122 protein-coding genes and 2 pseudogenes (1 of these 124 only partly in view) are annotated in these 113712 nt (G+C 54.4%); 52 read left to right on the top strand and 72 right to left on the bottom strand.

Annotation, left to right across the window (positions count from 1 at the left end; genetic code table 11):
• Window positions 1-1088 precede the first annotated feature (1088 nt).
• Window positions 1089-1607, bottom strand: a complete 519-nt coding sequence (locus tag OHL23_RS17585; RefSeq protein WP_263353258.1) for a hypothetical protein — start codon at window positions 1605-1607, stop codon at window positions 1089-1091.
• Between the two features lie 296 nt (window positions 1608-1903).
• Between OHL23_RS17585 and OHL23_RS17590 the strand changes: the two genes are divergently transcribed.
• Together OHL23_RS17590 and OHL23_RS17595 are read left to right on the top strand one after the other, a co-directional pair.
• Complete coding sequence (locus OHL23_RS17590; RefSeq protein WP_263353259.1) at window positions 1904-2578, top strand: response regulator transcription factor; 675 nt, start codon at window positions 1904-1906, stop codon at window positions 2576-2578.
• 47 nt (window positions 2579-2625) lie between these two features.
• The gene (locus OHL23_RS17595; protein ID WP_263353260.1) at window positions 2626-4005 is read left to right on the top strand and encodes a sensor histidine kinase; all 1380 of its coding nucleotides are present in this window, start codon (window positions 2626-2628) and stop codon (window positions 4003-4005) included.
• A gap of 189 nt (window positions 4006-4194) precedes the next feature.
• On the opposite strand, the gene OHL23_RS17600 is transcribed toward OHL23_RS17595, so the two are convergent.
• The 7 genes from OHL23_RS17600 to OHL23_RS17630 form a co-directional block, all read right to left on the bottom strand.
• Window positions 4195-4611, bottom strand: coding sequence for a PepSY domain-containing protein (locus OHL23_RS17600; RefSeq protein ID WP_263353261.1), 417 nt, complete (start codon window positions 4609-4611; stop codon window positions 4195-4197).
• A 195-nt stretch (window positions 4612-4806) separates the two neighbouring features.
• A complete protein-coding gene (locus OHL23_RS17605; RefSeq protein ID WP_263353262.1) occupies window positions 4807-7527 on the bottom strand; it encodes a bifunctional YncE family protein/alkaline phosphatase family protein in 2721 nt (906 codons plus the stop codon).
• 75 nt (window positions 7528-7602) lie between these two features.
• Window positions 7603-7914 (bottom strand): MmgE/PrpD family protein, encoded by a 312-nt coding sequence (locus tag OHL23_RS17610; protein ID WP_263353263.1) that lies wholly within the window; start codon window positions 7912-7914, stop codon window positions 7603-7605.
• A gap of 63 nt (window positions 7915-7977) precedes the next feature.
• On the bottom strand, window positions 7978-8988 hold the full coding sequence (locus tag OHL23_RS17615; RefSeq protein WP_263353264.1) for a YncE family protein: 1011 nt from the start codon (window positions 8986-8988) through the stop codon (window positions 7978-7980).
• Between the two features lie 126 nt (window positions 8989-9114).
• Window positions 9115-12138 (bottom strand): TonB-dependent receptor, encoded by a 3024-nt coding sequence (locus OHL23_RS17620; RefSeq protein ID WP_263353266.1) that lies wholly within the window; start codon window positions 12136-12138, stop codon window positions 9115-9117.
• A 676-nt stretch (window positions 12139-12814) separates the two neighbouring features.
• A complete protein-coding gene (locus OHL23_RS17625; RefSeq protein ID WP_263353267.1) occupies window positions 12815-12937 on the bottom strand; it encodes a hypothetical protein in 123 nt (40 codons plus the stop codon).
• Window positions 12938-13400: 463 nt separating this feature from the next.
• On the bottom strand, window positions 13401-13538 hold the full coding sequence (locus tag OHL23_RS17630) for a TetR/AcrR family transcriptional regulator (protein ID WP_263354112.1): 138 nt from the start codon (window positions 13536-13538) through the stop codon (window positions 13401-13403).
• Between OHL23_RS17630 and OHL23_RS17635 the strand changes: the two genes are divergently transcribed.
• The 5 genes and pseudogenes from OHL23_RS17635 to OHL23_RS17650 all read left to right on the top strand — a co-directional run bounded on the left by OHL23_RS17635 (window position 13485) and on the right by OHL23_RS17650 (window position 16603).
• The gene (locus OHL23_RS17635) at window positions 13485-13619 is read left to right on the top strand and encodes a hypothetical protein (RefSeq protein WP_263354140.1); all 135 of its coding nucleotides are present in this window, start codon (window positions 13485-13487) and stop codon (window positions 13617-13619) included. The genes OHL23_RS17630 and OHL23_RS17635 overlap by 54 nt on opposite strands.
• A gap of 230 nt (window positions 13620-13849) precedes the next feature.
• Window positions 13850-14254, top strand: a complete 405-nt coding sequence (locus OHL23_RS28910; protein WP_396127380.1) for an RNA polymerase sigma factor — start codon at window positions 13850-13852, stop codon at window positions 14252-14254.
• Window positions 14173-14433: pseudogene (locus OHL23_RS17640) on the top strand (PAS domain-containing protein); the annotation flags it as partial. The gene OHL23_RS28910 and the pseudogene OHL23_RS17640, both read left to right, overlap by 82 nt.
• The gene (locus OHL23_RS17645; RefSeq protein WP_263354113.1) at window positions 14407-15183 is read left to right on the top strand and encodes a PAS domain-containing protein; all 777 of its coding nucleotides are present in this window, start codon (window positions 14407-14409) and stop codon (window positions 15181-15183) included. The pseudogene OHL23_RS17640 and the gene OHL23_RS17645, both read left to right, overlap by 27 nt.
• 307 nt (window positions 15184-15490) lie before the next feature.
• Window positions 15491-16603, top strand: a complete 1113-nt coding sequence (locus OHL23_RS17650; protein WP_263353269.1) for a Fic family protein — start codon at window positions 15491-15493, stop codon at window positions 16601-16603.
• Between the two features lie 801 nt (window positions 16604-17404).
• Here OHL23_RS17650 and OHL23_RS17655 read toward each other — a convergent pair.
• The 15 genes from OHL23_RS17655 to OHL23_RS17720 form a co-directional block, all read right to left on the bottom strand.
• Entirely contained in the window at window positions 17405-17653 is a 249-nt protein-coding gene (locus OHL23_RS17655) for a hypothetical protein (RefSeq protein ID WP_263353270.1), read from the bottom strand.
• Window positions 17643-18689: a cytochrome d ubiquinol oxidase subunit II gene (gene cydB, locus OHL23_RS17660; RefSeq protein ID WP_263353271.1), complete on the bottom strand. Its 1047-nt coding sequence runs from the start codon at window positions 18687-18689 to the stop codon at window positions 17643-17645. Before cydB ends, OHL23_RS17655 begins: the two co-directional genes overlap by 11 nt.
• A gap of 8 nt (window positions 18690-18697) precedes the next feature.
• Window positions 18698-20053: a cytochrome ubiquinol oxidase subunit I gene (locus tag OHL23_RS17665; RefSeq protein WP_263353272.1), complete on the bottom strand. Its 1356-nt coding sequence runs from the start codon at window positions 20051-20053 to the stop codon at window positions 18698-18700.
• Between the two features lie 100 nt (window positions 20054-20153).
• Window positions 20154-20795, bottom strand: coding sequence for a TetR/AcrR family transcriptional regulator (locus OHL23_RS17670; protein WP_263353273.1), 642 nt, complete (start codon window positions 20793-20795; stop codon window positions 20154-20156).
• Window positions 20796-20829: 34 nt separating this feature from the next.
• Entirely contained in the window at window positions 20830-21150 is a 321-nt protein-coding gene (locus OHL23_RS17675) for a hypothetical protein (protein WP_263353274.1), read from the bottom strand.
• Between the two features lie 24 nt (window positions 21151-21174).
• Window positions 21175-22083 (bottom strand): SphA family protein, encoded by a 909-nt coding sequence (locus OHL23_RS17680; RefSeq protein WP_263353275.1) that lies wholly within the window; start codon window positions 22081-22083, stop codon window positions 21175-21177.
• A 10-nt stretch (window positions 22084-22093) separates the two neighbouring features.
• Window positions 22094-22723 (bottom strand): NADPH-dependent FMN reductase, encoded by a 630-nt coding sequence (locus OHL23_RS17685; RefSeq protein WP_263353276.1) that lies wholly within the window; start codon window positions 22721-22723, stop codon window positions 22094-22096.
• A 65-nt stretch (window positions 22724-22788) separates the two neighbouring features.
• Window positions 22789-24246, bottom strand: coding sequence for an efflux transporter outer membrane subunit (locus tag OHL23_RS17690; RefSeq protein ID WP_263353277.1), 1458 nt, complete (start codon window positions 24244-24246; stop codon window positions 22789-22791).
• On the bottom strand, window positions 24243-25490 hold the full coding sequence (locus tag OHL23_RS17695) for an efflux RND transporter periplasmic adaptor subunit (protein ID WP_263353278.1): 1248 nt from the start codon (window positions 25488-25490) through the stop codon (window positions 24243-24245). The genes OHL23_RS17690 and OHL23_RS17695 overlap by 4 nt, the downstream gene beginning before the upstream one ends.
• A gap of 27 nt (window positions 25491-25517) precedes the next feature.
• Window positions 25518-28697 (bottom strand): efflux RND transporter permease subunit, encoded by a 3180-nt coding sequence (locus OHL23_RS17700; RefSeq protein ID WP_263353279.1) that lies wholly within the window; start codon window positions 28695-28697, stop codon window positions 25518-25520.
• Window positions 28698-28771: 74 nt separating this feature from the next.
• Window positions 28772-30028 (bottom strand): MFS transporter, encoded by a 1257-nt coding sequence (locus tag OHL23_RS17705; RefSeq protein ID WP_263353280.1) that lies wholly within the window; start codon window positions 30026-30028, stop codon window positions 28772-28774.
• A 207-nt stretch (window positions 30029-30235) separates the two neighbouring features.
• Window positions 30236-30895: an RNA polymerase sigma factor gene (locus OHL23_RS28915; RefSeq protein WP_396127381.1), complete on the bottom strand. Its 660-nt coding sequence runs from the start codon at window positions 30893-30895 to the stop codon at window positions 30236-30238.
• Between the two features lie 171 nt (window positions 30896-31066).
• Entirely contained in the window at window positions 31067-32368 is a 1302-nt protein-coding gene (locus tag OHL23_RS17710) for an alginate export family protein (protein WP_263353281.1), read from the bottom strand.
• 383 nt (window positions 32369-32751) lie between these two features.
• Complete coding sequence (locus OHL23_RS17715) at window positions 32752-33351, bottom strand: hypothetical protein (RefSeq protein WP_263353282.1); 600 nt, start codon at window positions 33349-33351, stop codon at window positions 32752-32754.
• Window positions 33352-33451: 100 nt separating this feature from the next.
• The gene (locus OHL23_RS17720; RefSeq protein ID WP_263353283.1) at window positions 33452-34723 is read right to left on the bottom strand and encodes a cupin domain-containing protein; all 1272 of its coding nucleotides are present in this window, start codon (window positions 34721-34723) and stop codon (window positions 33452-33454) included.
• A 297-nt stretch (window positions 34724-35020) separates the two neighbouring features.
• Here OHL23_RS17720 and OHL23_RS17725 point away from each other — a divergent pair, with 297 nt between their 5' ends.
• Window positions 35021-37906 carry a winged helix-turn-helix domain-containing protein gene (locus OHL23_RS17725; RefSeq protein WP_263353284.1) on the top strand — a complete coding sequence of 962 codons (2886 nt, stop codon included), beginning with the start codon at window positions 35021-35023 and terminating at the stop codon, window positions 37904-37906.
• Window positions 37907-38346: 440 nt separating this feature from the next.
• On the opposite strand, the gene OHL23_RS17730 is transcribed toward OHL23_RS17725, so the two are convergent.
• The 7 genes from OHL23_RS17730 to OHL23_RS17760 all read right to left on the bottom strand — a co-directional run bounded on the left by OHL23_RS17730 (window position 38347) and on the right by OHL23_RS17760 (window position 47693).
• Window positions 38347-38802, bottom strand: a complete 456-nt coding sequence (locus OHL23_RS17730; RefSeq protein ID WP_263353285.1) for a DUF1641 domain-containing protein — start codon at window positions 38800-38802, stop codon at window positions 38347-38349.
• A 238-nt stretch (window positions 38803-39040) separates the two neighbouring features.
• Window positions 39041-39283: a molybdopterin dinucleotide binding domain-containing protein gene (locus OHL23_RS17735; RefSeq protein WP_317891716.1), complete on the bottom strand. Its 243-nt coding sequence runs from the start codon at window positions 39281-39283 to the stop codon at window positions 39041-39043.
• 52 nt (window positions 39284-39335) lie between these two features.
• Complete coding sequence (fdhF, locus tag OHL23_RS17740; RefSeq protein WP_263353286.1) at window positions 39336-42407, bottom strand: formate dehydrogenase subunit alpha; 3072 nt, start codon at window positions 42405-42407, stop codon at window positions 39336-39338.
• A 578-nt stretch (window positions 42408-42985) separates the two neighbouring features.
• Complete coding sequence (locus tag OHL23_RS17745) at window positions 42986-44878, bottom strand: sensor histidine kinase (protein ID WP_263353287.1); 1893 nt, start codon at window positions 44876-44878, stop codon at window positions 42986-42988.
• An 11-nt stretch (window positions 44879-44889) separates the two neighbouring features.
• The gene (locus OHL23_RS17750; RefSeq protein ID WP_263353288.1) at window positions 44890-45765 is read right to left on the bottom strand and encodes a substrate-binding periplasmic protein; all 876 of its coding nucleotides are present in this window, start codon (window positions 45763-45765) and stop codon (window positions 44890-44892) included.
• Window positions 45766-46270: 505 nt separating this feature from the next.
• Complete coding sequence (locus tag OHL23_RS17755) at window positions 46271-46705, bottom strand: DUF1801 domain-containing protein (RefSeq protein WP_263353289.1); 435 nt, start codon at window positions 46703-46705, stop codon at window positions 46271-46273.
• A 337-nt stretch (window positions 46706-47042) separates the two neighbouring features.
• Window positions 47043-47693, bottom strand: coding sequence for a hypothetical protein (locus tag OHL23_RS17760; protein ID WP_263353290.1), 651 nt, complete (start codon window positions 47691-47693; stop codon window positions 47043-47045).
• A gap of 726 nt (window positions 47694-48419) precedes the next feature.
• Here OHL23_RS17760 and OHL23_RS17765 point away from each other — a divergent pair.
• Window positions 48420-48905 (top strand): hypothetical protein, encoded by a 486-nt coding sequence (locus tag OHL23_RS17765; protein WP_263353291.1) that lies wholly within the window; start codon window positions 48420-48422, stop codon window positions 48903-48905.
• A gap of 780 nt (window positions 48906-49685) precedes the next feature.
• On the opposite strand, the gene OHL23_RS17770 is transcribed toward OHL23_RS17765, so the two are convergent.
• Window positions 49686-49853 (bottom strand): hypothetical protein, encoded by a 168-nt coding sequence (locus OHL23_RS17770; protein WP_263353292.1) that lies wholly within the window; start codon window positions 49851-49853, stop codon window positions 49686-49688.
• A 423-nt stretch (window positions 49854-50276) separates the two neighbouring features.
• On the opposite strand from OHL23_RS17770, the gene OHL23_RS17775 reads away from it, so the two are divergent.
• The 9 genes and pseudogenes from OHL23_RS17775 (at window position 50277) to OHL23_RS17800 (ending at window position 55796) form a co-directional block, all read left to right on the top strand.
• Window positions 50277-51164, top strand: coding sequence for a carboxylesterase family protein (locus OHL23_RS17775; RefSeq protein ID WP_449701817.1), 888 nt, complete (start codon window positions 50277-50279; stop codon window positions 51162-51164).
• A 483-nt stretch (window positions 51165-51647) separates the two neighbouring features.
• On the top strand, window positions 51648-52028 hold the full coding sequence (locus OHL23_RS17780) for a DUF6632 domain-containing protein (RefSeq protein ID WP_263353293.1): 381 nt from the start codon (window positions 51648-51650) through the stop codon (window positions 52026-52028).
• Between the two features lie 92 nt (window positions 52029-52120).
• On the top strand, window positions 52121-52597 hold the full coding sequence (locus OHL23_RS17785) for a hypothetical protein (RefSeq protein ID WP_263353294.1): 477 nt from the start codon (window positions 52121-52123) through the stop codon (window positions 52595-52597).
• Between the two features lie 348 nt (window positions 52598-52945).
• Window positions 52946-53416 (top strand): cyclic nucleotide-binding domain-containing protein, encoded by a 471-nt coding sequence (locus OHL23_RS17790; protein ID WP_263353295.1) that lies wholly within the window; start codon window positions 52946-52948, stop codon window positions 53414-53416.
• A gap of 55 nt (window positions 53417-53471) precedes the next feature.
• Window positions 53472-53624, top strand: a pseudogene (locus OHL23_RS29195) (hypothetical protein); the annotation flags it as partial.
• Window positions 53625-53641: 17 nt separating this feature from the next.
• On the top strand, window positions 53642-53884 hold the full coding sequence (locus OHL23_RS29200; RefSeq protein WP_449701818.1) for a hypothetical protein: 243 nt from the start codon (window positions 53642-53644) through the stop codon (window positions 53882-53884).
• 292 nt (window positions 53885-54176) lie between these two features.
• A complete protein-coding gene (locus OHL23_RS28925) occupies window positions 54177-54419 on the top strand; it encodes a helix-turn-helix domain-containing protein (protein ID WP_396127383.1) in 243 nt (80 codons plus the stop codon).
• 378 nt (window positions 54420-54797) lie between these two features.
• Window positions 54798-55415 (top strand): DUF433 domain-containing protein, encoded by a 618-nt coding sequence (locus tag OHL23_RS17795; protein WP_263353296.1) that lies wholly within the window; start codon window positions 54798-54800, stop codon window positions 55413-55415.
• A 3-nt stretch (window positions 55416-55418) separates the two neighbouring features.
• Complete coding sequence (locus tag OHL23_RS17800) at window positions 55419-55796, top strand: DUF5615 family PIN-like protein (RefSeq protein ID WP_263353298.1); 378 nt, start codon at window positions 55419-55421, stop codon at window positions 55794-55796.
• Window positions 55797-56271: 475 nt separating this feature from the next.
• On the opposite strand, the gene OHL23_RS17805 is transcribed toward OHL23_RS17800, so the two are convergent.
• Window positions 56272-56622: a hypothetical protein gene (locus OHL23_RS17805; protein ID WP_263353299.1), complete on the bottom strand. Its 351-nt coding sequence runs from the start codon at window positions 56620-56622 to the stop codon at window positions 56272-56274.
• Between the two features lie 115 nt (window positions 56623-56737).
• Between OHL23_RS17805 and OHL23_RS17810 the strand changes: the two genes are divergently transcribed.
• From OHL23_RS17810 to OHL23_RS17845, 8 genes are all read left to right on the top strand, one after another.
• Window positions 56738-57034 (top strand): hypothetical protein, encoded by a 297-nt coding sequence (locus tag OHL23_RS17810; protein WP_263353300.1) that lies wholly within the window; start codon window positions 56738-56740, stop codon window positions 57032-57034.
• Between the two features lie 3 nt (window positions 57035-57037).
• Complete coding sequence (locus OHL23_RS17815) at window positions 57038-57280, top strand: hypothetical protein (RefSeq protein WP_263353301.1); 243 nt, start codon at window positions 57038-57040, stop codon at window positions 57278-57280.
• Window positions 57281-57425: 145 nt separating this feature from the next.
• Window positions 57426-60299 (top strand): MobF family relaxase, encoded by a 2874-nt coding sequence (gene mobF, locus OHL23_RS17820; protein ID WP_263353302.1) that lies wholly within the window; start codon window positions 57426-57428, stop codon window positions 60297-60299.
• Window positions 60292-60759 carry a hypothetical protein gene (locus OHL23_RS17825; RefSeq protein WP_263353303.1) on the top strand — a complete coding sequence of 156 codons (468 nt, stop codon included), beginning with the start codon at window positions 60292-60294 and terminating at the stop codon, window positions 60757-60759. The genes mobF and OHL23_RS17825 overlap by 8 nt, the downstream gene beginning before the upstream one ends.
• Window positions 60722-61051 (top strand): H-NS histone family protein, encoded by a 330-nt coding sequence (locus tag OHL23_RS17830; RefSeq protein WP_263353306.1) that lies wholly within the window; start codon window positions 60722-60724, stop codon window positions 61049-61051. The genes OHL23_RS17825 and OHL23_RS17830 overlap by 38 nt, the downstream gene beginning before the upstream one ends.
• The gene (locus OHL23_RS17835) at window positions 61041-61415 is read left to right on the top strand and encodes a hypothetical protein (protein WP_263353307.1); all 375 of its coding nucleotides are present in this window, start codon (window positions 61041-61043) and stop codon (window positions 61413-61415) included. Before OHL23_RS17830 ends, OHL23_RS17835 begins: the two co-directional genes overlap by 11 nt.
• Before the next feature lie 376 nt (window positions 61416-61791).
• Window positions 61792-62622: a hypothetical protein gene (locus tag OHL23_RS17840; RefSeq protein ID WP_263353308.1), complete on the top strand. Its 831-nt coding sequence runs from the start codon at window positions 61792-61794 to the stop codon at window positions 62620-62622.
• Window positions 62623-62670: 48 nt separating this feature from the next.
• A complete protein-coding gene (locus OHL23_RS17845; RefSeq protein WP_263353309.1) occupies window positions 62671-63342 on the top strand; it encodes a DUF7019 family protein in 672 nt (223 codons plus the stop codon).
• Window positions 63343-63884: 542 nt separating this feature from the next.
• On the opposite strand, the gene OHL23_RS17850 is transcribed toward OHL23_RS17845, so the two are convergent.
• The 5 genes from OHL23_RS17850 to OHL23_RS17870 all read right to left on the bottom strand — a co-directional run bounded on the left by OHL23_RS17850 (window position 63885) and on the right by OHL23_RS17870 (window position 66332).
• Window positions 63885-64115 carry a helix-turn-helix domain-containing protein gene (locus tag OHL23_RS17850; protein WP_263353310.1) on the bottom strand — a complete coding sequence of 77 codons (231 nt, stop codon included), beginning with the start codon at window positions 64113-64115 and terminating at the stop codon, window positions 63885-63887.
• A gap of 199 nt (window positions 64116-64314) precedes the next feature.
• Window positions 64315-64653: a hypothetical protein gene (locus OHL23_RS17855; protein WP_263353311.1), complete on the bottom strand. Its 339-nt coding sequence runs from the start codon at window positions 64651-64653 to the stop codon at window positions 64315-64317.
• Between the two features lie 60 nt (window positions 64654-64713).
• The gene (locus OHL23_RS17860) at window positions 64714-64935 is read right to left on the bottom strand and encodes a hypothetical protein (protein WP_263353312.1); all 222 of its coding nucleotides are present in this window, start codon (window positions 64933-64935) and stop codon (window positions 64714-64716) included.
• A 359-nt stretch (window positions 64936-65294) separates the two neighbouring features.
• Window positions 65295-65954 carry a DNA methyltransferase gene (locus OHL23_RS17865; protein ID WP_263353314.1) on the bottom strand — a complete coding sequence of 220 codons (660 nt, stop codon included), beginning with the start codon at window positions 65952-65954 and terminating at the stop codon, window positions 65295-65297.
• Between the two features lie 60 nt (window positions 65955-66014).
• Window positions 66015-66332, bottom strand: coding sequence for a DUF736 domain-containing protein (locus OHL23_RS17870; protein ID WP_263353315.1), 318 nt, complete (start codon window positions 66330-66332; stop codon window positions 66015-66017).
• Between the two features lie 311 nt (window positions 66333-66643).
• Between OHL23_RS17870 and OHL23_RS17875 the strand changes: the two genes are divergently transcribed.
• Window positions 66644-67903 (top strand): TIGR02391 family protein, encoded by a 1260-nt coding sequence (locus OHL23_RS17875; protein ID WP_263353316.1) that lies wholly within the window; start codon window positions 66644-66646, stop codon window positions 67901-67903.
• A gap of 12 nt (window positions 67904-67915) precedes the next feature.
• On the opposite strand, the gene OHL23_RS17880 is transcribed toward OHL23_RS17875, so the two are convergent.
• Window positions 67916-68857, bottom strand: coding sequence for an HNH endonuclease (locus OHL23_RS17880; protein ID WP_263353317.1), 942 nt, complete (start codon window positions 68855-68857; stop codon window positions 67916-67918).
• A 207-nt stretch (window positions 68858-69064) separates the two neighbouring features.
• Between OHL23_RS17880 and OHL23_RS17885 the strand changes: the two genes are divergently transcribed.
• Window positions 69065-70075 (top strand): hypothetical protein, encoded by a 1011-nt coding sequence (locus OHL23_RS17885; protein ID WP_263353319.1) that lies wholly within the window; start codon window positions 69065-69067, stop codon window positions 70073-70075.
• 817 nt (window positions 70076-70892) lie between these two features.
• Here the strand turns inward: OHL23_RS17885 and OHL23_RS17890 are convergent.
• Window positions 70893-71852, bottom strand: coding sequence for an ArdC family protein (locus OHL23_RS17890; RefSeq protein ID WP_263353320.1), 960 nt, complete (start codon window positions 71850-71852; stop codon window positions 70893-70895).
• A 302-nt stretch (window positions 71853-72154) separates the two neighbouring features.
• On the opposite strand from OHL23_RS17890, the gene OHL23_RS17895 reads away from it, so the two are divergent.
• Window positions 72155-73765 (top strand): toll/interleukin-1 receptor domain-containing protein, encoded by a 1611-nt coding sequence (locus OHL23_RS17895; protein WP_263353322.1) that lies wholly within the window; start codon window positions 72155-72157, stop codon window positions 73763-73765.
• 51 nt (window positions 73766-73816) lie between these two features.
• Window positions 73817-74845: a TIR domain-containing protein gene (locus tag OHL23_RS17900; RefSeq protein WP_263353324.1), complete on the top strand. Its 1029-nt coding sequence runs from the start codon at window positions 73817-73819 to the stop codon at window positions 74843-74845.
• Between the two features lie 22 nt (window positions 74846-74867).
• Here the strand turns inward: OHL23_RS17900 and OHL23_RS17905 are convergent, their stop codons facing one another.
• Complete coding sequence (locus tag OHL23_RS17905) at window positions 74868-75854, bottom strand: site-specific integrase (protein ID WP_263353325.1); 987 nt, start codon at window positions 75852-75854, stop codon at window positions 74868-74870.
• Between the two features lie 138 nt (window positions 75855-75992).
• A complete protein-coding gene (locus tag OHL23_RS17910; protein WP_263353326.1) occupies window positions 75993-76433 on the bottom strand; it encodes a hypothetical protein in 441 nt (146 codons plus the stop codon).
• A gap of 187 nt (window positions 76434-76620) precedes the next feature.
• Here OHL23_RS17910 and OHL23_RS17915 point away from each other — a divergent pair, with 187 nt between their 5' ends.
• A complete protein-coding gene (locus OHL23_RS17915) occupies window positions 76621-78633 on the top strand; it encodes a tetratricopeptide repeat protein (protein WP_263353327.1) in 2013 nt (670 codons plus the stop codon).
• Window positions 78634-78647: 14 nt separating this feature from the next.
• Here OHL23_RS17915 and OHL23_RS17920 read toward each other — a convergent pair whose 3' ends face one another.
• From OHL23_RS17920 to dcm, 6 genes are all read right to left on the bottom strand, one after another.
• Window positions 78648-79007, bottom strand: coding sequence for a hypothetical protein (locus tag OHL23_RS17920; RefSeq protein WP_263353328.1), 360 nt, complete (start codon window positions 79005-79007; stop codon window positions 78648-78650).
• Window positions 79004-79642 carry a hypothetical protein gene (locus OHL23_RS17925; protein WP_263353329.1) on the bottom strand — a complete coding sequence of 213 codons (639 nt, stop codon included), beginning with the start codon at window positions 79640-79642 and terminating at the stop codon, window positions 79004-79006. The genes OHL23_RS17920 and OHL23_RS17925 overlap by 4 nt, the downstream gene beginning before the upstream one ends.
• Window positions 79639-79995 carry a hypothetical protein gene (locus OHL23_RS17930; RefSeq protein WP_263353330.1) on the bottom strand — a complete coding sequence of 119 codons (357 nt, stop codon included), beginning with the start codon at window positions 79993-79995 and terminating at the stop codon, window positions 79639-79641. Before OHL23_RS17930 ends, OHL23_RS17925 begins: the two co-directional genes overlap by 4 nt.
• The gene (locus OHL23_RS17935; protein ID WP_317891698.1) at window positions 79992-81281 is read right to left on the bottom strand and encodes a DNA-methyltransferase; all 1290 of its coding nucleotides are present in this window, start codon (window positions 81279-81281) and stop codon (window positions 79992-79994) included. The genes OHL23_RS17930 and OHL23_RS17935 overlap by 4 nt, the downstream gene beginning before the upstream one ends.
• 89 nt (window positions 81282-81370) lie before the next feature.
• Window positions 81371-81589 (bottom strand): hypothetical protein, encoded by a 219-nt coding sequence (locus tag OHL23_RS17940; protein ID WP_263353331.1) that lies wholly within the window; start codon window positions 81587-81589, stop codon window positions 81371-81373.
• Window positions 81586-83349 carry a DNA (cytosine-5-)-methyltransferase gene (dcm, locus tag OHL23_RS17945; protein WP_263353332.1) on the bottom strand — a complete coding sequence of 588 codons (1764 nt, stop codon included), beginning with the start codon at window positions 83347-83349 and terminating at the stop codon, window positions 81586-81588. The genes OHL23_RS17940 and dcm overlap by 4 nt, the downstream gene beginning before the upstream one ends.
• Window positions 83350-83578: 229 nt before the next feature.
• Between dcm and OHL23_RS17950 the strand changes: the two genes are divergently transcribed.
• On the top strand, window positions 83579-83926 hold the full coding sequence (locus OHL23_RS17950) for a hypothetical protein (RefSeq protein ID WP_263353333.1): 348 nt from the start codon (window positions 83579-83581) through the stop codon (window positions 83924-83926).
• 598 nt (window positions 83927-84524) lie between these two features.
• Here the strand turns inward: OHL23_RS17950 and OHL23_RS17955 are convergent.
• Both OHL23_RS17955 and OHL23_RS17960 read right to left on the bottom strand, forming a co-directional pair.
• On the bottom strand, window positions 84525-85070 hold the full coding sequence (locus OHL23_RS17955) for a DUF1643 domain-containing protein (RefSeq protein WP_263353334.1): 546 nt from the start codon (window positions 85068-85070) through the stop codon (window positions 84525-84527).
• Window positions 85071-85090: 20 nt separating this feature from the next.
• Window positions 85091-85321 (bottom strand): hypothetical protein, encoded by a 231-nt coding sequence (locus OHL23_RS17960; RefSeq protein ID WP_263353335.1) that lies wholly within the window; start codon window positions 85319-85321, stop codon window positions 85091-85093.
• Window positions 85322-85817: 496 nt separating this feature from the next.
• On the opposite strand from OHL23_RS17960, the gene OHL23_RS17965 reads away from it, so the two are divergent.
• A complete protein-coding gene (locus tag OHL23_RS17965; RefSeq protein ID WP_263353336.1) occupies window positions 85818-86684 on the top strand; it encodes a toll/interleukin-1 receptor domain-containing protein in 867 nt (288 codons plus the stop codon).
• Window positions 86685-86871: 187 nt separating this feature from the next.
• Entirely contained in the window at window positions 86872-87228 is a 357-nt protein-coding gene (locus tag OHL23_RS17970) for a phage tail protein (protein ID WP_263353337.1), read from the top strand.
• 19 nt (window positions 87229-87247) lie between these two features.
• Here the strand turns inward: OHL23_RS17970 and OHL23_RS17975 are convergent, their stop codons facing one another.
• The 4 genes from OHL23_RS17975 to OHL23_RS17990 all read right to left on the bottom strand — a co-directional run bounded on the left by OHL23_RS17975 (window position 87248) and on the right by OHL23_RS17990 (window position 90279).
• Window positions 87248-88429, bottom strand: coding sequence for a toll/interleukin-1 receptor domain-containing protein (locus OHL23_RS17975; RefSeq protein ID WP_263353338.1), 1182 nt, complete (start codon window positions 88427-88429; stop codon window positions 87248-87250).
• Between the two features lie 43 nt (window positions 88430-88472).
• On the bottom strand, window positions 88473-89333 hold the full coding sequence (locus tag OHL23_RS17980; protein WP_263353339.1) for a hypothetical protein: 861 nt from the start codon (window positions 89331-89333) through the stop codon (window positions 88473-88475).
• Window positions 89260-89766 carry a hypothetical protein gene (locus tag OHL23_RS17985; protein WP_263353340.1) on the bottom strand — a complete coding sequence of 169 codons (507 nt, stop codon included), beginning with the start codon at window positions 89764-89766 and terminating at the stop codon, window positions 89260-89262. Before OHL23_RS17985 ends, OHL23_RS17980 begins: the two co-directional genes overlap by 74 nt.
• 210 nt (window positions 89767-89976) lie before the next feature.
• Window positions 89977-90279: a hypothetical protein gene (locus OHL23_RS17990; RefSeq protein WP_263353341.1), complete on the bottom strand. Its 303-nt coding sequence runs from the start codon at window positions 90277-90279 to the stop codon at window positions 89977-89979.
• A 23-nt stretch (window positions 90280-90302) separates the two neighbouring features.
• On the opposite strand from OHL23_RS17990, the gene OHL23_RS17995 reads away from it, so the two are divergent.
• Window positions 90303-90647, top strand: coding sequence for a hypothetical protein (locus OHL23_RS17995; protein WP_263353342.1), 345 nt, complete (start codon window positions 90303-90305; stop codon window positions 90645-90647).
• Between the two features lie 143 nt (window positions 90648-90790).
• Here OHL23_RS17995 and OHL23_RS18000 read toward each other — a convergent pair whose 3' ends face one another.
• From OHL23_RS18000 to OHL23_RS18045, 10 genes are read right to left on the bottom strand one after another with little or no spacing between them, the layout of a single operon-like run.
• On the bottom strand, window positions 90791-92044 hold the full coding sequence (locus tag OHL23_RS18000; protein ID WP_263353343.1) for an ATP-binding protein: 1254 nt from the start codon (window positions 92042-92044) through the stop codon (window positions 90791-90793).
• An 11-nt stretch (window positions 92045-92055) separates the two neighbouring features.
• Complete coding sequence (locus tag OHL23_RS18005) at window positions 92056-93198, bottom strand: ATP-dependent DNA helicase (protein WP_263353344.1); 1143 nt, start codon at window positions 93196-93198, stop codon at window positions 92056-92058.
• Entirely contained in the window at window positions 93195-93512 is a 318-nt protein-coding gene (locus OHL23_RS18010; RefSeq protein WP_263353345.1) for a hypothetical protein, read from the bottom strand. The genes OHL23_RS18005 and OHL23_RS18010 overlap by 4 nt, the downstream gene beginning before the upstream one ends.
• Window positions 93509-93763, bottom strand: coding sequence for a hypothetical protein (locus tag OHL23_RS18015; RefSeq protein WP_263353352.1), 255 nt, complete (start codon window positions 93761-93763; stop codon window positions 93509-93511). Before OHL23_RS18015 ends, OHL23_RS18010 begins: the two co-directional genes overlap by 4 nt.
• Window positions 93760-93969 carry a hypothetical protein gene (locus OHL23_RS18020; protein WP_263353353.1) on the bottom strand — a complete coding sequence of 70 codons (210 nt, stop codon included), beginning with the start codon at window positions 93967-93969 and terminating at the stop codon, window positions 93760-93762. Before OHL23_RS18020 ends, OHL23_RS18015 begins: the two co-directional genes overlap by 4 nt.
• Complete coding sequence (locus tag OHL23_RS18025) at window positions 93966-94325, bottom strand: helix-turn-helix domain-containing protein (protein ID WP_263353354.1); 360 nt, start codon at window positions 94323-94325, stop codon at window positions 93966-93968. The genes OHL23_RS18020 and OHL23_RS18025 overlap by 4 nt, the downstream gene beginning before the upstream one ends.
• Window positions 94322-94522 carry a hypothetical protein gene (locus OHL23_RS18030; RefSeq protein WP_263353355.1) on the bottom strand — a complete coding sequence of 67 codons (201 nt, stop codon included), beginning with the start codon at window positions 94520-94522 and terminating at the stop codon, window positions 94322-94324. The genes OHL23_RS18025 and OHL23_RS18030 overlap by 4 nt, the downstream gene beginning before the upstream one ends.
• Entirely contained in the window at window positions 94519-94674 is a 156-nt protein-coding gene (locus OHL23_RS18035; RefSeq protein WP_263353356.1) for a hypothetical protein, read from the bottom strand. The genes OHL23_RS18030 and OHL23_RS18035 overlap by 4 nt, the downstream gene beginning before the upstream one ends.
• Window positions 94674-94805 (bottom strand): hypothetical protein, encoded by a 132-nt coding sequence (locus tag OHL23_RS18040; RefSeq protein ID WP_263353357.1) that lies wholly within the window; start codon window positions 94803-94805, stop codon window positions 94674-94676. The genes OHL23_RS18035 and OHL23_RS18040 overlap by 1 nt, the downstream gene beginning before the upstream one ends.
• Window positions 94802-95317, bottom strand: a complete 516-nt coding sequence (locus OHL23_RS18045) for a transglutaminase-like cysteine peptidase (RefSeq protein WP_263353358.1) — start codon at window positions 95315-95317, stop codon at window positions 94802-94804. Before OHL23_RS18045 ends, OHL23_RS18040 begins: the two co-directional genes overlap by 4 nt.
• Here OHL23_RS18045 and OHL23_RS18050 point away from each other — a divergent pair.
• Window positions 95316-95498, top strand: a complete 183-nt coding sequence (locus OHL23_RS18050; RefSeq protein WP_263353359.1) for a hypothetical protein — start codon at window positions 95316-95318, stop codon at window positions 95496-95498. The two genes, OHL23_RS18045 and OHL23_RS18050, sit on opposite strands and share 2 nt — an antisense overlap.
• 21 nt (window positions 95499-95519) lie before the next feature.
• Here the strand turns inward: OHL23_RS18050 and OHL23_RS18055 are convergent, their stop codons facing one another.
• Entirely contained in the window at window positions 95520-95747 is a 228-nt protein-coding gene (locus tag OHL23_RS18055; protein ID WP_263353360.1) for a hypothetical protein, read from the bottom strand.
• A gap of 2 nt (window positions 95748-95749) precedes the next feature.
• Window positions 95750-96064, bottom strand: a complete 315-nt coding sequence (locus OHL23_RS18060; RefSeq protein ID WP_263353361.1) for a hypothetical protein — start codon at window positions 96062-96064, stop codon at window positions 95750-95752.
• Window positions 96065-96211: 147 nt separating this feature from the next.
• On the opposite strand from OHL23_RS18060, the gene OHL23_RS18065 reads away from it, so the two are divergent.
• Window positions 96212-97408 carry a toll/interleukin-1 receptor domain-containing protein gene (locus OHL23_RS18065; RefSeq protein WP_263353362.1) on the top strand — a complete coding sequence of 399 codons (1197 nt, stop codon included), beginning with the start codon at window positions 96212-96214 and terminating at the stop codon, window positions 97406-97408.
• 21 nt (window positions 97409-97429) lie between these two features.
• On the opposite strand, the gene OHL23_RS18070 is transcribed toward OHL23_RS18065, so the two are convergent.
• On the bottom strand, window positions 97430-98074 hold the full coding sequence (locus OHL23_RS18070) for a S24 family peptidase (RefSeq protein ID WP_263353363.1): 645 nt from the start codon (window positions 98072-98074) through the stop codon (window positions 97430-97432).
• 103 nt (window positions 98075-98177) lie between these two features.
• Here OHL23_RS18070 and OHL23_RS18075 point away from each other — a divergent pair, with 103 nt between their 5' ends.
• Window positions 98178-98432 carry a hypothetical protein gene (locus tag OHL23_RS18075; protein ID WP_263353364.1) on the top strand — a complete coding sequence of 85 codons (255 nt, stop codon included), beginning with the start codon at window positions 98178-98180 and terminating at the stop codon, window positions 98430-98432.
• A gap of 70 nt (window positions 98433-98502) precedes the next feature.
• Here the strand turns inward: OHL23_RS18075 and OHL23_RS18080 are convergent, their stop codons facing one another.
• Window positions 98503-98766: a hypothetical protein gene (locus tag OHL23_RS18080; RefSeq protein ID WP_263353365.1), complete on the bottom strand. Its 264-nt coding sequence runs from the start codon at window positions 98764-98766 to the stop codon at window positions 98503-98505.
• A 167-nt stretch (window positions 98767-98933) separates the two neighbouring features.
• Between OHL23_RS18080 and OHL23_RS18085 the strand changes: the two genes are divergently transcribed.
• The 3 genes from OHL23_RS18085 to OHL23_RS18095 all read left to right on the top strand — a co-directional run bounded on the left by OHL23_RS18085 (window position 98934) and on the right by OHL23_RS18095 (window position 100911).
• Window positions 98934-99056, top strand: a complete 123-nt coding sequence (locus OHL23_RS18085) for a hypothetical protein (protein ID WP_263353366.1) — start codon at window positions 98934-98936, stop codon at window positions 99054-99056.
• A 69-nt stretch (window positions 99057-99125) separates the two neighbouring features.
• Complete coding sequence (locus OHL23_RS18090) at window positions 99126-99581, top strand: hypothetical protein (protein WP_263353367.1); 456 nt, start codon at window positions 99126-99128, stop codon at window positions 99579-99581.
• A gap of 55 nt (window positions 99582-99636) precedes the next feature.
• Window positions 99637-100911, top strand: a complete 1275-nt coding sequence (locus OHL23_RS18095; protein ID WP_263353368.1) for a hypothetical protein — start codon at window positions 99637-99639, stop codon at window positions 100909-100911.
• 241 nt (window positions 100912-101152) lie between these two features.
• On the opposite strand, the gene OHL23_RS18100 is transcribed toward OHL23_RS18095, so the two are convergent.
• Window positions 101153-101845 carry a hypothetical protein gene (locus OHL23_RS18100; protein ID WP_263353369.1) on the bottom strand — a complete coding sequence of 231 codons (693 nt, stop codon included), beginning with the start codon at window positions 101843-101845 and terminating at the stop codon, window positions 101153-101155.
• A gap of 132 nt (window positions 101846-101977) precedes the next feature.
• On the opposite strand from OHL23_RS18100, the gene OHL23_RS18105 reads away from it, so the two are divergent.
• From OHL23_RS18105 to OHL23_RS18150, 10 genes are read left to right on the top strand one after another with little or no spacing between them, the layout of a single operon-like run.
• Window positions 101978-102502, top strand: a complete 525-nt coding sequence (locus OHL23_RS18105) for a ParB N-terminal domain-containing protein (protein ID WP_263353370.1) — start codon at window positions 101978-101980, stop codon at window positions 102500-102502.
• Between the two features lie 58 nt (window positions 102503-102560).
• Entirely contained in the window at window positions 102561-102947 is a 387-nt protein-coding gene (locus OHL23_RS18110) for a hypothetical protein (RefSeq protein WP_263353371.1), read from the top strand.
• Window positions 102928-104490, top strand: a complete 1563-nt coding sequence (terL, locus tag OHL23_RS18115) for a phage terminase large subunit (RefSeq protein WP_263353372.1) — start codon at window positions 102928-102930, stop codon at window positions 104488-104490. Before OHL23_RS18110 ends, terL begins: the two co-directional genes overlap by 20 nt.
• A 21-nt stretch (window positions 104491-104511) precedes the next feature.
• Window positions 104512-105240 (top strand): hypothetical protein, encoded by a 729-nt coding sequence (locus tag OHL23_RS18120; RefSeq protein ID WP_263353373.1) that lies wholly within the window; start codon window positions 104512-104514, stop codon window positions 105238-105240.
• 53 nt (window positions 105241-105293) lie between these two features.
• Window positions 105294-105917 carry a hypothetical protein gene (locus OHL23_RS18125; RefSeq protein WP_263353374.1) on the top strand — a complete coding sequence of 208 codons (624 nt, stop codon included), beginning with the start codon at window positions 105294-105296 and terminating at the stop codon, window positions 105915-105917.
• Entirely contained in the window at window positions 105914-106240 is a 327-nt protein-coding gene (locus OHL23_RS18130) for a hypothetical protein (RefSeq protein WP_263353375.1), read from the top strand. Before OHL23_RS18125 ends, OHL23_RS18130 begins: the two co-directional genes overlap by 4 nt.
• A gap of 23 nt (window positions 106241-106263) precedes the next feature.
• Window positions 106264-107859 (top strand): phage portal protein, encoded by a 1596-nt coding sequence (locus tag OHL23_RS18135; RefSeq protein WP_263353376.1) that lies wholly within the window; start codon window positions 106264-106266, stop codon window positions 107857-107859.
• A 20-nt stretch (window positions 107860-107879) separates the two neighbouring features.
• A complete protein-coding gene (locus OHL23_RS18140) occupies window positions 107880-108074 on the top strand; it encodes a hypothetical protein (RefSeq protein ID WP_263353377.1) in 195 nt (64 codons plus the stop codon).
• Window positions 108074-108220 (top strand): hypothetical protein, encoded by a 147-nt coding sequence (locus tag OHL23_RS18145; RefSeq protein ID WP_263353378.1) that lies wholly within the window; start codon window positions 108074-108076, stop codon window positions 108218-108220. The genes OHL23_RS18140 and OHL23_RS18145 overlap by 1 nt, the downstream gene beginning before the upstream one ends.
• Window positions 108221-108243: 23 nt before the next feature.
• Entirely contained in the window at window positions 108244-108759 is a 516-nt protein-coding gene (locus OHL23_RS18150; RefSeq protein ID WP_263353379.1) for a hypothetical protein, read from the top strand.
• A gap of 40 nt (window positions 108760-108799) precedes the next feature.
• Here OHL23_RS18150 and OHL23_RS18155 read toward each other — a convergent pair whose 3' ends face one another.
• Complete coding sequence (locus OHL23_RS18155) at window positions 108800-109024, bottom strand: PleD family two-component system response regulator (protein WP_263353380.1); 225 nt, start codon at window positions 109022-109024, stop codon at window positions 108800-108802.
• A gap of 246 nt (window positions 109025-109270) precedes the next feature.
• Complete coding sequence (locus tag OHL23_RS18160) at window positions 109271-110059, bottom strand: HipA family kinase (RefSeq protein WP_317891699.1); 789 nt, start codon at window positions 110057-110059, stop codon at window positions 109271-109273.
• Window positions 110060-111076: 1017 nt separating this feature from the next.
• On the opposite strand from OHL23_RS18160, the gene OHL23_RS18165 reads away from it, so the two are divergent.
• A complete protein-coding gene (locus tag OHL23_RS18165; protein WP_263353382.1) occupies window positions 111077-111520 on the top strand; it encodes a DUF3037 domain-containing protein in 444 nt (147 codons plus the stop codon).
• 769 nt (window positions 111521-112289) lie between these two features.
• Here the strand turns inward: OHL23_RS18165 and OHL23_RS18170 are convergent.
• Complete coding sequence (locus OHL23_RS18170) at window positions 112290-112898, bottom strand: hypothetical protein (protein WP_263353383.1); 609 nt, start codon at window positions 112896-112898, stop codon at window positions 112290-112292.
• Window positions 112899-113440: 542 nt separating this feature from the next.
• Window positions 113441-113712 carry the final stretch of a HipA family kinase gene (locus OHL23_RS28930; RefSeq protein WP_396127384.1) on the bottom strand. 628 nt of this gene lie beyond the right edge of the window, so the window shows 272 of its 900 coding nt (coding positions 629-900); its start codon lies off the right edge, out of view; the stop codon is at window positions 113441-113443.

A 113712-nucleotide genomic window follows, 5' to 3' on the forward strand; every position in this document is an offset into this window, starting at 1 on the left:
ACCAATTTCAGTGGCGGCGTATCCTCGGCAAATACGAAAGCTCGCGGCGCTGCCCCCGCGATAGCGAGTGCGGCAAACCAGAAGAAATACCGTTGGTACGAACGCATCAATCCCTCCCACCCTTCAAAACTCTGCAGATTTCAGTGTAACCAGAGGCAATGCCGCAGATGCGGCACCTGCTTCGATCAGTTCTCCTCGATCGAAGGCACGCCGCCACTTGAACAAATTGGTTGCCATTTACTCCGTGCTCGCGAAGGAGCCTTGGTTCACCTGACTCAGTGCGGGGATATCGGCATGCCATCGATGAGTTCGTCGCCTGGCATTGCTCTGAACGCTATATCGGTTGCAGGCAGCGTTTGAGACCAGCGGTCAACGACAAACTCGGTATTGAACTCGGGTGAGGCTGTGACCGCACCGCCTGGACGTACAGGCGACTTTCCGGGCAGTTGATGAAAACGCTATTTAAACCGCTTCGAAATGAAGGGTGGTCGGAAAGATAACGGGCCGTGGAGAGCTTCGCGCCGACTGCGCTCAACACTGTTTGAGTGAGAACTCTTGTGAGGCGCGTGTCCATTGTTTGCAACGATGGCTGTACAGTGAGCCCCGTTGATTCTCGTGACTTCACCAACGAGCTTTCCATTTCCTTCATCCGCCACCATCAATCTGATCTCACGTGCTATGTAAAGACGATGATTAAGCGGGTCCGCAATGATTTAGTCCCATCCGCCATTTCCGCCTAGCGGATAGGATTGGGTAACGCGATAAGCAGTCGATATCTGCGCCATTAGGCCGGAAGTGGTTAGGAGTGCAAGAATAACCGCTTTGAGATACATGATGCTCCTTGATGATGGTATGTCGGCACGCACTGGATCAGGGATGACGCACCTTTGGAGTGCCGGATATGTTGCGTCACATCGACACGAGCAACAATATTATTCATTCATTTACTAGAAACCCCAGAGAAAAAGTGTAATTCATCTAGTAGTACTAACGATTATGTTTCCCCAATTCGCAGAGATGAGAAGGGCCATCCCGAAGGTACGGACGGCCCTTTCAACTGGATGATCTTATGTCCATGAATCGAGCGACTAACGATACAGGGCTTCCTTGCTCGGAATCTGTTTCTGAATGTCATCGCGAATCGCAACACCGATCTTGATTGCTTCATCCTCGCTGGACGCCTTTGTAAATGGAACTTCCATCACTACAAATCCACCATCCATATCACGTCCCTTTGCATCAGTCAGAGGAATGAGTAGATCGAAAGTTTTGTCCTTGTCCAGTCGCCTGGCTACAGGTTTACCAGTGGCAAGATTCTTCATGTCGCCCTCAGATGACTTTTTGCCGATCTTCGAGGGGGTTATGTTGGCGATAATTACGTTGTCCGTCTCCCCAGGAGGAACGGCATGGATCCCAAGCTTTACAATCTCATCGCGGTGAGCGGCATTGACTTTGTTGACGAGATCTTGCGCAAACGGAGCACGAACATGCATATAGGTTGAAGGGTCCTGAGCTGGGGCTTTAGTCGGCTTGTCCTGAGCGAAAGCAGCGGCGGGCGCCAGGCTCAAGGCGACGGCGAAAAACATTCTTGCTGTGTAAAGCGACATAGATTGATGCTCCTAGATGAATTCGGTTGATTATTGCCTTTATGCATCCGGCCCTGACAAGCACATGTGCACTTGCCTACAGACTACCTCGCACCTTGTGTCCCTAATGGTCGCGCGTTCCAACGCTCGGCTGTCTGGTCACAAGAGATGAATTAGCTATGCGTTTGATCGCATGAAGCCCCATGACCTGATTCGACAAGAGGTTTCTTAGATCAACCTTAGAAATCAGGCAGGTAACATTTATTTAATAGAGCTTGGATTCGTTTTTAACACTTCTCCGGTTTTAATGATTAGACATGAACATCCTCATCATCGAAGACAACAGAAGGATCGGCAATATCCTCCGCCAAGGACTCCTGGAAGAGGGACATCAAGTATCGATATCTGAGCGTGGAGATGAAGGCCGGGATTTGTTGTTGAATGTCCCATTCGATCTTGCCGTCCTTGACATTATGCTTCCTGGTCTCGATGGATTTGCCGTGCTCCAGCAGATACGTGCCAAGAGATGTGGCATTCCGGTGTTAATGCTGACGGCGCGCGATACGATGCCTGACATTGTGCACGGATTGAATCTTGGAGCCGACGATTATCTGACCAAGCCATTTCAAATTCAGGTCTTTATTGCCAGGATTCGAGCCATCAGCAGGCGCCGGCCCATACTCGAGCCTGCCTGCTTGTATGCGGGTGACCTGATGCTGGATACGACTAACCGAGTGGTTCTTCGAGACAGCGAGTCGATAGTCCTCTCAAGAAAACAATATGCTTTGCTCGAGTTGCTGATGAGGCGCAAGAATCAAGTTGTCAGCAGAAATCTGGTTCGGGAAGTCGGCTGGTCCTACGATACGGATGTTAGCGACGGCAGCATCGACTTTTACATACACAGCCTGCGTGCGAAGATCGACTTGAAGGGCCAGGAGAGCCAAATCCGGACGGTTCGTGCGCTTGGTTATATGCTGGTCTCACCGAGATGAGGATCAATCGGCGTTCTCTGCGCGTACGCGTCTGCATTCTCTACATTGTGTTCACTGTCGCGACGATGGTCGGGCTGGGCGGCTTCTCGTTTTGGTATTTGGATCGTGCTCTCGCCAGTTCGCGCAGGCGCACGATGGAAGCTCGCGAAGATCGCCTCGTGGAATTCGTAAATGCCTGGCCTAACTCGGGCTCTCCGGTTCCTTTGGTACGGAAGCTGCAACAACTGACCCTCGCAATTGCATCGACCGACATCATCCAGATCTATGACCTGAACGGTAGGATCGTCTACTCTTCCCCGGGGCCCAGTGATCTGAAGGTACCGTGGCCAAACCAGGATTGCACAGAGCGGTGCTACGGCTTAGTGCGCCAAAATGCACATCGAATTAGGACCATCAATCATGTCATCACGCTTGATGGCCAACGGTACCGTCTTTCTCTCTCCGGTAAGATCGACGAGCATTTTGATGTCCTCAACGCAATTCGCAACTCCTATTTTTTGGTATGTCCACTCATGTTGCTCCTGTCGGTAGGTGGCGGTTTTATTGTGAGTGGTCGTGCGCTCGAGCCAATCAGCCGAATCAACGTTGAAGCACAGAAAATTGGGATCCAGGAGTTGCAGCGGCGAATTCCTGTGCCAGAAACAGGCGACGAACTGCAGACTCTCACGGTGACCTGGAACCAGTTACTCGAACGATTGGAGATCGCAGTCGAAAGACTCACTCAATTCACAAGCGATATCTCTCATGATTTGAGTACGACCATCACAGTCATGATGACAACAGCAGGGTTAGCCCTTAGCAGAGACCGGTCTCCCGAGGAGTATCGCATTGCTCTCCAGAATATCAACGTCGAATGCGAGGCGACGGCTGAGCTTCTCGACACCTTGCTCGCAATCGCGAGGGCTGATCTCGTTCATCAGAAGATCGAATGGAAGGCGATCAATCTTACGGACCTTGTCATCGAGGTCTCACAGCAGTTTCAACCGCGAGCAATCGTCAAAGGACAGACGATTACACTTCAGGTAGAGGATGAAATCTGGACAAACGGGGATTTGTCCCTGCTACGGCGAATGACCTCGATACTGCTCGACAACGCGATCAAATATACGCCGGAATCCGGAATCGTGACGGTCTCACTTGCACGGCGACAGAACTCTCTTGAGCTGCGGGTGAGTGATACCGGCATTGGTATTCCGGAACATGCAATTCCAAGGATATTTGATCGTTTTTACCGGGTTGAAGAGTCTAGAACCGAAAACGAGGAAAGTAACGGACTGGGGTTAGCGATCGCGAAGTGGGTGGTTGAAGCTCATCGGTCGACCATTGATGTTGTCTCGAAGCCCGGACAAGGTAGCACCTTTACTGTATCCATACCCCAAGTAGCTCAGACGGAACACACTGATGCTGCTTACGCTCCACTGTCATAACCTGGAGGGCGATCTTCACATTCGGCACTGTTAGGGAAAACCCCGGAACCATCCAGGACTAGAATCATTAGAATCGGAATGACACACCTATACTTTGCCATGGATGTTAGTCATACGCTGTTGCGAGTCTCTTCGAGTAGAGCCTTTATCGGCCCGGACATCCCGACGCATTCGCTGCCGTTCTGTTGTTTAGAACATTAGGAGAGCAATCGGCACAACCACCCCTGCTATCAAGGCTACCCAAGCCAAGCGCGGGTAGCCTCCATAAGAAAAAGACATGTATATCCCAAGGGCGGTCGTTACGATGAGGCCGCTCGACATAAGTACAACAAACCACTTCATGGGCAGCGCCGAATGATTTGGCGTTGCGCCTTTTTTGAGAGCAGGCGCATCGTCCAATTCGGGATCGACGGTGTCTGATTCTGCCTTCTTAGGCTTACCCTTTGTTCTCACGTTCATGTTTTGGCTCTTGTGTATTTGAGCGATCTCCTGGATCCACATGGGCGGCGTATAACCTGTGCGTGCATCTGTCTTGTGCAGGTTAAAGGTCTGGAGCGCTCCACTGAAGGCGAAGAACAGAATCGCGGGAGAAAAAAAGAGTCCCATGTATCGATGCAGCAGCCGTACGGTCTTCAGCCAGCTGCCCCGACTCCGAGGCCTCGCTCTCTCCGTTCCGAGTTCGGATGATTCGAAGCTTTTATCCGTTGCCTCGGATATGGAGGATGGGATTGTAACGATTGCCTTCATGCGGCTCCTATTTGCATATCTGCTGGATAACGGTGATATTGGGTTCGGTATGCTCTATCGAACAGGCCCGGGCTGCAATGCTGCCGAATGTTTCTTCCACACTGGGTATTCCGTTCCATTGCTATTGCGCCAGAGGATTGCATTCAGTTGCTCGGTAGGGACATCGTCGGGCTCTTTCCAATTCATCCTGCTTGATGCCATCGCGTCGATCTTTTGTTGACCGTTCAGGGCGTTAAGGTCTGGGTTGCGCTCGTAGATAGATTGTTTCGGTTCAACCGCCTGATACGGAGTGAGATCTGGCGTTGGCTGAAAGCTGGCTCTCATATCATTCGCAATCAGATCAAACACGGACATAGGCCGCACACCGAAGATCGTCTCAATCGTCTTCACCATGCTGACCTGCGAATAAAATGTTGAATCGATCGAGGCGCGTTTCGTATATGGGCTGACCGCGAGAGCCACCGTACGATGACCGTCTACATGATCCAGTCCGTCCTGGGCGTCATCCTCGACGATCAGAATCAGAGTTGACTTCCAAAACGCAGAATGTGACACCCATTCAACAATCTGCCCTATAGCGAGATCATTGTCTGCAAGGCATGCCTTCGGTGTTGAGAATCCCGGCGTTGTCCCTTCTGTATGGTCGGAGGGCAACTGTACCATGACAAGATTCGGCATATTGCCTTCTCGCGCCCACTGCTTCAGATGACGAAGGAATATTCGAGCACGTGTCACATCCGGTACTTTGAGGCCGTAAGAGGGAAAGTCGGGAATCAGGTATTGATTCAGTTCCGCTATGGGCGCCTTCGTATGAAACTCACCTGAAAAATCACTGCCCTGCCTGTATTCGTCTAAGAGCTTCGCACGGAGATCGCCGTTTTTTCCGCCCATCTCTCCCACGTACTCTCCGAAATCGGCAAAGGTTTTGTGATTGGCAACCAAATGATCCCAGAGGAAACCGGACCCCACGAAGGCAAGCGGATCATCACCATTCTTGGGGTAACTGCGCCCGTTGTAACCAGGCCAGTAGGCGTAATCTGCTTCCGCTGCCTGAGTGAGCCACTGATGGCCGTCCGCGCTGTTGCCCCCGTTTGCAAAGAAGTTATCGAGAAGCACGAACTCCTTCGCAAGTTTTCTATGATTCGGAATGACGTCATCCTGATACTGATTGAGACCGGGGTCGCCATTGCCTTTTCCCAGCGAGCCAAAATACTGATCGTAACTGCGGTTTTCTTTGATGATGTAGATCACGTGATCGATTGTCGATGGTTCTCCGAGGCGCGCAGGAACGGGCTGCGGCGCAGCGTTTGGTCTCGCTTGAAGATTCGGCGTCAGTTCACCGGGCACACCGAGATGATTGTCCTCAGCAACGGCGATGGTATAACATTCCAACTCGTCGTCGTCCGGTACGGGAATAATGTGAACCGTTCCACGATCCGCATGTACGTAGCGCCGATGAATATTGAGTTCGGGTTTCATGCCGTCACGCTTCTCGCGCGCTAACAGGTTGGAGCTGTTCCAACCGGTTCCGACACCGAGGAGAGTCGAGACTGCGAGAAACTTCCCGTCGGGACTTAAGACCACATCGTCGGGGTACCAGCCAGTGGGAATATAGCCAGCAACGCGAGGATGAACACCCTTCAGGTTCACCACACCCACTGCATTGATGCCAGCGCAGGCAACGTAAAGAGTGGCCTGATCAGGAGCAAGTGCCACAGACTCAGGGGAAATGCCGGCAACTTTCCTGTTGAATGGTTGAAGCGTGATTGTTTCGATCAGATGATTCGTTCTTGTATCCACAACGGATACTGTGTCCGAGTTGCTGTTCGCCACATAGAGCCGTTGGTGTGCTTCGTCCCAGGCCATGCCCGAGGGATGCAGCCCGACCTCTACAGTAGCGATCACTTTGCCGGAGACAAGGTCGATCCGTGAGATCGTGCCGCTTGAGACCAAACCATGCTCATCGACCAGTACCTGGTCCGCGTGCTCTTCCGGCCCGGTCGCAGCAGTCCTCTCTCCCTGCTTGGGAAATCGGCCGCCCCAGTTGCTCACAAAGGCTACGGAACTGTCGTGATTCACAACAGCACTGAAGGGAGCGATTCCTGTCCGAACATCTGTCACGATCTGCTTTGTATCAAGGTCGACGATTGCCGCTTCATCGTTGAAGGTGAGGGCGACGACTGCCAGCCGTTGGCCTTGGCTGTTCCTCGTGCTGCCGATTCCAAGTCCCCCGCCCTGAAGATCCCCTAATTTACCTGCTATGACGGTGCTCTTGTTGTCCGCAAGCGAGATCATTTGTACTATTGAGTTCTTTCCCTTCGCACCTCCCGATAAACCGGTCATGATCGGCGTATGGCTACCGGCATCGTAAGCGAGACCCTGCATTCCAACGCTGATAGGCGAATCGACCACACTAACCATGCGGTTCGTCGCGAGATCAATCTGAAAGATGTGTGAAGAGTTCTGACCAAGCGTGGCCGCAAAGATGGATTTGCCATCGTCGCTGAAAGCGACGCCATTTACACGGCTCTCAAAAACACTCTGTAATCCTGCTGGAGTGATGCCCTGGCGACTCGGAATGATACCCGGATCGACCACTGAGTTGACTGGGGCCACGGCCTTCGTCGGCCTAGCCTCCTCCTGGCCAACGGGACCCATCTTCTGTGGCCCTTGCGTTGTCGGCTCCTGGGCTCGCCCAACTCCGCAGACATAGCAAATGAAGAGAGTTGAAGCAACGATGAGTTTCACGTGATTTCTGAATCTACGCCATAGCATATGGGGATCTCTCCTTACCTTTCAACAAGACATGTAGGAAACATACTTCGCTGACTGGACAACCTGAATATCCGATCAACTCTTTCCGTGGAGTACTGCCCGAGCAGCTTGCAGCGCCGGGATCGCTTCGATATTGAGAATGAGGTCCACGACTCGATTGCGCTGGGCGCTTGCCATGGACGACTGAGTCAAGTCCTGGAACTTCGTAATGACTTCTTCACGCGTCATAGGGTTCGCGACTGTTCCTCGCACAGAATCCACTCTCTGGCGGTAAATATGTCCTCCTCTAGTAGTGACTTCAACAATGGGCACTAACTTTGGAAGTTCTTTTTCAAGATCATGGTCAGGAATGAGCGTCGCAGCTGCCACTATGCCCGCGCGGTTCATGAATGCACACCTCGTTGAGATAGATGTCGTCATGTTGGTCACTGGGTACAAGTGAGGTCCCTGCTACTTGCCCACAACAAGAACACAGAATGTGCCATCAGTGATTGTCTTTTTCGGTTTTTGAGAGGCATCAGCCGCCGACGTTGTCACGACGATAGCTGCGGGAAGGAATATCTTCCCGGTTTTCTTGTCGAAGGCCATCGTTTTGGCACTTGCCTGCGTTACGACAGAATCGTGCGCAACGTATTCGTCCGGTCCCTTTTGTTCGATAACGCTGAGATTGCCTTCTCCGTTTGAAAAGAAGATCAGGTGGTCTTTTGCATCGAAACCCGCAGCGTCAGTTCCCGAACCCGTGGGTACAGTGGTTATTTGCTTGCCTGTAGTGGAGTCAAGCACTGCCATAATCTTGCTGTGACCACCGACGAAAATGCGTTTATTCTTGACATCGACTGCAAGGCCCGTCGGCGCTTTGATTCCATCGAGCGGGAAATGCTGTTTCACTTCGAACGTCATCGGATCGAACGCGGCTACTTCGTCTTTATCTTCGAGGGCCACATAGATAAGACCGTTTTTTCCAGGCGCAGCTCCCTCTCCGTTGCCTCCGACATTAACAGTCCCCACCACGTTGCCGGTCGCAGCATCGATGACGGTAATGTCATGTGATTTGTGATTGTTAGTGAAAACACGTTGTGTATCAGGATCAAAATAGATCCCGTCCGGCCCTTTACCCACATCGATCTTCTTGATTACGGCGAGGCTTTCTGTATCAAACATCGTGACTTTGTCTTCTCTTCCATTGCTGGTGAAACCGTGCTTGAACTTCGGCGCCACCGCAATTCCATGCACGCCGGGAGTGTCTTCGATCGTTCCCACTGCAGCGCCAGTGTCGGCGTTGAGCACATTGACGCGAACGGAATGGGAGACATAGATACGCCGCCCTACGCTGTCAACCGTGATGTAGTCCCACCCATCGCTGCCGCCAATCGAGTAGCGGGTTTGTACCTTATAGTCCGATGCCTGTGCTGCGAGGCAACTTCCAAATACAAGCGCCACGATAATGATGATCTGCTTCATGTCTTCTTGGCCTCCTTAGCTGATTCTGGTTTGTCTCGGTCCGTGTACAGGTCTCAAATCTGTACACGGTAAACGAGAGGAACATTTGGTTAGAGCAAATGAAATTCCGCCTGAAGCGGACGTCTGTCAGAACTGCACCTTTACACCAAATTGCAGTTCGCGAGGCGTGCCCGTACCGGTGGGGTTGGTGTTATAAGAGTTGCTGATGAGGCCGTAGGAGTTTGGATTATCCGATACGCCAGGCTGTGGCGGTGCCCAGTTGGTGTTCGGCTGCCCGTACTGGGCAACGTTGAGGACGTTGAAGGCTTCTGCGCGAAAGGTGAGACCAACCCGCTCCGTGAGCGCAAAGCGCTTTTGAAGCGACGGATCGATCTGCCAGACGCCGGGCGCGCGAGCGGCGTTGCGCCCCAGATCGCCGTAGGCTGAAACACCCGGCGGGACAACGCACACACTGGTGCCTGGACAGGTAAAAGGAACCGCGAAGGCCGCGGGATTCAGCCACAACGCAGTAGTTTTGTGCCTCGGGTAGAGCGGTACACCCGGCACGCGATCAGGGCGCTGAGCCTGAGCGATCCCGTCCGGGACATCCGTGGAGTTTCGGTTAAGCGTGACATTGAGCGGCATGCCGCTGCGCGCGTAACCCATCGCGCTCAACTGCCAGCCGCCAAGAATTTGGTCCAGATAGCCGGGAGCGCTTCCGAGGATAGTGTGTCCCCTGCCTACCGGAATCTGCCACACCGTACTCGCGGTAAAGTAGTGGCGCATGTCCTGATCGCTCGAAGCACGTTCGCAGCGCATGCAATCGGGGTTCTCCGGTGTATCGGACTCGCCCCCGCCAATACCTCCGTTATTGATTGAGTGGGACCACTCGTAATTAACAGAGAGTTGGAGTCCGGTCGAGTAGTCGCGCTTGAGACCTAGCTGGAGTGCGTTGGTACTGGCATGATTGGTAAATTCTTTGTACTCAAAGCCGATATCGTACGCTGGATAAATCCCGGTCCCTATCGGAGCGTTGGGGTCTTGGGGGTTCGTCACGGTATCGTTGAATACGTGCTCGACGTCGGTTCCGAAGTAGGCCACTTGGACGATGGTTCGAGGCGCAACCTGCTGCTGAATGGATAATGTCCACTCGTTGGCAGCAGTATCTTTACGGTGGATATCAGCTCCCGTGGGACTGAGATTGGTGCCGAGGCTTGCATTCTCGGGAATGGGATAGCTTACGTTATACAGCGTGTAAGACGTGCTGATGTTGCCGATAGGATCGCCCAGGCTGCCGAACTGGCCGTTGCCGTAGTAGATCCCGAATCCGGCTCTGATCGAAGTCTTACCGTGCAGGGCGTCAGGAGCCCAAGCCATGCTGACTCGCGGCGACAAGTCCAAAAGGTTCGGGTAATACCAAGGGACCGATGATGGGCAAACTATGTTTGGACAGTGCACCGGATCGACATTGACACCGCGACCGAGAACCTCATGGTCCTGACCGAAGGATTCATACCGTAACCCTACATTCATCGTCAGTGTTGGGCTGAATTTGTAATCATCCAGAACATACGCGTACGTCTCCTTCATGCGCGCGCCGGTCAGCGGATTCGCGCCGCGAAAGTAGTCCTGGTCTAGTTGATTATTGAGGAAATCCTGGGTGCTGTTATACGTAAGCTCCCAATCAGGGCTGTTCGGTGAAGCCTTGTTTTCCTGCATGGCGAGAAAGGTGACGCCCGCCTTGATCGTATGCTTCCCCCGCAAAAACGTCGCGTCATCGATGAAGGAAAACGAGTTGTCGTTGCGTGTCGTTCCGCTCGATGTATCAAGCGTGGTGAATGGGGCGATATTCAGCAAGAAGGGAAGTTGAGTGCTCTGTCCTTCCAGCGAAACGGTCCTATTGAAACCGTACTTGAAGTCGTTCAGGAATCTCGGGGAAAAGGTGTTCTGAATATCGATGACCGCACTCGGCTCGCTCTCGTTGTGGAACGCGGTTAGCGGGTTAATTCCATCAGGTTTTGATTCCGTAAACGCATCGTCGTTGAAGCGTGCGAAGATGCTCATCTTGTCGTTGACATGCCAGTCCATTCGCGCCAGGCCCGAGTTCTCAGTTGTGGCCTGCGGCCCACTCCCAAACCACTGCATAGAGATTGCATCGATGGGAACCTGCCCTGCCGGAAATGCATTGATGAGAGGAGCCAGGACGGGCTGCTGGACTGCAACCTGTGCTTTGAATTGGGATGTCGGGACGATGCCGGTCAGAACCTGGTTGATAGTCTCTCGATTTCCTTCGTAATTGACGAAGAAGAAGACCTTCTTCTTCACAATCGGTCCACCCAAATTTCCGCCAAAATCGTTGTAGTGCAACCCGGGAAGTTGTCCGGCGGCGTCCCACGGAGAAGCATCGAAGACGCTGTTGCGAATGTACTCCCACGCGGATCCTGAGAACTTGTCGCCGCCGGTCTTCGATACTTCCTCAATTTGCCCGCCAGGAGATCCGCCCTGGTCGGCACTATAGGCAACGCTGTTCGCCCGTAACTCAGCAATCGCCTCTGTTGAGACCTCCAGACGCATGTTGACATCGACAAACGGATTATTGATACCAGAGTTGTCCACGCCGTCCAAATGCCAGGTGTTGTCCTCGTCCGACATGCCGCCGAATCGTAGATCCTGTTGTTGACCTGTGCCCGAATCGATTGCTCCTGGAACCAGATCCAGCAGGCCGACAAAACTTCGGCCGTTGATGGGTAGATCGGCTGATTGCTTGCTGTTGATGACGCCTCCGATCTCGGCTGAAGACTTTGACAGGCCCGCATCAGGTTCCACGTCGATACGAGTGACGACCCCGGCCACAGCCAGGCTCGCATTCAATGTACGAATCTGACCTACATCAAGGCTGACGGTGTCGAAGATCGACTTTGAAAAACCCCGCGCTTCCATAGTCACCTGATAATTTCCAGTTGCCAGAGAAGTCATCACATAGATGCCTGCGCCGTCCGTCTTCGTCGGGCGTTCCACATTCGTTGCAAGCGACTTGATCACGATGTGTGCGCCCGAAATTACCCTGCCGGAGGAATCTGTAACAGTACCGGTGATTGTGCCTCGATCAGTCTGTGCAATCACAGACATAGTCGACAACACAAACAGTAGAACGTAAGATAGCTTTTTCATGGCAGTTCCCCTCGTTTTCGTGGGCTATTGGTTAAGGTCCTGATTGATACATTGCGTCCTTGCTGGGAGTCTGAAGCAGAATCCAGCATCCGTCTCTGTTTGTTCGCCTGTGATCTAGAGGCAAAGAAGAAGAACTGTTTATCCATCGTTTGAGCTGTTCTCGTACATGTTTGTTCGTCTCGTTGATCATTGGCGGAGGCAGTTCCTCTCCCGCCTTGCGACGAATGCCCGAATCTTTCGGTAACTTAGAAGCAGGCCGCGAGGTGGGAGCGGTAGCAATAGCTCCATTCAAGCCAACAAATCTTAGTTGAGCCTTAGAAATATGCCGTGTCACCGACGATTCACAGTGTTCGGCATGACTTTTCACAATAAGTCGAAGTAGGACTTATTCCTGCCCATTCGTGGCATCGTCTGTAGCTCATCGATTTGTCGAATGGTCTTTAACCCCACCAAATGAGCCGTAGTATTGTCGACATCGCTACAGCATGACTGCCCGCACCCGCTCTACCACTTGTCGAGTGATGGAACGGCAGGGTTGCTGGTCTCAGCAGTCTCCAGTTTGCTATGAAAGGGGCCAGGGCCGCTCGCCGCGGCGGCGGAGCTTTGTATTTCGGACAAACAGAGCAGCCTTGGAAAAACATACTGAGCAGCAATACGCGCAGACTGGCTGTGGTGGTTACGCGATGCTGATTTGGACAAGTTCTGGCTTGGCGACAATCTCGGCTTTCACATGCGCGTCCAGGTCGATCGTTTGATAGTAACCTCGATAGAGGTCGAGATCGAATGCAGACAGCGGCATTGCACTCCGCATATGACTCTTGGCCTCGGCAGGGCGCTACGGCGTCTTAGGAGCGAACTCGGGACCGTGTACCAGAACTAGCCTGATCCTTGCAATTTGGAGGCCTTTCGCCAGAGCCATGCTCTTCTCATCCAGCCTCTGCGAAGTACGCACAAAGCGATCGCCAGATTGTCTCAATTGCTCGACCAACACCTGCTGGCCCGCGGCGCTGAAGTTTTGAAAGCTGTTGACACCTACCAAGCATTTTGTACTCCGTGCGAGGCCCAGTTGAGATGTCAAAGCGACAATGATGGCGAAGGATAACAGAAAGGCTGGAAATCGACGGAACACCATTTCTCTTTGCGGTTTTTCTCGATTAGCATCTTCGGCCCTGTCGACAAAACCCGGTCAGCGCCAACTTGTTGTTCTGCCATCGTCAGATGGCTACAATCGCGGTTTTCGATACTAATCCTCGGGGCAAAGCTCACAGAGCGCACTGCCCATTTATTCTTGGCTGAGAACTGGCAACTTGGTAAACACCTTCGATAGACGCATCCCGCGTAGGGAAATGGCGACACAGAGTACCAGCTCCAACGCCGGCCTGCTTCGCGATTTCGTCCAGGCGTCGCCGGGCGATGCGCAGGCAGGCTTCGGCGAAGCAGTGGTGATGATTGCGGAGTGGAACAGAAGGCGCACTATTTAGCGATGGACCTGCGCCACTCGGACGATTGTTTTGTGGTCCCATGAGAAGACTTTCTCAGATGCTCATTCAACGTGTACCGACTTCCCATTCTATGGAGCAACGTCGTGAAAAATTCTCACTCTAGTCCGGTTTCTGGCACTCTGCGCAAGAGGCGTACACGCTCGGAGGTATCATTCAGCTTCCCAGTGCAATCAGAGGATGTAGAGAGCGCGCCAATCGAATTCAAAGACATGTCGCCCAATCCTGAGCAACTTTATTCTAGACGTCAGCACTTCGTAAGACTTCTGAGCGCGATTGACAATCTGGCACCTAATCTGCGGGTGGTGGCACGCGCCCGAGTGTTACAGGAACGCTCTGTGTCTGAGACTGCTGAGCTTCTTGATATCTCTGAAGCCGCAATAAAATCTCGCACCCTCCGGGCGCGCGTACGACTTGCTAGCAAGCTCACGCCAGGCGCTAAGTCTCTCAATGAAGTGTTCGACACATCCCCAATATATAGTGAGACGGCTCTGGTACATCGCGCCGGTCTTTACGTCACGATCAATGCTTTGGATACACCAGCCCGATTCCTGAAGCAGATTGGGGCTTCGATGAATTCATTCAGCACGTTCATCCGGAAGATCGTGCACGCGTAAAAGGGGATTTCCTTCAGGCCGCGAGTGAACTACAAAATTTGCACCATGAGTTCCGCGTAGTGTGGCCAGACGGGAGCGTGCATTGGCTGGCGAGCCGCGGAAGCGTCTATCGGAAGAGCGAAGGGAAAGCGACGCGGATTCTCGGCATTGTGATGGATATTACCAGGCGCAAGCAAGCGGAAGAAACTCTGCGTGCCACCAAGGCCGCGCTGGAGTTTGCACTGGAGTCGGCGAAAATTGGTGACTGGGATCTCGACTTGAACAGTGATACGTCATGCCGCTCACTGCGCCATGATCAATGTTTCGTGTACAACACGCCCATCCCGGAGGCAGAATGGGGCATTGAGGTATTCAGTCGGCACCTCCATCCGAAGGACCGTGCGCGTGTGGTTGACAGCTTACGCAAAGCGGCACAAGAGTTGGTGGACTGGGGTTCCGAGTTTCGAGTGATATGGCCAGATGGAAGCCTCCATTGGCTTAAGGCCCGCGGAAGCATCTATCGGACGAGCGAAGGAAAAGCCACTCGGATGCTCGGTATTGTGACGGATATAACGGACCGAAAGCAGGCGGAGGAAACCCTCAGATCCTCGGAGACACTGGCGCGGCGCCAGGTCGAAGCACTTAAGGGTGCGCTCGACGCATTGGCTATGGAGTCGGATCCAGACCGCTTGGTTGGGCATATTTTGCGCACTCTCACAGAGCAATTCTGGGCGCACAGCAGCAGCGTGTGGCGACGGAACGAACCCAGCGAATTGGTCAGTTTTGAATTTGCATTTGGAGCGAGGGAGAGGGCAGAGGTCTGGAACCGCATTAACGCCAAGGCACGATTCGAGAGAGCTATCGATGCTGATATGTCAACCAGTGCGCCGATCTGCTTGGACTTGGACCTGGTCCCTGGGTTGAGGCCAGCGGGCCAGCGCTCTCGTTGAGGTGAACCTCGGCTTAGACAGAGGTCTACAGGGCAGAGGTCGGAGGTCCGATAAGGGTCCAATAAGGGTTATCGCTGTTACCTCAAAACGCCAAAAGAAGCCATCCGTGCCGCTTAGTTTCAATAAGTTACGCCAAAATGCTGGACTTGCTGTTCATCTTCCGCACTGTCTTCCCCACTGCCACGCGTAGACCACCCCGTGTCGAGCTCAAGGATTGCCCGCTTGAGAAATGAGCTTAACCGCAATTTATCGGTATAATAACGGCATAGAAACTGCCCTATATCGGCATGACGCGCATGGAGGCCCGATGGTAACGCGAAAGCAAACGACCTTTAAGCCGATCTTTACCATTACACCGGCTGTTGCCGGCAATCTCATGCGTATCGAGGCCGTGAGGCAGGCGATTCAATCACTGCCCATCACGCCGCGAGTGCTGGCGAGCCTGCGGGAAACGGCACGCCTATTTTCAACCCACTATTCGACCATGATTGAGGGCAATCGACTGACGCAGGAGCAGGTCGTCCAAGTGATCGGCCAGGAGCAGCATTTTCCGGGGCGCGAGCGTGATGAGGGAGAGGTCAAGGGCTATTACGCGGCGCTCGACGAAGTGGAGAGGGCCGCGCAGCAGCGGGAGGCGGTGACTGAGACCGCAGTGCAAAGACTTCATGCTCTGGTGATGGGCGGAGGGAAGACGCGCGTGCGGCCCACGCCGTACCGCGACGGGCAGAACGTCATTCGCGATAGCCGCTCCAGCGGTATTGTCTACATGCCGCCCGAGGCAAAAGATGTTTCGCCCCTAATGAAGCAACTCGTCGCGTGGCTCAACCGGCAGGATGATTTGCCCGTTCCGATCCGGGCCGGCGTCGCGCACTATCAATTTGCCACGATCCATCCCTACTACGACGGCAATGGCCGGACCGCCCGCCTGCTGACAACGCTCATCCTGCACCTCGGAGGATACGACCTCAAGGGGCTATATGCATTGGAGGAGTATTATGCGCGTGCCCTCAAGGACTACTACGAGGCCTTGACCGTCGGCCCATCGCACAACTACTACGTGGGACGCGCCGAGGCAGACATCACGGGATGGGTCTCCTACTTCATTGAGGGTATGGCGGTTTCATTTGAGAAAGTGCGCAACCAGGCCGAGAGCGAATCCGGCAGAGGCGGCAAGGATCAAACGAAACTACTGCGGAATCTCGATGCCCGGCAGAGGAAAGCGCTTGCGCTCTTCCGGCGCTCACGTGAGGCCACTGCAAAGGAGATCGGTGCGATTTTCGGTTTCCAGCCGCGGACAGCGGCTCACTTGTGTCAGCGGTGGGTCGAGAGTGGTTTTCTCGAAGTGACCGACCCGGCCAAGAAATCACGGCGTTACCGGCTCAACGAAGTGTACGAGGCCATGCTCAACAATGAAAAATGAAACTGAAGAATATGCCAAGGACTGTTGGGCGTGGTCGCTTGGCGATTGTGGAGATGGTATAAGCCGCGAACACTATATCTCGCGGTCTGTGTTTCCGAACCAGTCAATTTTCGTGAATAGGGCCATTGAAAACGCGTGTCCGGGCATTCTTACTTTTGGTGGGGCCAGTCTTCGATGCAAGCGCGACAACGCCACACCTACCATCCTGCTGGGCTGCGGCCTACGTCAGGCGGCGTTAACTGCGTTGCAAACTTGGTTCGCATATTCCAGTCGCCATGCCGACTTGCCGTTCTTAATCGCCACGTGGTTCCGCCGAAACCCGGCCACTCGGGTACCCTAGGGCACCCGAGTAGGTCCTCGACCGTCAGCTCTCGTGAATGGTTGGTGGAAGCTCCGGGAGTTGCTCCGTGGGTCTTTTGGCCCTGCCATTTGAATACGATAGATCGATCCTAAAACTGATAATCAAGGACAAAGAATGACGACATTGGTGCTTGGGTTTCCGCAGACTCCCGCCGACCATCCGCTTGCTACTTTATAAGCGATAGTCGGATCTCTTGGTCCCAAGGGAGTTCGTGGGACTCCGGCCAAAAGCTGTTCGCATCGACGAGGTTTCCCGACATTTTCGGGTATTGCGGAGACGTGCAGTTTCCCACACTTGCCCTCCGGCAGGTTCTCGAAAAGGCGGATAGAGGTGTTCTCTTTCCAATCGGAACGCCTGCGTCCGATCGCAATAGGATGATAGCTGGGGCGCTTGCAACTGCTTCACACGGCTACCCTGCGCACGCTTCAGACGTACCGTTCTCAGTCTTCTTCCCTGACGAAGAGCGCGCGATTCTGCCTACTTGAATCAAGTTTGCTGGCATTTGCGCACCACTGCTGAAGCCGCTCCCATTTGCCGGGGTCGTTCAGGTCACCGAGATGCGGAGATTTGAGATAGCGCGGCCATGCTGTCGCGGAGGCGTCCGGCGGCCGCGAATGCAGCTCGAGCATCCTGTGCCGATGATCAGTATCGATGCTACCAAATGCGTGCAACTGCAGCTTAGTGTCCATGGCCCTCCGAGTGCTGCGAGACCTTGCCGCGAAACAGCCAGTACATGATGGAGAAGTACATCAGCGCAAGCAGCATGCCGATCGTCCACCACACCATCCCGATGTGCAGCGTGTGCGGACTGGCAATAGCGCGGGCCACAGTCAGGTCCTGTCCGGCGCCGCCCACCGAGGGCAGCAGCACAGGATACAGACCCGCCGCCGCGCCCGACAGCATCGCTGCCAGGTACACGCACGATCCCAGGAAACCGCGCAACGCCTTGCCTGCACGAATCGCACTCCGAATCACACCCAGGCTGAGCACCACCATCAGCGGCGCGAGGAAGTCCAGCGGATGGGTGCGGTAGTTCACCAGCGAGTTGGGTCGCGCCAGCACTGTCGCCGGAAGGCTGATTGCCGTCACCAGCAACACCGCAGGCCACAGCTTGCCGGCCCACCGGAAGGCATGCTGTTCCAGGTCACCCTCGGTCTTCAGGGCCAGGTACAGCGATCCGTGCATGGCCAGAGCAAGCACCGCCAGCACGCCGCCGATGACGGTGTACCAGTCGAGAATGCCCGGCTGTGCGCCGGTGCGCCAGTTGGTCCAAAGCGGTAGGAAGAAGTAGTTGTCCGGCCCGAGGGGCACGCCGCGCACCACGTTGGCCAGAGCCGCTCCGAAAAATAGCGCCAGCAGGAGGCTGGCAAATGCGAAGACGGCGTCAAAGAACGACCGCCCCATCGCATCGTGCGCATGACTGCGCATTTCGATGCCGATGGCGCGCAGGATGAGCAGCCAGATCACCATCATCAGCGGCAGATAGAAGCCGCTGAAGGCCGAGGCATACAGCAGTGGGAAGGCGAAGAACAGGGTGCCGCCAGCTGCCAACAGCCAGACCTCATTGCCATCCCACACCGGGCCGATCGACCGCAAGGCAAGCTGGCGATTCTGCTCGGTCTTCGCCACGAAGAGATATACGATACCGACGCCCAGATCGAAACCATCCAGGACAACATACGCCGCCAGCATCAGTGCTATGATCCAGAACCACAGTGTTCCCATTGCTCCTCCTAAGCCGCCGTCAGGCTATGGCCAGCAGTTTCATGCGAGAGTGACCGCGGTCCGGATTGAATGAAGTTATAGAGCATCACGATCCAGAGAATGGACAGCAACGAGTACATACCCAGGAAGCCCAGCAGGGTAAAGAGGCTGGTGCCGGCACCGATGTGCGTTGAGTAGCCCGCCGAGGTGCGCACCAGGCCATACACGACCCAGGGTTGGCGACCGATTTCCGCACACATCCAGCCCGCAGTGTTGGCGATGTAGGGCAGCGGGAAGCTGAGGAGGATGGGCCACAGGATCCAGCGTGACCTATACAGCTGACCGCGCCACAGCAGCAGGCCCGCCAGACCCATCAGTCCGACGAAGTAGGTCCCGAGGCCTGCCATGATGTGGTAGGCGTAGAACAGCAGCGGTAGCGTCGTTGGCCACTGGTCGCGAGGCGTCTGGTCCAGACCCTGTACCTCGGACGAGAAGGTGCCGTAGATCAGGAAGCTGAGCACCTTGTTGAATGCGATGGGATTGTCGATCTTCTCATGTTCGAAGTCCGGCTGTCCCAGCACCACCATGGCCGCCCCCTTCTCGGAGTGAAACAGGCCTTCCATACCGGCGATTGCGGCCGGCTGGTGCTTGGCCAAGTACTTACCATGCAGGTCGCCGGTGGGGAAGATCTGGGTGGCGCATGAGATCAGGCCGGCGACCACACCCACCTTCAAGAAGGTGCGTCCATATTCGACATCGCGCCCCTGCAGCAGGTAGAGCGCGCCCACCGAGGACATCACGAAGGCGCCGGTAATGACCGCGCCCGACATGTTGTGCGCGTACTCCAGCCAGGCCCACGGATTCATCATCAGTGCCCAGAAGCTGTCGACCTCAAACAGGCCGTTCGGCAATATGTGATATGCGACCGGATGTTGCATCCAGGCGTTGGCGACGATGATGAAGAAGCCGGAGATCCAGGAGCCGCAAAACACCAGGAAGGCCGAGGCCCAATGGGCCTTGGGCGAAAGCCGCTTCTCGCCAAACAGGAAGAGACCGAGAAACGCCGATTCGAGGAAGAAGGAGAAGATGCCTTCCATCGCGACCGGCATGCCGATCACGCCTCCGGTGCGGCGCGAGAACTCGGACCAGTTGGTCCCGAACTGAAACTCCATCGGGATGCCCGTCACGACGCCCAGCAAGAAGTTGACCGCGAAGATCCGCGCCCAGAAGCGGGCGGAAGCGGCATAATGTTCGTCTCCCGTCCGCAGGGCCAGGGTCTTGAGCACGACGATGAGCAGAGCCAACCCCATGGTCAGTTGCGGGAAGAGGTAGTGGAAGGTGATGGTGAAGGCAAACTGAAGTCGGTGGAGAGCTAGCGCGTCCATTTTGTTCTCCTGTCGGGATAGTGCCGGTTGTTCGTCATTGAATCTTCTCCCGGTTATCCGGTACAACTAGTAAGGTTTTCATGCCTATTCTCCTTGTTTCTTAACATGTCCTTAAATGCTTGTTTCCCAACCCCCGGAACAACGTCGTGACGACTGCAGCCGCGGTTTCAGGTTCAAAAACGGTTCGATGAGTGATCAGACGGTAGATTGCGGAGCCGAAAATCAGATCCAGCACAAGTTCTCGGTCTAAGCCGACGGAGATTTCGCCTCGATTCACGGCGCGATCAAGAATGATTCCGACCCATTCCCGTCTGGGTTCAAGGAAGCACTCGTGGGACAGCAAAACAAGTTCGCCATCGCTTTGACCTTCTGCGACATACTGCACTAATATGCGCGTTGCCGGGCTCGCGTAGAACCTCGACATCGCGGAGAGATACTCTTTGAGATCTCTCTCTGCGCACGCGCTATCGCGGATGGAAACCGTTCGATTCACCCTCTCGGCAAATGCATTCGCGGCAACATAAGCCTTGCGCGGCCACCATTTGTAGATTCTGGTCTTGCCGACGCCCGCTCTGCGCGCGATGGCTTCGACTGTGATGTCGGGCAGCGGCATCTCTTTGGCCAGTTCCAGGACCGCAGACAAGATGGCTTGCTTTGAGTCCTCGCTGCATCGATGGCCCTGATTTTTCGGCTTGGCCATTTGCACGGAAGCGGCTTGAGAGAGTGTGTGTGTTTGAGCCATGTCTTCCAACTCCATTTGAAATTTGCAGCCTTTACTACCACCCACCGCCAAGCGCCTTATAGAACTGCACCGGGCTTTGGTGTTCGTTGTTTCGCGACTGTTCAAAGGTGAGTTCGACATTGAACCTGGACCGCTTGCTATCGAGGACGTCAATGTATGAAGCCGTCCTTGTCTGGCAGTACATCGCCAATGTGTCCTGTGTGGCGATAGGCTTGATTAAATGTTGTCGCGCGATCGCCAATGAAGTCTCTATGCCAACGACAGCCTGTGGTGCATGTGACGGAATGCTTGCCGACCGGAAATTGGTGCCTTCTACCAGAGCGATAACAAGAGCGGCGGCAATCTTTATGATCACAACTCATCAAGTTCAACATTGCCGTCAGAAGACCTTCTCGATTCGTAGAACAAGCTTCGGGCCAGTCGGTCGATTTTCTGCTCCTATCTCCTGATAGAAGTTGGCATAGTAGTACCAGTGCCCGACGTTCCAGACCATTCCCGGCCCTACCGCTCCCACCTGCTCAGGTGAGTTAGAGAGCGGGATCCCATTGATACGCCCATCTGTGATTTGTTTTAAGTAGTAACCATTGGCGCCGATCCAAAGGCCCTTGTACACGTTGTAGGCTGCGGTTGCGTTGAAATGAATGGCTTGTCCCGCCTGCGTGGATTGCGCCCCTGTGTTGATAGGAGGGGCATTGTTTGTTGCGTTCCAGAGATAGTGAAACCGCCAGCTCGTCTCAATTCGTTTCTTGGGAAATGCTGTGATCACATAGTAAGGTTGAACGTTGAAGGCGTTGCTGCTGAGATTGACATTAGATGTCGGCGAATATTTCCCCACAGGAACGCCGAAATCCACATCAAAACGTTGGTCGATTCGTATCCCGAAGACTCCCTTTTCAGGCCATTGCAGGATGAACGGACTTACCGTTAGGTCCCCGAATCCTCCTCTGTGTCCCTGACTTCCCGCGTCTACATAAGCTTCTACGCCGACAACTTCCATGCCGTACCAGCCTCCGAGAATCCGCCGATGGGCGAGCCACGCAACGTGGCTCAAACCGCTGGCGCTGTTGACGGAGCCGGAACCTCGCACCGTTTGTCCCGATGAATTCGTGATCCTGCCGTCATGCTGAAAATCATTCATCTGCTCAGTGAGGAAACCTGGTCCGCCAACCCCATCGAGAAAGCTGCTGTCGCCAAGATTGACAGCAGGCTCTGCAACATGGCTCTGGCCTAGCACCGTCATGCCGCTGTGTATCATCAATATCGCGATGAAGAAGGTTCGTTTCGGCATGAGAAACCACCTAAACCGCGTGAAGGCTCCGCCCAATGATTTCATCCCGCAATCTGCCGAGAGACTTGAGCATGAACTCGAGACCTTTCTCGTCGGTGTACGCGGCGTCAGCCAGACTCGTATGAATGCCACCGACAACCACCTCAGGCCCCATGACAAGATGGGCGTGCATCGAGATCAGTGTTTCCCGTAACTGATACTGGGCGCGCACTCCACCTGTGAACGCCAGAGACGAACTGATAATCGATGCCGGCTTGTATTTAAAGCAGGATTCGAAAACAGGACGGGAGGCCCAATCAAGCGCGTTTTTAAGAACGCCTGGGATTCCGTGGTTATACTCCGGAGTAGCTATCAACACGCCATCACTCTCCGCGATGATCCTCTTGAACGCGGCCACTGCCGGAATCTCAGGTTCACCGTCGAGATCCGCGTTGTATAGCGGGATATCTTCAAGAGTAACGACCCGAATCTCGATCGCTGGCAGCGCCTTCTCAGCGAGAATCTTCAGTAGCGCTGTGCTGAACGAGCCTTGACGTAGACTACCTGAGATGCCAACTATCTTCACCGTTTCATTTGTTGTGTTCTGCATGTCCACCTTCTCGATTTCACTTGTTATTTCCCGCATATTCAATTTCTCCATGTATCCATCTGCCGCAGTCGCAGTTATTCAAGAGGCTAGGCCCAGCATAACCAGTACCTTGCTCCTTAGAGCTTTGGTAATTGCTTCGTATCCCATCCACCGCCAACGGCCTTGACGAGGAGGACGCTTGCATCCATGCGTCGCCGCTGGATATCGATATCATTGCGCTCGTTTGCCAGAAGCACGGTTTGCCCTATGATGACCTGGAGATAGTTGTCAACGCCGCCCTTATAGCGGTTGGTAAAGAGCTGAAGCGCCTCCGAGGCGGATGCCGTGGCCTCGTGCTGTTGTTGCGCTTCGTGTTCCAGGATGCGCAACGCGGAGAGATTGTCTTCCACCTGCTGGAAAGCGGTGAGTGTTGTTTGCCGATAGGAGGCCACTGTGCCATCGTAGTTTGCAGTCGCCGACACTACGACAGAGCGACGCCGTCCTGCGTCGTAGATCGTTTCCGACATTTGTGGTCCGACCGCCCAGATGCGGCTTGCCCAGCTGAACAGATTGGTGATCGTATTTCCTTGAAGTCCGGCCGCTGCGTCGAGGGTCAAAGAAGGATAATAGGCAGCCGTAGCGATGCCGATCTGCTCATTCGCTTCTGCCATGCGACGTTCTCCGGCGGCGATATCGGGTCTGCGCTCAAGAAGGGCGGTGGGCAAACCCACCGGGATGACGGGAAGCCGGAGCGGGGTTCTTGGTGCGAACGATATGCTCAACTGGGCGGGCGGTTTGCCGATTAAGGTTGCGATGGCGTGCTCATAGTCCGCTCGCATCACAGTAACGTCGGTGTCCTCAACCCGCGCTCCATCGAGCTGTGTTTTCGCCTGGGCCACATCCGATTTAGGAGCGGCCCCGCCCACAAAGAGATTCTGCGTAAGTTGCAACGCATCGGTATAAGCCTTCACAGTATCGTCGAGAAGTTGCTTCTGCGCGTCGGCGCTGCGCAACTCGAAGTAGTCGAGGGCAAGTTCGGCATGCAGGCTTAGGCTGGCAGTCTGAACATCGGCGGCGCTGGCCTGTGCCTCCTCGCGCGATGCATTCACTGTACGGCGGATCTTTCCCCATAAGTCGACTTCATACGAGAGATCGAAGGGTAAGGTGAAGTCGCCCGTGCTATTGTTCGCGTAAGCGCGGTTGAAGTAGGGTTGGTTCGGAGAAAGCCGTTCGTTGAAGATGCTTGGCGATGTGGAGATGGTCGGAAACTCCTGGGACCGGTTGAAGCGAATCATCGCGCGCGCCTGCCGGAACCGGGCCTCTGACACCTTCAGGTTCTGGTTGGAGACGGTCAGTTCTTCTTCCAGTGTATTGAGCTGCGGGTCGTCGAAGATCTCCCACCACTTGCCACGAAGCGTCTGATCACCTGGCTGGGCTGGCTTCCAGCCATCAACTTCCTTGAAAGATTCTGGTGGCTGCTCCTTGAATGCTGGCGCCATGGGGGTTGTTGGCTTCGAGTACTTCGGACCAACCATGCATCCGTTGGCAAATAGACCGATCGCACATACGGCGGCGAAAGCGAGACTCTGTTTCACTTCGAACCTCCTGCCTGCGGCGCACTCACCTGAACCGGACTTCCGCTGGTCAGGGAATCGGACGGATTAACAATCACCTGATCCGTTGGCTTGAGCCCGTTGATCACCTCGACGGTCGCGCCATAGTCACGTCCGATCGTTATCGGCATCAGTTCAGCATGATTACCCCGAACAACTCCGACCTGAAGTCCTTCCGACCTGAACAGCAGAGTATTTGCAGGAATGATCAATGAATGGGTTGCTTTCATTGAATTATCGGGAAGCTTGAGATGCACGAAAACATACGCGCCTGGCTTGAGGCGCCCATCGCGATTGTCGATATCAACTTCCACGTTCAATGTTCGTGAGTTGAGATCGATCGCGTCAGAATTGCGCACAATGGTTCCCTGAAATGTTTCTCCAGGGAATTCATCCAGCGTCAACGGTACCTTGGCGCCATTCTGCGCTGCGTCGGAGTCAACTTCTGGTACAGAGACAAAAATACGCAGGCGATTCACAGCGGCCATATGAAACAGTTCCTGCAACACCACCGACTGCCCCTGGGAACCGCCGGCCCCTTCGTTAATGAGTGCGCCGATGTCCGTATTTCTCGCCGTGATCACGCCTGAAAAGGGAGCGTATACCTTCTCATAGGACTGCAATTGTTCCAAACGTTGAACATCGGCCGTCATCGACTCTACAGTCGCTTGTTTTGCGCTCAGATCCTGGACTGCCACGTCGGTCGACTGTTTGGAGACACTGTCAGTTGTGAGCAAGCCCTGCCAGCGTGTCGCCGTGATCTCAGCGAGCCGCTCGTTTGCCTGTGCGGTTTTCAGATTTGCCCGCGCCTGCCCCAACTGCTGATCCAGTTCGGGAGTTTCGATCACGGCGAGCAGTTGCCCCTGCTCCACATGTGCGCCGATGTCGAAGTACCACTTTTTCAGATAGCCATTGGTACGAGCAAAGATTGGAGTGTCGATGAACGCTTGCGTGGTGCCCGGTAGAACAATCTCCTCGAGGGAGGCTCCAGATTTGGGCTCTGCCACATTTACCGTCGCAATGGCAGCGCGTTCCGTTACAGCTCCAAGATTGCTTGCCGCCATCGCACGCTGGTGAATGCCTAAGTAGATCACTCCGGCGAGCAGCAGTGCTGCAACGCCCAATCCGACGAACAGAGAGCGGGAGAGCGGTTGCTTACCGGTTTCGGAGCGCTGGTCGGAATTGTCTTGCGAAGCTTGATTCAAATTGGTTTCAGTGTTGCTCATCGCTTGCCTCCTTGGCTGTGGACACGACTACGCGTGAAGTGGTTCATCTTCTGCTGCCCCGGTTAGCTGCGAATCCGTATGTCGAGACCGGCCGTGCAGGAGCGCAAAAACACAAGGTACGAAAACTAGAGTGGCGACGGTCGCGCAAAGGAGTCCGCCGATTACAGCTCTTCCCAGAGGTGCATTCTGTTCGCCACCGTCGCCCAGGCCCAGTGCCATGGGAATCATGCCGATGATCATCGCCAACGCCGTCATGATGACCGGCCGGAAACGGGTTGCACCGGCCTCAAGCGCAGCGGTCACGGCGTTGCCATGATGTTGCAGTCGGTCTTTGGCAAAGGCAACAACCAGGATGCTGTTAGCCGTTGCTACGCCCATGCACATAATGGCTCCCATCAATGCAGGGACGCTGAGCGTCGTATGCGTGAAGAAAAGGAACAGGATGATTCCGGCAAGGGCCGCGGGCAACGCGGTGATGATGATGAATGGGTCGAGCCACGATTGGAAATTTACGACGATCAGCAAATACACCAGGACGATCGCAAAACCCAGACCGCCAATCAGTCCTATATAGGAGGTCCGCATCGTACCGTATTGACCGCGAAGGGTGACGAAGCTGCCGCGTGGAAGCAGTTTGCGGTTAGCGTCGACGATGTTGTTCACCTCACGTCCTACCGCACCTAAATCCCTGCCCTGGACTGACGCATAGATATCGACTACACGCTGGATGTTGTAGTGGTTGATAGAGACCGGTTCACTGGTCCGCTGGATCGACGCGACGTTGGCAAGAATCCCAGGCTGCTTTTGATTGGCGCCGGTTAACGGAATATTCTGGAGATCCTGGCTGGACTTAAGGTCGTACTGAGGCGTCTGCGCGATCAGGTAATATTCCACGCCGCTCTTCGGGTTGAGATAGAACATAGGCGTGACCTGGAAACTCCCGCTCAACGAGACCAGCATGCTATTGGCTACATCGGTCTCCGTATATCCGGCTTGCAGGGCCTTTGTGCGGTCGACATCAATATGAAGTTTTGGGTAGTCACCCTGCTGTTGAATACGCAGATCGGCGATGCCGCGGACATGGCTGAGCTCTTTGAGCATCTTGTCGGCAACGCGGGCATTCGCAGCGACGTCCGCACCCTCGATCTGGACATCGATGGGGGCCGGCAGCCCGAAGTTCAAAGTCTGGGTGGCAATGTCGGCCGGCAGAAAGTAGAACGTGACGCCCGGATAGTCACGCGGCAACCTATCACGGAGAGTACGCACATAATCCGCCGTCGGATGATGCTTCTCTTTGAGTGAAACCAGGATGTCAGTGTCCGCTGCGCCGGTTGTTCCCGAGCGGTTATACATGTAGTTGATGTTGCTGTAGGGAAGGCCAATCGTATCGAGGATATTATCCAGTTCGGAGGAAGGAACCGTTTGGCGAATACTGGTCTCAACCAGATCCGTCAAACGCGCTGTTTCTTCGATACGGGTTCCTGTCTTCGCGCGCACATGCAAAATAAACTGGCCGCTGTCGGTGTCCGGGAAAAAATTCTGGCCAAGAAACGGAATCAGAGCGGACGCCAGGAGGCAAACAACAACAAAGCATGGAACGAAGGCGAGACGAACCGAAACAAGCTGCGCCAGCAGAGAGGAGTAGGACGAGCGAATCTTCTCAAAGAGCCGCTCAAATCCTCTTTGAAAACGGGCAAAGACACTTCGAGAAGGCACGTCGCCGTGCTTGTGAGCCTTTAACAAGTACATTGCCAGGGTAGGCACCAGCGTGCGGGACAAAATATAGGAAGCGATCATGGCGAAGATAACCGCTTCGGCAAGTGGAGCAAAGAGGTATCCCGCGACACCGCTCAGAAAGAACATCGGCAAAAAGACGATGCAGATGCACAACGTCGAGACAAGAGCAGGAGTGGCAATTTGCGCCGCGCCCTCCAGGATGCCGTCGTACAGCGCAGCACCCTCTTCAAGATGGCGCTCGATGTTTTCGATAGTGACGGTTGCGTCGTCGACAAGAATGCCGACGGCGAGCGCCAGTCCTCCCAGCGTCATAGTGTTGATGGTTTGGTGCAGAAGGCTCAATACGATAACAGATGTCAGAATGGCTAACGGTATGGAGACAGCAATGAGCAACGTGCTGCGCCAGCTTCCCAGGAAGATGAGAATCATCAGAGCGGTAAGCGCGGCGGCGATAACAGCCTCACGAATCACCCCATTGATTGCTCCGCGCACGAAGACGGATTGATCGGCAAGAGGCTGAATCCTGAGCTCCGGAGGAAGGGTTTGAGCGATTCTTGGAAGCAGCTGCCGCACACCTTTGACGACAGCAAGCGTGGATGCATCTCCGGCCTTGTAGACTGTTACCAGCACGCCACGTTTACTATCCTGCCGAACGATATTCGTCTGCGGTGAAAAACCGTCGCCTACCGTGGCTACATCGCGGAGATAGATGATGGTATTACCCACCTTCTTGATGGGAAGATTGTTAAACTCCGGTATCGTAGTCAGGTCTACGTTGGCGTCAACGTCATACTCGAACTGCCCTATCTTGGCTGTGCCGCCCGGCAAGATGAGTTGCTGACTGTTGAGCGCATTCAACACATCATTCGGGGACAGACCCTTGGACTGCAGCAGGCCCGGGTTGAGAGTGACCATGACGTGACGAAATTTGCCACCATAAGGATATGGAACCGCAGCGCCAGGAACAGTGACCAGTTGTGTGCGAAGAAAGTTCAGCGCAATGTCGTTCAACTGAGGTTCGGTCAGACCATTCCCGGAAAGGCCGAGCTGCAGAATAGGAACCGTGGACGCGTTGTAATCGACGATCAGCGGAGGGAGCGATCCGGGAGGTAATTGTTTGAGGATGCTTTGCGAAATGGCAGTAATCTGCGCATTCCCGCGGTCAATACTGGCACTCGGCTGAAGATAAACCTTCACAATCGCAGTCCCGTTTACGGTCGTGGACTCGATGTGCTCGATGTTGTCGACGGTCGTTGTGAGCGCCCGCTCAAAAACGGTTGTGAATCGCCCTTCCATCTCATCAGGGTTGAGGCCGCTATAGGTCCAGGCCACGGCAACCACAGGAATATTGATGCTGGGAAAGATATCGGTCGGCGTGCGCAGAATCACAACCGGGCTCAGAATAAGTATGAGCAATGCCATTACGATGAAGGTATAGGGCCGGTTTAGCGCTAGTTTGACAATCCACATTTCAGTTTCCTCAATCTCTGGTGTTTCTTAACCTTTTCCCTCAGGGGCGTACCGCGTATTCCATCCACGGCGATTTAATCGCCCGAAGAGACCATCTGAACAGTGTGTAATTGATCGCCCACCGAGGAATCTTCGCCGCTGAAAAGCGGTATAGCAAGGAATCCAAGACAAAGTTGAGCGGCAGCAAAGACAGCAAGCGATATAGTGAAGCCACTTCTCAGGACTACCTCGAAGATCAATGTGCCTAAGCCGAAGCCGCTGAACAATACGAACGCATTCATGCCCATCGCGAGTCCGCGTCGTGCTGGATTCACGGACGTGATGATTCCGGTCAGTAACGGATGACTCATGTCATAGCCGAGGGACAGAGCCGCTATGATGAGGGGTCGCACAAGTAAAGGTGAACGAGGAATGAGCGCAGCAGCGGAGACAGCGGCGACGACAATTCCAAGTGGGATGATGCGCTTCCTTCCGTACCGATCTGCAACATGTCCGATTATTGGTCCCAGCAGCATCCCTGGAATGCCGTAGCCTAGCAGGGCCAGTCCGATACCTTCATCGCCGAGGTGATACCGCTGCGAGAAGTACAGACCAAGCCACGAGAAAACTCCGGAATGGAAGATCCCATTAAGAAGGACGTAGATGTATCCCTTTGCAGCACGGGGATCAGAGAACAGATTCATATACCCGGAGATCAGTGCGCCGGCGCTTAGGGGATGCTGAGGGAGTTTGCTTTCAAAGCTGTGGCGGAGGCGGACGGCGAATGCAAGCGTGATCCCGCTAAGAAAGGCGGTTATCAGGAACTCTTTCCGCCAGCCGATGATTGGATTCAAGAACGCGCCAACGGAAGATCCGAACGCCATTCCACCAGCCATTGCTCCGAACATCCATCCGATCGGTCGGCCCCGCTCGGCGTAAGGAAAAAGATCGCCTAAAAGCGCCAGTGCAATCGGTACGATTCCACCCGTCGCAACGCCACCTAGTATCCGCCAGGCCAGCATCTGATGAACGGTGCCAGCTGTCGCCACTCCGACGGTGGTCACAACCATCATTACCAGCAGCGTCAGAATGACCGGTTTCCGTCCAACTCTATCCGAAAGCGGACCGTAGAACAGGGTCGATATGCCATACGGCAGCATGTACGCCGGTACGAGCATTCCCAGGAGATTTGTAGACGCGTGGAACTCGACCGCAAGTGCTGGGATTAGTGGAGCGACAAGGTAAGTCTGGAAGAAGACCAGAAAGGCTGCTGCGGAGAGAATTCGCAACAAAGCTTCGCGCTGTGTGCTCGGATCACGAGAGACCGTGAGATCTGTGTATGTTTGTGCCATTGGTCTAGTTCTCCTCCCTTGACTCCACGATTTCGATGCTCTCATCAGGTGAATTCCAATGTCTTTGGGCGCAGAATTCAGAAGTCTGAAACTTACTGAAATTGGAATGACTCGCCCACTCTGGTCAGAGCACGAATAGGCCCGAAGCGCGATAAGGCTTTTGTCTGGATTGCGGCCGGGATTCAGTCCGTTGACCAACCTTGACAATTACGCGCAGTGTCTCGTTTCAGGCTTGGACATACTCCGATGGAACACTGCGTCTTTACCGAGCGCACGGAAAAGTGACTTTCTTGCTCTTACTAAACGTGATTTGGTGGCACCAAGTGAGGTGTGTGTTCGTTCGGCGACTTCGGACAAAGTGGATTCCTGGGAATAGCAAATCTCGGTGGCCTCTCGGAGTAACCGCGGCAGTTGTTGTACAGCCCTACGGACCGCAAGTTGTCTCTCTTGCCGGAGAAAACAGAGTTCCGGATTTAATGCTGGGTCGGACAATTGCAATTCGGGCCAAGTATCATCGTCGATCGGACTCTCTGGACGAACCCGCTTTTTTCGGAGAAGCATCAGCGCAGAGTTGATCGCAATTCGTCTTAGCCAAGTAGAAAAAGTAGATCTTCCATCAAACCTGCTGAGGTGAAGGTATGCATTCAGCAGGCAATCCTGCATTGCATCCTCTGCATCCTCTTTGTTCCGAGTGATGCGGTGAACTGCACGCATTGTGCTAGCGGAGTGACGCCTGCAAAGTTCAGCGTACGCTAGATTATTTCCCGCTTTGGCTGAGACGATGAGTGCCTCGTCGGTTGCCTTTGTTAAGACATTTTCCTTTGGACATTCTGGTCCCTTGTCAAACTGGTTCATCGGTTTCTCCATTGCGTTGATCTGTGCGTAGGTTCCGTTGAAGTGAACAGCCTGTTCGGCCTGTTCGCTGATGCTGCTTCTGCTCTAAGTGTTCTTCCAGAAGAACCACGCCGCCATGCCGAAGTCTATGGCTATGAGGCGATAGCGCTGTTTCATAACTCGACCTTAATAAGACCTCATTTATCACTTACCCACTCTGAAACGGTAGGTAATGCTGAAAAAGGAATATGTAAGGGGCGCGCCATGATCATTGGCCGACATCAGGCTCCCAGGGAAGAAGTGCCCAACTCCGGCATTTACGGCCCAGTAATCATGGAACACATACTTCGCTGACGCATCAAAGCCATCACCAATGCTGTTGGTCCCAAAGCCATGGGCTGGAGCTTGCACCGTAACTCCCCCTCCGCTGTTATAGACACCGTCAAACCGTGAAGCAACGCCGAGCGCTTCGCCCTGGAACAACAGCGTGAGGTTCTTCGTCGGCCCAAGGTCGAGATTGACTCTTCGCTCCTTGATGTTCTGGAACCCAAAGAGATCAAAGAGTCCAAAAGCGTTGTGGTCGCTGGGATATTGCTGATCGTAGGTGCTGATGCGGTTGGGATCCCGATGTGGGTTGCCGGTTGCGTAGTCATACTCTCCGCCAAGCCGCGGCCTCCACGGAAGAGAATCGAACCTACGGGCAACCTTTACAACACCTGCGCCGGCATGAATAGAGTCGTTCGAGTAGCTGCCCCGCTGCAAATCTCCTACAACGTCGTAGTCAAACCCGGCAGGGAGACGGCCCTCCATTTCAGCTCCGAACGTCGTCTCTACCTCCGAGCCGTAGATCCCCTGCTGGCTCTTTACACGCGGCAAGGCTTTGACCAGAACAAACGGCTGGAGCAGGGTATTTGGGATCCATGAACCGATGGTCCCATAGGCGCCATGAAAGGTCAGTCCTGCCCCGTGCGTGTCCAGCGAAGTGGGATTAATTTTCACCACCGAGGTGCTGAAGAGATCGACACTGTTCTTGTCGGTCGAGTCACCAAAATGCCCAAATAATCCATCAAAAGTTCTACTGACATTGGTCCAGTCGCTGATGCCAACGACACGTTCATTGCCGAACCGCAACTCCTTTCGTCCTGCGTACAGCCGAATATTATTGTCTTCGTTGTGATATTCAAGATAGCCCTGGCGCAGATCGAAGGTGTCGCGCATATTTCCTGCAACACTGTTCACGGGCAGCCCTAAAGCGTGCGCGTCCATGAACTGCATATAGCCGGTGAGGAAGGAAGTCGGGCGGACTGTGAGTCCGCCATAAACGCGGGTTAGCTCGTAGATCCGGTCATTGCCTGGGTTGTCGTCATAGGATGTAAAGTCCTCGGTACGGAGCCTGATCTGTCCATCCAGACTTAGCCACGAAGGAAGGTCTTCCACTTTCCATGGCTCAACCTTGCCCCGGGTTTGTGGGTACTCCGCGTAGACTTGCGTCTGGCCATATGACATCAAGCATGGCGCCATGCACACGCCCAACGATGCAAGCATACAGAGTCGCTTACAGAAATTCGGCCTGGCCGGAGTTGAAACGTGATGAGAAGGAGATGACTCTGCCCCTTCGGTGGCGGCATTGCCGTCATTTGTCGAGACAGTGAATTTCGGGAAGTTCAACATACTCTTCCTTTCAGTGGATTAGTAAACGTAAGGCGATTGTCTTCACCACTACCACTGCCATTGAGACAGGCGAAATCCTCTTCCTCGGAGAACTCCGGCGGACCAGCAGGGCCCTGATGAAGAGTGGCGTAAACCCCTCCCTGCTCTCTTTGTCCCAGGCACGCATCTACTTCGGATAGGCACTACGTCATTGACAGAGATAACTGCGCTGCACTCGCCTAAATCCAGACTTTGGCGCCCAATGCCAGATTTACAGTTATCGCGTACGTGCAGTACATCAGCCAGACGCCGGTAAGAAATTGAAACAGCCCTATAATGCGAGTACCAAATTCCCAGGACAATAAGCGGGTGGGAACTTCGGTGGCATAGATCAAGGTTAGGCCGACAAAGATGATCATCACGGGGATGTCTCCGGCCCGCCAAAAGACGTCAACGCCAAGAATGCTGAGAAACAGGAATGCTATGGCCATCCAACCATCCAGCTGGGCGCTGGAATCGATATATCGTCGATGGGCCATCGCGAACCAGTGAATGCCGTAAGCCGTGAATGCGAGGCCTGCCATATACAAAGGAGCCGCATTGCGGAAGACATTAAACCACGTCAATCCGGTCAGCAGGTAAATGCCGGTGAGGAACTGCATAAAGCCCGGCATCCAGAAACCCCATAACCCTAGAGATCGGTTGACCTCGGGACTGGTCTTAGGAAACCCAAACAGGGCCTGACCACCCCATATAAAGTAGCCGGTACCCAAGCCAAAGAAACCAATGGCGACCGGCACAAAGGGAGAACTTGCAAACGTGATTATTTGCGTTTCCATTCTGAATGCCCTCTCAAGAGTTGTGCGTTAATAGTTGTGTCGATAACTGCGGTGCAGAATGACTACTGTGAATCCTTCAGCACCGCCATAAGGTGGACGGCTATCCTGCGATCACAACCCGCTTTTCTGCAGAGATCTTCCGGATAGTTGCCTCATCGATGTTTAGGTGTGCAGTCACCATTTCCCGAGGGAGACGTCTGATCCAATTGTTCATGGAGAAGTCCAGGTATTGGTGTGCCTTGAACATTTCGAGAAAGACCAGATCGGTATTGCCCGTATTCTCGATGTAGTGACCGGCAACCGGTGGAACGTAGCCAACATCGTTGGCATTGAAGTCCATCGTGCGAGCTCTCGTCGGGGGCATAAATACAGTCATCCGCCCCTTGCCTGCGAGGTAAAACTGCCACTCGGAAGCATTTGGATGCCAATGCAACTCGCGGATACCGCCAGGCTTAAGCGTGACCAGTGCGGCGGCGATGCTGTTCGAGGCCGGGAAATTGTGCGAGTCTACGATGCGAACTTCGCCTCCGGCTGTTTTCACAGTGGGGGCCATCGACGACATCTTGAATGTGTACTGGATCGATGACTCTACACTCTTCCCGCCAACGGCTGCCTTGTCCTGAGCCAAAGAACCAGGAAGGTCGCCAGGAAAGATATAAAGCTCATCTTTCGGTAACCTTGCAATGGCGCGCCGATCGAGATTGGAGTTCTTTGTCAATATCTCAGGCGGCGTATGAGCAACCCACGCGGAGATGAGGAAAGTGTTGTCTTCCGAGAACATGCCTTCATCAAAAACAAGCAGGAACTCGCAACCGTCCCCTGGCCCCAGGCCTTGAATGGAATGCGGATAGCCGGCAGGGAAGAACCAGAGGTCACCCTTGCTCACATCGTCGATGAATATCGTTCCATCGGGATTCAGAACCGTGACGCGAGCATTGCCGTTGAGCATAATGGCCCATTCATCTGCCGTGTGCCAATGCAATTCACGGAAGCTGCCACTGGTGAGCCGCATGCAGACGCCCGAGAGATCTTTTGAGGGAGGTAGTTCGCGCTGAGTTACCTGGTGCGCCCAGCCACCTTCCTGCATGCGGTTGCGCGCCAGATCAAAGGAATACCAGATTGGGCCTACGTCTCCATGATCCGTCGGAGGAGGTGTGTTTGAATTCGGGTTCTCGGCCAGAAGAGGCGCATTCTCCGGCCCTGGATCGCTCGAAGAGTGATCGCTTTCAGCCTTCCGTGTGTCCTCGCGCTGTTGTGCGTTCGCCGTCAGTCCAGCGAATGTTGCCACGGCGAGTGCGGCGGAACCGACTTCCAGGAAACTCCGTCGTGATGGATTCTCTACCAGTTCACTCTGGTTCTCTTTATCAATCATTGGTCTTCTCTCCTGTTCTTGATCCGGCGACTCACCCCCAGGGCAAGCTCTCTGAGGTTACGGGGGATCCATATGAAGTTGGCTGTTGTAACTCCACGATCTCGATGCTCGCATGGGGTGAATTCCAGAGTCTTTGGGCGCGGAATTCAGGAGTCTGAAATCGCAAAACTTCTTATTTGTCGCCCACATACGGGCCCCACCTTGGTATCGCAAGACGCGTATCATTATGTCAGTGGCGGTCCGGGAGAAGGCGCAAAGAAGTTGGCCTCTCCTGGGCAGCGTAGGAGACCCGCTCCGATGGATTTCCCCAGCCGAAACAATCCGGACCGTATTATGCGAGTGGATTCTCGCGACGACGAAGGGGTTGTGTTTGGGAACTACCGTATCTTTCCCGAACTCAAGATTCTTCTGAAGAACGGGAACAAAGTTGACCTTACCGCTCGCGCCTTCGATGTTCTGTGGGTACTGGTCAAAGCTCGCGGAGAAGTCGTAACCAAAGATGAACTGATCGAACAGGTTTGGGCTGGCTCCATCGTTGAAGAGAACAATCTTCAGACTCACATCTCGGCGATCCGAAGGGCGCTCAAACAAGACCGTAGTTTTATCTCCACGGATTTCGGACGAGGCTATCGACTGACGTTGCCCGCTCCAGCCAGAACGAATCTAATTCCAGCGAAGGAGAAGATCGAATCGCCGAACCTACCAAACCCACTTACTACGCTTTTGGGGCGGGACAGCGAATTGCGTGATCTCCAACAGCTAATCACCGCAAACCGGCTCACGACGATCACGGGACCCGGCGGAATCGGTAAGACACGCCTGGCTATTGAGGCCGCGCGGCGTCTCCAGCTTTCCTTCTCAGGAAGAGTTCATTTTGTAGAGATGGGCATGATTGGAGAGAGCGATAATATCTGGCCAGCCATAGCCAGAGCCCTCGGCATGGAAGCAACCAATATGGGCCTTACGGCCGAATCGCGTATCGCACTCCGGAACCAGCGTCTTCTACTCATCATCGATAACTGCGAACATCTCACCGAAGCTATCACCCGGGTGGTCGAGACCATTCTTCAGATCGGAGGGGAATTACATATTTGTATTACGAGCCAAGAGCCTTTTGGCGCCCAGGGGGAACAGATCTACCGGATACGCCCGCTGGCAGTTCCTCCGGCAGACGCTTCGACCATGGATGTGGTGCTGCCCCATGCGGCGGCTCAATTGTTTGTCGAGCGATCCCTGTCCTATACCCGTGATTCCCAGTTTGACGATGCTACGGCCCGCGAGATTGCCACGATCTGCCGCCAACTCGACGGGGTGCCACTGGCTCTCGAACTTGCAGCGGCACGGGTGCCGACCCTCGGCGTTCGCGGCATACTCGATGGTTTGTCCGACAGGTTCAGGCTTCTGACCGCAGGCCAGCGCAGTGCGTTGCCCCGGCACAGAACACTAAGGGCGACTGTGGAGTGGAGTCACCGCCTTCTAGACGAGACTGAGCGTACACTCTTCCGCCGATTGGCGGTCTTTCCTGCCGGATTTACAGTGCAGGCGGCCCATTGCGTTAGCGGCCCGGACATTGAGGATCAGTGGCAAATCATTGACCTGCTGGGAAACCTTGTTGGCAAATCGCTTCTTCATCTGGATGTGTCCGCCTCGGCGCCGCGCTATCGCTTTCTCGAAACAATTCGCCTCTATGCGTTGGAAGAGCTTGCTGATAGTGGCGAAACAGACCTCACGGCCCGACGTCACGCTTCCTATTTTCAGAGGATCAGCGAGCAGGCCGTCATCGATTGGAAACGTCAAGCTACTGAGGATTGGCGCCAAGTCTACCGTGGATATGTCGATGATATGCGTGCCGCTCTCCAATGGGCCTTCTCCGAAAACGGAGATCAAGAGATGGGGGTACGGACGCTACAGAATTCCATTCCGTTTTGGGTAGAGTTCTTTCTGCTCGACGAATGTCGTCGCTGGGTCTCCCTTGCCCTTGATAAGCATGGAGTCACAGAAACAACCGGCACGCGTGACGAAATGGCTTTGCGTGGGGCGCTCGGCAGATCACTGACTTGGGTGCGAGGCCCCGTGGCAGAAACGGGAGCTGCGTGGTCTCGGGCCTTGGAGCTCGCACAGGAACTCGGCGACACTGAGATTAAACTTCAGGCTCAATATGGCCTCTGGCTCTTCAGCTTACGAAGGGGCCATTACTCCGAGGCGCTGCGTTTCGCCACGGAGATGATGACGCTGGCCACAGAGGTAAAGGATGATGACGCATTCGCTACTGCGCAGCGGATCGCAGGAGTGTCCCGTCATTCCCTGGGCGGCCACGCAGAGGGGCGCACCCTTATTGAGAGGTCGCTCATGTGGTTTGAGCAGAATCGGCCGCAGTCGGCATTTCGATTCGGTCTCGATCAGCACGCGGCTGGCCTTGCGTTTCTTGCTCGCATCCAATGGGTTCAAGGCCATACAACCGATGCTGTCAAGACCGCTAATCTAGGGGTCGAACGCGCCGTCGCACTCGATCACGCCCCTACTCTATGTATCGCGTTAGCCGAGGGACTATGTATGGTATCCGCTTTGAACCAAGACCTCGACTCACTGGCGACGGCAGCACAGACTCTAACTCATATGGCCTCCCTTCACGGCCTGCAATTTTGGAAAGCATATGGTGATCTCTTCGAGGTATGGGCGATGATACAGCACAAAGAGAAACCGGCGCCGGGGCGTTTCACCTCGGTCATACGAGTACTGAACGAAATGCAGTTCGACCTTTGGTACACGCCCTTTGTCGCTGACGTTCTTCGTTCGTGCGCATCACCAGTGGATTCGATAAGGACTTCGTTTCGTCCACCTGCGGACTGTGAGGACAACCACTGGGCGATGCCTGAGCTCCTCCGGATCGAAGCGGAGTTCGATTTAGAGCACAACGATGGACGGCTTAAATCGACAGTTGAACATCGCCTGGAAAGTGCGCTCGCGCTCGCTCACGAATGCGGTGCTCGCTCTTGGGAATTGAAAGTCGCTGCCACCCTCGCGCGTCTGTTGATCAGCGATAACCGCCGTGATAAAGCGCAGACCCTGCTCCGCAGCACGATTTCTTCCTTTCCCAGCGGCAACGAATCCCACGGCCTGCGAACGGCGAACGCCATCTTGAACGAATTACAGCATTTGCCATCACACGAACCGTCGGTATAACTTCGTGAACGCTGGAGTGCGTTTCAAGCCCGCCGGGTGTCCCTCCTTGCGCGTCTCGTTGACCATCAACAACCACATTATCGTCTTCTTACGCCCAAATACGTATGCTCCGGCTTGAAGTGCTATAGGATTCACTTAGCGGCGCATTCCAAAGCGACGTGCGAGTCGGGTAACCATAGGCGAGGGCAGGCAGGATGCTCCTAAAACGAAAACTCCGATTAACGCTATAAAACCGCCCGCAACAAAGATAAGGATGTTCATCAGCTTTCCTTCTCTGGCCCGATAGGCCTGATTGCTATATTACTTCCAGTCTGAAGGCGTTAACTCCAGCGAAGTCAAGCATCTCGTTCAGTCGAATATAGAACGGATGACCCGAACCCGCAGCTATACCCGTGTTTGCCACACACAAAGCCTCCCCCTGCTCCTTCGGCATCTGTCACCTATTCAAGCTTCCGCGGTTTCGACTTCTCGAGTGCCTCGCCGAAGGCGGTTAGTAACCCCAGCCCGACCGCCATCGCGCTTCGCGCCTCCTTCGAAGTCACCTGCTTACCCATCGACAGCAGCGAGGGCGGCTCCTTGCTACCTGCCGCCAACGCTGTGCTGATCTTGTCCGCATCGATAGAACCCAACATATTGACCATCATCAGCCCCAGCCGGGTGGCGGTAACCGCCTGTGGAGAGCTGATGATGCCCACGGCATGATTCACAACGGCCTCGCCCGCCGTCAGAAGGCCGGTGAGCAGTTCCAGAATGCCCTTCTCATGGAGCTGCCGGAGCAGCTCATACGCCGCCAAGACCGCCTCGGCATGCTCCGCTGGAGCACCCTCGAGTTTCTTGATCAGGTCGACGCGCGCATCGACCGGTGTGAAATTCCTGAAATCAACTGCAGTTGCCACGGTAACGCCTTTCTTCTCTGTGCTACTGGATTTGAACGAGCTTCGGAGTACCCGGCACACGGAAGTCCTTCCGCGCCCACTTGCGCTCCATTTCGACACCGTTCTGCGGCGTCAGCTTGCCCGGGTAGCGCGCGTTGATCGGCTAGAGCAGATTGCGCCCTTCTCCGAAAGCACTTCGATCTTGATCGCGGTCTCCTTGTACGCCGATGTATTCGTCGCGTTGTCCCGTGAGAACCGGTCAGGATATTGGTCGGCCCTCGGTCGGCGAGAACAGCACTAGGTACACCTGCTTGCCGAACACCTGCTTGGTGACCAACACCTTGATCTTCAGCGATCCGTAACGGCTGGTGCTATGCACCCACCGACCCGACTGGAGATTCAGCTCCTGCGCCAGATCTTCCGAGATCTCGAGGTACCGCTCCGGTGCGTGCTCGCGGATACCAGGCGCTACATAAGGTCGGGGAGCCAGTTCTTGGAACAGGAGTTACGACAAATCTACGTCGATATCGCCACGGATTCCGTCTCACTTCCAATTACTTAAGCAGCTGGATGTTGACCAGCTTGGTTGTGCCGGGCAACTGATAGTCCTTCCGCTTCCACTTGCGTTCAACCTCGACGCCCATCTGTGGCGTGGGTTTGGCGTTATAGCGGAAATTGAGAGGCATCAGCGGGTTGGAACCCTTGTCCTTAAGCAACTCCATCCTCACGGCTGTCTCTTTATAGGCAGGGGTGTTGGTGGCATCGTCGGCATGCGAACCGGTCAGCACATTGACCGGCCCCTCCCGCGAGAACAGCGGGACGTAGATCTGATTCCCTTTCACGCGAGAGGTGACCAGAGCCTTGATTTTGATCGATCCGTACCGGCTGGTGATTCGGACCCAGCGGCCAGACTCGACACCGCGTTCCTGGGCGAGCTCCGGAGAGATTTCGATGTAGCGCTCAGGAGTCTCTTCACGAATGCCGTTGACGCGATAAGTCATATTGCCTTCGTGGAAGTGCTCCAACTGGCGACCGTTATTCAGGAACAGATCAAATTCAGAGTCGGGCTGCTCGAAAGGTTCAGTGAAGATGACGGGATGGAACCTGGCCTTTTTGTCGGGGAAGGGGAAGCCATCCAGGTACAAGACAGGCTCATCGGTGCCGTCCGCAGCGACGGGCCACTGAAGGGTGTTGTAGTCTTCGAGGCGCGTGTAGCTTGCGCCCGCATGAATTGGGCTGAGGGTAGCCAGCTCGTCCATGATCTCGGAGGGGTGCAGGTAGTTCCAGTCGGCACCCATGCGGCGGGCGATTTCCTGGGTGATCTTCCAATCAGCGCGGGAGTCGCCGATCTCAGGCAAAGCCTGATAGAGGCGCTGGATGCGGCGTTCAGTGCTGGTGAAAGTGCCGTCCTTTTCGAGAGCCGGAGAGGCGGGCAGCACGACATCGGCATAACGGCATGTTTCGCTGAAGAAGATATCTTGCACGACCATGAAGTCGAGCCGCTCGAAGGCACCGGCGACGTGGTTGGCATTGGAGTCGGCGGAGATCATATCTTCGCCGGCGATATACATGGCGCGTAGCTTGCCTTCGTAAGCGGCATCCACCATCTGGTGGTTATCCATTCCGCGCTCCGGCGGCAGAGTGACCCTCCAGCTCTTTTCAAACTTAGCGCGGACAGCGGGATCGTTGACCGCCTGATAGCCGGGGTAGTAGTTCGGCGCTGCGCCCATGTCGCCGGCGCCCTGTACGTTGTTATGGCCGCGGAGCGGGTATGCACCGCCGCCCCGGTGCATGTAGTTGCCGGTGGTCAGCAGGAAATTGGAGATGGCGGTCGACACGTCAGAGCCGCGAATGTGCTGGGTAACGCCCATGGCCCAGCAGATGGCGATGGTCTCGGAGGCAGCCAGCTCCTGCGCGAGCTTCTCCAGGGTCTCGCGCGGAATTTCGCAGACCTTGGACGCGTACTCCATGGTGTAGGGCTCGAGGCTCTTCTTGTACTCCTCGATGTTATTGACCCACTGATTGAGGAAGTCGAGCTTGGCATAGCCGTGGTCGAACATGTAGCGGCTCATGGCCGAGAGCCAGACGAGATCAGTTCCTGGGCGGGGACGGAAGTGGAGGTCGGCACGGCGGGCCAGTTCGTTTTCGCGCGGATCTGCGACGATCAGCTTGGAGCCGAAGAGCTTTTGGGCGCGCTTCATGCGGGCGGCCAGCACGGGATGAGCCTCGGCGGAATTCGCGCCGACGATGACGATCGCCTTGGAGTACACGAGGTCCTCGAAGGAGCCGGAGTCGCCGCCGTGGCCAACGGTACGGAAGAGGCCGGTGGTGGCCGGAGACTGGCAGTAGCGGGAACAGTTATCGATATTCTGGGTGCCGATGACCTGTCGGCCGAACTTCTGCATTAGGAAGATCTCTTCGTTGGTGGTCTTCGAAGAGGCGATGACGGCGATGGAGTCAGGGCCGTACTGGGCTTTGATCTGGGAGAGCCTGGAGGAGACCAAGTCGAGGGCCTCTTCCCAGCTGGCTTCGCGGAAGCCGTCGCCTTCACGGATGAGGGGACTTTGGAGGCGCTCTTCGTGGTTGACGAAGTCCCAGCCAAACTTGCCCTTGACGCAGGTGGAGATCTCGTTAGCGTCGCCCTTTCCGGGAACGATCTTGAGTATCTTACGGTCCTTGGTCCAGACGTCATAGCTGCAGCCCACTGAGCAATAGGTGCAGACGGTCTTGGTCTTCTTGATGCGTGCTTCGCGCATGTGCGCTTCGGTTTCGGAGACTTTCATGATCGCGCCGTAGCCCATTTCGGGTTCGATCGCCTTGACGACGTCGATCATCTTGTTGAGAGCATTCTTGGGCATGCCGCTCATATAGCCGGCTTCACCGAGCATGGACTTTTCCATGAGGGCGTTGCAAGGACATACTGTGACGCACTGGCCGCAGGAGACACAACTGGAGCCGCCGATCTGCATACCGCCGTCCCAGAGGACTCGAGGCCGATCCAGTTCCCAGCCGATCGAGAGCGTTTCATTGACCTGAACGGTCTGACAGGCTTGGACGCACTGGCCGCAGAGAATGCACTCGCTGGGATCGTAGCGATAGAAGGGATTCGACATATCCACTTCGTATGGCTTGGGGGTAAAGGGAGTCTCCTGGTGCTCAATGTTGAGCGCCATGGCCGTGTTGTGGACCCGGCAGTTCTCGTTGTTGTTATCGCAGACCGTACAGTAGAGCAGGTGGTTGCCGAGGATTGTGTCGAAGGCCTCGGCGCGCGCATCGGTGGCACGCTTGGATTCTGTGACCACCTTCATGCCAGCGGTGACGTTCGTGCCGCAGGAGCGGACCAGCTTGCCGTCGACTTCGACCATGCAGGTGTCGCAGGTCTGGATGGGACCCATCAGAGGGGAATGGTAGCAGATGTGCGGAATTTCCCTCTCGCGAAGGACCGCTTCGACCAATAACTCGCCTTCGGTAGCGCGCAGATATTTTCCATCAACGGAGATCTCAACCTCTCTGGGCAGCTCGGAAGGAGCCGGCCGGAACGCCGAATACTTCTGCGCGGGGAACTTATGCTGACTGGATCCCTGCTGATCAGGTATGGATTGGTGTTTGACTTCTAGAATGCTCATAGGTTCCTCAATGATGGACCGGAGAACCAGTCCCTACTGCTTGTACAGATCACACGGACGGCGGACCGAAGCCGCGCGCAGTAAAGCTTTGCGCCGTAAGCTGTGATCACGAGAATAAGGGAAGGCTGTGCATGTTTGTGCCATTGGCCTAATTCTCCTCCCGTGACTCCACGATCTCGATCCTCTCATCTGGTGAATTTCAGAGTCTTTGGGCACGGAATTCAGGAGTCTGAAATTTGCTCAAATTTGCATCGCTCGCCCATTCTAAAGACATCATTAGAGTGCAGAAGCGGGTTTACCCCACTAGCGTAAATCGAGGAGACCTCATCCACGGCCCTATAAGAAAGCAGTGGGAAAGCGTAGGAGCGTCGAAGAGTATGTCACCGCCAGCTTAGGCTTTCGCATCCGTCGGGTACTTCCGCTGCGGCGCGGAATATCTGCCGAATGTCAGATTGTGGTCTGGAAACTGGAATGGCGCGGAGGAATGAGGAATAAGGACGGAATTATATGATTCACGATTGCACCGATAAACTAGCAACAGCTACGTGGCTTTCTGCGCTGATCAATGGGCCTCGCTATTAAGCTGCCGTGACGCTCGTCGTATGCGTGGTCTGGGTCGGTAGAGTGAAATAAAACGTTGCTCCTCGCCCATCGTTTGCGCTCGCCCAGAGACGGCCTCCGTGGGCTTCAACGATGGAGCGGCTGATGCGAAGCCCCATGCCGGTTCCGTGAGGCTTAGTGGTAAAGAAGGCATTGAATATCTGCTCAGTCTGCTGGGAGGGAAGGCCTATGCCGGTATCGCTGACGGACACGATCAGGTGCTCGTTTTCCGGCCGCCGCGACTTGATGATCAATTCCCGCAGCCCATCCACACCCTTCATTGCATCGATGCTGTTCATGATCAGGTTCATCGCGACCTGCTGCAATTGCACGCGATCTCCGATGATCTGAGGGAGGTCATCGGCCAGTTCTACCCGGATTGAGATGTTGTGTCGCATTACCTCGCTCCGCAGGAGGGCAATCATCTCTCGAATGACTTCGTTCACATCAACCGCCTCCCGCTTCACGGCGGTCTTCTCGAACTGCGACCGGATTCGGGTGATGAGTTCGCCAGCTAGCTTTCCGTTTCCCACAATTCTCGTGGCGGCCGCGCGAGCCTCTTCGAGATCGGGCTGTTTGCGTCCGAGCCATTGCAAGCAGGTGTAGGCATTGACAACGGCGGCGGCAATTGGCTGATTCAATTCATGCGCCAGGGAGGCAGTCAGTTCTCCCATCGTGGTCACCCGAGCCACACGCGCGAGATTCGCCTGAGCCTCGCGCAGCGCTTCCTCGGCACGCTTGCGTTCGGTGAGGTCAAGCACGAAGGCAACACCTTGGTTCGCGCTTTCTTCGAAACTCGCGCTACCGATAAGGACGGGCACGCGGCTACCGTCTTTTCGCAAATATTCTTTCTCCATCGGTTGCATGCGCCCAGTCATCTTGAGCTCGGCGACCCATTGTTGGGCGTCGCGTTCACGCCATTCCGGTGGCGTCAGGTCCGTCCAGCGCAGGCGGCCTGAGACGAGATCCCCTCGATCGTATCCGACCATCAGCAGGAACGCGTCATTGGCTTCGAAAATCAGACCCTCAATATCCCATAAGAAAATCCCGATGATGTCAGCATCGATGAGGCGGCGGATCCGAGCTTCCCGCTCCCGCAGGACTGCCTCTGTCTGGCGGCGGGCCGCTACGTCTCGACTAAGCTGCTCGTTGATGTCATTAAGACTGCGATAGGCGGCCTGCAGATTGTCAGACAAGATATTAAAGGCTGTGACTACCCGCTGCAGCTCGTCCTCGTGCCGGCGAGTGGGACGACGCAACTGCAACGGCGGAGATGGGTCGCTAATCCGATAGCTGGCAGCGAAGGTTGCAATTGCGAATAAATGACGCGTTATCTGTTTGTGGAAGATATATACGATAAACAGCGAAACTAGGAATATCTCCGCCGCCTGGTTTAAAAAAATAGTCCATCCCGTATGAACAAGCCTTCGACGCAGGTCGACAAGCGTGGCCTGGACATAGAGCGTGCCGATCCTAGTGTTCTGCCCCTGCGCATTGTATAGAAGTGGGTATTCCCGCGTGATTGTTGATGATGCGGATCTCTCACCAAGCCTTATGACCAGCGGATTGCCTGTGTTGCTAGCCTCACGTACCTCAACGGCGCGCATATCAGGGAGCCGAAGAATTCCCGTGAGCTGTAGCCGCAACTGGTTTTCATCGAGGGCCCAGAGCCGCTCAGCCAAGCTGTCCAGATTGGTCTTGCCAATCTGGTCGAGTCGCAACTCGAGATCCGAGACGTCGTGCCGGTACTCAAGGTAAAGCTGAACCACGGTCAAGATGAGCGTGACGCAGACACTGAAGAGCAGAACGCTACTCAACAGGCGCACGGTTAGACTGTGGAAAGCAATCCTGGGAGTAGAGGGGAAGAGCATGATACCCCACTCTAAGGCAGTCGGGCCGGATCGAACCAGAGCTCTTTGCGCTTGACTGGCACCCAGGCCGGCAAGTACGGATTCTCCAGCTCAATTACGACCCGTTGGCGAAGATTGAGATCAGCTAGAAGCTTGCCGAAATGCCTGGCAAAAAAGGCGTCGAAGCTGCCGTCCGCGACCATGCGCTCAAGCCCGGCCGTGATGCGACTGGCCAGGCGGGGGGCGGACCGGCTGACGTAGAAGGCCTCGAAGAAGGGGTAGTGAAGTAGGAGGTGCCGCTCGACCGCTAAATCTGGGTAGCGTGTACCATACTCCGCGAGCTCCGGAGCAACCTCCCACAGCCCGCGGGGAAACAGATCAAACCGGCCGTGCAGGAGCATCGATACCAGCGACTCATAGTCGTATGTGGTCTCGACCGGGATTCGCTCGTGCTCGTAGATGCGCACATCACCCCATCCGCTCCCCTGGCCGACACGTAGCTGGCGCAGATCCTCGATGCCATGGACGCGCGAGAGCCGGTCTTCGCTGCGCCGGTTGATGAAAGCGACGCGGTAGCCGAGCAGCCCCTTGTCAATTGGGAACGCGACCGGGATCATATCCCGCTCAGGAGACGGGGCCGTCTGGCCGACGCCTGCCGACAATACGTTGACCAATCGGCCCTCAGTTGCCAGTTCGATGGCGCGCCCAAAAGAGACGTCTTCAGTAAATGGGTGCACCTCATAGTCGCCGTAGTCGCGCCGTGTCCGCTCCAGCGCCTCATGCAAGAGCGCGAGATCATAGGAGTTGATGGCACCAGGCCGAAGCCGGGGAAACGTAACCAGCTTCACCACATCATCGGCGGCCGCCCAATACGGCAGGATGGCCAGCATCAACAAACCAATCAGCAACCTTCGCATTCAGGAATTATTGCACCGATACGCGCACAGGTGCGCTCGGGCGCGAGAGCTGTCTTTGCGTAGGGTAAAATTCGGATTACTTCCGCTTAGCCGACCTTCCCCAATCAATCCTCTCGCAATCATGTCAATGACTGCGTTGGCCTGCCACCGCCAATCGAATGATGCGCAATCCGATCGGCAGACACCGGCCGACATATCGGTACGAATCGTCGTCGGTGAGTGCCTCGGCGATTCGGCATCAATCCAGAGTCATTCCCGGCGCAAAGCGCGTTAGACGGCACCAGCCAATCGCCCGGCTAAGTGGCGCTGAGCGAATCGTAGGGACCGGCAAGCTTGCTTGCTTGTATCCGCTTCAGCTGCAAGTTAGGCGCGCAATGAAAGAGCGGGCAGCGCCGATTCGATGGAACGCTGACGGATCTGCAATGGCGGCGCCGGACGGCGAATGGCAGAAGTACATCTACTGCTAGGAATGGCAGTTCGTTTACTCAAGTTGGAATCAATGTTGAATGCTTGTCCGTCCAATTCCATATTGTATTGCTGCTTTAAGTACGTCGACTTTTATATCTGCTAGTGTTTTGAATTTAATGCAATATCCTGTGACGCTTGCTTTGCCGAGTTCGTGCCCAAATGTCTGGGTTAGGTGCTTCTTGTCATCTATTCCCATAATGTAGACGGAAATGCCTGTTGTATTCGCACTTACACCGATTTGATAGAATTCCTTGGTTTTTCCATTGGCATATTTAATGATTTTGGATCCATATCCAATGTTTGGGTTGGAAACGGTTTTTCCTTTCTCGTCTTTTCCATCTAAGAACCACAATTTACATGTTGGCATCAACGCCAAAATAATGTCATGTAACTCTTGCATTTCACTACGTTTTGATTCCGGTTGAGTGGCAATATACTCCGTGATTTGTTTCTGCATGTTCATGTGAATCTCCTTGGCTTAGCGGTAATCCAGTGCTCATGGAACCAGCGGATTGGAGTCGGTTTGCTCGGCAGCGTAAATCGATGAAAATGATATCGGATTATGTTTACTCGTTGCTACCGCTCTGAAATCTCGGCTGGCGGCCATACCGCGTTTCCAGAACTGAGTTTCCTCGAATCAAGCATTGGCGATTCGGCGTCATCCCAGAGTTAGTTCGGGACTCTAGCGCGTTCCTGAATCTTAATTTTCACATCACAGGCAGAGGAGGCGGCGCACCTAAGCGTCTGTCACCGTTAGGATGTCTTTGTTGTCTGGACATTCAGCTATATTGTCCGCTCCCTCAGGAGAGCCTCAATTTTGGAAGGCGTGCGAAGCGCGGTTCGAGCTTGCCAAAGACCGTGTCGTCGTAAACGGCGGCCACCTCTGAGTTGATCAGATAGGGTTCGTTTAGTCGCCTCGTGCCCGGCGCTTTGAGATCTACTCCCTCCAAGATGTTCCAAGGGATCGGAGGAGTCAGCGTGAACCGTTTTTTGAGCTGGCCACAGTGCCCGGAGGAGGAGTCAGTCCGAACCGGGAAAACATAATTGATCGCAAGGCGGGGTGCCTCTGCAGTTTGATGCACTCGCATGGAAAAATAGCGGATTCCATCGATCTGAAAGGCCTCGTCCCGAAGCCATTGGAGAAGTAGCTGAGGCACGATGTACTCCTCGATGAAGGTACTGCTAGTGCCACGATGTTGAACTTCCATGCTGCAGGCGGCAAGAAGCGGCCAGCATATGAGGTAGCTGGTCATGTACTCAGGTGTAAAAAAGCTGATCTCTTTTTCGTCGGGCTGATGTAGGTCGGCGATCACCGTTGGACGATAACCAAAATCCAGAACTGTCATCGTTTTTTCAGCATCGAAGTTCGCGACGGCGAGCTTGTGAAATGCCGGTCGGCCGACCTCTTCCCAACAAACCATTAAGGAAGCCCCAAATAGAGCGAAGGCCAACCAGAAATACTGTATCGCTGGGTTGTTACGCGGTGCCGTAGTTCGAATGGCACATGAAAGATGTCTTTTCGCTGAGCATTTGCGAGAGTATCGATCTCCCTGACCCGAAAAAGGTCGGTGAGCTCTTGGCGGGAGGCGATCAGTTTCTCAAGGTGCGGCCGAAGAAGTTCAAGGCCCGCTCGTAGTTCCGTAGCTGCCTTGAAAGGAGAACCATTTAGGTATTCGGCCGACGCTGACACAACTTGCCGCCCGGCTTTCCTTATAACCTTGCTCTGCGAGAGTGCCGCCTGTCCACTTGTCTCATTGAGATCGATGTTCCTAAGCCCTTTCAAGAAGGCATTGTGCATCTTCGTCAATTGCGTCGCGAGTGAAAGTTTGGGGTCTCTTGGGCGCGGCAGATCACAGACATCGGATTTCAGAAATTCACGTAGGGTTTGCGGCATTATTCAATGATAGTTCAGGAACCGACAGCTACCGGCTGCCAAGGGTTGTGCGCAAATCACTTACAGGCACGTGACCCTTGGGTCGGAATGATTCTCCTTCATCTCGCGGGCAGAAGCAAAGGATCGACACTGTGAATTGAGCTTGTGTCTGCCGACGCCGCCGGTCGTGCTGGATTGGCGACACCAGGGCTTACCGTAAACCGACAGCTGTCCCCACATACTTTTTCTGCAACCGTTATCATCAAAGCTGATGCTTCAGATCTGACGTATGAGAGGATCGCTGGTGCCAGTTTCTGCTAATCGTGTTTGGCGACAATTACCAAATGAGATCCGAGTCGCCGTCTGCCAGATTTTCTGGGCTGAGTCAAAGGGCGCAGAGAAACAGTTTCTCTTTGCCTCTCTTGCAAAAGCAAAAAACCTGCGTGAGGTCTTTGTCCGCAAAAGCCCGACTGAGCGGCTGGTCAACTGGACGGCGGCAACCCTGTCACTTCCTGACCCGATCGTGGATGACCTGCTGAAGAAATATCTTCTCCACGAGCATCGTGCCGTTATTGTCTGCTTTCTTGACTTGCTCAACATTCCCCACTCCGAGGGAATGATCGAGGAGAACTTTGACTACGCCACCCTGACAAATGAACGCGTTCAGGAGGCTGCCCGTAGTCTGCTCGTATCGGCAGATCGCATAGGCTCCGAACTTTACCTGAAGTACCTCGTGCTGCAAGGTGGACCCTGGGCTGGGATTGAAGAAGTCTTGCCAGCCGGAGAGTAAAAGCCGCTGGCAAGTTGTCCACTTCATCTTCTGTGGCACCGGCGTGCTCTGGGACTGAGAGTATGGCAACAATGACGTTTCCGACTAGTCTGTCCTGAGTTCGGTGCCCTGATTGTTGGTGGATTCTCGAATGAAGCCAACAGGGCGATGAACTCATTGAGAATCGTTTCCGTAACAAAGGCAGGATCGGCATCAGCGTATCGGCAAACGGCCTTCGCAGAAGTGGCGGCAGGTGCATCGCAGAGAAACGTGGGTCAAAAAGCAGAGGTCGGAAGGGCAAAAGTCGTGGGTCCGCAAGTGGGCAATACTTCAGGCTTTGCCGATTCAGTTTTGAACTGTTTTGACTGGCGTGGGTCAAAAGGCAAAGGTCGGGCAGAGGTCGCGGGTCCGATAAGGGTCCAATAACCGTTGCCATGGGGGTTTCAGGGCGCTCAGGGAGCCATCCGCCACGCCTGGTATCAACAAGTTACGCGTTTCCGGTTAGCTGTCACGGCAGAGGTCAACACTCCATGTAGACGTAAAGTCGGCTCTCGGAAAAGTAACGAAAAAACTGATGCGGCTGGCCGACCTATTTAGTAAACGATAAACCGGATTATCACTGGTGTAAGAGGTGACTTCGTATGGGGCTAGTTTCTTCGTATCGGTTTGCCCGAAGGTTTCTGCGAGCTTGAATGGCTTGAGTGCCGCTCCGCTCGCAGTTCGCTCATTTCCGGTCGCAACTTCTCTACGACATCCATGTAAGTCAAAGTCAAGCAAAAAGCACGAGCTTTCTGGGCGCGCTTAGGAGAGCGCGCATTTGATCGGATCCCGGATCTCCGTCGAAGCCATATGACACTCCGGCAGGAAATCGCATCGCAGACAGTCAGCGATCTTGCCGGCATCTATTTTGTCGTTCTTCTTCTTGGCCGCCGCGATCGCCCTCAGCATCACTGGATGCGCGACCTTCACCTTCTCCGCATGAGGAAGCAGGTAGTCATAAATCCGCGCCTCGCTCAGTTCTGGGCTACTTCACATTGGCAACTTCGAGCGTGCCCCGCGATCTCTTGCCGAAAAAGCATGTTCGGGGTCTGCCTCCATACGATCTCCCGTTGATCTTGCTTGCACGATTGGCAATCGATCATCGTTTTGGGGGCAAGGGTCTGGGCCACGCACTCATTGCGGAGGCGTTCAAAATTACTCTCCGGGTTGCAGACGAAGTTGGCTGCCGCTGCATTATCACGGATGCATATCGCGATTTCTTAGGTACGTCACGGCAGACAGTCGAGGAAACACGAGTTCGAGCTCTAAAGTATATCGCCGACGCCGAGCGGATGACCGCTGCGCCGATGGGTACATAGAAACATTGCGGCATTTGCCGGTGACCCAAAATGCGTGACTATCGCCGGTCAATCCTCCGGGTCTATTTCGGTTAACATTCTCATGGCCTCGCCACTTGCGAAGGGCTTGTTCCAGCGTGCCATCGGAGAGAGCGGAGGATTGTTTGAGCCGCTCCAACTCGGACCTCAGTTCCTTCTGGCCAATGCAGAACGCGACGGGGAGAAGTACGCTGTTTCGCTGGGGGCGCCATCGGTCATGGAGCTGCGCCGGCTGCCTGCGAGCCACTTCACGGGCAACGCCGGAGGCATCGTTCACGCGGTGATCGAGCCGTATGTGCTTCCCGCCTCTCCATACGAGACGTTCGCTGCGGGGCAGCAAAACGATGTCCCGTTGCTGATCGGTTCGAACAGCGACGAGGCACGTGCGATGGTAGATGTCTCCCACGAGACGGCAGGCAGCTTCTCAAGCGATCTGGAGCGCAGCGTTGGCGAACTTTCCCCTGCGCTAATCGCAGCATATCCCCACGCGACCGACGAAGAGGCGAGGCGGGCGCAGCTCGGCCTCGAGCGCGATCTTCGTTTCGGCTGGGACATGTGGGCCTGGGCGAGGTTGCAGGCCGGAATCGGCAAGTATCCTGTCTTTTACTACTCTTTTCGACAGCAGCCGCCCTTCCCCATCGGCTCCATTTACGCGGGTTGGGGCGCGAGCCACTTCGCCGAGCTCTGGTATGTTTTCGACCACCTGGACCAGTCGCCATGGAACTGGACTGCGGGAGACAGGAAGTTGGCTGACGAGATGTCCAGCTACTGGGTAAACTTCGCGAGGTCGGGCAATCCAAACGGCCCCGACCTTCCTCTGTGGCCTGCGTTCACCAACGCCGGTGCCAAAGTCCAATATTTCGCCGATCACAGTGGGGGGGCGTTGCGAATATCAACGGCCTGACTGTCTTCGATTCGGTCTATGCCACGGTGCGCGGCAAGCCGTTTGCCACTCAGTAACATGCCACTGGGATTTCGCAATTCGGGTGCGGAATGACAATCTTCCGTCACAGTTCGGTTTGACTACATCCCCAAAAGACGAGAAAGTGCAGGTGCCACGGATACGGGCAATCCTACAGGTATGGTCACGGTGAGAAGCGCCCTTCGAGAATAGCGAGGCATTGGACTTGCCCGGTTTACGGATATGCTGTACGACAAGGTCTGGACAGAATGGCCATGCGCTTCCTCCCTGGTATCGATCACGAGTTTCCAGTCGGGAGGCCGATTTTTAGATTCGGATGACTGGTTATGGCGAGTCGCTGGCTGAGCATGCGACTTCGAGAAACGTACAGGGGCGGTTCAGCGTATGATGGTCGCTCGGTATCTGCGGACGAAATCTCTAACCGATCGGGAATCAGTCTGGGCGGCAGCTATTCAGAGGAGATCCATGAATCGTGAATTGGCATTGAAGATCGTACTGGCGGTGGTGGGATTGCTCTTTATCGCCTTGGGCTACCCCATGGTGGTGTTTATTCGACAAGCGCCTGCGCTTTCTATGCAGTTCAGCTTGTACGTCACACTCGGCGTCTTTCTACTTTTAGCAATCCGCAATCCGTCTGCAAGTCGCAGCGTGATTGCCTTCACAGCATGGTCAAGTTTCGCTCATGGCGCGCTCATGGGCACCCAGGCATGTCTCAACATGGTCGCACGTGGAGAACTGATCGGGGTGGCTGTTCTTGTGATCATCGGCGCCGTCTTAGTCGCGCTCGCGCCATCGAAGCAGCTTCTGGAGTCACCGTCACAACCGGGCCAATTCCACTCATACTGACGAATAGTCGGCTTCTCTTCCCTAATCGGGTTCCTTCCGGATTGTTCGTGATCCGGAGTAATCGAGACCACAAAGGTGCTAAGAGGACGGGAATGACACAGCAGCATTTCCCGGCAAACCGCGAAATTGAGATGGTTGTGCTCGCACTCCAAGTGTTTCAGGTCCTTTTTCTCTGGGTTCACGACTGGATTCCCCTTGGACGTCTCAACGATGTCGCAGCGGTACGCAGCCAGGATACGACACGCCGTCTCGTCACTGTAACTCTCATTCAAGGCGTACCGTGGACCATCGGGCTGTGCTTTAGCCTGTTGCACTTTAGACAACCTTATCCGGACTGGCTTTACGACTGGCTCGTGATTAGCTATGGCCTGCTCTTGATTGGGCAAATCCGCGCCTGGTGGATACCTTATCTTTTCCGACCGGAACCGAAGCGAGCCGCTCGTTATCAAATCATGTTCGGCAAAACGTATTCCTTCTTGCCGCCGCGCAATAGAATGGTCCCAAACACTGCGCATATACTGCTTCATCTCGCGACCGTCGCCACGTTGATCTTTCTTCTCATGAAGTGAGGACGGCAATCAGTTCAGGATCGAAGCTCCCGGTTGGTCGGCAGCTCGGAGGTTGGCAACTGGAGGAGTCGCCTTGTCGGAAAGGTGGTCGTTCGGCGCTGACGCCCAGTTCCCGTGAAACGGGGTTTGCGGTAACTCGTCCGGCCCTGACCCCTCCGGCTGGGGAACCGATAAGCCGACTTTGAAGGCATTACGCGAATCACTTCGTGCAAATCGAGGAGGAATTCACATACAGCGGAACCACGAAGACACCTTATCTCCCAACCTTAAAGCACTGGCGAGATCCTGAAGAAAAAACACTTTATCTCCTGCTATGGGCCTACCCTAGGTGTAGCGGGGAAAGACTACATGATCACTGCTGCAGAACTGGCGCCCATTCCTCTCTTCGCCGTCCTGGATGAACCCGCGCGCCAAAGACTCGCACAAAAGGCTGCGGATATCCGCGTTGAAGACGGTGATCGGGTCATACGCGAAGGCGAGGATCCTCGTTTTTTTGTCGTTCTCGAGGGCTCACTCCAGGTAGTGAAAGATATTGTGGGACAACGCCGGGAGCTTGAGCAACTCAAGGCGGGCGAGTTTTTTGGCGAGATTCCAATCCTCCTGGGCACCGCAAATATCGTCTCCGTGCTAGCCGTAACTCGCTGCCGCCTGGCGCGTTTCGACCGACAGCAACTTCAGGAGTTGATTCGAGATTCCGCCTCGAGCGGCACCGCCATTTTTCAGACGATGACGGACCGACTCTCAATGGCGCCACAGTACGTAAAGGAGACCCCCTCCTCACGAGTTCTTTTGGTGGGGTCCTGCTGGTGGGGGCAGTAGTGACGCAACACCCTGAACTTTTCGTGCAGGGATTTGCATTGCTCCTCTGCTCGACATGGTCCGGTATGAACTTTTCGACCGGGCAGCCCGGTGGCGAGGTGAGTACAGTTCAACAGCCAATCCCAACGAATTTCAGGCTCTTTACGGCTACTCTCCTTACCACCGAGTCAAGAGTGACGTGAACTATCCCGCGATGCTCTTTGTGACTGGTGATCAGGACGACAGGTGCAATCCAGCGTATGTTCGCAAGATGGCTGCGCGGCTTGGTTTAACAATCACTACGGCGCATCGCAAGCAGCGCTCCGCCAGAGCGATTTTGGTGGAACGGCGGGAGGTCCGCTGCGCCCACACTGTGTCAACCGGGACGCCTGCAGGTCGTTCTTCTTCGCCTCGTATGAAGGACTGCAACTAACTCAGCCGCAGGCTGCATCCGCTCAGCTTGTACCCGATGTGTACTTGCGAGAGTAAGCGCCTGCGCTCCTGCAGCCGATCTTGAATGCTTTCCCGCTGCCTTCTTCAGGAGGGAACGACTACGGCACTGCCGATAACTCGGCATCCTCTGCCTCCGGAAGCGTACTTGGATCGTATATCGCGGCTTCTGAACTCATCTCACTTCCTCCGAAATTTGGAGGTCCCCATTTTGCCTACTGCACGTTGCTGCTTGTCTCGTGCAACGCATAGTTCCACTCAGCGCTTTACGCCATATTTTATGAACTTAGAGATCATGTTACTTGACGGTTAAATTCTGGACACTTGTTGAGTGTCCAGACTGCAGGCCAAGCTCGGATCGAGAATACGCGAACTACGAGACTTGGCGGGCGTCAGCCGAGAAGAATATGCCGCTAAAGTGCGGCTCAGTTCCCGGCGGATCGCCTCGATCGAACTCGGTAAGGGATGGCCGAGGCCAGACGCATTAGAACGAATTGCTAAATCGTTCGGATTGGAAGTGAGGGACTTGTTTGATTTCTCGGCACCTCGAATTCTTCCCCGCAAAAGTCTCTAGCAAAAATCTTGAACGTTCTGAACGAAACTCGAGTTCGCGTACGACAAGCGCGTACCATGAAGTCTAACTTCATGCCAAAAGGTCGCTGAATCTCGCCTTGGAACCTGTGAAGCCGACTGAATCGGATCAAATTGCTCTACATTGCGTGATCGGACTCGATGTCCGGGAGTGTTCAGCCCTTTTGTTTTGCCCAGCGACGTTTCACTGCCGCAGCAATGCGAGCCCGGCCCTCTGCAGAGAGATTTCGCTTCTTCTTGGCCGGTTGAACCGGTATAGATGAATCCTGCATGTGGCTCATAGAGTGCGACCTTGCTTGAAAAGTTTGGGCGACATGCACCCGAGTTGATAATTCTTCCCTATAGAGAGTAGGATTATTCTATGAACGACGCAGTCTACACCCCCGCACAAGCTTCCGCAGTTGCCGATCTGCCGCTGAAGGCCGTGCACAAACTAATCGACGGCCGGTTGATCCGTCCTCGACGGAGGAGAGTAGGCCGGGAGACTCAACGGTTTCTCTCGCAGAACCAGTTGGTGTATCTCCGGCTGGAAGCCGAAGGAGTGAAGCTGTTGCCGCTAGCCACCCGCCGCGAAGTCGCGAAGGCCGTAGCGAACTCGCCCGAAATCGACATGGTCCACCTGTCCGAAGGTTCGGCTGTCACGATTCAGGTAAAGCATGTGCGCCAGGAAATCGAACAGCAGTTGATGCGGCTCACTAAGGCCCAACAGATGACGACCTCCGATCCAGAGATTTTGCGCGGCACGCCCGTCTACAGGGGAACACGCATTCCCGTCGAACTCATCGCGGAGATGCTGGCCGATGGCGCCAGCGTTGAGGAAATCCTCGAAGGATATCCGGCTCTGGACCGAACCAAGGTGGAACTGGCGACGCTCTACGTGCGCGCCTTTCCGCGGCGTGGCCGTCCGTCGCAACGCCCCTGGACGGCTGCAAAGAAACCTGCCGGCGCGCTCTTACGCGCAAAGGCTCTGGCAGAGTAACGCGTGAAGTGGTTGATAGATGAATGCCTCCACACCTCTCTGGTTGAACTAGCCCATAGCCGCGGACAGGTCGCCGACCATGTGAACTACCTGGGTCAGGGAAGTTCCAAAGACTGGGAACTGATGGAGATAGTAGTCGAGCATGACTACACATTCGTCACCAACAATCGATTCGATTTCCTCGCGCTTTACAAGAAGGAGATGTTCCACGCCGGTTTGGTGGTTATCGTGCCAAATGTGACACCCAAGCGGCAGCGGGAACTCTTCAGCGCGGTACTGGATCATGCTGGCCCACGGGAACTGATCAACACTGTCATTGAGGTCAACTTCGTTCGACAACAGATTGAATGCGTGGAATACCCCTATCCGAAGGACGAATAGACCGGGCAAGAATCTGGAAAACCTGCGTATCGATTGAATCTTCTGCTTTCCGTCGCGACGCTCTGCCCGTCGGGTTCTATAAAAGGGGATGTCGAGTAAAAGCACTTCTCCTCAGCCGCGAGGAGGGGATGTTTTTCGGATATCCAGCCCAGCTCGCAGCTCCACGAACTCTTTCCGGAGCACAGCTCGCCTCACCGAATGCATCGAACATTTGTGAGATCATGTTTTTTGCGTTCTTTCGCGCGGCCTCATTGCGCCATTAAGCAGCGTGATGGCAATTGCCAACCATGGTTCTATTTGAGACTCGTGGCCTATGGCTTTGTTGGGTTGTCCGAGGGGGCATAGGGTGAGCCTGAAACTTTGCCTTTTGATGGCGTGGCTTATCCCGACGGAAGATACTCACCCTCGAACCCGAGCGCTCAGTGCCGGCGAATCGCGCATTTGCTAATCTCGCATTCCGACGGGCGTTGTGCACTCAAGCTGCTTGTGACTTCAGATGCTCAGCGTCGAACGATTCTCCTTTCTTCCAAATCTTCAGGGCAATGGCAGCGATCTTGCGGGCCAAGGTCAACCCTGCCATCTCCGGCCGCATTCCCTTCTTGAGCAGTCCGAGGTAAAACTTGCGAAAGTCTCCCTGGCCAACGCTGGCCGCATTGGCTGCGCCCTTGAACACATTCTTCAATTCGTGGTTGTAATTCCAGTTCAGCCCGCGAATCAGTGCCGGTCTTTTCTTGCGCTCCAATTGTCCGTCGATCACGCGGTACTCGGCGCTGTCGCGGGTCTCCTCAGCGCTCGGTAGTATCTCTTCTGTGTAGAGCGAAGTCATGGGCCGATCTGAATATTATCCTTCAGAATTCGACTTAACTCCGGTTTAACGCTCAGAAATTCAATGCCTGGCTCAGTATTTCCATAGTGAGGTTAACGCCATGGAGTATCCCGGAATGAATAGTCAAGCAGCCACAACCCAACCACCGACGCCGTCTACAGGCATCCAGAACCTTCCCTCCCAGGTGAAGGCGCAAGCCGTTGAAGCGGCCCATCCCGCTTCTTCGTTGATGGATAAAGCAACACAGCACAGAACCCAATCGCACGAAAGCGGATCGAATCAGGCCGATGGCAAGGAAGCCCTTCGCCATAACCAGAGCAGCATCAATATATCCCAGAAAGCCCTCAGCCCAACCGACAGCCATAAGGGCAATACCAACACTCAGAACCGCAGCCGCGGAATGGAGAGGTGAGCCATGCGAACAGCCGAACGTCTATTGCAAAGTTTTCGCTCTGAAAACGATGCAGCAAATCACAGCCCGCAGGTGCAGAAGCTTCTCACCGAATGGGAGCAGGATCGTGTTATGGCGCGCGAGCGCAACGAGACTGGTAAAGAGCCTGAAAATCGTCCGCTCGAATTGAGAAATACGACCTCACGGAGCGCCAAGAGAAAACAACCTAAGAAGGAACAGTCGAAGGGTGTCGACATACCGTTCTGAAAAGCGCGTAAGCGTCCTAAGCTCTGCTTAGGGGACTCGTCTATACGCTTTTCTGAACCATCCATCAGGTTGATTTTTACTATTGCCGCTCTATCGTATCGGTTGTATTGCAGAGGCAATTCACTCGGTGAGGCCGATGGTTTTCATGAATCACATCAAGGGAGCTAAGGCAGCGAAGGATTACTATTCGCAGCATGTCGCGCCCGGCGATTACTACACGCACGACTCTGTAGAGATGCCGGGCGAATGGGGTGGCAAGGGAGCGAAAAGGCTTAGCCTGTCCGGTGAAGTTAAGAAGGAAGATTTTTTCGCCCTGTGCAAGAACCGCAATCCCCACACGGGGGAGCAAATAACGCCCCGCATGAAGGACGACAGGCGCGTTCTCACGGATATCACTTTCAATGCGCCGAAAGCGGTTTCTGGGGCGTATGAACTCGGTGGGGATGAACGCGTATATACCGTCCATCTAAATGCAGTCCGGGCAACAATGACGGAGATGGAAGAGGATGCAAAGGCCAGAGTCAGAAAAGGGGGCGCTGACCATGATGAGCTGACGGGCGAAATGGTCTACGCGCTTAACAGCCATCGAACGGCGAGGCAGGTTAATGGGAGGATCGATTTCCACCTGCATACTCACGCGACCGTACAGAATATGACCTTCAGTCAGTCGGAGCAGGACTGGCGGGCGATTCAGCTTGGGGATATCGTTAGAGACAAGGGCTACTACCAAGCAGCGTATCTTTCCCGACTAGCAAATGGAATGAAGGAACTAGGATACGGGGTTGAGAAAGACGGCAATAGCTTTACCCTGGCCGGTATCTCCCGTCAAACTATCGAGAAATTCTCGCAACGTACTGCCGTTATCGAAGCCGAAGCCGAAAGGCGAGGCATTACGAGTGCGGAAGAAAAAGGCAAACTCGGCCGCAAAACACGAGAGAAGAAATCTGCGCAACCAGCTAGCATGTCGGAACTGCGCAAGGAATGGACAGCGCGCGCCACACCAGAAGAACTGCTTGCATTGCAAACAGCACGCCATGGATGGAGCAAAGGCGACGCAGCGATAACGCCCGAGCGGGCCAAAGAATACGCGCTGGAGCACTCGTTTCAGAAAGCATCGACTGTCTCAGAAAAACGCCTGAAACAGGAAGCGCTTGCCTATGGCGTTGGCTCCGTGTTGCCACAAAATGTTGCCGATATAACACAACATCCGGAAGTCATTGCCCAAAAGCGCGACGGCCAGGTGATGACGACAACGAAGGCCGTGCTACGTGATGAAATGGCGATGCTGCAATTCGCAATAGATGGACAGAGGAAATTCAGTGCCTTAGTCGGTACGGAGCGATTAAGCAAAGCGGACTTGTCTTATTTTTCGAATAAGCAGAGCAAGCAAGAGCCGTTCACCGGATCAAGAGGCGATTTAAAGGGCAACTCTACGGAAAGTCCGCAAAAATCGCTTTCAAACCCATCCCTCGATCCTCTTGGCGGGCTTTCCGATGAACAGAAAAAGACTGCCCTGCATGTGCTCAATAGCCGGGATACGGTCACAGGAATACGCGGCGGTCCCGGCACAGGCAAAACGCACATGCTGCAGACGGTGAACGGCGTGATTTCCGCGATTGAAAGTCGATCAGGTGATTACAACACGGTATACGCATTCGCCCAATCAACCACGGCCTCACGCGGTGAATTGCGGAAGGTCGGCTTTAAGGATGCCGAAACGCTCGCCACACTCTTTAAAAACGAGGAAATGCAAGCCCGCCTTCACAAACAATGGATTTTGCTCGATGAGGCCGGCCAGGCTTCTACGAAAGAGATGAAACAGCTGTTCCAAATCGCAAAGGAACAGAAGGCGCGGGTGCTGCTTGTAGGAGATTATTTTCAGCATTCAAGTGTGGAAGCAGGCGATGCTTTCCGGCTCATCGAAAGGGAGGGCGGCATAAAGTACGCCGTTATGAAGGATATTCGACGCCAGACGACTCCGGAATACAAGAGAGCCGTAGAGCATATCAACACCGGCACGGCAAAAGGCGCACAGAAGGGATTTGATGCATTAGACAAGCTTGGCTGGGTCGAAGAAGTTTCCGGGCCAGAAAGACATCAGAGGCTCGTTTCCGACTACCTGAAAGCCGTCGATGATGGGAAGACTGCCCTGATTGTGGCTCCAACGCATCGGGAGGGGAAAAAGCTGACGGAAGAATTGCGCGAAAGGCTTAGAGAGCGCGGCGCTATCACCGATGAGCGTGCTACAAAAGTCCGCGATAAGACCGGCTGGTCCGATGCCCAAAAGGGCGATGCCCGTAATTACGAGCCGCGCATGATTCTTGAGTTTCATCAAAATGCCAAAGGTTTTACTCGGGGAGACCAGGGTGTTGTCGCCGAGGACAAAGATAGGGCGTTCCTGCAGATGACAAATGGTTCCCGCGTCCCACTCCCAGTAAAGGAAGCAAATCGTTTTGAAGTCTATCGTGTGCGCGAGGAAGCGGTGGGCATCGGCGACCGGATACGAATCACAAAGAACGGCAAACTGAAGGTAGCAGGACAGGCAAAGGGAACGAGCGTCAATAATGGCGACCTGTATACAGTTGAGGGATATACGAAGCAGGGTGATTATCGTCTTTCCGGGGGCAAGCTTATGCCCAGAGATTTCGGCCATGTGGAGCTTGCCTATTACGACACCAGCTACAAATCCCAGAGCAAAACCGTGGACAGAATCTTCGTGGCGGAGGGGAAGGAGTCGTTAGGCGCGGCGAATCAGCAGCAATGGCTGGTGAGTACCACCCGTGGCCGGGAACAAGCAAAGATATACGTCGATTCCAAAGAGGACGTGCGCAACGCCATTGCGCGCACTGGACAGCGCCTGTCCGCAGTGGAGCTGACACGCACGAAATTAAGGCCAACCTGGCGCGAACGCTTCTCACAGACGTTCGAGCGCAACCGTGTGAGCCGTTTCATACGGCAGCGTGCCGACGTAATCGCCGACTACTGGCGCTCGAAGCGGGAGGGCGTAACGTATGCCTGATACGCAGAGCAAGTTCCTGAAGAACATCATTAAGCAGAACGAGACGATAGAAGAAAAGACCTACACCAGCGAGCGCCAGCATACCGCACAGGCCTTTACCCTGCATGTGGATTACCGCGACGGCAGGCAATCGGAAGGCTTCGCCTGGGCTCACTATGCGGGTTACCGATGGTCCGACAACAGCGACTCCGAAAGGCTACTGCTTATCTTCGGACCGCGCGCGGTGGAGATTGAAGGGCATAACCTGGGCGTGCTGGTGGCCGAGATCCGCGACGGCCAACTCAACAGCATCAGGGAGCTTCCATCAGGCCAGCAAATGCTCCTGCGGCAGTCCAATCCCGACAACCAGCCCATCATTGCCGCCGTGCGCTCGTACCCGGATATGGAATCGATTCTCAAGGAGATAAAGGGGGAAGATGACAATGATCAAAGCAGACATGTTCGACGGCTTCAACGATGACGACTTGCGAGAGGTCAAGACGCTGGCGGATAAGCTTCTGAAAAACCGTGACGATAATCGCAAAGACAAGGCTCTCGAACAGGCGCGTGCTACCCTCGCCGCCGTAGGCTTAACCTTGAAAGACCTTGGTAAAGCCAAAACGAAGGCCGCCAAGGGGCCTCAATATAAGGGCGGGCATGTGTACCAGCACCCGACCAACAAAACGCTTGTATGGAAGGCTAAGGGGCAAAAGCCCGGATGGCTGCGCGAGCTGGAGTCAGAGGACAAGAAGGCGGTGGAAATTGGACTATGAAGAGACGAGTGCGGAATACCTCTCAAGAATAAAGACGGGTTTGAAGGATGATGTGGCGTACGAGGTCTTCGTGGAGTCTATCGACCTTATCCGTAGCCTGGTCGATCAGGCCAAGGCGCACGGTTGCAGGTATTACTACGGGCGCGAAAAGCCAAAGACATTTGAGCTGCAGATGATTTTCGCAGGCGACAATGGTGAGGAATTTCGTGTTCGGGTGAGATTTGGGGCGAAGTATCAGGAGAGAGCTAAGCATCCCATTGGCTATGAGACACGGTTTGTATTTTCTACGGCAATCCTGAATCTTGTGCTCAACACCCCCGGCATAGAACCGATGAGGTACACCCCTCGCGGGAAGCTGATTTGACGGAAGAGTCTGAGTTTCTACGTCCAAGTGACGCGTTTCGGATCATAGTTGATAAACACCCAAGTGCTACATGTAGAAACTTATGCGCTATCATTTGCCCAGCGGGAGGCAAGGTATGCATTCTCTTCGCGCACGTCTCTCAACAAATCCAATTGCTTTTCAGCGTGGCTTGAAAGTCGCCAGTCTTTCATTGCTCTTTTGCGTTGCTTCCACAGCAAACAGCCAAGCGCCCGCAGATGGCACAGCAAAGACTCCGACCGCGTTCGCAGTGGTAGCGCCTACGCTATCTTGGACCACAGGCACGCAAACACAAACGATTGCCGGCGGAAGCGCAATCCTTTCAGGTGTACATTCCAACTCGTATTGCGATGCTCATATGCGTCAGATCGGGATCGCAGCGAACGCATCCGACACTGCTACCACGAAGCTAGGCGCATCGACCGTCAACCTGGACAATAACGAATTAAAGGGTGACGCTACGATGGGCGTGTTCGGTCGCGCCGACACGAAGGACAAGACCGAGATAACAAATATCTATTTAGGGCTGGATGCTGATTTTTTCGGAAACAATTCTCTCGGACTTGGACTCCAGCAAACCTACGCAATAGAAGGGCAGTTCTACCTGAGAGGTTGTAGTGACAATAAAGATCCGCATGAAACGCCGCACCCCGTCTTTGCATCGTTTGGAATTGGGGCTGGCTATATGAACCAGAGGCTCTATTCGACTGCCAACAAGGTCGAGTTTGCCGTCTTGCCCGTCTCTGGGCAGTTTTCATATTTGCTTGGTGAAGCACCCGGAAAACCCCCGAAGCTGATTTTCTATGCTCTGGCAGGGTTCGTGCCGACGCTGAACGACATGCACGGGTACCAGATCAGCGGTATCGCAGGGCTATCGATTCCAACCCGGTATCCGTGGCTGACGTTCTCACTCAGCGACAGCGATCTTTACATGAACAACGCCCCAACAAAGTTCAAACGGAACTACCAGAACGGCACGGTTTCAGCAGTTCTAACTTTCCCTGCGAATCCACCGAAGACGCCGAATCCGACAGTGAAGCCCAACGATAAGGGAGCTTGCTATGGCGGTGACAAGCTTGCGAGACTCTATTGTTTTGATCGGGTCACGGTTGATGATTGCCAGGCTCCGAACATCTTCCGCCGGGCGCAGCGATGCTCCTCGTCCGGCATTGTTCCGGCGGTTGAGTAGCCGTTCGGATCACAGCGCATTTCTTACGTTGGCTGCTAAAATCAGCGCGTGAAATATTACATCTACATCTCGGACGCCAAGGTGGACATGCTGTTCCCGCAGGTTCCCCACGACATCAAGAAGAAGGTCGCGCTCGAATTCAAAATGGACCTGAAGCTGCTTTCGGCGTCCAGAAAGACCGAAACCGAGAGCGAGGACAATCGGATAGCGCGGCTTGAAACGGTTGTGGACTTCATTCGGGAATATGGCGACATCGGCACGGCTGATCGGCCGGGCGAATACATTGAGGACACGCTTTCAATGCGCTGGGGCTATTACGGTTTTCAACGCGATGATAATCCGGTCGTATATTTCGGCGGCGAAACTGAACGCACTATTCTCGGATTAGGCGGATCAACAAAACATCTCATAGGCAATGCCGGAACATCTTCTGCTCATTCGCATTCAGCCACGCCATTTTTGTTGGATTTTCTTTCTAAGGAGCTCGGCCTACATAGCGAGAACCCAGACTTAGAATGGGCTCGCCAGCACGGCCAAGATTTCAGTCCCATAACTGCGGTCGAACTGGCTACGACCCAGATGAGAGGACCAGAACAAAGAATCGACTTTGTTGCGAAGAGGCTAGCCTATGGGCCAGTGGAGAGATTCAACGACAACCCCTTACTAAAGGATAAACACGTCCTCCTGGCAACGCCTCTCTATGTCGCAATGGCCGATTGAGCCAACTCCCTTGCCACATCCCTCAGTGCTCGCTTCAAATACGGCGGCGGTCTGCACACCCCCGCCTCCCACCGCTGTATCGTTGTTTCGTCAACCTCAGGCTTTTGTCCCGAGGTGAGCGTTTCTCCTACCTTGTTCACGGCTTTGTGAGTGTCGAGTGGCAATTCGCTTGAGCGCTTCTTTGAGGAGCCGCTTATCACGGTGATAATGTGTTCTCGCCCTACCAATTAGTGGCGACCCCATCGATAAGATCGCCATCGCAAGAATATGGCTAGGGTATTTCGCTTTGTTGGATCTGTGCCACTCTGAATGGTGTTTCGCACATAACCAGCGGACTGTGCTCGGTTTCGCATAATCATCATGGTGCGCTTGTGCCTGAGGATTCCCGCAACGCTGACAAGCCGCCCGTCGAATTTGCCCCGACTTGACAGCAACCAGTACTTGGCGATTTGCCGAACCCCGGATTCTGCAGCGGGCCTGATGCAATGAGAGCATGTGCCTTTCAAGAAGGGTTCTAATTTCAGTGAATGTGGATGCCGGAATCATTGCGAATCGGGAAACGGAGGTTTGTTCAACTCAGCAGCCAGATCCCCAAGGGCCCGCTTCAAATAGGGGCGAGGCGCATAGATACCCTGTTCGATTTCCTCTATGTCTCGCACCGTGGATGGCAGCAATTCCGCCAGTTGGCGCTGGCTGAGTCCAAAGCGCGCCCGGAATCCCTGGAGGTATTGGGGCCAATGCTGGATGCGGCCTCGGTTTGGATGGTTGGTCATGCATACCTTCGCATGTCGCTACCAAGAACGTCAGAAGCCGTAAGAATGGCTTCTTCCGTGGAAGCTGCAAAATGTACGCCGCAATCGCATGAGTGTGAGGCCCCTGAATGCCAATCTTCGCGCCCGTATTTGTCAGCATAGATATTGAGAGCTTTTCCGCACCACGCGCAAAACCGAGGAATGAAGCTGTAAACGGCCTTCATGCTGCACCTCCTTTCGCTCTCGCGATCAAAGAGTCGTACTGTTTTACCCTATCCGCAAGGGCTGCGACATCATTAGAGTTTTTGCGCACCTCTCCAGCGAGCATCTTTCTGGCGTGTTCAAGGCACCCACGCAAATGTTCTACAGCAGAAAGCAATTCATAGTGGGAATTACAGGCTGCGACAATGAAGTCGGCGTTTGCTACCGTATTTCCAAAGATAGCGTCTGCCATGATGACCACATTGCCCCCGCCATCGGGGTATGGGCCGTTTTGTACCCTATACCCTTCAGACGCTATAGCCCTCCAAGGAAGTGGTGTATGTTGTGATTTCGTCATGATTTTCTCCGCCCATGAATCCACCGAGGCGCGCGGGAAGCTGGATGCTTCGTAATGAGGCTATATACCGGTCCAAATTCCTTCGGTTACGCAGTTTTCGATATATTTCCGCTGCTCATCTGCCCACCGGTCCACCATTGCTAGGAGTTCGTCCGCGGCCGATACCATCACCTGATCTATATCCCCGAACCTGTACCCGATCGCCATTGCAGGTTTCTGTATGGCAAGAACGATAGCCCGGATATTTCTCTCTGTCTGGGCTTTAATTTGCTTAGGAGTCATGATGCCCTCACTTCATCGATGCATTCATCGTCTTTCCAAATTTCGACGATGACGATGGCGCTGCTTGATTCGACCGTCCGTCTGTAGGCTTCGGTCATCCAGTATTTAGCAACGCGTTTTGCCTCCCTTAGAGTGTCCACACCTAGTTCGTCATCACATCCTCGATCCCGTTCAAGCTGTTCCTATGAGCTATAGCCGCGCAATTGATATTTAGGTATATCTGATTTGTGCATGATGGTTCTCTACGCGTGCCCCTGATGCCCGAGGCGCGGCTGCTTCTGATTGAAGCCTGTGAACTATATCCCGCTTAACGGGACAGTCAAGAAGAAAATGGGGTGACCGAGGCCACCCCATCGGGATTATTCCTGCTCGTAGCTGGGGCGCGGGCGTTCCCATTGCGACAAACGCTTGTTCGCAATTGCGTGATATTCGGCTGAAAGCTCCACACCTACCCATTTCCGGCCGAGACGCTGCGCGGCTTCAAGCGTCGACCCAGAGCCCGCAAACGGGTCGAGCACGATGCCACCGGGCGGACAGAACCGTCCGATTAGGGGTTCAAGTGCCTCAATGGGCTTCTGGGTAGGATGCAGCCGGTTACCGGTATATTTCCACGGCAGCACATCAGCTATGGTTCCGTCGCGCTGCCACGGATTGCCCTTAACAAGGAGGTGTGCAGTCTCATGCTCGCTGCGCAGATAACCCGTCGATGACGAATATCCTTTCGGGAACGTGATGTGGCCTACAGTGCGAAAACCTGCGTTGCGATATGCGGCAAGGAATCTGTCGGCTGCTGGCCATCCGTAGAAGGACACCGCGAAGCAATCAGGCTTAAGCACGCGGTACATCTCGACGAAAGCTGGCTTCAACCATGCGTCGTTGTCGTCATTGGGCACCGTGCGGCTGTCACGCGATTGGTATCGCACAAGGTATGGCGGGTCCGTGAGGATGAAGTCGATGCTCTCGGCGCGAAGATGCGGAAGGAACTTGGTGCAATCGGCGTTATAGATGGTGTTGTACATATACTGCTCATGAAGCTGGAATGAAAAAGGGGCGACCCTTGCGGGCCGCCCGGATTTGATTTAGTCCTTTTTCGCAGCGCGTGGCCGCTCGAAGGTGAGCGTGTAACCGTGCTCGACGCCGCTCTTGTAGAGGTTGTAGTAGCCGGACGAAAAGCTGGGGTCTTCAAAACTGACCGAAAGGTATTTGCCCTTCTTGCCCTGGCGTTCCCAAGCGGCGCCGATCTTGAGATCGCCGGAGAAGATTTCGAAGGCCGGGGCATTTTCGTTGGTGCGGTTAAGTATCCGGTGGAATTCCGCTGTGGCTCTGACTGCGAGCGTTTCAATTTTGCCTGTGAAGCCGCTGTCCGTCTTGGTGAAAAATCCGATGTTATAGGCCATAAACTTTCTCCTTCTGATTTCGGAGGTCGCACTGCGCGTCCTCGCTTACGGCGCACGTTGGGCGCGCGGAATAGCGATCAAGTCATAGGATTTTGGAGCGAAGCGGGCGCGAGGAGGCCGGAGGCCGGGGAAAATCCGTGAATTGACTTGGGAGTGACGCGCGCATAGTCGCCGTGGAGAAAGCGAGATCGCAGTGGGATTCAAATGTGCAGGGGGAGGTTGGTTGAACAGCGGATCAAACAAGCCGAAACACGGTGGGGGGTGAAATCCAAGGCTGAAAATGCTTTAGGATACGGAATTGGAGAAAAAGCGTGGAACAAGGTATGAGCGAATGGTTCGTAAACACAACGAGAACGGCGCAAAACAAGTTTAGCTTCCGGACCGCGAATCTCTATGAAGACGCAATCCGGAGTACGAGGGACTTAGTAGCTCAATACTCTAACGAAGGAATAGCCCATGCAGGCAGATACACGCAGAAGGTCGCGGATATCGTCCTCGAAAGATTTCAGGCCATCGAGGGCATTCTGAGAGAGATTTACATCGATCCATTTGCAGATCATTCCTTCAATGAAAGTGAGAGGAAAGAGCTCAGCCTCATCGTAACCGCAGCTTATGAGCGCGAGCTGGACCGAGCCATTGGGATGGCCGATAACCTCTGCTCATCGTTTGTCGGAGCAAATCCCGAGCGGTACGCCTCAGCTATAGCAGCGCTGAGGTATACGGCGACCGTATCCAGGGCAAGATTAGATGAAGCAGCCATGTCGGTAGGCCGGTTTGAGGCAGCTTTGCCATCGAAGCAATCAACCGCACCGGTTAACACGCAACCGGATGACGTCGATGCTACTGCAATGATCGATGCACTGATTGACGAAGGTCGAGTGTTCTTTCAGAAAATCACGGATCTCCTTGAGCGTGTCGGTGCGCAACGAAAACCTCAAGAGCAAGTAACGGTCGCTGAGCTTAAAGCATGGTATACGGGTATGACCGAGCTCTTTGAGCTTAGGTTCGGCGCCGAGTCTCCCGAATATAAGGTTTGGGCAGCCGGGCTGGAACAGATCCGCTTGTTCGGATTTGAGAATGTTGGACGGTTCAACCCACCGGGAGGCCATTGGGAATTACACAACCTCGGCGAAGCACTCGGGCTGCTCACCAAAATACGGCTTCTACAGTTCCGTAAACGCAAAACTGATTCAACGTCAGAGGAGCTAAGCGGACTGCATCCCAAAATAGCGAAGCGTTGCAGAGCGTTATTTTCGGCACGAGAGTACGATTCTGCCGTGCTCGCCGCGTTCACTGCTGTCGAGGAACAGGTGCGTGCGCGATCTAAGGCTCCAGCAACAGACGTGGGAGTCAACCTCATTGCGTCTGCAATGAACCCTAAATCTCCAGCGTTGAAGTTTTCTGACATTCCTGCTGAACAGGAAGGTTATATGGCCCTTTTTCGTGGATCGATAGGCGCTATTAAGAATCCGCTGAGTCACCGCACGGTGGGCCACTCTGATCCCGTCAGGGTGACTGAGCTCCTGGGTCTCGCAAGCTTTCTCATGAAGCTGATCGATGACTTGCCTTAGATCACGGCAGTTCTACCTAAAAATGTTGTAGGCGTGATATTCAAGGTTGTCGATTTGAGGATGGTACGCAGAGTTCAATGGTAGCCGGAGCGGAGATCCATGGAGCCGGTAGTATTCCTTCCCGTTATCAAACTCCTCGCGAATCCGAGGGCTCACGAGGATCTTTCGGTCGGCAGGGTCGATGGTGATGTAGCCTTCATCGAACAGCCGATGGATGTCGCTTCGCATCAGGATGCCGTTCGACACCTCATGCCGCTGCAGAACTGAGTAGGGCTTTATGTGGGCCGCATCAAGGACCGGTAGCGTCCGTTCTCCGGTGAGCGCGCACCTGCGCTCGTAGGCATCCGTGACGACGATTCGGACAGATCCCTGACCCAGTCTCGGCAGCACAATCTGCGGTTTACCGAAGCCGTGGGATTCAATCGCGGCAACGGTGGCTGTCTCGTCCTGCAGCTGTGCAGCGGGCTGAAGCTTCAACCGCTGCTCCACTTCAACCCAAAGTTCGCGGCCTGTACCGGCTTCGGCTTCGTAGCCCTTACCCTGCACCGTGTTCAGCTTAAAGTCTGCGGGCGACGGTATCCACTGCTCTTTGGGCCAGAAAAATGGCTCCGCCAGCATTATGCAGCCAATATTCGGGTTCTCAGTCGGTCCCATAGGCTCCGAGCGGTACTTGGCGATTCGTTGCCTCATCTCTGGCAGAGACCGAACGCCGTTAGATTCCCGGAAAGCATCCCACGCGAGATTGATGGGCAGTTGCAGGAACTTTGTGAAGAAACCACCGCCGACGATGAAATTATCCGGCGCATGCAGCTTGAACAGCAGAAGCTCGCCGGGGTCTAACGCTTTGAAAGTGGCAGTGGGAGAAGGGCGCCAGAAATTAACCTCGTCCACGTTGGTGCGGGAGGCGTGAAGGTGGAACCAGTCTTTGTCTGTAACCCCAACGAAGATTCGCATAGCAGTTGCTGGGAGAAGTTTACAAGAGAAGAGACTTGGCTCGGCGGCGAAACACGGCGGGGTATTATTGGTGGCATGACTCACTCAGCGCCGAAGAAAGGTGGGATCGTCGATTCTGGCCTTTTGCCACAGTCTCCTTGGAAACAACCGCGCCTCCGCACTTTCACGGCTGCATTCGTTGTTGTTCTGGTTTGCTGGATTTACGCGGTGCCCGGCTTGGTCGCGTACCGCGAGAATGTTCTGGGTACTGCGGGCGTGGCGCTGCGCTTGGCTGAGCCTGAGAAGGGTCAATGGGATGCCTATCAAAACTCCCATAAGCAGCTGGCGGATAGGATCGACTCAATCAATGCGCAGATTGTTGACAAGGCCACTCCATCGGCCGCCATACCGGGCCTCATCACTCTGAAGAATGAACTGTCAGCTGAGCTTCATGCGAAGCCGCCGCTGAGCCTCTTTGGCATGGAGGGTGACTGGTTAAACGAAATCTGGTTCATTTCGTACTTGAGTCTCGGTCTACTAATTGCACTTTGGGCGTACCCTCTTACAAATCTGCGATGGAAGAATGTCCTCGGCTGGACGGTATTGGTGTACTGTTGCGCTGGCACATTGACCTACGTCAGAAATTTTGTTCTAAACCGGCCCGGTCTGGGCAGAACTACGTATTATTGGGTGAATTGGGAGATCAGTAAGACGTCATACGTGCTGCAGGATCTTCGCCAGCTGGGAATGTACTTCCTCATTTGCACATTCTGGCAGTTGGCGGCCCGAAGGTTGGAAATCGTCGACGCAGGGATTCACTCGAACCACGACAAGCCCAAAGACTCTATAGACGCGGCTCTGGAAGCCCTCAAAGTATTTCGAGAGGCGCTATCCCTGTGGCAAGTGTCTACGCTTCTCATACTCCTGATCTTTGTTCCTAGGAACGTGATGTATTGGAATCTCATCGCGTCTCAAAAAGACGCGCGTTATCTGCCGTCAGTGCTGCTCGTAGACATACTCTGGATCGTCACCTGGTTCGCTGCGGGACGCCCGTTGCTACTCGCGACGAGAAATTGGAATGCTCGCAAGCTGGGTTTGATTGCGACCTGGGCAGGAGAAGCGGCCCCACTGAACGCGCTGCTTGCTGAAGCAAGCAACTCCAGTGACTGGCAGGTGATGATCGCCGGTCTGACCGCCGTAGGATCTGTCCTTTTCCCAATCATAAAAGCGCTGCTGTAAGCCTAGCTATCCGAAGGGTCGAAACACGGGGGGGGGCTTTAGGATTGTTGAATGCACCCACATAAGCCCAGTGTCAGGCCCATGCCTAACTTCGAAGTGTGGGCGCAGTTGTTTCTTTGCGACGTCGACAGCGCTAAGGTCTGGGATATTCTGACGACAAAGTGCGGTATTAAGCGAAAGTCGCTGGTCCCGAGAATGCATATCACGATTTATCATGCGCGCCGGCCGATGTCGGGCGTGATAACCGAGACGGAAGCGGTAAGCGTCGTCGTCCCAACAGCAGAGACTCGCTTTATGGTGATGGCGCCTGGCGGTGAAAATCCTCGGCCAGAATTAGAGCCAGCCAAGCGCAAGGTGGGAATACGTGTGCAACGGAGCAATGCCGCTAGAGAAACTATCCAGGAACTACGGAATCGGCTCCTACTCCACGAGACTTCGGCTGTACTAGGCGGGCGTCGACCTAGCACCCATAGTTCGAATGCCTTCGGAGCCCGTCATTTTCAGCCCCACATGGCGCTCTTGCGAGCTGGCAGTGGCGTCGATCGGGACCTTACCAAGCTAGGGGTTATATTCAGGCGTGAAATTGATACCCTTAGCTTCGACAGGTTCGCAGTTGAGATTTTTCGGCGGGACGCGCAGGGCAACCGGATGGCACTTTAGCACTTGAGGCATTGCACTCGCTCTGTTACGGTCACCGCAATGCATGAATACCGAAGAAAGAACTCATTTGAGACAACGATGCGCAACGCTATGGATGCCATCGGCGCGGAATCTGTGAGGGGCTCCGGCTTTGAAGATGAAACTGCGGATGCAGACTTCAGCGCAGAGCTGCAAGTTGCGGAGCCAGCTCCTCTGCCAGGCGGTCGACGTGACTCGTAGCCAAGACCTCCTGTAGCTTGCCTCGCTGGAGCAACAGATCACATGCTTTCGAGGCAGCGCTCGCCGCGCGAAAAATCTCATTCTTATCGCTTTTCAACGATTTAATCCACGACTGCACGTAGGCGGCATGTTGCGACGGGTCGTGCGGAATGCCTGTCTCCACTCCGAGCATCATGCTGCCGATTTCGGCTACCAGCTCTTCGCGCGGATAGTTTTCGTCGTCGGCATTCATGCCTTTGGATTTCATCAATGTTTCGCGGTTAAGGCGTTTCTCTCCGCCTGTCCAGTGAATTAGTTCATGGCATGCAGTGCCGTAGAAGCCTGGTGCGTCCTTGAAGATTTCACGCGGCGGAAGCTGGATGTGGTCAGTGTCCTTGCGGTAGTAGGCGCGGCCGCCACCATATCGAATCTCTGCGCCGGCATCCTTGAGGATTTTCTCTCCAGCCTCGCACGCCTCCCACTCCTGGCGCTCTTTCTTGGGCAACTGCGGTATGCCGTCAATCTGCTGGGCGTTGAACACGGTGTAGACGCGATGAATCAGTCGACCTTGTCTCTCGTCGTCTGCAGCTTTCGGATCTTTGCTTCCAGCCTTCGCTTCCCAGAATTCAATCTTGCTCCCTCGCTCGCCTTTGCGTACTTGCCAGCCTTCTTCGGCAGCCTGTTTGTATGTCATCCAGCGAGGGTCGGAGAACCCGTGCTGCATCTCTGAAATCATCAATGCCAGTACGTTTCCACCGCGGTAGGGCTTTTGTGTTGTCGGGTTGAATGGCATCCCTCCGCCGGCAACATCTTCCCAAGGCTTTTGCCATGGTGCCGCTCCGTGTTCCAAGAGCTTAATAATGTCGGCAGTGACTTCTGCACGGAAATCACGCGGTGGCGGCTTATCGTTCGGGTTCATATTTCTCCTCCAGAGTTTGGAAACCATAGGTTGAATCTGCACGGCTGTAAAGACCTTGCTTCGGCATCCACGGTGCCCGGTCAGTGAGTGCGTCATAGCTTTTGTTTCGCGATGGAAAGCGCAAAGCGCGCCGGAAAATGCGTGTATTGACGCAAACGAGCGGCGGGCGCACATTGGCCGAATAGCAGGAGGCAGCGAGGGTGATTTTCGCACCGAAAGGAGGTACGGCGGCCGGCACAAGCGGAGAGAGGGCACGCGGGTGAGAATGATTTATCATTCACTCGTCTCCGGAAAGGATCGCGATGAAGCAGACGGACGAAGAGTTCGCTCGCGGCGTAGATTACCTGCGAAACATCATCGAAAGTGGAAAGACGCTAAAGATGCCGGACCCGCGGCGTCTGATGACGGGTACCACCTATCTCATCGAAGTCACAGGATTCACGAAGAACTGGAATATGGGTCTGACCAGGGACCAGATTTGCGACATACCGGGAACGAAAGAGTACCGGGAGTCAGCTCTCGCACTGGCGCAGGTGTTGAACAGCCGCTTCATGAATGTAGATCCCAACCTTTATGTGACCAAGTCTGGCCGGTTACTTGAGGTGGACTGGGAGTGGCCGCTAAGTCCGATGGTTAACGAGGCCGGAAACGCTTATATTTCTGCGAGCGCGCTTTGGGTCCATCTGAAGGATAGGCTGACAGGCGAACTCGCCCGATGCGCGGTCAAAATCACCGCCGCGCAACTAATGCCCGGATCTGGCTCCAACCCATTCAGCAGGCTATCGCTCATTGTCAATTCAATCAGATCTGCGGTGGACTCAAAGGCTGTCAGCTTTCATCCCACGCGTGAATTGTTGGGTAGCAAAGGCGACATTGTTGAATTTGGTTACTCGGCTACGCGGCATGACGATCTGGCTATTCATGATTTCCTGTCCAAAAAGGTTTGGCTTCTCGGCTTCAAAGCGGGACGCAAGGATACACAAGCATGGGTTTCTGATCCGTGGGACGCAGCTTATTTGGGCTGCACCACGGGTGAATTCCATCAGGCAGCTGCTGTGCTCGATGCACAGGAGAGGATCGTCCTGCATGAATCCGGAGAATTTGCCAAAGCCGGTAAGGTCCTATTGGCCAACAATGGCCCATTACAAGCCGCTACGCCAACTCCCCAATCAAAAGCGACTAATGAAGAGTACGATGTCTTCGTCTCGCATGCTACGGAAGATAAGTCTTATGTGGAGCCTTTGGCACGCGGCCTTGAGGCCGCAGGAATCAAAGTCTGGTTCGATAAGATTTCGTTGGAGTGGGGCGACGATTTACGCAGCGCAATCGATAGAGGATTGAAGGCCTGCCGGTATGGCATTGTCGTGTTTTCTAAAGCATTTCTGGCAAAGAAGAAATGGACTGAATATGAGCTGACATCGTTATTTGAGCGGGAAAGCGTTGGTAGAAAAGTCATTCTGCCCATCTGGCACAACATCACGCGGGACGATCTCGTTGAATACAGTCCGGGGTTCGCCGGTCGATTCGCTATAAATTCGTTGACCGACAGCAATGCCGATATTGTGAACAATCTGCTGAGACTGCTTGGAAGAGAGCCAAAGATTGCCGATATCCCACAAGTTGCGGCCCTGTCAGAGATGGGGTTTCTACCTGGGAAACCCAAGTTCAACGCTGTCGCCTACGCGCGATATGAGACCACCGGAGTTGACGCCAAGCGGGCCGACGTTCACATCCGTCCGTCAGCCACGAGAGAAGGCTGGTTTACCTATGAGGATTCCTTTGGTGAGGTCCAACATGCGACGCAAGATGACATCGCGACCCGGTTTGTGCTCTTTGACCGCAGACTGATTCGAGAGGGCTATATTCGCATGAATTACGCGAATCTCGCTGCGAGCCGCGCATTTGATCTTTGACATTAAGGCCATGCCCTCCGCCCCAGATGGACTGAACTTTCGGGAGAGTGAATGAAGAGTATTCGAATATTTGTAGCGTCGCCTGGAGACGTCACGGAAGAGCGAGAAATCCTGTCGAATATCGTGATTCCTGAGTTACGGCGAATTTTCAGTAACCAGCAGATGTTCGACAGCCAGCAATCTATAGACCTTGAAGTGGTGCGATGGGAGACGCATGCGTGGCCTGCGGTCGGGGCCGACGCTCAGGATGTAATCAACAAAGAAATCGGCGCATACGACATTTTCGTGGGGGTGATGTGGAAGAGGTTTGGCACCCCAACGAAGCGGGCTGGGTCTGGAACAGGAGAGGAATTTGATCGTGCCTATGAATATTTCAAGTCATATGGGAAGCCTTACATCATGTTTTATTTCAAGACGAGTCCCTTCTACACCACGAATGCGAAAGAGCTGGCCCAGTTCCAGCGGGTTTCTCGCTTCAAGCAGAAGCTGGAAAAATTAGGCTTACTGTTCTGGGAGTATGGGTCTTCTATCGACTTTGAAAGATTCGTAAGAGAACACCTGATCCGACAGATAGCACAAATTATCCCCGCAGCGGCCGCCGTCGCGGATTCGAAACAAGGGAGGGGGAAAGCAGCCGCGACGGATACGGAATCATCCAGACGAAAAGCTTCTCCCCAAATTTTCATCTCTCACGCCAGAGGTGATGTCGAGAAAGTCAAACTAATTTCCGATTCGCTGAGAGAGGCAGGATTTCGGCCATGGCTGGATAGTGAGCAGATACTGCCTGGTCAAAGATGGGCGACTGAGATTTATAGCGCAATTGAGAAGTCAGATTTCTTCCTCATTTTCCTATCAAAGGAGTCACTCAACGTTAACGGTCGCGCCTATGCAGAGAACGAGCTTAGGATTTTGGAGTCAGTTCTACAATCCAAGGACAAAGCTGTAGTCATCCCGGTCAGGCTAGATGATGTAGACCCTCCGATGCCCCTGAGGGGCTATAGATGGATTGACTACTTCGCTAAAGATGGTCCCGAGGAGTTAATACAGGCACTTCGAAACTGGGAGCAACGGGAACAATAAATGCGAGTGAACGCAACGCGTGTCAGATCGCAATCCTCTCCACCTCCGCACGCGATACCTCGTCATCCCGGTGGTCGTATATCTGCGTAGTGACTGGCGATGCGTGCCCAGCCAGCCTTTGGGCAACCTCAAGGTATCCGCCGTTCTTGAGATACGTGGTAATGCCGCCGGCGCGAAAGCTGTGGTTTCCGATCTTGGTCGTGATGCCGACTGCTCTCCTCCGCCGGGCAATCATGTGGTACGCGTCTCCCTGCAACATGGGACGGCGCTCAAGATGAACAGACCAGCGCGGCGACGTGCGAAATAGCGGTCCCTTCGGGTCGTCTGCGAGCCCAGCGCCATGGATGTAGGCGTCCATATATTGAGCGAGCACGTGGTTCACTGGTACGACGTGCTCCTTCCCGCCTTTCTCCTGTAGCCTCGCAAACGCATCGCGCCCGGCGGTGAAATAGTCCTCCACGCGCATGCTCAGCGCTGCGCTGATGCGGCTCACGGTATTGAACAGCATGGCGATGAGCGCGCGGTCCCGCAGTCCGATGAGCGTGTCGGTCTCAATGCTGCCGAGGATCAGCCGCACTTCTTCTGGGCTCACCGGGATTGTCTTGCCTCTGCGGACGGAGTGTTTCGGCCCGCGGACGACTTGGGCAGGGTTGGTCTCGATCTGCTGCCCCACCACCATCCAGTCAAATAGCACGCGCAGCGCGGCCAGGTGCAGCTTCACCGTTGGCTTGGAGTGCGTCTGCAGCATTTGCTCGATGTAGGTGGCGACATTGATGGGCCGGACGGTCCGGAGATCCGTGATGGTCCACGCCGAGCACCATTCTGAAAACCGCAGGGCTGCGTGTAGATATGCCCGCCGCGTGTGACGGTTGCGGATGTTGCTGGTGAAGAAATCCCAGAAGCGTTCCTCCGCTCGGGGCGATGGCGAGAAGAGTGCGGGCGTTTTCCACTTCGCTTCTTGGAATCGTTCCAAAGACCCAGTGGTGGGAATAATTCCGCAATCCGTCATCGCACTACCTTCGATTGATAAAACCTGTTATCAGCGGCAAGCATAGGGTGAATCGTCTGCGAGAGGAAGACTTGAAAATACAAATCTCGCCCGTATAGTGTCTGGCCCAGCAAAAAAAGCTGCTCTTAACGTCGGGTTCTAATCGTCTCTCCCGGTGAAATCGCTCCATGACCTCGAAGGACGAGGCGGGATGATGTTCTTCATATGTTGCGCAAGCGTGGAACAGCCATTGAGCAATGCGAAACACAGATTCATGGTCGGGGCGGTTTCGATGATCTGGTCTACGGGGTCGCCTTCAATAAATTGGCAAATGAACGATTCGCCGGAGAAGAGTATCTCAAGCTTGACGTTGTTGAGTTGGCACCAGTGAGTCACCACCATCATGACTTGATCCAGCGACCTATAGTCCAGGTCCCGACAATCCGAGAACATCTCAGGTCCGGTGTTGTATCCATCCGGCCTGACGCTTAGGCCGAAGGTTTCCGATCCAAGGAATGAGTCCGGCTGCAGCAAGCAGTTGCGTGCGAAAGCGAGAGCTGCTTCGCCGAATTCGTCCCCACCGAAGACACTGTAGGCCATACGAACCTCCTGCGAAGCAAATTCTAACCCCAATCTGGGCGGGAACGCTCCAACGCGGAAGGTCGTGGAAGCCGCATAAGCCGTATAAGGAAAAAATCCGAGATTTTCGGTGTTTTATGCGTTGGACTGTATTGCGATCCACCAAACATCGATCAACAATTGATCAGCTCTTCAGGAGGTGGTCTCGATGCGCAAACGCATGGGTCTCCTTTTCGCACTTGCCGTTGTCGGCCTTGCGTACCCCACGACGCGCCCAGCGGGCGCGCAGATTGTGGTCAAGGACATAGCGTCTGTTCCGGTAACTATTTCGATTTCCGAGTCGCCAGATCCGAACCCGGCTCAAATTACGAACCACGGAACATTGACATGGAATGGCCAGAATTACGATGCCAGGTTCGATGGTGTAGTCAGCGCCTTCGCAAAAGACAAGAAAGGAACTGCAACCGTTGCGACAATCACATTCGAGCGCGACCAGCAAAATGGCGTGACCATGGAGCGAAAAGATACCGCTGGAACTTTAGGCGTGACTGCGACCTATACGGGCAAGATTGCCGCCGGCAATACAATTTCCGGCATTGTAGTGTGGTCCAATAACGGCACGCCTTTTGCATCGGGAAAGTGGGAAGGCACCGTAACGATGCCCTCGAAACCTGCGCCGCAACCGGTCCCTCAAATAACGCAACCAACTCAGACAGGTAGCCCAGTTCCAGCGCCTCCGACAGTCGCGGCAGGATCGGGAGCAGTGGCGGGACCGACCAGCCAAAGAACTGCACCAACCCAAGACTCGCTCCCTCCGGCAAAGCCGAATTACGTCCCCTCTGACTATCAGGTCGACGAAAATGCCAAGGTCAGCGCCGCACCTCCTCTTGGGGCGCCGATGGAAATTCAGCTGTGCGACAGAGAAACGGACACGCATACAGATTGTGTGGTTCTGAAATGGGCCGGAACGCAGTACGACGGGAGGTGGGACTCGGGATTTTTCTCGAATTTCTACGTGAAGGCATATGACAAGAAGCGCGTCTTGTTGATTCGCAAGGGAGAACCAGCTTTGATGGGCGCGATTTATGTGTACGACGGAGGCATGAACCAAGCAGGCATCGTTAACGGAACCGCCACAAGCATCCAAGCTGGCACACAATCATCACAATGGAAGTTCATCGCAGCGGCAGTCCCGCCGCCGCCAACTGCCGCGGAAGCGGCTGCTGAAAAGAAATACGCCACCAAGATTCTCGACAAAATGGCTGGCGAGCGGGATGCACTGTTTGCCCAGCTCAAAACGCTGCCTGCCCCAGCTTCAACCTCATCTTGCGATCCGGCGAAGCCGAGTTCGACCGATTTGAACGAAACCCGCCGTCTTGTGCAGGCGGCGCACAAAGCCTCAGATGATGCTACGGCTGCCTGCTGGGCTTATGTGGGGGCCGTAAAAGGAGACGCGGCCTCGCAAAAATTTTATGCCTACCTACTCAGCAGGCTCGGTGAGGGGAAGGCAGACTTGCGTCAGGCATACCTTTGGTCGAAGCTCGTCGCGGAAGACGGCGGCCAATCAGCGCAAAAAGACCTCTTCCAGATGTATAGGGATGGCAAAGGAACGCCGACAGATTCTCTGAAGAGCAATTACTGGACCGTGATTGCCACAATCGATGCGAAAACCCCTGCGAATCAGACGAAAAGCGTGTACTGCGATGTGGAAAATCCCGGCCATTTAAACGCGGGCGACGTCAACTCAGCATGGTGGGAGAGTGCTGAAAGAGGCGACCTGCGCAACATGATGTGCTGGGAAGTGATCGGGGCCGAGGTTGGTGATCCTGATTTGCAGGCTTTGGTGGGAATCGAGCTCATGGAAGGGATAGGCTTCAGCGTTGATGAAGTGGGAGCGTTTCAGCTCTTCTCGTCAAGCGCTGCGACTGGCGAAACGGCAGCCGAATACTACCTGTCGCGTTGCTATATGTTCCCGTCGGGCACGCAACGGGACATGAAGAAATACCGCTATTGGTACGACAAGTCACAAGAAACGCCAATTGGGTGGTCCATTAACAAGGATTACACCGATAGAACATATAAGCGTATGTGGTCGGCCGCACTCAACTTCCTGACTTCTGGCCCTACAGATGAGACGAACTACAAAGAAGAAGAAAGGAAGAGCATCGCTGCCGGGATTCGGCACGGGGAATTGATACGGAACCACTATCGAAGCTTCTAGGCTATTTGCCAGCATCAATAGTCGGTGTCGCCGTACAAGCGCGCCGCTGCCACGCACGCATCGAAGATCGCATCGTAAAGGTCATCACTTTCAGCCTGAGCATGATCATAGCGCGCGGCAGACTTTGAGATGTCCTGCAGGCCGATCATGACGCGCCACTTGAACAGGCTCGTGGTGCCGCGGTTGATTTGAATGAAGAAGCGCTTGCCGAGGAATCCATCCAGACTGCTTCCCACAAGGGCTGGAACGAATGTCCGTTCGATATTTCGTTGATCAATGATGACGTGGGGGTGGTAAACCGTGACGACAGAAAGTGGATCGTCCCACTTCAAGCATTCCTTGGCGAATGCGATGGCTTTGTTGATGTCCGTCATTGCGCATGCTCCGCCGCCGACTTCTGTGCGCGTCGCTCCATCTCTCGGTCCACATAGGTCTGCTCGATACGATACGGCTTACCCTTATGCTCACGCTTCATCTGGCCTCGAATGGCTCCCCGTGCGAAATCATCAGGTGTTACGCCAGCTTCAGGCGGCGCGAATATTCCGATGAAGCTCCGGTAGCCTGTCTCACTCAGGAACGGCTTGTCGTAGTCCACTGCGTGCGCTGAAAAGGCGAGCCAGAACATTGCGTGTGAGCCGACAGCGAACATGCCATCCTGCTCAATACGGACCTTCATGCCGTCCACGTCGATGGAGTAGTTGCCTGACTGGCCCCACATCGGGACGATGCCTTCTGGTGCGGCCGTTGCACGCTCTAATTGGGAAGGAATCGAGTCCGGTCCGCCCTTAATGCCGAAGTCATTACCGTTAAGCTTATACGCCAGATCATCGGCTTCCGCTCGGACTGCCATCGCGGCGTCTTTATCGCCTGCCATCATCGCGGCATGGTGTTTTTCAATGAGTTTGCGATAGTACGGAGTGGCCTCTTCCATCGTCGATGGGATATGGGCTGTGCGCTCGGCTTCGAGCATTTCATCGAAGCCGAAGCCAAGCTGCTGGGGATGGCTCAAAACAACCTCCCCTGCTTGTCGTTGGGATCGCTGATGCCATATACACGGCGAGCGAATGATACTGTGTCATGACCCTGAAGTATGGGAGGGTTGCTGCGGCTTCCGAGACAACGATCTGCCCAAATCCTCAGGCCACTGGCTTGGTAGGTGACGCCTACCGGATCTCCCCCATGACTTCCAAAATCTCCAAGCTCGTAGGCAATCGCCTCTTCTAGTTGTTTATCGGTCAGGCCTTTGGCGATTCGCTCGGTCCACCGCTTTTCGGCTCCTTCCATGGAGTTAGTAGCCTTTTGGAAAGCCCAAAGCTTTTCGTCGCCGGTCAGCGGCAGTTGTATGTCCGATGGCTCATTCATGTCGCGCTCATGTGAAACATATCGGGTTGTTTCTGAGCGTCCTGAATACGTCTGTGCGCGATTTCAAAGTATTCCCCCTCGCGCTCAATGCCGAAGAAACGAAATCCCTCCAATATCGCAGCTTTCCCCGTACTACCAGATCCCATAAATGGGTCAAGGATTATGCCGTTGCGGGGCGTTACGAGGCGACACAGATAGCGCATCAAGTCTGTGGGCTTGACGGTGGGATGATGGTTGGCGCGTAGCGTTAAACCGCGATTCCGCGGATTATCGCCGCCAGGATTTCCCTCTTTGCGGGATTCGTCTTGTTTTTTACCCGCAAGGCCATCCAGCCCTTCGTCACGGTCCTCTTTGCTGGCCTTCGCACAGTAGTAGAAACGAGCCGCACTTCCTGAATCACCACGCGGAGTTGTGGCTGGGCGGCCATTGAAAGAACTGTATACGTTGTTCGTTTTACTGCTCGGCTCACGGCCTGTGACGGGTGCCTGCTGTCCTGTTGCCTGGGGGAATGAAGCCAATACCTCGCCGCTGCCATCGTGTATTACGTTTGCGGGCCAGCGGCCGCGCTCGTCTCCGCCTCTCACACCGGGAATCATGGCAAAGTCGGTGCCACCAGAGCCTGAGTATCGTCTATTTGCGCTCGCTTCGTTCTCGCGGGTGCGAGTGGGGTAGGGCTTTCCATCACGGATATGGGAAAAGAGACCGCCGGCCCCAGCGGCGAGAACCTCTTCTGTCGAAATTCTTGAAGCATCAATATTCAGAGCACCTGTTCCGTGCCTAAGCATATTGTCGGCAACAGTACCTTTCAGTGGCTTTCTGGCAACAACGATGGGTTCGTGCGCCGGTTTGAGGGCGGTACCCCAACCTTCGTAATTCCCATCGAGGTTGTGGGATTTGGGGAACCCAGAGCCGAATAGCCACATTATCTGATCTCTAATCTCAAAGCCCGCATCCTCGATGCCAGTTGTCATGCGATGGTAAGTGCGTGGGGACGCGAATGAGAGGAGATGCCCACCTGGCCTGAGAATTCGGAAAGCTTCTAAAGCCCATGCTTGCGTCCAGATCTGGAAGGCCGTATTGCCAGAAGGCGAAGTGTCGTAGGTTCCGGCCGCGAACGCCAGTCCATCGTGGCGCTTATAACTGTCCGCACGAACGGTATTCTTGCGCATTTTGACGGACACAGTGTTCTCGATGTCCGACCCGTCCCACGCCTTTCCCATGAATCGAATTCCATAGGGAGGGTCCGTGACGATTGAGTCGATCGATTCAGCATCGAGAGTTGCCATAACCTCGATACAATCGCCAAGCCACAAAGTGCTACCGTGAATTTGAACCTTCGATGACGGCGGCGGATTTGCTTTGTCCTGGAGGCTGGTCATGATCGGCCCCTCTCGGAGTAAGGAATGCCATCGTTGATTCGCTTCATCATTCCTCGGCGGAACTGATCCATGATTTCAGCGCCGGTAGTCGGCCACCATGTTGTTAAACCAGTAGTGAATGTGCGCTCAGGATTCTCCTTGGCGGCTCGGATGGCCTTGATATAAGCCGATAATGGAACCCGCTTGTCGATAGCGGGAAGGTGAATGGTTCTCATGCTGCCTTCTCCGATTGCAAGAGGGTCCGATGTACATGATCAAGCCGGTCAAATATCCATTTCACACACGGGACTGCCATACTGTTCCCGATGGCTTTGTATCTGGGCCCATCTGCAGCCAGTTGACGTGCATCCATTTCAGTCAGGCCCGTTACCCGTAGACGAAGGTATTCGAACCATTCTCGGAAATCCTTCGCCTTATTCTTTCCGTGCGGAACGAGGGTATAGTTGTCCGGCATGCCCTGGAGCCGTTCGCACTCGATAGGAGTAAGCCTGCGAACGGCAGAGGGCACCAGAACATGCGGTTTGTCGCCGCCACCTTGGGAAGCGCGGATAGCAGGCATGACATCGCCAGATAATTCTGCTGTAGCTCCGCCATCACGACCGCGTAATGACATTGCAATGGCATGTGAATGATGAGCCTGCAATGTGAAGGCTGGGTCACCTTCTTTTCCTAGACCGACACCTTCACGCGAACTATTGCTTGTTCCTTCGTCACGCAAGGCCATCTGGGTATTAATTGGAAAACAGGAAACGGCTATACCGTGCTGCTTGCCCGATTGGAGAGTGAACATCGGATCTTCGGGGTCGCCAACTCCCATACCCGCACGGGGATCAGTCGTGGAGACGCCAGTGCGTGAACCGGGCTCAAGAATGGGATAGCAGACCGCAACCTGCCCTCCGCCGTTCGCATGGCTGGCATCATGATTCATGCTGCGTAAGGTGGGCGAGAGATCATTCGTGACGTCACGGCCATCATCTTTACAGGAGAAGGCCACTGGCACTAACGGCGTACCGCGCCCCGTGCCGTCTTCGCTCGCATCGAACCCTTCACCGCGAAGGCTGTGTGCAATTAAGTAGGTACTGGCCGTGTCAACATCAGTGCCTGGCGGTCGATGACCACCAGTAGTATTGCCTCCCGCCCGCATCGTTTCTGCCAGATTGGCACAGACAAGCCTTCCTGGATTGATCCCAGCGCCACCGCTGCGGCCAGCAGCAGCTTCTAAAGTTCCTGCGATGAGATGCCCTGCTTGGGCTTGGTTATCATCCGCGCTGCATGTTCCAACGCCTGCTGCAGTAAGGGCGGCAACGTTCGCCTGCGCTTTGCGGCTCGGCGGAGAATCCCCGCGCATGCTATCGGGCTCAAGTAATACCGCTGCGGCAGGACGCCAGTCTCCACGATATCCGATAACGAACAAACGGCGGCGTCTTTGGGCCACTCCGAAATATTGGCCGTCAAGTATCCGCCAGGCGATGCCCCATCTGTCTGTACGGCCTTCGGCGATTCCAGCGTTCTTCCATCCGGCGGCGGGAGGTCGGTATTCAATCCCGGTAATGGCACTGATGAATGCTGCGAAGTCTTCGCCTTTGGCGCTTGAGAGAAGACCTGGGACGTTCTCAAATGCCAGCCAGAGGGCATGAAGGCGTGTAGCCAAGGCCCCATATTCAAGCGCGAGGTTGCCGCGCGGATCATCCAGTCCGAGGCGTTTTCCGGCGACTGAGAAGGATTGGCAGGGTGTTCCCCCGACAAGAAGGTCAACTGTTCCATATGTATCTTTCTGAATTGTGGTGAAGTCGGAATGTAGGGGGATCGATGCGTAGTGGTGCTGTAATACAGCGCGGGGGAATTTATCTATTTCGCTAAAGAAGGCGATTTTCCATCCAAGATGTTTTGCAGCGAGTGTAGGAGCAGAGATCCCGGAACAAACACAGCCGTAGGTTATGGGCGGCGGCCTTGATTGATCGTTGAAATTCAGCATCGTCATGTCCTTTCAGATTGGTGTTGACGCTGCCGTAAGAGCGTAGGCACGCGCGCTGTCAAAGGGCTTCTCGGTCCCTTGGTGCGGAAACCTTTGACAGAAGGAGCGCGGGACGAAGCTAGGCAGGAAAGGCAACACAGGAAGGACCAACAAAAGAAATACCCACTGACTGCGAAATGACCCTACAATTCGTAACGGCGTATTAACACAAACATTGAGGGGGCTGAGAATGGCAGACGAAACGATAGTCGAAAAGGCAGGATTTGCGGTTGGGGTAGGATTCGCGGCTGCGGAAGATGCGGCCGGCGTTATCAAGTCGGCAATTGATTCAGCGGTAACTGCAGTGACCGGTGCTTTGAAGAAGACGCCTGCCAAGAAAGCTGTGAAGAAAGCAGAGAAGAAAACCGCGACAAAGAAGGCTGCAAAGAAAGCTCCCGCGAAAAAAGCCGCTCCGAAGAAGGCTGCCAAGAAATCCGCCGCCAAGAAGGCTCCGGCTAAGAAAGCAGCGAAGAAGGCAGTTAAGGCCGCTTCAGTTAAAAAGGCTGCGGTGAAAAAGATAAAGAAGCCCAGCAGGTAGGTCGGTCGATTACAGCGATGAGCGGAAGCGAGACACACACGGGCTGCGCTCTTGTTCGTGCGTCCAACAACTGAGGGGCTATCGGCTATGCTATGAACGATATGGACCCCATTAGCCAAGGTGTTGCGAGCAATGCAATTTGGGCCGGAATCGTGCAGGTATGGCGAATTGCATTTGGCCCTCGTATCGAAATTACTTACCCACGGCCCCAGGAAGTTCTTGCTGAGCCTAGGCCGCTTGGCAAGAGTTTTACCTACCCTGTCCGAGGAACATTGAGGCGCTTGCCGAAAGGGCACGAGATCTGGGTATTGGCTCAGAGCGAAAGAACGGGGCAGGTTTGGCCGCAAGGCTTTTCTTCTGTGCAATACAACCGTGATTCTGGCACGTGGACGGGAAGGATTCATGCGAGCCAGGGCGACACGATACGGATCATAGCCGTAGTCGCTCCTCCTTCGTCTCAGGACTTTTTCCGATATTTCCAAAAAGTGGGAGACAAGACAAGCCTGTACGAGCCCCTGCTTCGAATTCCTCCCGAATGTATAAATTCGGATTCGGTCCAGGCACGAATTCCGAAAGTCTAAAGAAGAAAACCGTTCTGTCACAGCTTCCATACGACGGGCTTTAATGTTTCTTTGAGGTACAACGGATGCCAAGGCGTTCCCTCCATGGACAGCCGTAATGTGTGCGGTGTGACGCCAGCCCGCTCTATTAGCAGCTTTGCCAGTGCTGGTCCTCGCGTGCGCAAGGGCGCATGCTTAGGCTTGCCGTAAGCAAACACCACAACGGCCGCAGATTGTGCCATCTCAATCAGGTGTTTGTCGTTGTCCGGGCCTATCGGATCGGATATCTCCAGCAGTCGCTTCTGGTCAGTCGCTCGATAAGCGAACGTATTGCCCACGTAGATCCCGCCATATCCCCATGCCCGAGCAAAACGCCCGCATTTTGCGACCGTGGGGTCATCGATCAGAGGATCGGCTGTGCTGGGGTTCATCATGACGAACATGACGTGCGGCTTGCTGTCATCCCACGTCCTCTTGAGACGGTAACGATAGCAGTCCTTAGGGCCACCAAAGACCGCAGTGCTTTTTACGCCCTGCGCCACTGCTAGACGGACCTTACCGCCGGGATCATGTTTAGGTTTCATGGTGGGTTCTGGAAATAATTCTACTTGCTGCATGCGAGCGCCTGTAATTTGTCGCGCAGTGCATCCGTCTCCAGCGTGGATTCCGTCAACATACGCGCAGTATCAGCAGCGCCGCCTTGGTAGGCTTCAAACGCCTTCTGAGTGTCGCAGTCGGCATATTGGCGAAGTGGGCAGGGAGACACGGTGGGGGCTGTGTTGTAGCCTTCGCGGGCTGCCCAGAGTTCGAATGCGGATGCGGCGAGGGCGATCATTTGCGTCGGCCATCTTTGGTTTGTGGTAGCAGACAACTGCCGAGTAAAGCCTGTTCAATCGCCTCGCGCATTGTCTTTCGAGGCTCTAAGGGATTTCGCGGCCACCATCCGTCATAGCAGTAGCCTCCGCCTGGTGCGGTTACGACGATGTAGAATCGGTCGTCATTCTCACGTTCAATGCAGATGTAATGCTTTTTATAGAAGCCGTGAAGATCATTGGCAGAGCGGTCTAATATTTTCCCGAGACGTATCCTTAGATTGCTTTTCTTGCTCGAACGGTCCCGAGCGGGTATATCGGCTTCAGCCATGACGTGTTTCTTTCAGCGAGACGTTGTGGTCAGGATCGGCACCGCATCTTTGCACTTTGCGGTGTCGGTCCGCCATTTATGGCATAATACGTCCGTTACCGCAAGCATCCTGCGAAAGTGTTGAATTCTCCGGACAATGCATCCGTGCGCTCACCGGGAAGGTATCAATCCAGCAGCACCCCATAACAATGCGCATTTTCCTCGTCACAATCACGGCCGGAGAAAAAGCTCACGAACTTGCCCGCAAGCTCATTCTCGAATGCGGAGCCGAGGATTATGCATCTGCGGAAGAATTCTGGCCGGATGGCGTCCAGGACCCTTATCGTGCCGTGTTGGAAGCGGACGCGATCATATGGCTCTACAAACCACACACTAGGGGTTACAGATTTTCAAGGACTGACTTTAATCCTCTCTACGGTGATGGGATATTCCTAACTGCCCTGAACAATGAGAAAGTAGTTCTCTATTACGAGTTTGCTTCGAAAGTCCAGCAGACATCACCCGCGATAATGAGAAAGGTCGCTCGCAGAAAGTATGGGGTTCCATCGCTCAAAAGCTTCGCCGATCTCCTGAGGAAAGATCTAAGTGACCTTATGGCAGGGAAGATTAAGTATACCGAGGCACCTCTCAAGGTGTTTCTATGCCATTCAAAACAAGACAAAGACTCCGTTCGAAAAACAAGGCTCCAACTCCTTGAACGGGGCATACAACCGTGGTTTGACGAGGAAGACCTGATTGGCGGCGTTGATTGGGAACTTGAAATCAGGCGCGCAGTCAAGTCGAGCCACGCAATTTTGGTGTTCCTTTCCAATAAATGGCTTAGAACCGCTGGCTTTGCTCATAAAGAGATTAAACTGGCGCTAGATGTCGCCGATCATCAGCCTGAAGGCAGCATTTTCATCATTCCGTTGCGGCTCGACGAATGCGAAGTACCGGACCGACTTCGGACATGGCAGTGGATCGATATTTTCACGGATGATGGCTTTGAAAAACTGGTGAAGGCTCTGCGACGGCGCGCGGATGAGCTTGGCATCGTTGCTCGCGGGTTCGATTAGTCCTACCTGTCACTGGGCATGTTGGGCACCCCCTTCGATGTGGTTCAATACCGCAGCAGCAGCCTGAATTAGATCCACCTTATGGGGCGTATTTACGTCATGGCGTTTGCCTTTTATACATTTCCATGCCCTTTCTGCAATATAGAATTCCGATCTGCAAGAATATCTGCGTTATGAGGGATACGAAATGACAAAGGAAGCACGCAAAAAAGAAAAAGCCGTCAAGAAGCTCGAAAAGGCCGTTCGCAAAGCCGTGGACAAGGGCGTGAGCCAGTCCGTGGTTGAAAGCACCGTCGATGCGGCGATCACCAAAGCCGCCAAAGCGCCAGCGAAATCGGCCCCTCTGGAGGAGACAGATCCCGATGCAGCAGTACCCGCGGTTGAGGCGAGCCCAAAGGTCAGAAAAATACCGGGAACCCACAAAACCGGAGACGTAACTCTGAAGCGGGGAGTTGTGGATCTGTCGGAAAAGCTGTCTCTGAAAAAGTTGCCCGGCAAGAAGAAGCCGCCTACGCTGACGCTGAAGCGGGGGAAGGATTCTTAACCGGTAGGCAGCGCAATTGTTATTCCGCGAGCCGTAGCTGTCCGGAAACTTCAATTTTGTAAGGTTCGACGTTTGAATATCTGCGGTGCCGGTAGCCTCTAAATTTGACGTGGAGTAACTCGCCGGACAGGGCAAGCTTCAGATAGTCGATATGCTCGATGGCCGAGCTCAGCTTGAGGCCGACAACCGCCGATATCCATGCAGATTCGAGAAACGGCTGCGGCGAGCTTCCAAGCTGCCGGAACAAATCGGGAAAGAGAGATTTTTCGACGGCCATGATCGGGTTCGTTCCCTGGATGAGATTCTCCTGCATCAGATTGTTTAGAAATCCAATGTGGTTGCCGCCCTGATCGTTTCGCTGCGGCAGAAATTCATTCAAGAGCAGCCGGCGAACGCGCATTTCAGCGAACTGCTCGGCGGTCGTGCCGGAAGTTCCCATTTCCATGTCGTTTCTGAAGTCCGATCTCTTCGCGCGGAATTGCAACTTCCAAAGTGCTTCTCCTCGAACCGTGCTGCGGACCGCTGACTCAAGTTCCACTTCCGCAACGTCGAGTCCATAGGCGACGAGCATTCCCCGCTTCTGCCCCCTCATTTTTGTGAGGACGGCGTCTGTCTCTTTGTCCTCGGGCTCAATCGAAAGCTCAATTTGATCGCTCCAGGTGCTCTCCGCGACCAGAGGGAAAATTGTGACGTTGAGTTCCTTGGAGAGGATGAGCGCGCGGGGTGAAGAGTCGCAGGAGAACGGTCCCTGTGCAGCCGCGGTCGGACTGGGTATCCGATGGGGCACCGTTGCCTTTCCAAGTTTTTCTAGGGCCGCAGCGCAGATCCCTGCGGCGCCTTCGGAGCGGAAATCCAGAAATCCAGTGGTTGGCAATACACCAGCTACTTCGGTGTCGTCGAAGCGAACGGGCAGAATGTACTCTGCCCCCTTCTCGGCAAATGCCCTGGCTTGGGCGGCCTTCAGCTCGTGGCTTGTCCAGGCCTTTTCTGCGTATTCTTTCGAGATGAAGACCATGCAGTACCGCGCCTTTTTCTGGTAAACGGCCGACAAGTGCTGGTACAGGTCCTTACCCCAAAGCTCCGCCTTTGAATACTTGTCGTAGAAAACCTTGGCCCCGGCCGCAATCAGACAGTCGGCAATCTGCTCGACCTCAGCACGCTGCTCGCCTGCGAATGAAAGTGTGATGTCATACTCGAACATCCTTCCATTATCGAGCCTGCTGGCCGATCCTTGGTCTGAATGACTAGCGTCGAAGCCATACAACCGACTCAGAGGGAAATTCCTTCTCGACTGTCACGGTCGGAATACCCTCGGCCGAAATATCACAGCGAAAATTGATGGGCTTGAATTCCCAACGATGGTGCGTGGGGCCGCTTCGCGTATGAAGATTGGGGTAATCTTTGACATTAATGCCGTCGACATCTCTGTTTTCGCCGGGTTGCCAGAGTTTTGTGACCATCAGTTCTTCAGCCGCGTGTATGACGTGGTCATTCCCGCCGCGAAAGGTGATCCATTCCTGCTGGGAGGGAAGTTGCGGCAACCCCGTTCCGTAATTGCCATTGATCCCGAATTGGTCCAATCCTAAGCCCGAGCTACGATTGAATCGGATACCAGGAAATTTGGCAAGCACAGTGCCGACGTTCTTCAGGCCAAGGAAAAAGCGGCGGACGGGGACCTGAGTATAAACATCCGGGCCGATCTTATCGATTTCCAGATACAGTTGCAGCTCAGGCTTTCCTACAAGCGTGGAAGTCCCAGCGGTTCTTCCGAGGGAATAGCGGGCATGGTCCTCTGCGGTCAACTTCCATGCTCGCAGAAGCGATTCAGTGAATCTCGTCATATCGCTGTCGATAAGCTTGCCACAGTTTTGGCATAGCCAGATGCCGTTATCGATGCTGCTGCGCATGGCGGGCGTGAGAGCCGCATCAAATCGCGGGCCTCCCAGAGATGCTCCGGTGATATGAGCCGCTACTCCAAGATTGACGGTGCCCTCGGGATCATCCTGCGGTCCAGATGTAAGAGCGCGGCACTCAGGGTTGGAGCAGAGGTGGCCTACCCTGGCCGCTAGGTTGCGTTTTATTTCTGCGGTGAAATCGTCTCGCATCTTTTACAGACATCATAACCGCTGGCCCCTTTGTCCGGTGTTCTATCCATTTGCGCTGCGGAAACCAGTGGCGTTCGTGGTCATCAAACGTTGACCCCACTTCTCTGCAACGCCAGTTCCACGCGCGCATGATGTCGTTCATGCCGCCCATGGGTTCCACAACTACAGGGCGTAGGCCAGCCTTGAGAATGCCGTTAATCATACGCGAGAATGCCCCGTTGCATGGCTCCTTGGCGTAGATCGCCACAATTCTTACTTCGCGGCCTTTCTGCGTTATAACAATGTCATCGGGCCAGTCTCCGGACGGCAGCCAAGGGACGCTCCCAGGCGTCACCGCGACATAGCCTTTTCGGGCTTCGCCTTCACATAGGCAGGCATACGCGCCTTTATCCATCGCGTGCTCGACAGCCGCAATAAGTTCACCGATGGTCATGAGCTATGTATCCCTCGGAGAGTGTTGTTTGCCCAAGACTTGCAGGATGTAGTTAGCGACCTTCTCCGCATCCTCAGTGTCCAAATAAAGGCTTTCCTCGCCCCAGTTGTATTCAATATCGAAAGTGCCATTGGTTTTGCGACCTATGCGTAATCCGACACTTAAATCTGTCATTTTGTAAGCCATATCAATTACCGGTCATTTACTCCGTTACACCCTCAACTCCTGCTGTGTTGCTTCGCTCCTCCGGCGCACAGATGCCCGCAGCTGTGATTCCTGTTCTCGCTTCCACGCTCTGCGCCGCGCGAGAATAGCCTTAACCTCTGAATGCAGCAGGATCTTGCCCGTTTCTAGGTAGTGGTCAACGGCAAACTCCGCCGCCGCTTGAGATTGATATCTTTCAGCGCCCATGGGCCGATACTCCGGCTTCACCTTTGCCTTGCGGCTTAGGCTCCAGAAGCGAACCTCGTTGCCGGGTAGTAGGGTGACGGAGAATTGCGGCTTTGCCGTCATGGTGTCCTCCTGAAATTCGCAGGGTGGCGCTGATCCTTATGTGCCTGCAGCCTGTCGTCGGCATCGTGGCACTGGTAAACGCGCTCAACGCCATATCTGCGGCGCAGGTCTTCCCAATCGGCGTCATTGCCGTGGTAGATGGTCCACATGAGATCACCGATGAATTTGCCCTTCTGATGGGCATGGAAATCGTTGTTTATCTCGATGGCGGTGCGGATGCTCATGCTCGCGCTGCTTTCTTCTCAGATAGGAAGCCACAGCGACGGCATTTCTTCCGGCCGCCCTTGCCCTTCCTGATATTCGTCCGCCCGCATTTTCTACATGTCGCCATAATTTCTTCCTATAATTCCCCTGCAATCAGGGAATGACCTACGCCCTCAAGCTTCACGGTCATCCCCTAAGAGCAGTCGTCCGGCCGGGCCGGGCGTCTCGATTCGCTTCTATCAGCGAATCGAGGGTGTCCACATCTGTGAAGTCAAGGGCACCAGAGCCGGGACACCAATCCGATTCATTAAGCGGCAGATGCTGCGTTTTCCGCCGTTTTAGCTGTGATTGGTTTGCCGAATAGACCTCGCTTCTCAGTAGTAGCTGCAGCGCTCTCTGCTGGAGCCGCCGGCGTCTTCTCAGGCTCCTTCGGAGGATTGTTCTGAGCTGCAGCCGCCTTATCTGCGGGCTTGAAGTCCGGAATGCTGTCGTCGATACCCTGATTCGAGTACCGCGACGGCTTGCCCTCCAGTTCGCGATGCATGGTGTCGTAACCCTGCCGCACGGCTTCGGCGGACAAGACCTCCTCCAACTCCTTCCACGTGGCGTTGAAGTGGTCCTTGATGAGTTTGATCTTGCGCTGTTTGTCGATGGCCGCTTGTCCGGGTACGTGCATGACAAGCAGGTTCTGGATCTCTTCGAGCACGATTTCTTTTTGGAGCTTCTCCTTCTGCCAATCGGGCTTGCCCGTCTGCTGGTCGAAAAGTTTGGCGCTGTTGCGCGATGCGTCGACGCCGACATGCTGACCGCCAATGTTGAGGAGCTCAATATGCGGCAGGAAGACCTTGAAGCCGGGGTTGATGAATTCGCGGCCATCGAGGATGGTGGAGCGGTCCTTCACCACATAACCCTTGCGTATGGTGAGTTTTTTCTTCCGTTCCAATGACTTCTCGGCGATCATCTCGACCAGAAGTGACGGCTCGTAGCCCATCTCGCTTTCAGCTTTCATCTTGGTGCCGGTAGAGATCAGCTCTTTCTTGCCGCCGTCCTCTTTCTCCTGGTACTCATATGTGTTGCCGGCGCGGCCGCACAGGATGATGTGGGCCTTGCTGTTGAGATAAGACTCCGTGAACTGTGCCCACATCGGCTTAATGGCACCGTAATCCTGAAACTCCAAGCGATTGTCTTTGCGCTTGCGCTGGCGGGCAAAGGTGAGGCAAAGCTCAATCCAGAAGTGGGTGATGCTGTCGACGATTAGAATTGCTTGTTCCTTCTCGGCATCCGCAACCGCCTGCTTCAAATCGGAGAATGAGCGCGTGCAGATCGAAATGAATTCGACGCCGGCCTGGTCGAACCAAGGCTTTGCCCATGTCGATCCCGTCTCGGTGTCGAGAAAGAAAACAGGAGGCAGCGCGCCGCCCTTTTCTTTCACGTATTCGGCGAGTCCGATTGCAACCTTGGAGCCGGTGTAGGTCTTGCCCGTACCGGCGTTGCCATAAATACCCATCTTCAGGTAGGCCTGGTTGGGTTTCAGGGGTGAGTTTCTATCAAAAAGTGACATAGTGGACGCTCCTATTGACGCGTTAAAAGGGTGAGCCCGTTTTCGGCACGGGTTAAGGCCGTGTACAACCAGTGATTGCGGTGCTCCCGGAAGGAGCCGCTATCGTCGATAATGGTGACGTGATCCCAACTCGACCCCTGCGCTTTATGGCAGGTGATGGCATATCCCCAGTCGAACTCGTCAAATCGCATTCCCGGAACTTCAAGGCGCTTGGCTTCGCCAAACATGAAGTGGTTATCGAAATGAAAAGGATCGATGGTGATGCTGGTCTTGGGATCATGTACGTCATCCAACTTGACATCCACTTCCCACGCGCCGTGCGCGCCTTTGTAATCTGATTTCAGGTCGTTAAGAGTACCCATCGCGCCATTGAAGAGGCCTTCGCGACGGTTGTTCTTGCAGCAGATAAGGCGCTCGCCAACATTAGGTCGGCGCCCTTCATGCCCACGTAACGTGCGGATGCGCTGCGTATAGGTCCAACGGACGCGATTAAGGCCGCATATCAGCTGCGTATCCTCGCGATACACCAACGACTGTGTCTCCTTGGTCAGCGGCAGGACCTTGACGCGACCAATTTCGTAATGACTCGGCAAACGTTCGCCTTGGCGGGCAAGTGTTGCAAGATGGAGTATCGGGCTATCCAGATTCTGCCGATGAATCTCGCGGAGAAAGACATCGGGTTGACGGTTGGTAAAAGCACCCTGTCCCCTTACTGGCGGCAGCTGACCGGGGTCACCCATGATGAGGATCTTCTTTCCGAAAGAGCGCAGATCCTTGGCCATATCCTCCCCGACCATGCTGCACTCGTCGAGCACGATCAATTCGGCCTTTGCGGCGTCACTCTCTTCGGAAAGGGAGAACGAAAGCGCGCCTGTCTTTTCATCCACCGTGGGCGAATAGATCAGGCTATGTATCGTCTGCGCCTTCTCGACGCCTTTGCGGCGGAGAACAGATGCTGCTTTTCCGGTATACGCGGCCGTGCGGACTTTCGTGATGCCATATTTGTCCTTGAGCTCATCGATAGCTATGTTTGCAATCGTGGATTTGCCCACGCCTGCGTAGCCAGCAAGGTAGAACTCCTGGTGCTTCGTGCCGTACCACTTGACGATGGCCTTTATCGCTGCGCACTGTTCGGCTGACGGAGATATTTTCATGGCGCAGGCCTCCCCATGACGCCGACCAGGTGCACCAGTCCCTTCCGCATGCCCTGCCTCTCTTTCAGCAGCGAAACACGAGTCTCCGCCGCGCTCAGCGCATCAATATCGCCACGCGTGGGCGTGTAGGCGTCTGCTGTCATCTCCAGCTCGTAGAGGGCATTCTCCAACGCCCTGTAGCCTGCAGAGGCCCGCTGACGCGCGTCCATGAACGTGCCGAGGTAGACCACCCTCTCGCGGGCAGCGAGCTCACGGCGCGCCTCTTTCAGGCATGCGTCGAAGCCGGTCCAGAAGTTGTCGGGGTCCTTGCTCATCTCGCCATCGCCTCCCTGCAAATCTTCAGAGGCATGCCCTCTACCCGGAAAAGTGATTCCGCCGCGGCGCTTATGTACGCCTTCGTGCCGATGAACTGCAGGCCGATCCCCTCGATGCCGTCCTTGCCGAGATCTTCCTTGATGGCGATGCGGTCAATCTCATTGAAATCGGCGTTGGCCATGAGCTGCTTGCCCTGGGGCTTCCAGTCAAATCCGGCCAAGAGCCGCAATGCGTTGTCTTCTGCCGTCATTGGAATACTGAATGAAAAAGTGGATCGAGAAGGCGGGTAGAGAGGGGTCCCACAACGACAAGTCCCCAGTAGAAGCCGTCGCGGAACTCATCTTCACCAAAGAACTTCCTCGTGAGCCAGAGCAATACCGGCATGAACAGGCACATGATCAGCGCAGTGATGCAGGCTGATAGTGCCGCCGAGGGATGGTCGACGGGAACTCTCATGCTGGCTCTCCCTGATAAGCACGTTTGCGAGCGTAATCGACAAGGTGACGTCGCTCCGCCGGGTCAGCGATGCGTGCGACATAGCGGGCGGCGAGGTAGGCGTCGTGCTGTGCTTCAGAAGGTTCGGTCGCGGAAGTACCAGCACGCTCATATATCTCGCTCACGGTGACACCGAAGAGTTGGGCAAGTTGCGCAATTTGAAAGGCGGAAAAGGCGTTGGTGCCACACTCACTTTTCTGGATCTGCTGGTAGCTGACGGAAATGGCCTCGGCCAGGAACAGCTGTGTATAGCCATGCTGCTTGCGGAGGGATTTTATCTCTGCACTGATGGCCTTATTGAATTCTGCTGGCGTCATGAGCGCTCACTCCTTGGGTCATATGCTTGTTTAAGCTCAAACTTCACGTAGAAGGCGAAGCCAGCGATATACGGCACCGCAGCCCACCACGGAGATATGCCGAGTCGGTTGCAGGCCTCGACAGCGCCGTAGAATGCAGCCAGCAAGGCTGCCATAGCGGCGTTTACCACGACCATGTATTTGATGAAGGGGATCATTGGGCACCTCCATGAGCCAACAGATTCATTGCAAGAGCTTCTCCGCCGATGAAGCAAAGCGCGAACAACGCTGCGGCAACGGCACAGAAACCGAGCACGAAGATGCACCATGCGGGGCTGAAGCGGACGAGGCTTACGGTTAGGGTGTTCATCAGATTCCCCTCCATGCGACATAGGTGCCGATGATGATGACCGGAAGAATGAAGGCGCAGGCGGCGCCGATGACGGACATCCACAGACTCTCAGGTTCGCGGCCCAAGGCCTGATTCATAAGTTTCTTCATTGCGCTACCCTCCAGTTGACGCGGTTGATGTAGTAAAGCGGTTCGTAATCAGCCATAGCGGACGCGGGCCGGACGTTCGGGTAGCGGTTGTCGAGGATGAACGCGCGGCCGCCGTGGCTCACAAGAAGGATGGCGTGGAAGCGACCATCTTTGCGGATACGGACCCCGACGAACTGCATGTCGGCATCGGCAACACCGAGGGTGTAGAGGGCTGAGTATTTGGCCACCACGTAGTCGCGGCATTCCCCACCAAGTTGCGAGAATTGCACGGGAGTTTGCCAGATGGCCTCGTGGTAGTTCGCTTCGTCGTTGGCATACGGAATTCTGTTGATTTCGCGGTTGATTTCATCCAGCTTGGCCTCGAAGTGAGCGATGGGAAGGCTGTGTGTGCGGATGGGGTAGGCATTCAAGAGTTGCGTCGCGTAAGTCCAGCCTGTGAGCTGCACGTCCATATCAAATGCGGGGCACGATAGCGGCATGATGACGATGAGGATGGGAAGGAGCCTACGCATGATGGCTCTCCCGTATGGCGTCAACTTCGTCACAGAACGCACGGTAATCGACGCGGCTTTGCTCAGCCTTCACACGCGCCTCTATGGCCCTTACTATGTCACCCTCCATGGAACAGCTGGCCATGATGTTCTGCTTGATGGCTGCGACATCAGGGCCGATGCTGCCGATGGATTGCTGTAAGAGGGCGATCAGGTCTTGCATCTACCGACCCTCCCGCTTGGAAACCGCAGCGTACAGGACCTCTTTCGTGTATTCGCTGCTGACTGGACGCCATGAGCCAGCGGTGTCGTTGAAGTATTCAGCGGTCACTTTCGCGTAGATGGTCTGGCGGTTCTCATCGACGTTGAAGCGGTATTTGCGTCCCTTGACATTGTGGTCTGAGACGATCTCATGCTGCCAGGAAGCGGGTTTGATTTTTGATTTGGCCATGACTATGCGCCCTCCCGCTCAAGGCGTTCCGCTTTCATCTCGTCGATCTGGCGGTCCACGGCAGCGTCGAAATCTCTCTGCTCGTGCCAAGCCTTGCTGAATTCGCTTGACAGGTCGATCTGGCCGACATCGGTTAGCGTGAATTCATAGGTGCCAACCGTTTCCTCGGCATCCTCGACCGCTGCCTGACGAGACATGATGACCTCGCCTTCAGACCAGAACTTGTTGCCGGTGGAGAAGACATTGATGAATTTCGTGGGGGTGGGCTTGGAGGGGGGCTGCATGTGGTGCTCATCTGTAGGTTGATGAGGCACCATAGGGAGGAAAAACCCTCCCGTCAACAAAAAAGTGGAGGATTTTTACTCTTTTGCTCCGCCCTCGGTACCAGGCTCGTTATTCTCGTCAGGTAAAATGGTTGCCTACTGCACTCATGACTGTGTTCGTGACGAGGAGGAGCACTTAACATGCCGGTTGCAGTCAAGAAGCAGCGGGGAATCTTTATAAGTCATAGTCACGCCGATAAACGCTTTGCCCGCCGGATTGGCGCAGATTTGAAGGAGGCTGGGTTCCGCGTTTGGATAGATGAAGCAGAAATTATGCTCGGCGACTCCCTCTTGGAAAAAATCAGTGAAGGAATCGATCGGATGGACTACGTCGCAGCTATCATCTCGCCTGATAGCGTCAAGTCACGATGGGTGAAATATGAATTGCGGAAAGCGATGACTCAGGAGATTGAGAACAGGAAAGTCAAAGTCCTGCCGCTCGTGATTGGAAACTGCAAGCTGCCCTCCTTTCTCGCAGATAAGGCTTACGCGGATTTCCGAGACCCCAAGGCCTATAAAAACGGCCTACAACAGGTAATTCGTCGTCTTTCGGTGAGACCGAGTCGGAAAAAAGTAGAAGACACATTCGCGGCCATGCCGGTACCAAGTGCGCCGGTACAAGTTCCGTCGATATCAGTTACACCAGTATCAGCCGCGCCACAAGTGGTGGAGAAACGTCCAACCATCGATCTTCGAACTTTCGAATATAAGAAGGAGGCAACGGACATTGGCGTAGGGCCGGACGAGCTGATGAGCCTTCCCAAAAATGCTTTGTTCCTTCTGTTAATCCGATGTTGGCAGCGGTTAGATGAACTGTTGATGCCAAGTTGGTTTGACGGAAACTATATGCATGACACTATGAACCCCATGAGGATCGAGATTCGTCCAGGCTTCGATGAAATACTGAACGCTCCGAAGACCTACCGGCGCAAAGCCATTCTTGATCGGGCAATACAGATAATGAGCAATGGGTTATCAGTCGTTACCCGTCTGCCCCATCGCGTGCGCTGTCCTTCAATCCTCATAGACTGCCTCGGAACAATGATCGCGGTCATCGAGTACGGTAGAGGTGAGGAGGATGCAGCATATAAGGCCTTTTATGGAACTTTTCGCCTTTATGCCGTGCTAAACGAATATGACAATTCGATCGTGCGATCAGAACTGCTGAAAGACTTCCAAGACCTAAGAAAGGAAGCACTCGAACACAAATGGGCAGATGATACCCCCATTGATCGAAATAAGCTCTGGCATGGGTTATGGCGGGCAGGGCTGCCGAAACTATTCCGTAGCGATCTATTCCAAAAGGTGAGCTTTCTCACAAGCTTTCATAAATTCTGATTAGGTCCGTTGAAGTGAAATTCAGACAATCTTCACGAAAACGATGCGGGCGGCCCATTCGATATTGGCATCTTCAATGTCGCTGGCGTTGTAGCTGGTAAGCGTATACAGGCCGAGCGAGCGGCCCTTCTTGAGCGTCTTCAATAATGCTCTACCATCGCGCAATTTCACTACACACGGTTTGCCGTAGAAGTCCGCCAGAGAGTCGATTGGAGAAATTGGTCTCGTCTTGAGCTGCGCCAGCTGCTGATCCTCCGGTGCCACAATATCCCTGCGGGAGCTGTAATAGACGATCCACCCATTCTGAAACACCGGGTACATGGAATCTCCGCGAATGCGTAGTGGGACGACGCTTGCGGGGTCCAGGCCTGGCGGACACTCCACTTCCTCAAGGCCGGCCCCCTTTGCATGGTCATCGATAGGAAAAACTTCGCCGCCGGCTCCGACGTAGCCCAGCACCTGCATCATTGGCATATAGTTCTCCCCCAGATAGGCCACGACCTTCTGCAGGTTGTCGCCCTTCAGCATCTGGGTACGTCCCCACTTGAAGTCCTTCAAACTGTCGTAGGTGACCGCCGTCTGCCTAGCGAACTCGCGTAGGCTCCATCCCTTGTCTTCCATGCAGCGCGCTATTGCGCCGAGTAAAGTGCCTCGCGTGTGAATCATGCAGGAAGGAGTTATCCTTCCCGGCACCGAGTTTGTCATGAAGTAATATTCCACTTGCGATTGGAGGGCTTTTACTCTATGTCTGAGCAAAGAAGGAGTGCTCATGGATCTGACCAACGTTGATTTGAAGGGTGAATTGCTTCGAGCCGCTAAGGCTTATTGTAAGCGCAAAAGAATTACATTGGGCTCGCTCGGTAAGAAAATGGTCAATGACCGTAAGTTCTTCGTGGAGATGGATAAGGAAGACCGAGGCTGCACGCTTGATACCTTCCAGCGTCTCATTCGTGAATTATCGAGTGATGTAGTCATTTCAATTCCTAAGAAACAGTTAAGCATTGGATCACGTATTAACACGTGAGTAAGAAAGCTACAGTGACAGTTTTATGACAGTTCAGAATTATTCCAACAAAGGACGGGCCTTGATGACCCTACCTCCCCACAAGTTCCCTCAGCCGCCCCGCCAGATAAACCGGCACGAACGCAATTGCGCAGACAATCACGATCAGCGGCAATATGAAGCTGAAGGCAACTTCTGCCCCGCCTATGGGGTCTCTGCGCCGCTTGGCAGAGTAGAGCGTCGCCGCGGCCGCCAACAGCCACACCATTGCGATAATGCTACAGGGAACCATCAAGCCATTCATAAAGCTGCCGGTCTTCCGGCCTTGGATTCGCCGGGCGCAGATATGCTTCATATCCCCGCGTCAGAACATGCAGGCAAAGCACGAACAAGGTGTTCAGCAGCAGCCACACTCCCGCAACCGATAAAAGAATATTCCCCATATTGTTCTAACCCTGTCGATGGTGGCGCACAGCCTATCCCCGCTTCGCAACACCGTCAAGAGCCACGGAGGGTAGCCGCATGACTCTGGCCTCGCCACAACTTCCCCATGCCGAGCCTCTTGCGCCTCGCCGCGCTGGCACTGTCGCCGCCGACCAGCTTAGGCCCATCGTTGAAACCATTTGCCGCCAGGTAGCCACATGACACATCCGCACGCAAATACCGTCACCATCCGCGTCAAAGACGAAGCGTTCACATTGACGGATAAGCAACTTGAACAGGCGGTTGACCGAGTACAACGCCGGCACGATTCATGTGCGCAGCCAGCATCCCCTCGATCAGTGCTTGAGGCGAGGAATCATCGAATCGCACCATTACGACAGCGGCAAGCGCATCTGCACCATACGAGATTGTGCGTTCTCCCGCTCGCATGGCCGCATCTACAACGACATCGGCGGAGATGACAGCGGCATCGACGCCATGACGCTCTACACCGTCACCTACCGGCTTATGAAGCGCACTGGCCCGGTAACGCGGATAGCGCCGCCGTGGCACTGGGTAGAACTCGTGTGTTTTACGCAGCCAGACATTGATGGGACGTATTTCGAGGAAGTGGATTACCGGGCGATTTATGCGTTCGGGCCGAACATTCAGGCGGCGTTTGAGACTCTGGATAAGGCGTTGGGCGAGGCGAGGGACGAGATCAAGGCGCGATTGACAAAGCCCTGATCTGATAAGGCGTCAGTCGGTTACAATTCCACGTATTAAGATTGGGGTATAATCGATGGAATCCCTGCAGACTGCTAGAGAGAACTTTATTGAATCTCTCCGCCCAGCTTTTCTCGATATAGAAGAGACCGTGCATCGTGACCGGCTCGACATTCTCATGGAAACAACCTTAGCCGAAATACTGGTGGAGCAATACAAGGATTGGGTGCCCGCGCCGAGATCCTCTCATCAGTCGGTGCATGTTTTTGCACCCTCTCTCCTCAGTATGCGTGCTGGGCCATCGGCGTCCATGCGAACAAGTGAAGTAGAAACACCACATGAAGTGATTGACCGGTGGATTAGCGGAATTCTTCACCTGTCGCTATATGTTGACAGGGTGTGGGTCGCAGATCCAGTCGAGATTCTAGCTTGGCAAGCACTTACTGCGGAAATGCAATTCACTCTGACAATACATAGGCCAATCATCGCAAATAAGATACAGCTGCTTCATGCACTGAAGGCATTCGAAGAACTCAAGCCGCTAATGGATGCAAAAATTGTCTGCTTATATCCAGCAATGACTTGCTATCAAGGGCGTACTGCGGCTGAGCTGTTTGGTGAGGTCAGAAGTTTCACACGGACCGAGATGGATAATGCATGGCCGGAACTTTATATTGCAGAAGGGCTTTCATATGCCCGGATATTCGATGCTTCGTACACGGCATTATTTGGCGACGAATATACAGCGCTTACACATGCAGCGAGCAAACTCGATAGTGCTCTAGGCCTGGTTGATAGAAAGGTTCTTGCGACATTACCGCAAATCAAACTTCCGTCATTTCGATTTCTCGATGCGGCAAATCTGATGTCGGTGCGGTCCAATGAAGCTTCATTTAATGACTTCAGAAAATTCATGCGCGAGATAACAGCAAAGCTTGCTGGCGGACTTGAAGATCCGGCGTTTTTCGACGAGGTAAGGACATTTGAGAAAGACGAGTTGCAACCAGCTCTTGAGAATCTCAGGAAAGATTTGTTGGGAACCAACATCCTGAAAGAACGCCTCACCGATGTGGGCATGGACTTTTCCGCAGGGGCATTTGCCGGAATCTCGGTAACGGGAAATGTCTTGGCGGGAATATTGGCAGGAACCGCAAGCGCTTTAACAAAAGCTCTTGTCAAAACCATAGTGAAATCAGTCCCGGTAAGATCTGCCTCTTCGGTGGTGTTCAAGTTTGAAACCGGAAAAACCGTCTTTCCGGGGCTTAAGGGATCAACTTCAGCGTGGATCACGGTTATGAGTCATAGTCTTTGGGATAAGATAGATGAACGGCAAACCGATTGGAGGCTTTGAACTCGACACGAGTCGCTGCCTACTCTGTTAAGGGGTATATTAGTCACCCAAAGATTCTTCTTGAAATCTTATGAAATGCGTTTATAGTGATTTTGCTGACACGCCATAGTCGCGTCTTCAGCAATCCCGTTCTTCCCGCCCTCATCGGCGGGTTTTTATTGCCCGAACGGCAGAGGGCGATAAGCTCCTAAGATGGCATTCATAAAGTCAGAAGTATCCAACCAGACCTATGGCCATTGGATTAAGGGGAAACGCTTCTATCGTTGATCGGATCAGTTGGGACTGGTAGTGATGTCAATGCCTCGTGCTGCGCTGGCGCGCCAAAAGTGCGAGCCTCCCGAAGTCCCGAAAGGACTTCACGCTCTGAAATCTGAAGCGTGCCGTAGGCATATTCGCGCAAACCCATCAACACGAAGGCAAGTTCGGCGCATAGGAATATACCAAGGTATTCGATTTGGAGCCACCCGGCACCCGGAATTGATTGGTCGGCGCCCCACGTCCCCAACAGATCCTGTCGTCCCTGCTTTCGCGGCGAAGGTTCTGCCTGTGAGCTGGTTCCGGCACTCTTGGATACAGAGATTTGAATCTGATCGAGAGCGCCATCCAGTTTTTGGGAGTAGCTGAGATAGCAATCCGCACTCAACAGGATTAAGGCCAGGGGCGCGCAGGTGATCATCATGCCGACCCCTTGGTGGCTGAGTATACGGGACAATGTCTCATACCAGTCCGGTTTGTAATCCCCTGAGCCTATTGCACGGGAAAGCGAACCGGTCATTGCAGGTACAAAGATTCCACGCGCATAAAATACCCAGGCAACGAGAAGAAATCCGAACAGGCCACAGAACGTAGCAAGGCTGGTCTTCTGAGACTCGAAAACGGGTATGGCCTTTGCCAGAGTGAGAATCGGAGCGAGTGCCGCGGTAATGAGCGGCATGACGCCCATGTATCCCTTGAAGAAGGAAGCAAATTTTTTAGCCGGTTTTCCTGCAGTTCGTTGCCCATATCTCAACCTCAGATGTTTGAGAGAATCATCCTCTAATCCCTCCATAAAAGCCAAGGGAAATCAGTGATTAAGTGGACTGTCGAGACCCGCAAGCTTTCGGAACTGAAGGCCTATGAGAAGAACCCGCGCCGGATTACCGAAAAGGGCCTGAACGACCTGATAAAGAGCCTTGAGCTATTCGGCCTGGCTGAGCCCATCGTCATTAACCGCGATGACACCATCATCGGCGGACACGCGCGGGTGCAGGGTCTCAAGAGAATCCATAAGGGCAAGGCCCTGAAGATAGATGTTTATGTGCCCGACCGCCTTCTTGATGAAAAGGAAGTTGCCGAACTCTGCATCCGGCTAAATAAGAACGTGGCCGGAGTGTTCGACTTCGACATGCTCGCCAATGAATTCGACCCTCGTGACCTCGTGGCGTTCGGGTTCAGTGAGGACGAGCTTGGTCTAGGTGGTCCGGATGCCGTAGACGACTCTGGTGCACCCGATGAGTCAGATGAGAGCGAATCAGACGATGGCCGCATCATCAAATGCCCCAAATGCAAACACGAATTCAGCGTGCTCGAAAAGAAGAAGAAAAAGAAATGAACAGGCGTTTAACTCATAACTACGCCTCGTCAGGCGTTTAGCTAAAAAGTACATCGGTATGCCAAGGGGTAAGAATTTACGGCCTGAAGCCGCGAACGGTCATCGTTTCGGCGATGCCGGTGGAGCTGATCCGCGCAAGGCCACGAAGATGGGGCCGCCAAAGTGGTCTATCCGTAAAGCACTGGCGCATATGGCAGCGCAGAACATCGATATCAACGACCGAAACGCGCTGAAATCCTTGCTTGGCGATAATCCGACGTTAGCCCAAGTGATTGCTGCGGCCGCTTTGATGAAGGCTTCAAAGGGTGACATGACTGCGGTCGCCTATGCCACTGAAAATATCGACGGCAAAATGCCGCAAGAGACACAACTGACCGGCAAGGATGGTGCCGCTTTGCAACAGCCGGTGATTTACCTGCCGGCAAATGACCGCGCCAGTAATTAGGCCACAGGAAGGCCCTCAGGAGAAATTCCTCGCAACCCCAGCGGACATTGCCATATACGGTGGTGCGGCGGGCGGCGGGAAATCTTACGGCTTACTGCTTGAGCCCTTGCGGCATATAGCGAATCAGAAGTTCGGCGCGGTCATCTTCCGCCGGCAAATGACGGACGTGCTGAAAGAAGGCGGCCTCTGGGATGTGTCTGGTGAGCTTTACGGCTCGCTTGGTGCGAAGTCGAATCAACAGCAGCACAATTACACGTTCGCTTCCGGTGCGCGCATCGGATTCGGACACCTCGAGCACGAGAAGACCAAATACGACTGGCAAGGGGCGCAGATCGCGCTCCTTCTGTTCGATGAGCTGACGCATTTCACGAAGACACAGTTCTTCTACATGCTCAGCCGCAACCGTTCCACGAGCGGTGTGAAACCGTATGTGCGAGCGACGACGAATCCCGATGCAGACAGCTGGGTGGCAGAGTTCATCGCTTGGTGGATTGACCAGAACACCGGTTTGCCCATACCAGAGCGCAGTGGTGTTTCGCGATATTTCGTGCGCCGCGGTGAAGACTTTCTCTGGGCGGACACAGCGCAGCAGCTCGTCGACGAACATCCTGACGTGAGCCTCGCAGAGGTGAAGTCAGTTACATTCATTGCATCCAGCATCTACGACAACAAGATCTTGCTGGAGAAAGACCCCGGATACCTCGGGAACCTGAAGGCACAAAACCTCGTTGACCGCGAGCGCCTGCTTGGCGGCAATTGGAAGATCAGACCGAGTGCGGGACTTTATTTCCAGCGCAGCTATTTCGAGATCATCGATGCCGCACCCGCAGGCTTGCCTGCCGTGCGAAGCTGGGACCTTGCCGCCACGGAGAAAAAAGAGGGCGAAAAGAAAAAGCAAGATCCTGACTGGACGGTTGGCCTGAAGTTGTCGCGCGACATTAAAGGCACCTTCTTCGTCGAGCATGTCGAGCGCTTTCAGGCGAGCCCGCGAAAGGTCGAGACTTCCATCGTCAATCTTGCTGCGGGCGACGGCAAGGATGTCAGAATTCGCATTCCGCAAGATCCTGGCCAGGCGGGCAAGTCGCAATCCACCTATCTGGTCAGTCAGCTCGCTGGATTCATAGTCACCGCCGAGCGTGAGACCGGCGATAAAGTGACACGAGCCGGTCCGGCATCTTCACAGGCGGAGGCGGGGAACATCAAGATCGTGCGCGGGCCGTGGAATGAGGCCTTCCTGAGTGAGTTGGAGAACTTCCCGCCGTCGAAGGGCCATGATGATCAGGTCGACGCGCTATCGGGCGCAATAAACGCAATCCTGCAACCAATACCGGGCGCAGGCTGGCTCGCACACATGGAATCTCAGGCCGCTGAAACGAAGCCCGCAGCGCAATCAATTACCGTGCGCGTGAAGTCACCCCAGCCCTTCGCCCAGATACAGGTCCAGAGCGGCAGGAACTACACCACGGATGCCGAAGGCTTCGTGGATATGAGAGAGGAAGATGTCCCGTCGGCCCTTGCCGCGCGCTGGACGAAAGTGAATTAACCCTACATTTCAGGAGTTCTTATGACCGCAACGACCACGCTCATAGCGCCCAGCCCGAATTACACCCAGCAGTGCCAGAGCGGCAATACCTACACCGCCGTCAATGGCATCATCAGCGGCGTAGCCGTGGGCACCGATGTAACGGATCTGCTCAAAGGTGGTTGTGTGCTAATACCGTCGCCTGAGAACGCTCCGGTCTTACCGATGGTTAAGGGGCAGGTGTACTCTCCACAGGGCGCGACCCTTGCATCTGTGCTGACTGTGTTGGGCACGCTCTATGCATACCCGATCTATATACCGAATCCGATCACCATTAAATCACTTGGCATCGGTGTAGGAACCGGGCAGACTGGCGGAGCTGCGCACGTTGGTATTTATGCTGACAATGGTGGCCAGCCGGGCGCACTCGTCTATGACTCAGGGGCGATTGCTGGTCTGACGAGTACAACGACGGTCGTCGATACCATTTCCAGCAGTAATCCCACACTCACCCCCGGCTGGTATTGGGTTGCTACGATCTTCACTGCATCAAGCACGATGCCTTCCGTTGACGGCATCAGCGCTACGTATACGGGGCTTGCGAGCATGATCGGCTATGATACGCACGCGCATGCGCTTGCGACTTCCGGTGAGGCAGCAACCGGCATTTCTGTTACCGGGCAGACCTACGGTGCGCTTCCTGCGACTTTCCCGTCGGGATCGACGCTGACACTCAATGCCACAACGCCTGCGGTGTCGATCGGACTCTGAGCCGATTGCTATCCCGGCGATAAAATCAACCGCCTCTTCTTCAGGAGTCTTGAATGGCGAAAACCTTCAGCGTCATCGCGCAAAGTGCGTTCCAGACCTTTGCGGCGCGTTCAGGCGCTACCTACACAGCCGATGCATACGGCACAATCAGCGGAGTTCCGTTTCCGGATGTCTCCGACCTGATTGTCGCCGGATGCAACATCGTAGGCACGCTTGACCAGCTCAACAACCTGAGCGCTACGACCGATCCGACGGTGAGCAACGACAACACGCAGGACTATTCCGTCGGTTCCCTATGGCTAAATACGAGCAACAGCAGGGCATGGCGGGCATTAAGCGTGGCCACTGGCGCGGCAGTATGGATTCTCGAAGGCGTGGTTCCGGGCGTGGGCATCGAGCCATCGAACATGATTACGCAGTTCGGCTCCGCGACCGGAGCCCTGTCTACGTTTACCGAAGAGGGCAACCTGTACCGCGCGGAAAGCCTCGCAGGCATTGGCAATGCAGCTGATACCACAGATGACGTTTTGTTTTCGGGATTGCCATTCCTGCCAGCGCCTTTGACATTGCCGGTCGTGGTCTCAATATCACGGCATTCGGTCAGACGGGCTCGACAACCAACAACAAGCGAGTCAAAATCTTCTTCGGCTGTACCTTTACCGGCGGCACGCTCGTGAACGGAATTCAAACGGGCGGCACCGCATCCGGCGGCTCTGTGGTTGCAGATACCGGCGCGTGGGTGAATGGGACCACGGCCAACAACAACGTCGGGTGGAACCTTTTCGCTCAGATATTCAAGGTCGGAGCTGCGGGAAGCAATACGCAAATCGCGCAGGGACAGTCCATTCTGGGGTCCATGCATGGCGGCGCCACGAGTGTCATCAAGCCGACAGCGACGGAAAGCGGCGTCATCAATATTGCCGTCACGGGCTCCTCATACACGACGGGGGCGGCAAGCGATGTGCTCTGCAACTCGTTCAGCGTCAACGCGATGAACTGAGATAAAAAGCAAAAGGTTAAGCCATGCCGGAAGGGGGAAAGGTAACGCCTATATCCTCCAGCATCATCGCGCGCGTGACGCAGGCGGCGCGGTACGTCATTACCGGCAACGCTGATGGATGGTTCCCTGCAGGGCAGCCTCTGAAGCCCCAGGCCCCGCCCGAGGTCAAAGGCCGGCAGTTCGACTATTCGACCTACGTCAATACCACGTATACGCCGCGCGCCAGCGAGCCGGTATCCTTCGCGGATCTTCGTGGCCTTGCCGACAACTGCGACATCCTCAGCGCCGCCATCGAGACCCGTAAGGATCAGATGGAAGCGCTGGACTGGAACATCCGCATCGCGCCGGATGATACGAACAAGCGAAAGAGCGCTACGGCGGAACAGCAGAAGCGTATCGACGCGATAACGGAATTCTTCCAGTACCCGGATAAAGTCAATACCTTCGAGCAGTGGCAACGCCAGCTCCTCGATGACATGTTCATCATCGATGCGCCGTGCCTTTACAAACGACGTGACCGTAAGGGACGCCTGTTTGGACTAGAGCTGATTGACGGAAGCACAATTAAAATCCTGCTTGACGACTCTGGTCGCCGGCCGCTCCCCCCTGATCCTGCATATCAGCAAATCATCAAGGGAATACCGGCTACGAACTATACGAGTGACGAGCTTCTGTACCTGGTGCACAATCCCCGCACCCACAAAGTGTACGGGCGCAGTCACGTGGAGCAGGTGCTGATCACCGTCAATACGCTGATACGACGCGCGCTGCACCAGCTTGAATATTACCGCGAGGGCAGCCAGCCTGACGCCTTTTTAGGGCTGCCGAAAGAATGGACCACGGATCAGATCCGTGATTTCCAGAAGAATTTCGATGCGATGATGGCCGGCAACCTGGCAATGCGCCGTCGGTTGCGCTTCATGCCCGGCGAGTTCAAGTACCAGGAGACGAAGCCGCCTCAGCTGAAAGACGAATACGACGAGTGGCTGGCGCGAATCGTCTGCTACGTCTTCTCGCTGCCGCCTACGCCTTTCATCAAGCAGATGAATCGCGCTACGGCGGAATCCTCGCACGATGCCGCGCTTGAAGAAGGCCTCGCCCCGCTGCAGAAGTGGATGCGCAAGAACATGAACCGCATCATTGCGGTGGACTTCGATTCACCCGACCTTGAATTCGCATGGGTCGATGACCGTGAGCAGGACCCGTTACAGGCGGCTCAGATACGCGAAGGTGATACAGCGAAAGGCATCATCTCGATTGATGAGGCCCGCCAGTCCATCGGTCTTGATCCGCTGGGAGGCGCATTCGCTGTCCCGATGGCACTCACGGCTACAGGTTATGTGGCTGTGAAGTCTCCAGAGGAACAGCAGGCGGATAACGATGCCCAGCAGCAGGCGACACAATCCCTGGCTGAAGCGCATGCCAAGCAGGGCGCTAACAATGGCCAGAATGACAATAAACACGGCGGTGGTGATGAAGGCGGGGCTCAGGATAAAACGCCTCCGAAGGGCGAGAAAGCCAAGCCTGAAGCAGGCAAGGTATTCAAAGGCTTAAAAAAAAAGCCAAATCCGTATCTCCTCACGACAGGCCACAGGCACGAGCATCGCGAGCGGGCATAAAGAAGCTTGCTGAAGAGGTTTTGGCAAAGACAGGTAGGTCGGTAGTCACCTATAACCCCTCGGCATCGAATGCGAACTGGCGCGATACGACCAATAGCGCCGATCGCACGTTTGGTGGCGGCGCCAGCGGCGATAAGACCGTCAACCTGCTGGGGTCCGGCGGTGTTGCGGGAGCGCAAAACTATATCCACTACACAGCGAACGCGAGGATGTGATGACTATTGCCACGGTTGAGAACGCCGGTACGAACTACAAAGTCACATCGTCCACAGGCGAAATCTGGTGGGTGCCAAAGGACCCGCTTAACAAGGACTATGTGAGCGTTGAGGCGTGGATAGCAGCAGGCGGCGTCGTCAGTTAAACCGAAATATCAAAGAGGAAGTAATGGCATCGGAAAACGGCGACCTGAAGGAATCGGGCTGGAGGATCAATAAGCGGATCGACATCGCCACTGTCGGCATGCTTTTCCTTCAGACCCTGGCCGTGGTTGTCTGGGGCGTCCACCTGGAGGATCGCGTCGGCGTCCTTGAGCGCACCAGCGTCACCACCGAACAATTCGGGCGCGTCGACGAGAAGATGAATTCGCTCAAGGACGATACCCCTGACATACGGAACGCCCTCATCGATCCGGATTTCTATGAGCACGTCCAGAACGATGACCTAGAGGGACGAGTTTTCATCTCCCGGGATACCGAAGCGGTGGACACAAAACGCGGATACTTTATGGGCTACGATGTTGACCAGAATCAGGGCTGGAGAGTGCTTGAGGTGCTGAATATCTTTAGCAGCGAACGAGAGCCAGATTTCCGGAAGTTCATTGGGGATTGCTATGAGGCGACAATGAACAAGCCGAATCGAGCCTTCCGATCCGTCCTAAGCCGGGAACCTATAGACTTATGAGGTCTCAGGACGCTCACGTCTGAGATATGCCGTTTCCGCCTCACACTTTGCGTCTGCGCATGGTGCTACCCGCAATCGTGACCACCAAGGTTTTGGTATCGATTGGATAGGTTAAGAAAGCGTCGTATTCGACATCAGAGAGGGAAACTGGCTGCGATCCGGTCTGAAGGATGACCGCAATCGCTTCCCACTCCGACTCCGGGTTTGATCGAATGCGTCTACACACTTCATAGCCGTGCAGGTCCGGCAGATTGGGATGCGGCACGGCTCGACGCCTCCAGTCAAAGCTTCAATTCCCGGCTCGCAATTTCGCGCTCACGCGCCCGACCGTCCCGCAGGGCATCCACGAGCGTCATCAGTTCATAGAGCTTCGCTTCTTCGAGAGCAGCCAGCGGCCGGTTCTTGTGTAGAGGCGAAAAACTGTAGCCACGGACCGTGCCCTCGGAAAAGGGAAGTCGACGACTAGGTTGTAAGTCGCACGAAACCGTCTCGATATTTCGTTCTTACTTCTTTATTTCTGTAATCGCCTTTCGCTTCGCATCCACTTTGGAAATGGAGCTCGATCTGATCTGCCGAACTGCACAATCAAGTCCCGGATCCTTCCTCTCCGCTTCAATAGCTTCTCCACAAGTGAATCAAGTTCTGTAGAATCCCCGGAATACCATTCTTTCGGAATCTCCGCTGCGATCTGCCGCACTGCCCAGGGTTCCATTGTTTCTATGTTCGTCAACCATGGCTCAAAGCTCTCCCAGCCTGTCACTTCCTGATAGACGGTATTGCGGGGATAGACTCCATGCAGCGGACCATCAACTAACGTCCAATCTCCGGCATGAAAGCAATGTCCGTGATCAATAAACGTGGCATTGTATCGACGCTCCCGAGTCCGTCTTGAAAAGACCGCTTGCCTCCCATCGATATTCCCGGTCCACTTATCAAGTGCAAGAATCCCGGCAAACTCTGCGAGGTTATTTACCTCCGCGAGTTGCTGGTCCGGCAAGAAGTCCATCACTTTCCCGGGCATCAGGCCACCCACAAAACGTGAGCCAAACTGCCTTCCTGCCATACAACGTACGCGAGTCAGCCCAAGGTCCATTTCCATTTCCGGCGTTTGCCCGATCAACCACTCCGATACCTCAACAACTGCACTCTCCGGTACGGTCAGCCCGACCGCCGCCGCAATGCGGGTAGCCAAGAATTCATTTGCGAGCACCCGGTTATGCTGAGGATTGTTTTGAAACTTCACTACCCAAAGTTGTTTATCTGAATCCAGCATAAGGTGACTCTGGGCGCCGCCCCGCATCCGCCGGAATTGCTGAACCGCAACGACCACCAACCCTGCTCCCCAATGAGTCTAATTTGCATTGATACGCGGATTCTACGCGATACGATCACAAGTTCATTAAATGAATCACTGCTTACGTTGAGAGTTACTTAGAGCCACCCTTTCAAGTCAAGGTTGGCGGCGAAGACGCGAACTCGATCACGACCTGAGGCGTCAGATCGATTTGAAAGAGTGATCTTCCTCGATTCATTTGACGAAGAAGCAAAACGAGGGATGGGCAAAAGCGATGTTTTCGCCAAAAGGGCTAACCGCCGGTTGGCCTATTGCTCGGAGGCCAATGCATAGTCCTGAGCACCCCAGGCAAAGGTCGCTCCACCGAAGGTCAACTTTCCGAATGCCTTCGACAAGATACCATAAGGGGAGAATCGAAGACCAGATTTGGCGCCTAAAGTTCGGCGTGCCAGATGTCGATAAACACACAAAAACATCCTTGATCATCATCCGATCGGAGTCTGGCTGTAGCATGCCTTGTAGTCGCAATAAACCGATAGGCCCTAGCGTTCGACAGGCTGCCATATCAGGCTTGAGACAATTCCATTGAGAGGACCCTGATGAAGAATTTTAGCGAGAGTAAGCGGTGCACGCGCACATGTCGTTGAACAACAGGTCAGCTCTGGACCACCGGCGAAAGGGTCCCCTGCTGCTAAGACTCGCCTCCAATCTGAACTCACCGAGCCTTGAGAGATCCGCTTGAGATCGAAAAAATGAAGCACGGAACCGGAAGACACACAACGGACGATTCACGAATTAAGCTATTGAGGGGCGAAGACCGTCGCAGTAAACTCGAATTGTCCTTTGTGTTGGAGGCCCACCATTCGATAGTCGTACCACGGAAGCAGACTTGTTCCCATCGATTTTCTTTCGACGTGATCGAAGCCCGCGGTACTGGTGAAGACGCTGTCGATCGTCATTTAGAACCGAGGACCAAGTTCAAACGGTCTGACGCCATCGAGGAAATAGGCTCCAGGAGGGCGCGTGAAATCAGTTTTGGAAGGGGTTATTGGCGAAATGGAGCGAGAGCAAGGGGTGTTTTTTCTGATCCGATACTTTCCCGACCCAATCCGAGATGAGCCGCTCAACATCGGAGTGATTTTATTGTCCGTTGACAAAAGTGGCAATCAACTGCCGGTGGTCAGGCTTACGAAGAACTGGGATCGCGTGCTCCGAATTGACCCCGATGCTGATATCGAATTGTTGTCCCAATTGGAAGAGTTCTGGCAAATGAAGCTATCAGAGACCGGCTCCAGTGCCGGAGCCGCATTGGAGCAGCTGAATGAATCGCTTTCAAATACATTGCGCCTAGAGCGCAAGAGTTCCTCAACAACTGTGAGCCTGCGAGACGGAAAGGGCTTGCTAACCGACAACTTCGAAGGCGAAATTGACAGACTGATGATGCTTTATGTTGAAGAACGGCATTAACGCGCTTTGAACCCCGAAGGGTCTTGTTGGACCGAGATGTCGAGCGTCTAACCATGACAAGTGATTGCGAACGCTCAACCTGAATATCGGCCTCAAACAGGTTATACCTCTTCTGGAATTGCGCAATTTGCCACAAATTCTAGTCGATTTCGTGTAACACCGGCTGTCGACTTCGGCGGGCACGGCTCTTGTATTGGGCCATTTCATATGTGTATCATCGAGGATTCGTAATCCGGCATCAACTCAGGCCAGTTGTCATGAATTGCCAGGCTGAGGTCCGCGATGAGTGAGAAGTAATCCTCTGCCGTCCTTCCAAGCATCTCTTCGGAGTCTCCAAGGAAATGCCGCATCGATTGTCGTAGTAATGTGGTCAGTGCGACGATCCTGACTCCTGTCGCCTCGGATCGTAGAACATTGATAACAACTCCGCTCGAGGACGGATGAATACAGTTGGACTGAATGTACTCGAGAACATCGACAAGGACACCTACGTTCCTGTAGATTCCGAGCAGCCCATTCAGTCCCCCCAGACTCAACCAGAGATTCTGCGATCGACACTCAATTCCCTTACTATACAGACATCCGAAAGATAGCCTCGAAAGATGATCATTCCCCAAAATGATCCGCCCCATAATGTGCGGCAAACTTTGGCGACGGGACCTATTGTTGGATCTCCGAATCCAAATCGCACCGGCTAATAGGAATAACGCGAGGACTAACTGGATCAGCATCGACATCATTTTGGTACCTCCTCTCGTTCGCCACAAGCTCAGTGAGAGATAAGTTCGGGGGTATTTTGAATCACGCGTTGCACCTCGCCTCGAAGTAGGCGGACCAGTTGCCAACTTATTACCGCCATCAGAAGGCTCCATGACATGGTTTGAATACCGTCGGCAACCGTATACCAGGCCGAGACGGCCTTGAATCTTCCGCCGTACTCCTGTGCAACTCGGGCAAGAAGCACGAGCGCATAATTAACAGACAAACCTACTGTAATTTTCAGGGTGATATGCTTCCAGTTGATTCGAAATATGCTGGAAAACAACAGGATGCTTGACAAACACAGAACCCGGAAAACGTCGAAGGCGAGATCTACGCGAAACAGAAGTTTCAATTGCTGATCTGCGCGTTGAAATTGAGAATTGAGTGCAAGCATGACTCCAAGTACAACAAATCCCACCACAATGAGGTTCAACAGCTTCCCTCTCTGGCGATATGGATCCCCTGGAGCGAGAGCTAATATCCGCAATGAAAGCTCCCGCATCACCGCAAGCTCAAAAGCATAGTCAAGCACCGCGGCTATGACGTAGACGTGCCACGCCATCTCCTTTGAAGGTGCAAAAACGAACACCAGAGTAGAGGCGATGACATAGGACAAGTAGCATGTAAACGCAGGTAGATTGAGCCACCTCCGTTTCCACACCAAGCAAATGAGACATAGGCTGGTTGATAGAACACCAGCCCACAGAAGGATGCCATTGATCAGAGACACATTCATAGCAGTTTCTCACATTTCATCTGACGCCATGTCGCCTGTCGCTTAGTTTCGAATTAACGACTTCTTGTCAGTCCTACCTGCAGGTCGGAGGACGGTCCTTTTGTCGTTTCAACTACTTGCTGATCTTTGGTATCCTGTCCGGCGGGATAGGCATCGTAGGAACGATGGTAGGCTGAGGTTGTTGCTTTGTTGGCAATCCAGGATGAAGTGATACTGGCGAGATTCCAAGCAACGCGCCGACGATAAACAGATTCATACAGCTGATAACCGACATTTTTATCTCCCAAGGCACAAGTACAATTTCTTACAGTCATTGCGACTTCAGCGAAACACGTGCACATCATGGTTTGCGTGCACGTTGCATTTGCTGGAGTGTTTGGTAGCTCAGTGATTCGCGGCCCCGATTTGATTGTTTCTTTCTGTTACGGAAGTGAGCTGGCGTTTACTCTCACCTGCATAGGGCGAAATGCCGGCTTGAGGTTCCAATGCGTTCGCGGCGGCAAAACAGTACGGCTCGTCCACGCAGGAAAGAGATCTGGGATACATTCCCTGGATTGGGCAATGAGTTCCCTCACCCGAGACCGCCGGATCAGCAGCGTGTCTACCAGCGAATCCAGGTGGCTTGAGTATCGAACACTCCATCCAAACGGCAGATCCCTGGTCGCTCTCCAGAGGGTATCCGGACTAATGAGCA

It is taken from the genome of Acidicapsa acidisoli (assembly GCF_025685625.1).
GTDB lineage: Bacteria > Acidobacteriota > Terriglobia > Terriglobales > Acidobacteriaceae > Acidicapsa > Acidicapsa acidisoli.

Bases quoted from the DNA above. Each gene is read 5' to 3' on its own strand.
- OHL23_RS17585 (WP_263353258.1), bottom strand. From the start codon at position 1,607: ATGTCGCTTTACACAGCAAGAATGTTTTTCGCCGTCGCCTTGAGCCTG.
- OHL23_RS17590 (WP_263353259.1), top strand. From the start codon at position 1,904: ATGAACATCCTCATCATCGAAGACAACAGAAGGATCGGCAATATCCTC.
- OHL23_RS17600 (WP_263353261.1), bottom strand. From the start codon at position 4,611: ATGGGACTCTTTTTTTCTCCCGCGATTCTGTTCTTCGCCTTCAGTGGA.
- OHL23_RS17605 (WP_263353262.1), bottom strand. From the start codon at position 7,527: ATGCTATGGCGTAGATTCAGAAATCACGTGAAACTCATCGTTGCTTCA.
- OHL23_RS17610 (WP_263353263.1), bottom strand. From the start codon at position 7,914: ATGAACCGCGCGGGCATAGTGGCAGCTGCGACGCTCATTCCTGACCAT.
- OHL23_RS17615 (WP_263353264.1), bottom strand. From the start codon at position 8,988: ATGAAGCAGATCATCATTATCGTGGCGCTTGTATTTGGAAGTTGCCTC.
- OHL23_RS17620 (WP_263353266.1), bottom strand. From the start codon at position 12,138: ATGAAAAAGCTATCTTACGTTCTACTGTTTGTGTTGTCGACTATGTCT.
- OHL23_RS17625 (WP_263353267.1), bottom strand. From the start codon at position 12,937: ATGCCGCTGTCTGCATTCGATCTCGACCTCTATCGAGGTTACTATCAA.
- OHL23_RS17635 (WP_263354140.1), top strand. From the start codon at position 13,485: ATGGCGACACAGAGTACCAGCTCCAACGCCGGCCTGCTTCGCGATTTC.
- OHL23_RS28910 (WP_396127380.1), top strand. From the start codon at position 13,850: ATGTCGCCCAATCCTGAGCAACTTTATTCTAGACGTCAGCACTTCGTA.
- OHL23_RS17645 (WP_263354113.1), top strand. From the start codon at position 14,407: ATGGATATTACCAGGCGCAAGCAAGCGGAAGAAACTCTGCGTGCCACC.
- OHL23_RS17650 (WP_263353269.1), top strand. From the start codon at position 15,491: ATGGTAACGCGAAAGCAAACGACCTTTAAGCCGATCTTTACCATTACA.
- OHL23_RS17655 (WP_263353270.1), bottom strand. From the start codon at position 17,653: ATGGACACTAAGCTGCAGTTGCACGCATTTGGTAGCATCGATACTGAT.
- cydB (WP_263353271.1), bottom strand. From the start codon at position 18,689: ATGGGAACACTGTGGTTCTGGATCATAGCACTGATGCTGGCGGCGTAT.
- OHL23_RS17665 (WP_263353272.1), bottom strand. From the start codon at position 20,053: ATGGACGCGCTAGCTCTCCACCGACTTCAGTTTGCCTTCACCATCACC.
- OHL23_RS17670 (WP_263353273.1), bottom strand. From the start codon at position 20,795: ATGGCTCAAACACACACACTCTCTCAAGCCGCTTCCGTGCAAATGGCC.
- OHL23_RS17680 (WP_263353275.1), bottom strand. From the start codon at position 22,083: ATGCCGAAACGAACCTTCTTCATCGCGATATTGATGATACACAGCGGC.
- OHL23_RS17685 (WP_263353276.1), bottom strand. From the start codon at position 22,723: ATGGAGAAATTGAATATGCGGGAAATAACAAGTGAAATCGAGAAGGTG.
- OHL23_RS17695 (WP_263353278.1), bottom strand. From the start codon at position 25,490: ATGAGCAACACTGAAACCAATTTGAATCAAGCTTCGCAAGACAATTCC.
- OHL23_RS17700 (WP_263353279.1), bottom strand. From the start codon at position 28,697: ATGTGGATTGTCAAACTAGCGCTAAACCGGCCCTATACCTTCATCGTA.
- OHL23_RS17705 (WP_263353280.1), bottom strand. From the start codon at position 30,028: ATGGCACAAACATACACAGATCTCACGGTCTCTCGTGATCCGAGCACA.
- OHL23_RS28915 (WP_396127381.1), bottom strand. From the start codon at position 30,895: ATGGAGAAACCGATGAACCAGTTTGACAAGGGACCAGAATGTCCAAAG.
- OHL23_RS17710 (WP_263353281.1), bottom strand. From the start codon at position 32,368: ATGTCATATGGCCAGACGCAAGTCTACGCGGAGTACCCACAAACCCGG.
- OHL23_RS17715 (WP_263353282.1), bottom strand. From the start codon at position 33,351: ATGGAAACGCAAATAATCACGTTTGCAAGTTCTCCCTTTGTGCCGGTC.
- OHL23_RS17720 (WP_263353283.1), bottom strand. From the start codon at position 34,723: ATGATTGATAAAGAGAACCAGAGTGAACTGGTAGAGAATCCATCACGA.
- OHL23_RS17725 (WP_263353284.1), top strand. From the start codon at position 35,021: ATGGATTTCCCCAGCCGAAACAATCCGGACCGTATTATGCGAGTGGAT.
- fdhF (WP_263353286.1), bottom strand. From the start codon at position 42,407: ATGAGCATTCTAGAAGTCAAACACCAATCCATACCTGATCAGCAGGGA.
- OHL23_RS17745 (WP_263353287.1), bottom strand. From the start codon at position 44,878: ATGCTCTTCCCCTCTACTCCCAGGATTGCTTTCCACAGTCTAACCGTG.
- OHL23_RS17755 (WP_263353289.1), bottom strand. From the start codon at position 46,705: ATGAACATGCAGAAACAAATCACGGAGTATATTGCCACTCAACCGGAA.
- OHL23_RS17780 (WP_263353293.1), top strand. From the start codon at position 51,648: ATGAATCGTGAATTGGCATTGAAGATCGTACTGGCGGTGGTGGGATTG.
- OHL23_RS17785 (WP_263353294.1), top strand. From the start codon at position 52,121: ATGACACAGCAGCATTTCCCGGCAAACCGCGAAATTGAGATGGTTGTG.
- OHL23_RS17790 (WP_263353295.1), top strand. From the start codon at position 52,946: ATGATCACTGCTGCAGAACTGGCGCCCATTCCTCTCTTCGCCGTCCTG.
- OHL23_RS17795 (WP_263353296.1), top strand. From the start codon at position 54,798: ATGAACGACGCAGTCTACACCCCCGCACAAGCTTCCGCAGTTGCCGAT.
- OHL23_RS17805 (WP_263353299.1), bottom strand. From the start codon at position 56,622: ATGACTTCGCTCTACACAGAAGAGATACTACCGAGCGCTGAGGAGACC.
- OHL23_RS17810 (WP_263353300.1), top strand. From the start codon at position 56,738: ATGAATAGTCAAGCAGCCACAACCCAACCACCGACGCCGTCTACAGGC.
- OHL23_RS17815 (WP_263353301.1), top strand. From the start codon at position 57,038: ATGCGAACAGCCGAACGTCTATTGCAAAGTTTTCGCTCTGAAAACGAT.
- mobF (WP_263353302.1), top strand. From the start codon at position 57,426: ATGAATCACATCAAGGGAGCTAAGGCAGCGAAGGATTACTATTCGCAG.
- OHL23_RS17825 (WP_263353303.1), top strand. From the start codon at position 60,292: ATGCCTGATACGCAGAGCAAGTTCCTGAAGAACATCATTAAGCAGAAC.
- OHL23_RS17830 (WP_263353306.1), top strand. From the start codon at position 60,722: ATGATCAAAGCAGACATGTTCGACGGCTTCAACGATGACGACTTGCGA.
- OHL23_RS17840 (WP_263353308.1), top strand. From the start codon at position 61,792: ATGCGTCAGATCGGGATCGCAGCGAACGCATCCGACACTGCTACCACG.
- OHL23_RS17850 (WP_263353310.1), bottom strand. From the start codon at position 64,115: ATGACCAACCATCCAAACCGAGGCCGCATCCAGCATTGGCCCCAATAC.
- OHL23_RS17855 (WP_263353311.1), bottom strand. From the start codon at position 64,653: ATGACGAAATCACAACATACACCACTTCCTTGGAGGGCTATAGCGTCT.
- OHL23_RS17860 (WP_263353312.1), bottom strand. From the start codon at position 64,935: ATGACTCCTAAGCAAATTAAAGCCCAGACAGAGAGAAATATCCGGGCT.
- OHL23_RS17865 (WP_263353314.1), bottom strand. From the start codon at position 65,954: ATGTACAACACCATCTATAACGCCGATTGCACCAAGTTCCTTCCGCAT.
- OHL23_RS17870 (WP_263353315.1), bottom strand. From the start codon at position 66,332: ATGGCCTATAACATCGGATTTTTCACCAAGACGGACAGCGGCTTCACA.
- OHL23_RS17880 (WP_263353317.1), bottom strand. From the start codon at position 68,857: ATGCGAATCTTCGTTGGGGTTACAGACAAAGACTGGTTCCACCTTCAC.
- OHL23_RS17890 (WP_263353320.1), bottom strand. From the start codon at position 71,852: ATGAACCCGAACGATAAGCCGCCACCGCGTGATTTCCGTGCAGAAGTC.
- OHL23_RS17895 (WP_263353322.1), top strand. From the start codon at position 72,155: ATGAAGCAGACGGACGAAGAGTTCGCTCGCGGCGTAGATTACCTGCGA.
- OHL23_RS17900 (WP_263353324.1), top strand. From the start codon at position 73,817: ATGAAGAGTATTCGAATATTTGTAGCGTCGCCTGGAGACGTCACGGAA.
- OHL23_RS17905 (WP_263353325.1), bottom strand. From the start codon at position 75,854: ATGACGGATTGCGGAATTATTCCCACCACTGGGTCTTTGGAACGATTC.
- OHL23_RS17910 (WP_263353326.1), bottom strand. From the start codon at position 76,433: ATGGCCTACAGTGTCTTCGGTGGGGACGAATTCGGCGAAGCAGCTCTC.
- OHL23_RS17915 (WP_263353327.1), top strand. From the start codon at position 76,621: ATGCGCAAACGCATGGGTCTCCTTTTCGCACTTGCCGTTGTCGGCCTT.
- OHL23_RS17920 (WP_263353328.1), bottom strand. From the start codon at position 79,007: ATGACGGACATCAACAAAGCCATCGCATTCGCCAAGGAATGCTTGAAG.
- OHL23_RS17930 (WP_263353330.1), bottom strand. From the start codon at position 79,995: ATGAATGAGCCATCGGACATACAACTGCCGCTGACCGGCGACGAAAAG.
- OHL23_RS17935 (WP_317891698.1), bottom strand. From the start codon at position 81,281: ATGGCAACTCTCGATGCTGAATCGATCGACTCAATCGTCACGGACCCT.
- OHL23_RS17940 (WP_263353331.1), bottom strand. From the start codon at position 81,589: ATGAGAACCATTCACCTTCCCGCTATCGACAAGCGGGTTCCATTATCG.
- dcm (WP_263353332.1), bottom strand. From the start codon at position 83,349: ATGCTGAATTTCAACGATCAATCAAGGCCGCCGCCCATAACCTACGGC.
- OHL23_RS17950 (WP_263353333.1), top strand. From the start codon at position 83,579: ATGGCAGACGAAACGATAGTCGAAAAGGCAGGATTTGCGGTTGGGGTA.
- OHL23_RS17955 (WP_263353334.1), bottom strand. From the start codon at position 85,070: ATGAAACCTAAACATGATCCCGGCGGTAAGGTCCGTCTAGCAGTGGCG.
- OHL23_RS17960 (WP_263353335.1), bottom strand. From the start codon at position 85,321: ATGATCGCCCTCGCCGCATCCGCATTCGAACTCTGGGCAGCCCGCGAA.
- OHL23_RS17965 (WP_263353336.1), top strand. From the start codon at position 85,818: ATGCGCATTTTCCTCGTCACAATCACGGCCGGAGAAAAAGCTCACGAA.
- OHL23_RS17970 (WP_263353337.1), top strand. From the start codon at position 86,872: ATGACAAAGGAAGCACGCAAAAAAGAAAAAGCCGTCAAGAAGCTCGAA.
- OHL23_RS17975 (WP_263353338.1), bottom strand. From the start codon at position 88,429: ATGTTCGAGTATGACATCACACTTTCATTCGCAGGCGAGCAGCGTGCT.
- OHL23_RS17980 (WP_263353339.1), bottom strand. From the start codon at position 89,333: ATGCGAGACGATTTCACCGCAGAAATAAAACGCAACCTAGCGGCCAGG.
- OHL23_RS17985 (WP_263353340.1), bottom strand. From the start codon at position 89,766: ATGACCATCGGTGAACTTATTGCGGCTGTCGAGCACGCGATGGATAAA.
- OHL23_RS17990 (WP_263353341.1), bottom strand. From the start codon at position 90,279: ATGACGGCAAAGCCGCAATTCTCCGTCACCCTACTACCCGGCAACGAG.
- OHL23_RS18000 (WP_263353343.1), bottom strand. From the start codon at position 92,044: ATGTCACTTTTTGATAGAAACTCACCCCTGAAACCCAACCAGGCCTAC.
- OHL23_RS18005 (WP_263353344.1), bottom strand. From the start codon at position 93,198: ATGAAAATATCTCCGTCAGCCGAACAGTGCGCAGCGATAAAGGCCATC.
- OHL23_RS18010 (WP_263353345.1), bottom strand. From the start codon at position 93,512: ATGAGCAAGGACCCCGACAACTTCTGGACCGGCTTCGACGCATGCCTG.
- OHL23_RS18015 (WP_263353352.1), bottom strand. From the start codon at position 93,763: ATGACGGCAGAAGACAACGCATTGCGGCTCTTGGCCGGATTTGACTGG.
- OHL23_RS18020 (WP_263353353.1), bottom strand. From the start codon at position 93,969: ATGAGAGTTCCCGTCGACCATCCCTCGGCGGCACTATCAGCCTGCATC.
- OHL23_RS18025 (WP_263353354.1), bottom strand. From the start codon at position 94,325: ATGACGCCAGCAGAATTCAATAAGGCCATCAGTGCAGAGATAAAATCC.
- OHL23_RS18030 (WP_263353355.1), bottom strand. From the start codon at position 94,522: ATGATCCCCTTCATCAAATACATGGTCGTGGTAAACGCCGCTATGGCA.
- OHL23_RS18035 (WP_263353356.1), bottom strand. From the start codon at position 94,674: ATGAACACCCTAACCGTAAGCCTCGTCCGCTTCAGCCCCGCATGGTGC.
- OHL23_RS18040 (WP_263353357.1), bottom strand. From the start codon at position 94,805: ATGAAGAAACTTATGAATCAGGCCTTGGGCCGCGAACCTGAGAGTCTG.
- OHL23_RS18050 (WP_263353359.1), top strand. From the start codon at position 95,316: ATGATGGCTCTCCCGTATGGCGTCAACTTCGTCACAGAACGCACGGTA.
- OHL23_RS18045 (WP_263353358.1), bottom strand. From the start codon at position 95,317: ATGCGTAGGCTCCTTCCCATCCTCATCGTCATCATGCCGCTATCGTGC.
- OHL23_RS18055 (WP_263353360.1), bottom strand. From the start codon at position 95,747: ATGGCCAAATCAAAAATCAAACCCGCTTCCTGGCAGCATGAGATCGTC.
- OHL23_RS18060 (WP_263353361.1), bottom strand. From the start codon at position 96,064: ATGGTGCCTCATCAACCTACAGATGAGCACCACATGCAGCCCCCCTCC.
- OHL23_RS18065 (WP_263353362.1), top strand. From the start codon at position 96,212: ATGCCGGTTGCAGTCAAGAAGCAGCGGGGAATCTTTATAAGTCATAGT.
- OHL23_RS18070 (WP_263353363.1), bottom strand. From the start codon at position 98,074: ATGATTCACACGCGAGGCACTTTACTCGGCGCAATAGCGCGCTGCATG.
- OHL23_RS18075 (WP_263353364.1), top strand. From the start codon at position 98,178: ATGGATCTGACCAACGTTGATTTGAAGGGTGAATTGCTTCGAGCCGCT.
- OHL23_RS18080 (WP_263353365.1), bottom strand. From the start codon at position 98,766: ATGAAGCATATCTGCGCCCGGCGAATCCAAGGCCGGAAGACCGGCAGC.
- OHL23_RS18085 (WP_263353366.1), top strand. From the start codon at position 98,934: ATGACTCTGGCCTCGCCACAACTTCCCCATGCCGAGCCTCTTGCGCCT.
- OHL23_RS18095 (WP_263353368.1), top strand. From the start codon at position 99,637: ATGGAATCCCTGCAGACTGCTAGAGAGAACTTTATTGAATCTCTCCGC.
- OHL23_RS18100 (WP_263353369.1), bottom strand. From the start codon at position 101,845: ATGCCGCTCATTACCGCGGCACTCGCTCCGATTCTCACTCTGGCAAAG.
- OHL23_RS18110 (WP_263353371.1), top strand. From the start codon at position 102,561: ATGCCAAGGGGTAAGAATTTACGGCCTGAAGCCGCGAACGGTCATCGT.
- terL (WP_263353372.1), top strand. From the start codon at position 102,928: ATGACCGCGCCAGTAATTAGGCCACAGGAAGGCCCTCAGGAGAAATTC.
- OHL23_RS18120 (WP_263353373.1), top strand. From the start codon at position 104,512: ATGACCGCAACGACCACGCTCATAGCGCCCAGCCCGAATTACACCCAG.
- OHL23_RS18125 (WP_263353374.1), top strand. From the start codon at position 105,294: ATGGCGAAAACCTTCAGCGTCATCGCGCAAAGTGCGTTCCAGACCTTT.
- OHL23_RS18135 (WP_263353376.1), top strand. From the start codon at position 106,264: ATGCCGGAAGGGGGAAAGGTAACGCCTATATCCTCCAGCATCATCGCG.
- OHL23_RS18145 (WP_263353378.1), top strand. From the start codon at position 108,074: ATGACTATTGCCACGGTTGAGAACGCCGGTACGAACTACAAAGTCACA.
- OHL23_RS18150 (WP_263353379.1), top strand. From the start codon at position 108,244: ATGGCATCGGAAAACGGCGACCTGAAGGAATCGGGCTGGAGGATCAAT.
- OHL23_RS18160 (WP_317891699.1), bottom strand. From the start codon at position 110,059: ATGCGGGGCGGCGCCCAGAGTCACCTTATGCTGGATTCAGATAAACAA.